Origin of the sequence: Pseudocitrobacter sp. 73 (assembly GCF_008369545.1) — a bacterium.
In the GTDB taxonomy this organism is placed as follows: Bacteria; Pseudomonadota; Gammaproteobacteria; order Enterobacterales; family Enterobacteriaceae; genus Pseudocitrobacter; species Pseudocitrobacter vendiensis.
On record NZ_VTZO01000011.1, the window covers coordinates 1 to 105,343 of the forward strand.

Below are 105,343 nucleotides of genomic sequence, written 5' to 3' on the forward strand. Positions count from 1 at the left end.
CCCTGAACTCCGGGCACACTGTAGGTTATGTCCGTTACCCAACGCTTATCCGGAGCATCCGGATTGAACTGTCGCTGGAGCCTGTTGGGCGATACGATACTGGCCTCGCCTTTGCGTGCTCGCGGGCTCCTGTACCCGACCTGAGCCTTTATCCCGGCACGATTCATCAGTCGCCAGACTCTGTTCACTCCGCACTGTTGCCCGCTATCCCGCAAGTCCAGATGGATCTTGCGATAACCATAAACGCAACCGGACTCCAGCCAGAACTGTTTGATCTGTCCCGCCAGTCTCAGATCTACCTGGTGGCGCTGAGAATACGGTTGCTTAAACCAGACGTAAAAGCCACTGGGATGAACATTCAGCACCCTGCAGAGCAGACGAACAGGCCAGCAACGGGAGTTGTCACGAATAAAGGCGTACCTCAGTCGGACAGCTTTGCGAAGTACGCCGCGGCTTTTTTTAATATGTCCCGTTCGTCAGTAACCCGTTTCAACTCCTTCTGGAGTCGGCGAATCTCAGCCTGAGCATCTGAATGTTCTTTATTAGTGGATGAATCCGGACCGTACTTCTTTATCCAGGCGTAAAGGCTGTGGGTGGTGATATCGAGACGTGTTGCAACGCTGGAAACAGAATGACCGCGATCAATAACCTGTTTGACTGCTTCAATTTTAAACTCTTCGGGATAACGTTTACCGCTCATGGGCACCTCTCTTTAAGCCATTTTAAATGACTCTGAGGTGTCTGTTAAACCCGTGGCGATTCATTGATTTCACGTGGTCAGTGCCACGTTTTGCTGTGGTGTGTCTTATTGCTTAAAATTTTTCGTATACGAAAAAATGAAGCCGAGAATTATAGTGGGCATTTACCCTCGACTGCCCCAGTTAGCCAAATCATCGACGATTGTGGAACTTGGGCTAAATCCCATATGGCGCACCCATCGGCGTTTACGGTATCATAAAATGCGCAACTGTGGTGATTATGCAAAGCGGATGGTCATGAAAATGCCTCACCAGCGGACACATGGCACAGCGTCTGCAATGACATAGACCAGAAGAATTTTGCAATAATGCGATGGTTCATCCCCTTACTTGCCTCTTACTGCAGAAAGGCTCCGGTTTTCCGAATTTGTTTAGAGTTCGGGGTCACCTGCAGTTGCTGCTATCCTGATTATGTTCCTTGAGGAGAGTCAGGTTGCACCCAATATTGCTCCTCACGTTCTTAGAGTGTTGCTCAAAAAGAGACCTTCCCTTCAATTTCTTTCAATCTATAACTGTGAGGATGTCGAAATAGCTTCATTTGATTGCCATTCGGATTCACCGCGAAGGCGAAAATCTCTAATAGCAGCCTCTATGACATCAACGTTCAAAGCTGGCGCATCAACAATCATTTTAAGGCCGATTCCGTAGGAATAGTCAGGTAAGTAACGGTACTCACTGAAAATTTGTATCGGAGTATAAAGCGCTATTTCTTGTTCACGCTTCGAAAGATACTCAGAAAAAGTTAATCCATTGAATATTGCATAGCGAGTAAGGTGCCCTGGACTATCACGTTGCATGGTATCTAGCCTAAATTCTTCTTCACGCTGATGTGTATTCAACAAACTATAGGCTTCTTCGAAAGCTAATGAACCAACTACATCATTAAAAGCCGTCTGCGCGGTAATGATTTCAGCATTCCATAATACGTCAGGCCGGAGACCTAAAAAATAAATGTCGCTCCAATTCCAGATATTATCTTCGCTGTTATCATATTGATTTATATCGCATTCATCGTAGAAAACACCACCATAGATATGACGAGTATTCCGGAGCCGATTTTTCAGTTGAATCACTTTTTGCCGACGTTTTCGACGCGAAAGAGAGAGAAAAGAACGATGCTTCCGTATACTTGGCATTGAGACCCCTTTACTTACAGAGTTATGCTTACCTGAAAAATGGCAGTCGATCAGGATAACGGAAAAAAGCATACTTTCAAGTGTTGGCTTAAAGTTTGTGCACAGATCACATCGTCTTTCGCCGCTGACTATTTTCTTGCGCTCCGCTATCAGATCCGATATCCGGATTTGATTTTTCCAACCCTGACCTGAAATCCTGCTCCATTCAGAAAAAGAGTTCCGGCATGGCCTACGCTGCCTGAACGGAGGTGGTACCGATGAAAAAATCACCCTTCTCTTCGTCATGCAACATATCCTTCGGTTGCTGTAGCAACTGTGATTATTTTGAAACGCTGGTATTGCGCTCTCTTAAAGTTAGCTGGACAAACGCTTCCCATCTATCTGGCTACAGATGGCGTACGTAGCGCAATGGATACTCTGAATAGAGCTGCTCGGCTAGGCGATCCCAACATAGCCAACTACAAGGGGCGTAGCGTTAAGATTCAAAATTTAGTAAACCATCATGCTTTCAGATTAGTAGCACTACTATATGTATCCGATGATCGTTATACCAATCAGACTAATTTGACCCGGAAAGACCGGGAAACAATCGCTTTAAAACAAAAAGATAAGCTGGATGATAAGGCCACTGATGATGAATATGCGCTGATTAACATAAGGAGGTTCCTCAAAATCGTGTCATTAATCCAGCGAGTCGAAAGTAGTACTGAAAAGATTCTGAGCTGTCTTTATCATTTGCGCTTCGCCTTGTCGTAATTGCCGAACAGATCTGCTTGCGAAATTACGTACGGTGAGCTCACCAAACAGAGTCTGGACTTGTATCAAGCCTGCTTTGGAAAGCGTCAGATAGCAACCTTCCCCCCATATATAATCATCATCAATATCAACTGGTCCGGCGTCTCGCCAATTCACTAATCTTGCTACGACTTTTGAATTCTGGTCGGTATAAATATTAGGCATCTCGCTGCATTCATGCCATCCCAGATGCATCTGGATATTAGGGCATAATGCAATGGCATATCCCGGCGAAGACATTGTCCCGATGGAACTGACTACACGTCTGACTATTGTCGGTGCGAGGTCTTCGTCGAGTGGGATCATTTGACCCAGCCAAACGACTGCGGGCAAACTTTGATACCATGCCATGAATTTGGCATCAGAAATATGAATTTGAGGTGCGCTAATTCGATAGACCTGGTATTCAGCTCGCCGGGTATCATGCATTTTGAATTGTGAAACCTCGGCTATTACGAATTCATCGGCACGATCTCTCCAGGGTTTTACATCCTCTTCAACCAAATTTGTCCACATTTCTTCAGCTTCACTCCACGGGGCATCCTTGACTTTCAGCGGTCGCCTAATGCCAGTTGGTCGGATTTGCATTTCAGGGCGAGGTGCTGGCGGAAGTGCTGCATCCAATTGTTCCAGTAGCGATGGTTTATCCCTTGGTGAGAGCAAGCCTGCCAAGCTCAGCTCTCCAGCGACATGACGAAGTGCCAGTATGCCAATGTAAGCATGGGGCTTAAGATAGGAGATTTGCATTGAGAGTGTGCGTAACTGAGATTCGGTCTTTTTTGTTGCTCCAGGGCCAAAGGCTGCCAGCCCTCCCCATTGCTGGATAAACGTTGCGGCACGCTGGCGTATGTTCATTTCCTCACAATCAGCCAGCTCTGCAAGTCTCCTTGCAACGGGACGAAGCATTTGCGTCCATCCTAAGTCGACTTCAATACGCATCGCCCCACTCACAGGATCTAACAGAGCATGTTCATGATCAGGGTCTCCGTCGAGTGCCAATCGATATGTCAACGGCAACGGATGAAAATCAATCGATATAGGTAGCTGCCAATATTGTGCTAGCAAGCACGCAGCTTCAGCAACAGCTATATCACGATGATTCGTAAGGCCAGAGACTAAATCACCAATTTCAGCTGCAAAGTGGTTCTGTTTTAGCAAAAGCAAAACTTGCAATGCCTGGAGTGGTTCATCAAGGGGGCCAGTCAGGAGTCGTGTGATAGTGTGCTCAAATACGATTTGCCCTCCTGTTGAATGTTCCGCCAGAATTAGTGCAGTTTTCTCTGCATGTTGTCGAGCTTCGGTGATAGGCAATCGTAATGAAAAATGGAGCAATTCCGCGAGTAACTCTTCGTCGGTTATATTTTCATTCTCAAATTCGAAAATTTCACCAATACGGTGTTCGCGAGTGAAAGACATCTGCTCTGCTAAGATAGACCAAACGGCGGGCCAGTCTGGCGACTCACAGATCACAGGAAGAATGTCGGCCATATCTGTTAGCAACGACATGGTGCTTTCTTTCCCCGCCACAATTGAACTGATGAAGTCTTCATATGCTTCATGATGAATTGCTGCGCCATCGAGTAGCTTACGCGCGCGGAAGAGACGGAATCGATTTCCTCCTAACCATTGGCTCCATGACATCTCCCGGTCACTACTGGTATCGTAATCATCAACTAATTTTCTGGCTAACGTAGTGTCCCCCGCATTAACTAGCCGCTCTGCAACCAAAAAACGACAACGTGCATCCGACTGCAGGCAATGCCAGCGCTCATACATTTTCACCACCTTGTCTAATGCGGCGGACTTTGCAAGCTCACAAAAACGATAAGGCGCATGATACTCAGGTTCTGAATCATTTGATTCAAATGCCTGTTGAAGTTCGTCAAGGGTTGAAGCCTCGTCGTACTTTTGTGGCGTGTAGGAGCGGCGGGCTTCGGGGGCCTCTGAAGTCCATCGAGTAATGGCATTATCAAGTTGGTTATCGGTATAACCGTGTCTCAATGCCGCCTTGCTCAGGCGATTTAATAGTGTGAGTCGCTCGTGAGCTCGACTATGAACCTGGATTGCCGGTAATAGAATTGATACCAGTTTGGCAATCGATGAAGGCCCCGCTGCATTTGCAGCAACGTCAATATAATTGCCTACATGTGTAGGGTCACGATAATAGGGTTCAATGTAGAATGGAAGGCATAGCCCGCACCAAATTGGTGTACAGAGAAACACCATTTCAGGACGGCGTTCTAGCATACCAATTACCAGTTCATTTACCTGATTTGGCCATGGAATCAGCCCCCAGTTGCTGAGTTTCTGTGCCACGGTATAACCACTGTGCGCATTCATACGCATTGCTTCATTGATTAACACTTCTGTCAAACGATATGCGGCAGATGCTCCCTCGGTTTCCTTCATACCATCAACCTGTCGTATCAACTGACCTATTCGTTGAGCACGGTGTTCTGGGTCTGCCGCATTGGCCAAAATCAATATGTCTTTCCAGACAGAGTATAAAGGGTCCTTACGCGCTGCCAGAGCGTAGCCTAAACAGTGGTCATGTATCGAAGCAAGTAAGTTTAGTGCCCGGTCAACATCACCAATTGCAGCAAAGCTGTTTGCCAGAACTGACAGGGTCTCGAGTTGTTCGCTAGGTGTATTTTCTACCAACTCGTTTACCATATGCTCAAGTCTGGCGGCCGCCCTTTCACGGTCACCGTCAGCCTGATACATTGCCAATGCTATTTCACGCCGGAGTAGTGTATTGCCTTTTAATATTAAAGCAGGCATTACATTATCAATTTCATTTAGTACTGAATTATATTCGACCTTACCACGCAGCGCAGAAATTTTAATTAATGTACAAATCAGTGGTGATGTAGCTGTCAATGCCAATTGAGCCTGATAGGTATCGTTTCCAGAATGGCTATTGAGTTGCATTACATATCTCATCACCATGCGACAGACCATTTGAATATTTCCAGAAGGAATGCATGATGCATTTATTATGGACAGCCCCAACAAGCGTCCCGTTTCTGAAGCATGTGTCTGCAGCGGTCGTAAGATAGCGTGTGTGGAGGTGACTACGTCGGGCAGGGATTTGCCGAGCAAAACGCAAAGTTGCGCATGTTCCATGGCTGCAAGAGTCAGTGCTTTTGTTGATTCTAATTCATTGTCTCCCATCGAAATTGCAGGTGCAAAAAGGTTTTCGAATAATATTGAAGCCAGATCGGTGCAACCCGAGGTGGCATAAAATAATGCAATCGATCTTCGCCCGCCATTAGAAACATCATTAAAATCAGACAATGCCATGGCAGTCTTAAATAATTCCAATGCTAAGATATTATTTCCTCTGTCTCTAGCAGTAAATCCAGCCTGAGTCATCAAAACCGGTATCTCTTGCTCATGAATGCCATACTGATTGCAGGTATCCTGAATATTAACGTCTGCTTGCCAGTTAACAATTGCCTCGACCACTGTCCACTTTAACTGTTCGCGAATAGAGGTAATATTTTCATCTGTTGATACACTTGTGGTGTGTTTTAACCCCTCAACGGTCAAATAGTCTATTGCCTGCTTAATTTGCTCAGAGTCGCGGAAGTGAAAAACTCGTTTTGCCCATTTTTTGAATTCTTGTAGATTATGCGAGTCCCCATAGTGCTCGAATCTGGGGGTATGCAAGTGAGACAATGGCTCAAGGTGCTCAAACAGTTCTTTCGCGCGGTCAAAATCACCCTGTTCCAAAAGCAGGTCAACAACTTCATAGCCCGCATTGGGAAAGTCCTGGACGAAAGAGATCGCCGCATCAATATCGCCAACTTTTAACATCGCGCGCGGAAGTTCATTAGCATACTCCAGTGCTTGAGTTCGTCTGGATATCTCTTCACGGCAAAGTAGCAACCGTGTGGCAATTACACCATCATACGTGGAACGTGCAGCAATCAGAGCCAAGTGGATGTCCGAATCAATCTCTGAACAGGAACGTCCATGTGCAAACTGGTGTCGAAAATATGCTGGCGTTGCGAGCACCAGAAGTTCATCACGCTCTCCTGACCGGGCGAGATAGCGCAGTGTTAGCCAGGACTGTAATGAATGCTCTGGTGCATGACGAGATAGTTCAGCTAATTCACGATAAATATGTTGTGAATAGGTTTCATCTATACTGCCCAGTGTTATCTTTGGTTTGGAGAGCACAAATAGACGGAAGCTGTTATGGAATACAGTCCACCCCTTTGAGGTTTCCTTGAGTAAATGCCGGACGGTCTTTAAGGTACGCTCTATCGCCTGAGCATCTACGATTGTTGCCAGCAATTTCAGCGGCATCGGAGCTTCGATACGGGCAATGAAACCCAGAACATGCATAACATCAGGGTCGTTTGCGATTTCTCTCCAGGCGGATGCGTAAACTGATTCAATATCGCCATTAAATTCCATCCCTCCGGCGAGGATGCATGATGTGTCCTGTTCATCTGCCGATAACAGTGCCTTAATGAGATAATTGGCCGCCAGCGGATGACCGCGGCTAAGTTCATAAAGTTTTACACGCGAAATGGTTGAATCAAGACCCAAAACGTCTGCCATCCTGGCGACCGCCACTCTCTCAAGTGGATGCATTGTTACGAGACGATCCGGATGCCCAGCCTGTTCCTGTACTGCGGGTTTGAGATGCCTGAGTTCCAGTCGCTGGGTACCAAGTATAAATGTCACGCCCAAAGGGATGGCTGCAGGCAGCGGCAATTCGCCTAACAGCGAATGGGCTGGTAGTTCTTCGCGGGGGATATGATCCAGCCCATCAACAATAATGATGGTTCTTACTGTATCACGTTGATAACGCTCGCCAGCTTGTTTGAGCAGTTCACCGAATTGTTCGCGCCTTTCAAATTGGCTGCTGTCTCGAAGGCGAAGCCCAGGCAGCCCGCTGCTGCGTAACTGGGCAGAAATGTCTTCGAAGAAATCATCAGCTTCCCCGCGTCCTACACCTTGCGCAGCTCCCGGTATGAAAGCCAGATAGCGCACGACCCGAGTGTTATATTCGGTAGCCAGGGTTGTCTGTAGCAAGGTCGATTTCCCCGAACCTGGAGGCCCAATCAATGCCACATAGCCCTGGATTGTGTTGCGTATCGTCTGGAGAAGTTGTAGTTCCGTATCGCGGTTGCGTTGGACGTGAGCACCGATGGGAAAGCGATGTACGTGGCGTGTTTTGGTCGGATCTTTCCACCCTAGTTCATTTAATAGTTCTTCACAGGACCATCGGTCCCTATCTCGTTTATCGGAGACCAACTGAGGTAATATTTTTGCTATATCAGACGCCAGTCTCGCTTGTTCTGCACTGAGTTTATGAAATTGTATAAAATCTGCTGCTGAGCCATGAATTATGCGCAACGCATGAAAAAATCTCTCGAAATCATCGCCACCTAGGCAAGAATGTTGAAACAATATTTCGACTAAACCGCCCCAGTTACTGTAGCGCCATTCCTCAAGCGTGCGTTTGGGAAAATGTTCAAACTCATCAAGGAAGGCAGCACTGTGAGCTGGAGCTTCCATTCCGGGGGCGTCGTTTACTGATGGATAGTCGTTGACAACTAAACGAATTTCTACGTGAGACGTTGGGTTAGCACTACAAAGATTTTGCCAGGCGCAAACTAATGGCTTAAGCAGACCATCAGCCCCTACTAAGAGTGTCTGTACTGTAAATGTACCTGGGAAACGGGACGTTTTGAACTGGTGCCCAACGATAAGGCCATTAAATCCAAGTACTAAATCATCAGCGATACCCGCACTGCGGTCCGCCACGCCTATCCACTCCAATTGCCCACGCTCTAATTCAGCATAAATGGCTGCACCGGCTCTTTCATATTGGCCCATATAGCCACGCATTGCCCGGCGCTCGCCCTCTGCTGGGGGCAAGGTTTTTGTTTTCTCAATCTTCATTGATGAATCGGGCTTTTCATTTAAAGTCATTCGCTATGCCGCCTAATGATCTCGATTTGCCAAACCAGACAAACAATTCTGGTGTACTTTTTTGCGCAGGTAATAGAGTGCACAGATTATCGTACATTGGCATATTCTATTCTTTACTATGCTTATAAAGGTCGAAGACCCACTGTAAGCATCCCTGCATATCGGTCCATTCACTTTTAGAGATCATCCGGCATACTGGTTTTGTTCTGATAGGAGATTGCCATGCGCAAAGCACGATTCACCGAACACCAGACCATCATTATTCTGAATTCCGTCGAAGCTCGACGCACCGTTAAGGATCTCTGTCGCGAAATTTCTTATGGAGAAACAAAAAATTTAAGATCTATACCAAGACTTTTGGATTGTAATAGCCATGAGTCTATAAGTTGATATGATTGCATTGATTCTTGTGATTTTTTCACTACTGAAGGATTAAATTGTGACTTAAAATGACTCAATGAAAATCCGTTACCAACAACGATCCATATTTCTTTTCTTACTAATGAACTGGCTCTTCGTTTGTTTATCTTTTCTAAGACATCATTTATGTCGTGATTAATATTGAAAGTTCCCTCAAACAATCTTATTCTACTGTCTAATTCTATATTATGCTTATTACCTCCTAATTTTGGCCAAGGATTTCTCAGCCTAGTTAAATTGGCAAATTGTAAATTTTTATCATTACTAATCAAGTAATGTATGTTTTTTATCGCTTGGCTACCGACTTCGCAAATCGAACCTGCTGAAGATTCAGGTTTTCCTGCGGCACCGCATTTTATGTGTACATAGATAAGTTTGTCTTTGGAAGAAAGAACAAAATCAGCTGGTTCTGTATCCATATCCGTACAAAGAATCAAATCAACATTAGGGATATATTGATAAAATGGTCCCAATTGAGATAGTTGCACAGATTTAGTTCTCAGGTTTGACAGTTGATCTATCAAATAAAATATCGATGAGGGGCTAAAACTAGTTCCGATCAATCCATCCTCATCTTTTTCTGATAATCCACCTGACAACAAATCTTGTAATTCTACAAATCTCGAGAAAAATTCATCTGCAACTCTTGCATTGTCTGTGGGGAGAGTAAATTTATAAAACAGACCATTTAAGTAAGTGATTCCATTGTCAAATATTAATTTCACGGTGTTATTGTTAAAAATATCACTTTCATTAACAACTTCATTATCAACCATAAAGGTTAGAGTTTGATTACGTGTTTTTAATTCACCTTTGTCAACATAAAAATCTAGTTCTCGAGGTAAGAATATCGCTGACCTTATGGCCCCCCCCATCTTTGATAGATTACTTCCATTGGTGTTTATAACAAGCGGAAGTAGTGTTTTGTCAAAAAAAGAAATGCCAAAATTATATTTTTTAAATAGATAGTTTGATGTTATTTTTTTGTGCTTGCCATTAAAATACACTTTCAACAAACCGTTATAGTTGCTTAGATCAATAATACAAGCAACTGGTTTTTCAGTAGGTATACCATCAACAGTTTGAGCAAACGAATTAAGAAATGAACTAGATACTTTGTTAGCGCCTTCTAAATTGGTTTTTACATCATTAACCCATTCACAAAACCTTTCAAAACTAAATTGTCTTTCTTTTTGATCACTAACACGGCCGGATCCTACGCCTAAATAATATGAGGACATAATCGAAAGATCATCATGAAGATTAGAACCTATTGTAGTTGATACTGCATAGCTTCCATTGGCTTGAGTTGAAGTCGTTGACTCTAACCTATCAGACACATAAAGAATACTTTCTGCTTGCTGTGAATTAATCTGTATAGCCCTTGTGCTAGCTTGCGTTGTTTTAGATTTTTCATTTAGCGAAATTAGCTTAAATAGCTTATCCGGGCCAACTGGTTGTCTGATACCTAATTCAATTCTTTTATTGTATTTTCTACCGCGACTATCATAAATCGCAACAATATCACCTACTTCACGTATAATTACAAACTCAAGTGATGGTTGAAAGAATAACGTATCCTTAAGAAATCTGGAACTGTCAAAACAAACTGATGTAATGATGCCAGAGTCACTATCAATTTTTGATAAAGACCCTTCTCTTGTAAATTCCCAATATATTTTATCTAAACAATCAATTAGATTAAAGCCCTTATCTTTGTAATAAAAACATACTGACGCGAGAGGTATTTTTAAGGATGTGGAAGGGTTGAATGTTTTGAAGTCAAATTTCTTTTTATATGTCGCGTCAAAATAACTAATTTCCGGAAATGCGTCTAAATACTTTTCAACTAAAGATGCTGTATTTAAAGTATTAATGAATTTCCTTAAAGATGTTTTATCCGTCAAGTAATTATCAAATTCTTGGTAGTTCTCCCATAAATCAACGTTGGTGCACTCATTGTAGTCTATAACCAGTGGGCTTTTGTCTTTGTACCACCTTACAACACGCCCCATTGTTTGTACTAATTCCTTACCACTCCGAACACTATAGGTTAATATTAGTAGTTTTGCATTCGGAAGATCGATACCTTCATCTAACATACGTTGATGAATTAGTATTTTATAAGGGCTTTCAGATAAATTGCTTGGTACATTATATAAATTCTCATCCAGTGGTGAAGTCTCAAATTGTCTATGAATCGCAAGCGTTTTAAATTCATCTTTAAAAAGATTATAATATTCGCATATGTTTTTAAAATTATCACACTTGACAATACACAATGTATCACTATTTTTGTTTAAGTAATCCCTTACTACACTGACTAAATCTTCCTTTTTTGCTTTTGCAAAAACAGGTGCTGATATTATGCCTTCTTCTATGGCATTTTTGTATGTATATATATATGAGTGATCTGTATCAATATCAAAACTAAATAAGTCGTTTCGGTATGGTGTGGCAGTCACTATTATTTTTTTTGCTTTAAACTTACGAATAATTCCTCCCCATTCTGGCGATGGTTCGGAATGACCTTCATCAATAATGATCAACTCAAATTCATCACAGATTTTATTGATCTCATCACTGTTGATTTTTAGCAATTTTTGGAAGGTAGTGCAAAATATCCCACTGTTACTTTCTTTATTGATGTCATTATGCACATCTTTAATTGTAAGTGATTTAGATTTACCAGAATCGGTTAGTTTAGTAAAAAAATCACCTCTAATCTGTTTATACAACTGATCACAAACAGCTCTTCGATATGTAACAATTAATATGTTTTTATATTTACTGAATTGACTTAGACAACATATAACACCACTTTTCCCTGCACCTGTCGGCAAGCTTATAAGACATGATCCAGATGAGCGCGATCTAAAATATTTTGCAGCTACACCAATACTTTCCACTTGACATGATCTGAGTTTTTCTTCTACTTCAGTAGGTGTACCATTGTACATTTAAATTCCTCTTAAAATGAAAAACTGCTGGATTAGAAACTTATATAATTGTGTTTATATAAGCACGGGCAAGGGGCCGACAAATTAATTTGTCAGTTAGCTGGCTACTACGGACTGAGCTTATCTCCCTTCTGGCAAAACCAGTCAGTCTTGATTAGTACGATGAAAACAGCCATACGACTCTTTGCTCTCTTCCTCCACATGAATTCCGGCTTCTGTTAAATTAAAAGCAAAAATTTATAGTGTCGTTAGGCATGAGATCTAAGGCTGCATACGATTTAAATTAGGTTTTAAAATTTACCGCGTTAGTGCAATATGTACTTTATTCATGCGCCCTAGAATCTACCAGCACCTCACTCACAAACTTTCTGTTTTAAATCTCCATGAGTGCATCACAGCAGTCATCGGTACGAACCGTTGATTCGCTGACATCTGTAATGACGTTCTGACAGTAAGGTATCATCAGCGTTATACGCATGAATCTCTACAAAATTCCTAGCTGATTTGCACATCCTTGTCAATAATTTAATTAAGAACGCTACCGCCCTCAGAGACATAAGCCTTGATAAAATCTATGCTATCGCAACCAATTTTTTATTCAATAGATCAATCAGATAACCATCTAATGCTATGATGTGTTCGTTGTGAAAATGTGATGTAAGATGGTTTTATGAACCGGAACTAACTGTCAGCTAATGCTAGATACATAGTTTTAGTTCATGAAGTGAATTACTCATGGAAACTTAGAATCTTTGAAAAAACAATACAGTAGCCACAAAATTATCCATGAACCTAGTTTTTACTCAACATAAGTTAAATGAAATCTGGCATCACAAATGTTCAGTTAGTAATTGGACGGTTAATCGGTTTTTTATGCCCTGCCTTGCCGTGCGCTACGTGAAACCTGAGAATCAACACGGGCAAGTCTTGCGTCAGATTTTACGTAGCGCGTCCAAAACTTACCTCAGACACTCCACATACTTTGTGGCTGAACGCTGGACTATCAATGCACCATCACCATACACATCTCTACCGCTAAACGCGCCGTGGATAATATCGAATTTAATATGCTGCAACCGCTGCGCAATGTCACTTACCGTCGCAGCAGATAGCGGCAACATGTTTGGGTAACTCCACATAAAGGATACAGAATCTCCACCTGGTGCAACCTGAATGATATCGCCAGACAGCAGCACACCCTTCCCTTTAGCATAATGAAGCACGGTTCCCCCGCTGAAATGTCCCCCCAGACGGATGAGTTGGATTTCTTCATCAAGTCTGTATGTGTCACCCTGCCAAAGTTGTATATGTGGGCTGTCTCTGACAATCCATTGCCGATCGTCAGCATGCAGATAAATTGGTGCGTCAAACGCCTCCGCCCAATCTTGCATCGTGCTGTAATAATGTGGGTGTGAAATCGCGACCGATTTGAGCCCACCCAGCGCTGAAATAAGTGTTCGGGTCGCATCATCAAGATTCGCAATGCAATCCCACAGAATATTGCCCGCTGGAGTCATTACCAGGAATGCTCGTTGGCCAATGGCAAATGCAGGTACGCTTTCCAGTGTCAACAATGTGGGCGAAAGCTGCTGCCATTGATTGCTATGGTTTGCGTGTAAGGTTTCCGGAGAAATCCATTCCTGACCAGAAACGGGAACAAATTGTCTTTCATCTTCACAAATTGTGCATCGTTCAGGGGGGCCACATTTAACTGAATAAGAGGTACCGCAGGCTTTGCAGAGAATGTTCACCATCATATTCCTTTGTTTTCCAGAAGTGATGCAGTAAATCTAATAGCAAAAACCGACCCTTGGGCCGGTTTCTGAAAATAAAATGATAATTACAGCGGTGATGTCGTCACGGCCACGTGGGTCTGACGGCGATAACCCACAGCCCCCATGGCGCCAGCAACTACGCCCATGACAATAAGCATAAAGAAGCTGTACCAACTGGCTTTGGCGGCGGCAGCTGCTGCTTTATCAGCCGCCTCGCGCGCTTTTTGCGCAGTCTCTTTTTTCAACTCCTCATATTTTTGACGAGCCGCCTGATAATTCTGCTCTGCCTGATTAACCATTTGCTCAGCCTCGGCATCACTTTTACCGGTTCGTGCAATGATTATATTTTTAAGTGCCTGACGATCTGCCGCTTCAAACGTTGCACTGTTTCTATCGGTAAGGCCCTTTATAAATTGAGTGATATCTCCGCCCTGATTCACCTGATTTTGTGCCATTTTCCCCTCATTACGTGCATTTTGCTCGAGGGCTTCAGGTTGCAATTCGGGTTTACCGGTCTGTCTTAATGTCAGCTCCAGTTGATTTTGAAAGTCATCGAGATTGATATTATTTTCATCCATTTTCTCTTTTGCTGTTTGCACAACTGACGGTGCGACAGATTTAATCCCGCTACCCACAGCCTGCATTCCTGATCCAACAATATTTAACGCACCGGTTGTCGCACTATTGGCTAACATCAGCAGAAACGTTGTACAGATAAGTGTGTTTACGCCAAAAACGAGTACACCATGCACTGCGCCGTGACGGTAAGCGAGCCAACCACCGATAAAACCGCCTACTGCAGCGGAAATTATCATGCTAATTCCCGTCCAGATAGCCGCGCCAGTCGCCAGCCCATTGAGTGGATTTTCCTCCTGGAGCGGATCAACCGTGGTTGCGCCAATCGCCGAACCCAGAATAATGAGAAGTAAATAGACAACAATGGAGATAACGACACCCGCGAAGACAGCGCTCCAAGATATTTTTTTAAAAGCAGAAGTGCTCACCGTCGGATAAAGAGTATCGTATTCTCTCTCTTCAATATGTTGATAATTAGCCATTTCAATCTCCACTATTGCGTTAATTCAGGTACATTCAGGTCATGACTTATAAAACCAACGATCAATTTAAGCGTAGCCTTGATTGAAATAATTGAATGCATAATTAATCTAATAGGAATTTTCAACCATGGAGACGGATTTTCGTATCTGAGATAAATTCAGCACTCCAAAATTCTGGGGGCCCAGAATGGAATCACTGATAAATCTGAATTAATGAAATTTGCAACGCAACTCTCTTACACAGACTATTATTTATATTCACTACATAAGGAGCCCGGTATGACTTCAGGAAATAACACAAAGCTACATTACCCTCGTCCACCATTTGTTGAACAACCTCAGCAAATGCCTGGGTTGGCCTCGGAAATGAAGCCATTACCGGATCATGGAGAAACCAGTTATATCGGTTCGGGTAAACTTGCCGGTAAAAAAGCGCTGATCACCGGCGGAGATTCAGGAATTGGTCGGGCAGTGGCTATTGCTTACGCCAGAGAAGGCGCCGATGTTGCCATTGGTTATTTACCTCAAGAAGAATCGGATGCTGCAGCTGTTATCGCCCTGATTCAGGCTGAGGGACGTAAGGCTGTCGCCATCCCAGGGGATATTCGCGTGGAGTCTTTTTGTGACACGCTGATTGAGCACGCAGTCAATGCCTTAGGTGGGTTGGATATTCTGGTGAATAATGCCGGCAGACAGCAATACTGCGATGCCATTGAGGATCTCACTACCGCTGATTTTGATGCCACGTTTAAAACCAACGTTTATGCCCCCTTCTGGATAACTCGCGCTGCTGTGCCCCATTTGGCAGAAGGTGCGGTGATTATTAATACCTCTTCCGTACAGGCTTTTAAACCCAGCGAAATTCTACTGGACTATGCACAGACTAAAGCCTGCAACGTAGCATTCACAAAATCATTAGCAAAACAACTCGGCCCCCGCGGGATCCGCGTCAATGCGGTAGCGCCTGGCCCTTATTGGACACCGTTGCAGTCCAGTGGCGGTCAGCCCCAGGAGAAGGTTCAGCACTTTGGTGAAGACACGCCATTAGGCAGACCCGGTCAGCCTGTTGAGATTGCGCCGTTATATGTTCTACTGGCATCCGACAGTTGTTCATATGCTTCCGGGCAGGTGTGGTGTTCTGATGGCGGAACAGGCGTAGCATAAAAAAAAGCCTCTGTGAAAACAGAGGCTTAATTTATTTCGCTAATATCAACGCGTTAAAAGCTTCTCAGCCGTCTCTTTCACGCTCGCCAGCAGAACTTTGACATCTTCCAGGCAAACGGTCGGGTTCAGCAGTGTCAGTTTCAGGCACGTCACACCGTCAGCTTCTGTGACACCGACGTTAGCCGCGCCGGATGCCAGCAGCACGTCACCGATACGCTGGTTGAGCAACGCAACAAACGCAGCATCTCCCGCTTCCGGGCGGAAACGGAACAACACGCTGGCCAGCTGTGGCTGCATAACCAGTTCCAGGTGCGGCTGTGCGGAAACAAATTCTGCGACCTGCTGCGCCAGAGTTACACCGTTATCAATGATTTCGGCATACTGCTTTTTACCCAGCGCTTCAAGGCCCATCCACAGTTTCAGCGCATCGAAACGACGGGTCGTTTGCAGAGATTTGGACACCAGGTTTGGCACGCCCTGCTCTTCATCAAAGTCAGAGTTCAGGTACGCTGCCTGGTAACGCATCAGTTCATAATGACGCGCATCTTTCAGTAAGAAAGCGCCACAGCTGATGGTCTGGAAGAACTGCTTATGGAAATCAAGCGTGACAGAGTCAGCGGATTCGAGGCCGTTCAGGTAGTGACGGTATTTCTCAGAGAGCAGCAGCGCCCCGCCCCACGCGGCATCCACGTGGACCCAGATATTCTCGGCCGCAGCCAGCTCCGTGATCTCGACCAGCGGATCGATAGCACCGGCGTCGGTGGTTCCCGCCGTAGCGACGATCGCCATCACCTGCTCGCCATTGGCCTTCGCCTGGGCCAGTTTGGCTTTCAGGTCGGCCATGTCCATGCGAGAATATACGTCGGTTTTCACCTGAGTCACTGAGCGATAACCCAGGCCCATCAGCGCCATATTCTTCTGCACAGAGAAGTGTGCGCTTTCAGAGCAGAACACTTTGATCTTACTGAGATCGCCGGTCAAACCATTCTGCTGAATGGAATGCCCCTGACGAGCAAAGAAAGCGTCGCGCGCCAGCATTAACCCCATCAGGTTGCTCTGGGTGCCACCGCTGGTAAAGACGCCTGCATCGCCAGCCGGATAACCTACCTGTTCGCGCAGCCATTCGATCAGCTTCATCTCAATGATGGTGGCTGACGGGCTTTGATCCCAGGAGTCCATGCTCTGGTTGGTGGCGTTGATCAGCACTTCTGCAGCCTGGCTGATGACCAGGCTCGGGCAGTGCAGATGCGCCACACACTGCGCGTGATGCACAGAAAGGCTATCCTTCAGGAAGTACTCAACAGCACGCGCAATAGTGGCCTGGTTACCCAGGCCCTCTGCGGTGAAGTTCAGATGAATACGCTCGCGCAGCTCGTCAACGGTTTTACCCTGATACATCTCAGGTTGTTTTAACCATTCAACGACCGCTTTGCTGCTTTGCTCGATGGCATCCTGGTAGGCGGCGATGCTTTGCGCCGAACCGGACAGAATCGGGTTATTATCTGACACGTTCATTAACTCCGATTAAACCGGCTTCACGCCAGCGCCCAGCAAGGCGTTTTCAAATTTATCGAGGAAAATTTCCAGCTCAGCATTGGTGATCAGCAGAGACGGCAGCAGACGAAGTACGCAACCGTTACGACCGCCACGCTCCAGAATCAGGCCAGACTCAAAGCATTTTTTCTGCAACAGCGCAGAGAGCTCGCCATCTGCCGGGTAGCAACCCATGTGATCTTTCGCTTCGTTCGGCTTCACAATTTCCAGACCGATCATCAGACCCAGACCGCGAACGTGGCCGATGACCGGGTAACGTTTTTGCAGCTCGGCCAGTTTGCCTTTCAGCCACTCGCCTTGAGCGGCGACTTTGTCAGCAATGTTGTCGTCTTTCAGGATTTTCAGCGTGGTCAGGCCCGTGGCCATTGCCAGCTGGTTACCACGGAAAGTGCCCGTATGGTGACCCGGTGCCCAGGCGTCGAACTGCTTCTTGATACCCAGAACAGCCAGCGGCAGACCGCCACCGACAGCTTTAGACATCACGATGATGTCTGGCTCAATACCCGCATGTTCGAAGGCAAATAGTTTACCGGTACGTGCAAAGCCCGCCTGTACTTCATCGATAATCAGCAGAATGCCGTGTTCCTGGGTAACTTTACGAATGCGTTGCAGCCACTCGACCGGAGCCGGGTTAACACCGCCCTCGCCCTGCACCGCTTCGAGGATCACCGCAGCCGGTTTACGCACGCCGCTTTCTACGTCGTTGATCAGGTTTTCGAAGTAGTACGTCAGCGCTTTAACACCCGCGTCGCCGCCAATACCCAGCGGGCAGCGGTACTGATGCGGATACGGCATAAACTGCACTTCCGGCATCATGTTGGATACGGCTTCTTTCGGTGACAGGTTACCGGTGACTGAAAGCGCGCCATGCGTCATCCCGTGGTAACCGCCAGAGAAGCTGATAATGCTGGAACGACCGGTCACTTTTTTCGCCAACTTAAGTGCAGCTTCTACGGCGTCAGCGCCGGAAGGGCCGGTAAATTGCAGGCAGTACTCTTTGCCCTGACCCGGCAATAAAGAGAGTAAATAAGATGAAAATTCATCTTTTAAAGGTGTGGTAAGGTCAAGCGTATGTAACGGTAAGCCGCTGCTGATGACACTTTGAATGCTTTGAAGCACGTCAGGATGATTATGACCCAGCGCCAGGGTGCCAGCGCCTGCCAGACAATCAAGATATTGATTATTTTCAACGTCGGTGATCCAAACGCCCTGCGCTTTGGCAATCGCCAGCGGCAGTTTACGTGGATAACTTCGAACGTTGGATTCAAACTCAGCTTGTCTTGCTAAAAAGGTATCATTGCTTTGTGGTAATGAATTAGCACTTAAAGTATCAATACGGACTTTATCCGTCATCATATCACTCCCACAACCTCGGGTATTAATAACGCCGGGTTGAATTAAGGTTAAAGGGACTGCCTGTAAAAAAACGCGGCTAATATAAGTGGTTTTAGCGTAGGACTCAATCATTTATTTTAGCGATGTTTTTATTAGGATTTTTCCCTTCTGAATCAGTATGTAACGTGGGGTTCTGCTGTTCGCATACTTTAAAAATCGTTACCATTTCAGGCAAAATGTAACTGATGAACAAAACACGCACAACGTCATGTAAACCATCACATTGTCATGGCTTTATGCTTTCTTTACACATTTTTACTATTAATAACGTTCAGGAATTGCTGATAAGGCATTCTTTTTAACTGGTTTATCGATAAATATAATAAAAACATCGATCCTAAAAGATAAATCACTTACTATGGCGCGCTTATTTGCACTACACGCTAATAAATGAACTAATGCGCATCACACCGGTAACGCGTAAGAGGCATACACGTTATCGACAACGGGATGTATATCCTGGGTTGTCACCAGAAATGTTCGCGGGCGGACATTTCGTAAGGCGAAGTCACTTCCCTTATGCCGAGAATGAAAATTTTCTAGCCATCTTTTATGGCGCCCTGATATGAGATTGTTATGACACGCATTTATCCACAATTCGTCGTTGCCAAATTTGGCGGTACCAGCGTTGCTGACTTTGACGCGATGAATCGCAGTGCCAGTATTGTTCTTGCAGATGAACAGGTACGCCTGGTCGTATTGTCTGCCTCCGCCGGTGTCACTAATCTGTTAGTCGAGCTTTCTGAAGGTCTGGAAAGCGGCGACCGTATGGATAAAATCGATACTCTTCGTACCATCCAGTACAACATTATTTCCCGCCTAAAACAGCCAACGGTTATCAGTAAAGAAATAGATCAACTGCTTGATAATATTGCTCGTCTTGCTGAAACCGCGCAGGCAACGCCATCGGCTGCATTAAGCGATGAATTGGTGAGCCACGGCGAACTGATGTCGAGCCTGCTGTTTGCTGAAGTGCTTCGCGAACGCGAGGCCCAGGCTGAATGGTTTGACGCGCGCAAAGTGATTCGCACCAACGACGTTTACGGTTGTGCGGAACCGGAACTTAGCCAGGTCGCCGAACAGGTGGAAATGCACCTGCGTCCGCGTATCGAACAGGCCATCGTGATCACTCAGGGCTTTATCGGTAGCGATCACGCCGGGCATACCACGACGCTGGGGCGCGGCGGCAGCGACTACACCGCATCCCTGCTGGGCGAAGCGCTACAGGCATCACGCGTCGATATCTGGACAGATGTTGCGGGTATCTACACCACTGACCCTCGCGTTGTGCAGCAAGCCCAGCGTATCGACCACATCTCGTTCGCTGAAGCCAGCGATATGGCCGCCTTTGGGGCGAAAGTGCTGCACCCGGCAACGCTGTTGCCCGCGATGCGCAAGAATATACCGGTATTTGTCGGTTGCAGTAAAAATACCGCTGCAGGCGGCACGTTGGTGCGTCGTGAAACCGAGAATCCGCCGCTTTATCGTGCGATTGCCGTTCGCCGTAAGCAAACCTTGTTAAGGCTGCACAGTCTTCACGCGCAGCCAGCCTATGCCTTTTTTGCTGAGATGTTCGCTATTCTGGCACAGCATCAGGTGGATATTGATCTGGTTACGACCTCGGAAAGCAGCATCGCGCTGGCACTCGATCCCACCTGCGCGACATCCGGGGAAGATCACACCTTGACCACGTCACTGCTGACGGCGCTCTCCTCCCACTGTCGGGTTGAGATTGAAACCGGGCTGGCGCTGGTGACGCTGATTGGTAATCAGCTTCATCAGGGGACAGGGGTGTGTCGTGATGCCTTCGCCGAACTGGACGAACATGCGGTACGCATGATTTGTCACGGCGCATCCAATAATAATCTCAGCTTCCTGTTGCCGGGCGACACTGCCGATAGCGCCGTCGTTGCATTACACCGCAGGCTGTTCGAGTAAGCGAAATCAGGGGCGTTTCGCGCCCCTTTTCATTTCATTGCTGCAGTGCCCGCTTTCTTGTACCCTTCCCGCTTCTTTGCGCACACTTTATCGGATATTCATGACCGCTCAACATTCGAAAGATCCTTTGCACGGCGTTACGCTGGAGATGCAAATTAATGCCCTGGTGGCTCGCTACGGTTGGGAAAAACTGGGCAAACTGGTAAACATTAACTGTTTTAAGAATGACCCTGGCGTGAAATCCAGCCTCAAGTTTTTACGCCGCACGCCGTGGGCGCGAGCGGAAGTTGAAGCGCTCTATCTTGATTCCCTTGAAGACGATGAACCTCAGGACGGCGGATTTAACCCGTGGTTGCAGGGGCGTGACGATAAGATCTGATTCCCTTCCCCTGCAAATCGTAAGAGAATATCGCCTCTCAAGGGACTAGTAGAAAACGGGCGTTTATGATCATCTCTTTGCGGGGCGTCTCCCCGGTCACTCAGGTTAAAAAACTAGGCACGCTGGTTGCCGCGGCATTACTTGTTGTCAGTTGTTCGTCTAAGCCACCGAGTTCACTTGTTACATCGCCAGGCAACACATCAAAGCCCGCCGGTAAAACGCAGCAGAGTAATGAACCGATGCGCGGTATCTGGCTGGCCACGGTCTCGCGGCTCGACTGGCCGCCAGTTAACTCAGTCAATATCAGCAGCCCCGCCATTCGCATCAATAAACAGAAAGAAGCGCTGACGGCAAAGCTCGATAACCTGAAACAACTCGGTATCAATACCGTATTTTTCCAGGTAAAACCCGATGGCACCGCCCTGTGGGATTCCAAAATTTTGCCGTGGTCCGATACCTTAACCGGCAAGATTGGCGAGAACCCCGGGTACGATCCATTGCAGTTTATGCTGGATGAAGCCCATAAGCGCGGCATGAAAGTACATGCCTGGTTTAACCCGTACCGGGTGACAACCAACACCAAACCATCAACGGTAGCTGAGCTGAATCGCACGCTCTCACAGCAGCCCGCCAGTATTTTTGTCCTGCATCGCGACTGGATCCGCACATCAAGCGATCGCTTCGTCCTTGACCCCGGAATCCCGGAAGCGCGCGACTGGATAACCAGTGTTGTGGCGGAAGTGGTGGCAAAATATCCGGTCGATGGCGTGCAGTTTGATGACTACTTCTATACCGAAACGCCCGGCTCAACGCTTAACGATAACCAGACCTGGCGGCAGTATGGCCAGCAATATGCGTCAAAAGCCGACTGGCGACGCCATAACACGCAACAGCTTATCGAGCAGGTTTCACGCACCATTAAGCAGCTGAAGCCCGACGTCGAGTTTGGCGTCAGCCCGGCAGGCGTCTGGCGTAACCGCTCGCACGATCCTTTAGGGTCAGATACGCGCGGTGCGGCCGCCTACGATGAGTCTTATGCCGATACTCGTCTTTGGGTGCAACAGGGCTTGCTGGACTACATTGCCCCGCAGCTCTACTGGCCATTTGCCCGCGATGCCGCGCGCTATGATGTGCTGGCGAAATGGTGGGCGGATGTGGTGAAACCGACCAAAACGCGGCTGTATATTGGCGTGGCGCTGTATAAAGTGGGCGAACCGTCGAAAAAAGAACCTGACTGGGCGGTGAATGGCGGTGTACCCGAGCTGAGTAAGCAGATCGATCTCAATGAATCAATCCCGGAAATCAACGGGACGATTCTGTTCCGCGAAGATAATCTCAATCAACCGCAAACCCGCCAGGCGGTGAATTATCTGAAAACCCGCTGGGGCCATTAATCCCGCCTTTTGTGCGCGACGCAAACCCGGCGTCGCGCACCTCATCTGCTATGCTTACCCTGACATTCTTTACTGGAGAACGGATATGGGACTGTTTAACTTCGTGAAAGAAGCAGGTGAAAAACTGTGGGACAAACTGACGGATTCGCATCAGGACCAGGGCGAAAAAGTTACCGAGCATTTAAAGAAACTCAATATTCCGGGTGCGGATAAAGTTCAGGTGACGGTCGTCGACGGGAAAGCCAGCGTCACCGGTGATGGGCTAACCCAGGAAGAGAAAGAGAAAATTCAGGTCGCCGTCGGTAACGTTGCCGGCGTCAGTGAAGTTGAGAATAACATCACCGCTGCCGATAGCGCGGATGAAGCCACCTACTACACCGTGAAGTCCGGCGATACGCTGAGCGCGATTTCCAAAAATGTGTACGGTAATGCCAATCTGTACAACAAAATCTTTGAAGCCAACCGCCCGATGCTTTCTCATCCGGATAAAATTTATCCCGGCCAGACTTTACGCATTCCTAAAGCCTGATAACAGCACGCTTGCTGGAAGTCATTCCGGTAAGCGTTCCCCCCTCGTTGTATTCACAGAAAAAATATCGTATAAAACCTCCTGTCCGAGGGGTGTCCAGTAATGGGCTGAGATGGCGCAAGCCGAACCCTTAGAACCTGATCTGGGTCATGCCAGCGAAGGGACGGGTTAGCCATCTATTTACACAGCCAATTCCTGTTCTTCCCTCATTGCGCCCGGATCTCCATTTATTGACTGGAGGTCCTATGTCTTTACCCCTGTTTGAAACCGGTCTTTATGGACGCCTTCGTATGCTGGCGGATCACCACTGGCACGATTACGTCGCGCACGAATTTGTCCAGCAGTTGGGTGATGGCACCCTGCCTGAACCTGCGTTCCGCCGATACCTCACCCAGGATTACCTGTTTTTAGTTCATTTCGCCCGCGCCTACGCACTGCTGGTGAGCAAACTGCAAAACCTACCGGAGATGCGCACGGCGACGACATCACTGAATGCCATTCTCAATGAACTGCCGCTACATATCAGCTACTGCCAGCAATGGGGATTAACGGAGTCCGACGTTACGCAGGTCGAAGAAGCCGCCGAAACGGTGAACTACACCCGTTACGTGCTGGATGTGGGGCATTCTGGCGATGTGCTTGATCTGCTCACCGCACTGATGCCGTGCGTGGCAGGCTATGCGGAAATAGGCCTGCGCCTGCTCAACGATCCGGCGACCGTCTTTGAGGGTAATCCTTACGCGCCGTGGATCCGGAACTATGGTGATGAGGACTATCTGGCAGGCGTACAAGCCTCTCTGACGCTATTTGAAAATCTGGCGGCCCAGCGCGGGGGAGAAAGCCGTATCGCTGAACTTTCATCTATCTTCACCACCGCCACCCGGCTGGAAAGCGCGTTCTGGCAAATGGGGTTGAACGCGAAATCATGAAGTCAGTGAATGAATCCCCCGCGATCAGGCTGACAGATCTTACGCTGCGTTATGGCAAAAAGACAATATTCGAGAACCTGAACGTGACTCTCCCGGCAGGGCATTTTGTCTCCTTGCTGGGTGGGTAAAACCAGCCTGCTGCGCATTGTCGCCGGGCTGGCCGCACCCACATCGGGTAGCGTGACGGATGAAAATGGTCGCCCGCTTGCAGGCCGAATCGCCTGGATGGGGCAACGCGATCTGCTCTATCCGTGGTTAACCATTGAAGAGAATGTTTGCCTGGGTGCACGTTTACGCGGAGAAAAAGCCGATCGCGAATGGGCGCAAGAGCTGCTTGAGCGTGTTGGGCTAAGCAGTTATGGCCACGCCCTTCCGCAGACGTTATCCGGCGGGATGCGCCAGCGCGCCGCCATCGCCCGAACTCTCTACGAACAGCAGCCTATTGTCCTGATGGATGAGCCATTTTCCGCGCTGGACGCGATTACCCGCGCCACGATTCAAGCGCTGGCGGCGGAACTGCTGGCTGACCGTACCGTGTTACTGATCACACACGACCCCGTAGAGGCCTGCCGCCTGAGTCATCACATTCTGGTTCTGGCGAAACATCCTGGCGGCATCGATGCCTCCCACGTAATGGCTGGCCTACCGCCACGCGAGCTTGACGATCCTCTGGTTATCCAGAGCCAACGTGAGCTTATGCAACAACTCATTCGGGGGGCACAATGATTTTCTTATCACGTATCTGGCGTGGGATGACGCTGTTTGCAGGCTTAGTGGGGTTATGGTGGCTGGCGACGCTCGGCTCTATCCCGTCATTCCTGCTGCCCTCACCCACGGCGGTCGTTCAGGCCCTGCACGACAATGGTCGTTACCTCGGCTGGCACACGTTGATCACCCTATCGGAAATCGCCAGTGGCCTGGTGATTGGTGTACTGCTTGGAGCGATTCTGGCGCTGTGCATGGTCTTTTCTCCCCGTCTTCAGCGCTGGGTAATGCCGGTGGTATTAACCAGCCAGGCGATCCCGGTCTTCGCCCTCGCTCCGCTACTGGTGCTGTGGTTTGGGTTTGGTATGAGCGCTAAGGTCACCATGGCGGTGTTGATTATCTTCTTCCCGGTCACCTCGGCGCTGTTTGACGGTTTGCGCCGGGTGAGTGGCGATTATCTCGACCTGGCCCGCACCATGGGAGCGTCACGCTGGGCGCTGCTTCGTCATGTGCAGTTAATGGCTGCCCTACCTGCCTTTGGTTCCGGCCTGCGCATGGCGGCAGCCGTTGCGCCCATCGGCGCCATCATTGGCGAATGGGTTGGTTCGGCGGAAGGTTTGGGTTACGTGATGCTCAACGCCAACGCGCGCATGCAGAGTGATATCTGTTTCGCCGCCCTTCTGATACTCGTTTTGATGACCATCTCGCTGTGGATGATCATCGATGCCCTGTTACATCGCCTGATTTATTGGGTTCCGGATAACCATTGAGAAAACTACGATGACAACAAAAATGCTAAAACCTGCTCTCTCTGCGCTGATTATTGCCAGCACCCTTTCGCCAAACGCCTGGGCACTGGAGAAAGTCACACTGGTACTGGACTGGTATATTAACCCGGACCACGCCCCCGTGATGGTGGCACAGCAAATCGGGGCATTTAAAGATGAAGGCCTCGACGTCACGATTATCCCGCCTTCCGATCCGGCGCTTCCTCCGCGCCTGGTGGCGGCAAAACAGGCGGATCTGGCGATCACCTATCAACCGCAGCTGCACTTCTTTGCCGACCAGGGCTTACCGCTAATGCGGGTGGGCACACTCATTAATACGCCGCTGAATACAGTGATTGCGCTGGATAAAAATATTAAATCACCTGCTGATTTAAAAGGGAAAAGCGTGGGCTATTCCGTCAGTGGCATCGAGCAGGCTACACTGGCTACCATGCTGAAACATAGCAATACGCCAGCGGATGCGGTGAAACTTATCAACGTTAACTTCCAGCTAACCAGTGCCCTGCTGACCGGAAAAGTGGACGCGGTGATTGGCGGCTATCGCAACATCGAAGCGCTGGAGATTCAACTTCAGGGGAAAGAACCAGTGGTGTTTAACGTCGAGGATTACGGCGTACCCGCCTACGATGAACTGATTCTGGTGGCGAATAAAGACGCGGCTGAAGAACCGAAGATTAAAAAATTCCTCGCAGCATTGAAAAAAGGCAGCAACTACCTGCATGCTCATCCACAGGAAAGCTGGAAAACGTTCGCCGGCCTGCATCCTGAGCTGAATACCGAACTGAATCAGCAGGCATGGATGAAAACGCTGCCGCTCTTTGCGCAAGATCCGGCAAAGCTGGATAAAGCCCGCTATGAGCATTACGAGCAGTTTTTATTTGATAACAAGCTCATCAAAAAAATAACCCCGGTGGAGCAATACGCCACCGGGGTTATGTGAGCCGTACATCAGATTGCTAACGAAGTGCGCTTTGTTATTGCCGGATGCGGCGTAACCGCCTTATCCGGCCTACAAAATAGCGCTAATTCAAAATAGCGCAGAATTCTTGTAGGCCGGATAAGCGCAGCGCATCAGGTAATTTTACAGCGCCATATCGTGCTGCGGAGACGCTTCCGGCTGCGGCTGTGCTGCCTTAGACGTGACATTGTCACTTTCTTCAGCATTCATTTGAATGACCGGAGGCTTAACCAGTTGCAGCGTCGCAGCGGTATCGTCCCATACCTGTTGCGTCAACGCGCTGTTACCGTTCAGTTCCTGGCCATAGCTTGGCACGATCGCGCGGATTTTGCTCTGCCATTGTTCCGAACTGAACTGTTCCGGGAACATTTTCTTGATCACGTTCAGGGTGATAGGTGCAGCGGTCGATGCGCCCGGAGACGCGCCCAGCAACGCAGAAATGGTACGCTGTTGGTCAACAACCACTTCCGTACCCAGCTTCAGTACGCCGCCTTTGTCTTCATCTTTCTTAATGATCTGCACGCGCTGCCCCGCCTGAATCAGTTTCCAGTCTTCTTTACGCGCCTGCGGATAGTACTCTTTCAGCGCGGCAAAACGGTCGTCATCGCTCAGCATAACCTGGCTAATCAGGTATTTGACGAGGTCAAAGTTATCCAGTCCCACGTGCGTCATCGGCATCACGTTGCTGGTTGTCGTAGTGCTCAGCAAATCGAAGAACGAGCCATTTTTAAGGAACTTGGTGGAGAACGTCGCAAACGGCCCAAACAGCACCACACGTTTACCGTCGATGAAACGCGCATCAATGTGCGGTACAGACATCGGCGGCGCGCCAACGGACGCCTGGCCATAGACCTTCTGCAAATGCGCTTTGGTGATAGCCGGGTTTTCCGTCATCAGGAAAGATCCGCCAACCGGGAACCCTGCATAATTATCAGCCTCAGGGATACCGGTTTTTTGCAGTAATTTCAGCGCCCCACCGCCTGCACCGATAAACACATATTTGGCGTCAATCGCGTGCTCTTTACCGTTATTCACATCTTTAATTGTCACGTGCCAGGAGTTATCGCCATTGCGTTTAAACTCCGTCACTTCAGACGAGGTTTGCAAAGAGAAATTCGGGCTTTTTTTCAGGCTGCCGATCAGCTGTCGGGTAATTTCACCGTAGTTCACATCGGTACCGGCGGGTGTCCAGGTCGCGGCCACTTTTTGCTGCGGATCGCGGCCTTGCATAACCAGCGGAGCCCATTGCTGAATTTGCTGGTGATCGGTGGAGAATTTCATCCCCTGGAACAACGTGGTTTTTTGCAGCGCATCATAGCGCTTTTGCAAATAATTAACGTTGGTGTCGCCCCAGACAAAACTCATATGCGGCGTGGAATTAATAAAGGAGTGCGGCTCACGTAAAATGCCACGTTTCACCTGCGCCGTCCAGAATTGACGCGAGATCATAAACTGCTCGTTAATATCCAGCGCTTTGCTGACATCAATCGAACCATCCGCACGTTCAGGCGTGTAGTTCAGCTCCATATTCGCGGAGTGACCCGTACCGGCGTTATTCCAGCCATTGGAAGATTCCAGGGCCACGCCGTCGAGTTTCTCGACCATGACCTGCTTCCAGTCTGGCTGCAACTCCTGGAGCCACGTGCCCAGAGAGGCACTCATAATACCGCCGCCAATCAGCAGAAAATCGGTTTTTTGTGAGGTTTCAGAATTAGCCCAGGTTGCCGAACTGACAAACAGCGCCACAGAGGTGAGTGAGATAATTGTCTTTTTAATTGCAGGCATAATAGTAATTTCACATAGCATTGATGAAACATGAATAAATATAGTAAAGCATTTTTACGTTATTTTAAAATATCTACAACATTTTTAGCACTATTATATAATTACAGGTTTATTTAGTTATGTAATTAAATAAATTGGCATTAATATTGGTTGGGTAATTTAGAGATGAGGACGTCGCGAGATTCCCTCGTTCCTGTCGAACGAGGGAGTGAACCAGGAGGCTTTACCAGGAGAAGTCCTGGACTAACGATAAGTCCCAGGCGGTGGCAAACAGTGAAATGAAGATGATCAGGTTCACTGCGGTTTCGATTCTTTTTTCCATTTTGATTCTCCTTATGCCGGTTATGACTATCTAACACGGAAAACCTTAATGATTTCTTAATGCTACGTGACCATCATAAGCCGAACGTAACAGGTTATGAATACGAGTATGCCAATAAAAAACGGCTGCGTCCCCCTATTTTACTTTTGCACACTATGTGAGCTGATAATGCTTATCCGCCGTCAGTTTTGCCGGGATCACGGTTTCATCGTTCATTTGCAGAAGCTCTATCTCAATCGCGTTGCAGATAGCGTCCAGCGGCAGATCGTTATCTTCCATACCAAACGGTTCTTCCAGCTCTTCCGCCAGCGTATCCAGCGCGATAAACGTATACGAGATCAACACCGACACAAACGGCGTCATATAGTGCAAATCGACAACCAGCGCGAACGGCAGCATGATGCAAAACAGATAAACGGTGCGGTGCAGAATCAGCGAATAGGCAAAAGGCACTGGCGTATTGGCGATACGCTCACATCCGGCCAGTACGCCCGACATATCATTAAGCCGGTTATTCAGGCTGTGAAACAGAATGTCCGACAGTTTACCTTCACGGCGACGAACGGCCAGCCACTCTCCCATCATGAGAAGAATACGGTTTGCAGGTGTTTGAACGGCCAGAACCTGTGCCAGCTGTTTGTCATCAAGATAGTTCGCTAGCACCGCTTCCGCTGGCTGGCGGCGTAATGACAAGCGCAGGCTGTGAACAAACGCGATTTGCAGCCGGGTAAAATCCGCAATATTGGGTTCGTCGTGAAGCGTATTTTTGACTTCCCGCAGCAAGGAGCGTGAAGCAATCATCAATTGCCCCCACAGCAACCGCGCTTCGACATAACGGGCGTAGCAGGCGTTATTTCTGAAGCCCAGGAAGATAGCAATGGCGACACCAAGAATACTGAATGGCGCGACAGTGAGCTTGATACCCAGCGAGGTGTACCACGGCAAAATCGCAATCACCACAATGGAGAGCAAGAAATTAAGTAGCAAGCGAGAGTAAATCTTGGGGAGCACCGAACCGTGCCAGACAAGAATGCGAGGCAGCCAGTGTTGATGAGGACGCGCGATCATAGAGTTATCGATTAAGTTAAAAACTTGTTTATTAAACGTGATTGCGATCACATATTCAAGCAGTTTGCTCGGCTGTCGCGTATAATCATTCTCCTTCCACTCCTGCTAAAAATGTTAATGCACGATGCTTCGGTATGGATTAAAGAAAGAGATATTATGTATGTTGTAACTAATTAGGGTACATAAAAAACCCGGCCATCGCCGGGTCTGGTTATCATGCCATTAGCACAAAGGCTGAACGGCTTTACGCATTCCCTGAAGCAGAATCGCGTCGAGATCCAGTGATACCTGCTCAACGAGACCGACAACCTGAGTCAGGTCTTGTTCCCAATGCTCACTCACAGAAAGTACGGCTTTGACCAGCTCACTGGTGCTGATCAACTGATCACGATGCTGCGCCCACAGGTGCTGATAACGTTCAATCCAGTGCGCATCATCCTGCACCGGATATGTTTCACCGTTACGCTCTGCGCGATAGAACGCAATCAGGGCCGCCAGGGCGAAAGTTAGACGTGCAGGCAGTTTGCCAGTCGCCTTCTGCCCTGCCAGCAGCTGCGGCAGAATACGGGTACGGAATTTTGTCATTCCGTTCAAAGCAATAGAAAGCAGCTGATGCTTGATATACGGGTTACGGAAACGCCCCGTTACCGCGCTGGCGAAAGACTCCAGCTCATCGCGCGGTAAATCGAGCACCGGGATAATCTCGTCATAAATCGCCTTCTCAACGAATGCGCAAATTTCCGCATCATTCATCGCCTCACCGACCGTATCGAGCCCGGCCTGGTAGGCAACCGGAACCAGCGCTGTGTGCGCCCCGTTCAGAATCGCAACTTTACGCTCTTTGTACGGTTTGATGTCGTCAACAATCAGAACGTTGAGCGACAATTTGTCGAGACGCAGTTCGCTGGCGAGCGATTTCGGGCCCTGAATGACGAACAGGTAGAAGTGCTCTGCGGTATCGAGGAAGCCGTCTTTGTAACCCAGTTCCGCTTCAATAGTCGCCGCTTCATCGCGTGGATAACCAGTAACAATACGGTCAACCAGGGTGGAACAGAAGGTGTTGGACTCATTCAGCCAGGTCACGAATTCCACCGGCAGCGCCCACTCCTGTGCGTAACGCAGCACCAGTTCATGCAGCGCGTCACCGTTATAGTCAATCAGTTCGCAAGGAATGATTACCCAGCCTTTATCCGCCGCGCCGTTAAAATGCGTGTAGCGCTCAAACAGCAGACGGGTCAGTTTAGCCGGATAGCTTACGGCTGGCGCATCATCAAATTTATCGCCTGCATGGTAGCTGATACCCGCTTCCGTGGTGTTCGAGAAGACAAAGCGCATGTCCGGGTTGTGTGCCAGTTTCAGGAAAGCGTCGTAATCAGCATAAGCGCTGATTTCACGGTTAACCGAACGAATCAGACGCGCATCACTTACGGCTTCGCCCTGCTCATTCAGGCCACGAATGATGGTCGTGTACAGGCCATCCTGCGTGCTGAGTGACGGCGGAAAATCGCTGGCGATCGGGCGAACAATCACCACACCGGCATTCAGATCGGTGTGTTCGTTCAGCAGGTCGATCTGCCAGTCAACGAATGCGCGCAGGAAGTTACCTTCGCCAAACTGAATGATACGTTCAGGGTACTGCGCACCGGGGAAGTCCTGGCGGTTCAGAGTCTTCACAATCGTTTCCTTTTTAATTAGTCATACAACCTGGTGGAATTGGTGTAATAACTTACCAGATTTTTAGACAATGAAACCCTGTTTTGATCAAAATGTGAGGACTAATTCATAATTCAGAGGAATTTATAGAACACACTGGTCGCGGTTAACTCCCCTGCAGGCATCAGTGCATAACGCGGGATTTCACCCACCTTTTGCCAGCCAGCACGCTGGTAGAACGTCTCCGCCCCGCTTCCCGAAGCGGTATCAAGTACGAGCACATTCTTGCCTGTATCACGCGCCACCGTTTCCAGATGCGCCATCAACTGACTTGCTATACCAAAACGTCGGACATCTTCATGGACCAGCAGCTTGGCAACATCCGCGCGATGCGGCTGGTTCTCGGGTTGATCGATAATAAGCTGGACGGTGCCGACAATCCGCTGCTGCGGATTAAGCGCCGCAAGTAAGATACGTTCATTCGCCGCCACGCTCGCAGCGGTACGTTGCCAGAATGCCCGCGCTTTATCCCGGCTAAAAGGCAGAATAAAGCTCACCGACGCGCCACCTTCTACGCAGTTAATCAGAATGTCAGTCAGGTCGTTGAGATGCAGCAGAATATCGTCACGCGATAGCGTACGTACGGTGAATGACGGGCTCATGAAACTCTCCAGAGTGAATTTCATGCCACTATCGCTGGCAGCGCGTGACGACACAAGAGTTGCCGTCATCGTGTTTACTTATGATTGCGGCTTATTCATTTGAATCACCAGCCAGTGGTGAATGACGCCGACGATATAGTGTTGTTGAGCGTCATCAAGTGGCGTGCCCGTCGGAATATTGTGCCATTTTTCCAGGCAGCCACGGCAGCAGGTCGCCGTGGCGTGCTGGGCGATAAAAACTGGATGCCCGCGCATTGGCGTTTGCTTGCCATCGTTTTTTGGCTGAGCCGGGGCAAGTCGGGATGCAACGAAATCTGCAGCATGACTGTCGATAACATCGGGGCCCTTGTCATAGCAATACTGCCGCTCCTTTACGCCGAGTTTAAAACGGCTGCGAAATGGTGAGCGCGCCAGACGTGTGAACAAATTATCGAGAGGAACCATTAGTACACTGAACGTCCAATCTTTTGCGTTAATCTTTCCAGAACCGCGACGCCCGCCAGTGAGTTACCGGCTTCGTCCAGTTCCGGGCTCCAGACAGCAATCGCCATCTCGTGCGGCACGATCGCCACCACACCGCCACCCACGCCGGATTTTGCCGGCAACCCAACGCGCCAGGCAAATTCACCGGCATTCTGATACATGCCGCTGGTCGCCATAAGGGCGTTAACCTGCCGCGCCTGCATCGGTGAAATAATCGGATGGTGAATATGCGGTGCCCGGCCCTGATTCGCCAGGAACAAAAATGCCCGCGCCAGTTCGTTGCAGCTCATTTTCAGCGCGCAGTAGTGAAAATAGTTTTGCAGCACCGTCGCCACATCATTATGGAAATTACCGAAGGATTTCATCAGCCAGGCGATCGCCGCGTTACGCGCAGAGTGCTCAAACTCAGAACGTGCCACTACCGTATCATAGGTAATATCCGCAACGCCGCACAGGGTGCGGATAATCTCCAGCATACGCATGCGCGGCGCGCTTAAACGCCCTTGCAACATATCGCACACAACCAGGGCACCCGCATTAATGAACGGATTACGCGGAATACCCTGCTCGATTTCCAGCTGTAACAGTGAGTTAAAGGGCTGACCGGAGGGATCTTTCCCGACGCGCTGCCAGATTTCGTCTTCCGAATAGTGGTTCATCGCCACCACCAGACTGAGCACTTTCGAGATGGACTGGATGGAAAAACGTTCGTCGGCATCACCCGCCGAGAAGTGCTGGCCATCCACCGTGCTGATGGCAATCGCCAGCTTGTTACCGCTCACCTGGGCCAGTGCCGGAATATAGTCCGCCACCTTACCTTGCCCAATCAGCGGCCTGACGTCGGCTAAAATCGACGCCAGCATGTCATTATCGATGACCGTAGTCACTTACTACTCCTTGCCCGCAGGCTATTTCCGGCCTGCAAGTATAACAGAGCATGATGGATGAAACATAAGAAAGCCCGCACGAAGCGGGCTGATGAAAAATTGGGTGCGTTGTGGATATGCCTGACACACAAAGCGTGGCGGGGATCGCTCCCCGCCGGTGCTCTTACGCGGACTCGCACGCCGTGAAAACAGCAACCTCCGTTTGGCCAGTTCGGATGTGGACCTCACAGAGATCTTTTCTCATGACCAGCACCGCCACATTGGCGGAAACACAGATGATGACCAGGGCCAGTAACATCCCTTTGTACTGTTTCATAGCGCTCTTTTCCTTGACCTTACGGTCTGTAAGAGGCACTCTACATGTGTCGAGCATATAGGGGGCCTCGGGTTGATTGAAAAATCACTCGGGGCTTTTCTCTATCTGCCATCCTGCAAATGCCTGAGACAGATAGCCTCAAGCACCCACACCCATCTTACGCCGCGCCTTCCCTGTTTACGCGTTGATCGATAATCCTTTGTCGAAATTATCGACGGTCTTTCCACACCGTTTGTACGTTGCAGAATTCATGCAAACCAAAATGCGACAGTTCTCGACCAAATCCGCTTTTCTTCACGCCGCCGAAAGCCACGCGCGCGTCACTGGCGCTGTAACCATTGATAAATACCCCGCCGCATTCAAGCTGTTCGGCAAAGCGTTGCGCCTGCGCGTCATCGGCAGTGAACACAGTCGCTGAAAGACCAAACTCACTGTCGTTTGCCAGTTCAAGAGCATGGTCGGCATCGCGCGCCACGGTAATTGCCGCGACCGGGCCGAACATCTCCTGACGAAATGCCGTCATGTCAGACGTGACATTCCCCAGTACAGTCGGCGCGTAGAAGTTACCGTTTCCGGCCATCTTTTCGCCGCCTAACAGCAGGGTCGCCCCTTCAGCAAGCGTAGCCTGCACCTGTTGATGTAGTTCATCACGCAGGTCAAAGCGCGCCATTGGGCCTAAATAGTTTTGCTCGTCCAGCGGATCGCCCATTTTCAGTTGCTCGGTTGCCGCGACAAACTGGCGCGTAAAGGCATCCGCGATCCCGGCTTCAACGATAAAGCGTTTCGCTGCAGCGCAAACTTGCCCGGTATTTTGATAACGCCCGATAACGGCCGCCTGCACCGCGATATCGAGATCCGCATCGTTCAGCACAATAAAGGGATCGGAACCGCCCAGTTCAAGCACGCATTTTTTCAGCGCAGCGCCGGCCTGAGCGCCAATCGCACGGCCTGCACGCACGCTTCCCGTTACTGTCACAGCGGCGATACGCACGTCGTTAATCGCCTGCGTCACGCCATCATTGGTGGCATTCACCCAGCCGAAAACGCCCGCAGGAAGATCCGCTTCGTTGAAGATCTTGCCGATCAGTTCCGCACTGCCCATAACGTTAGGCGCGTGTTTTAACAGATAGCTATTCCCGGCCAGCAGAATCGGCACCGCACCGCGCAACACCTGCCACAACGGGAAGTTCCACGGCATAATCGCCAGAATCGGCCCCATCGGACGATATTCAATAACGGCTTTGTTATCCTCCACCAGCGTGGATTCGGTATTCAGCATCGCCGGGCCATGCTCGGCGTACCAGTCGCAAAGGCTGGCTGATTTCGTAACTTCTCCACGGGCCTGAGCAATCGGTTTGCCCATTTCGCGAGACATCATTTGTGCCATCTCTTCGCCACGCTGACGCAGTACGCGGCTAACAGCACGTAACGCCTCTGCGCGCGCCGTGACGGATGTATTACGCCACTGTCGATAGCCAGCATCGGCAAGGGCGATAGATTCATCGACCTGTGCGGTTGTCGCCCACGGCAACGCCGACAGTATTTCGCCATTAGCCGGGTTGATGGAAATTGCGTGAGTTGCAGGTGAAGTCATTCTCTTCTCTCTTATCCGGTGATGTGATGCTGTCATTCTGGACGCTTGTTGTCTTTATGAAAACTGAATAATATTAAGCCAATCATTCACGAATTGAGAATACCATGGACCTGACGCAACTTGAGATGTTTAACGCCGTCGCGCAAACCGGCAGCATTACCCAGGCCGCACAGGTTGTGCACCGCGTGCCCTCGAATCTCACCACCCGTATTCGCCAACTGGAGGCGGATCTGGGCGTAGAACTGTTTATTCGCGAAAGCCAGCGCTTACGCCTTTCCCCCGCCGGACACAGTTTTTTGCGCTACAGCCAGCAGATCCTCGCGCTGGTCGATGAAGCCCGTATGGTGGTCGCCGGCGATGAACCGCAGGGTTTATTTTCCCTCGGCGCGCTGGAAAGCACCGCCGCCGTTCGCATTCCGGAAACGCTGGCTCGCTATAACCAGCGTTACCCAAAGATTCAGTTTGATCTGGCGACCGGCCCTTCCGGAACCATGATCGACGGCGTGTTAGAAGGCTCGTTGAGTGCGGCGTTTGTTGACGGCCCGTTGATGCATCCGGGCCTGGAAGGCATGCCGGTTTATCGGGAAGAGATGATGATCGTCGCGGCGAATGGGCACCCTAAAATTACCCGCGCCAGCGACGTCAACGGCACGAGCATTTACGCCTTTCGTGCCAACTGCTCTTATCGCCGCCATTTCGAGAGCTGGTTTCAGGCGGATCACGCAACGCCAGGTAGAATTCACGAAATGGAGTCCTATCACGGAATGCTGGCCTGCGTGATAGCCGGAGCGGGATTAGCGTTGATGCCGCGCAGTATGCTGGAAAGTATGCCCGGACATCACCAGGTCGAGGCTTGGCCGCTGGCAGAGAAATGGCGCTGGCTGACGACCTGGCTGGTCTGGCGACGTGGTGCGAAAAGCCGCCAGTTAGAGGCGTTTATTGAATTGCTGGATGAACCATCGGATGTTAATGACTAGCTACTGCCTCTTGTTGTAATAGTTGACAACATAAGATGTGTTGGTGATAATTACAACACGCAGGGAGGGCAACGGAATGACGGCAACTCTATTTAAAAAATTTACGCGCTATCTGGATGAAAATGAGTTTATTCAGATCCTTATATGGGAAGTCGACCCCAATGTTTCCGGGTCGACTCACTATTACAAGTACAGTATGGCTTATATTGTTTCAGGGATTTGTGTCATGCGTTATGACAACGAGAGAGGGAAAGGAGATCACAAACATATAGGTCAGCTGGAAATCTCAACCCATTTTGAAAGTATTGAGCAACTCTTTAACGATTTCCTGAAAGACGTTGAAATTATTCGCAATGAACGGAGGTGATATGCGTACCGTAACCATCAAGATCGAGAGCATGAACGACTTCTCGAAAGACGTTATGTCTGCTATGCACGCTGCCTCAAAAGGTGAACAAAATAGCAAAAGCGATGTGATTTCTTTTCCTTCCTGGGCCGTTATGCACAAAGTTCTGTCCCCCAACCGCATGACAATTTTACAAGCCATGGCCGGACGCCAGGAACTTACCATTCGTGAAATTGCTTCACTCGTCGGGCGAGATGTTAAGGGTGTGCACACGGATGTAACGGCATTATTGAACAGCGGATTATTAGTCCGCGGTGAAAGTGGTACCCAATTCCCCTATCAGGCCATTCATTTCGATTTTACGATCAATGCCGCGGCTTAGAAAAGATCCCCGGTTAGTCAGCAATGATTAACCGGGTTGGAAGTGCTTGCAGCGCGCTACGCGCCTGCTCATCAAGCTGATTATCCGTAATAATCTCCGTCAGTTCATCAAGATGCGCGATATTAAACAGTGACCATGCACCGTATTTAGAACTGTCGGCCAGCAAAATTTTGCGAGAAGCATGCGCGATAAGGTCTCGCTTTAGCGCTGCTTTCTCTTCTGTGGGTGCCGTAATTCCTTTCTCCAGGTCCCAGCCGTTACAGCTTAAAAATGCCACGTCCGGCCAGGTATTTTGCAGCAATTTTCGGCCATGTTCGCCAATGCAGGACTGACTGGAGTCATCGATACGCCCTCCAATAATGGTCACTTCAATCTGTTTGAATTCCGCCAGAAAGAGCGCGATATGCAGGTCGCTTGTGATCACGCGAAGCGGTAAATGGGTAATCTGCCGAGCCAGTTCAATCATTGTCGTACCGGCATCAAGGACGACAGAATCCCCCGCTTTAACCATCGACGCAGCAGCAGTGGCAATGGCGTGTTTTTCTGCCAGGCTGCGCTGCATTTTCTCATGAGTTGTGGGTTGGGCAGGAATAAACCGGTTCAGGGTCACACCGCCGTGGGTGCGGCTGATAACACCTTGCTCATCGAGTTTAATCAGGTCTCGACGAATCGTGGCCGGTGATGCATCCGTTACCCCCACCAGCTCATCAACGGTGACCAGATTGTGGCTCTTCAGGTAATCCATTATCTGCTCTAACCGGTTATATCCCTTCATTTTATTCCCGCGAAATCTGCATTGCTAACTGGATGGAGACAGCCATGCTCTCAGACTTGGCTTTTCCTGTCCAGGCAATATCAAACGCGGTGCCGTGGTCAGCGGAAGTTCGGATAAAGGGCAGCCCGGCGGTGATATTGACACCATCATAAAAACCCAGCAGTTTCAGCGGGATATGCCCTTGATCGTGGTACATAGCGACCACCATATCGTACAATCCGTCGTGGCACTGCATAAATACGGTATCCGGCGGACACGGGCCGGTAACATCGATACCTTCGGCCTTCATTGCTGCAATCGCGGGCGCGATAATCTCAATTTCCTCAGAGCCAAATAAACCGTGTTCCCCGGCGTGAGGATTCACACCTGCCACGGCAATACGCGGACGCTCAATGCCAACGCGTTTCAGGAAGTGGTTTGCAACGCGAATAACCGTCTTCACCCTTTCACCGTTCAGTGTATCCAGGAATCTACGCAGTGAGATATGGGTCGAAATATGGATAACCTTGAGTTTATCGGTATAGAGCACCATAGCGAACTCTTTGCTACCCGTCAGATGCGCCAGTAATTCCGTATGGCCCGGATAGTTGTGGCCACCAAGATGCAGAGCTTCTTTATTCAATGGCGCAGTCGCGATCGCTTTCACGTCCCCCGCTAACGCCAGCACCGTGGCACGCTTGATGCAGCGGTAGGCTAAATCCCCTGCAGCAGCCTGCACAACGCCAGGCATCAATGCGTCCGGGTTTTCCAGGGGCTCGTCAATCACGTTGATAACACCAGGCTTAAACGTTGCGTCACTGATTTTATCGATAACACGCAACGCTGCCTGCGGGGTAATATTCATAGCGAGTATACGCCGCAGCGTCTGAACGCACCCTACCACCACCACCGGCGCACCAGAAAGCCCGGCATCGGTCAGGGATTTAATAATGATCTCCGGGCCAATACCCGCCGGGTCGCCCATCGTTACCGCAATAATATTATTCACTCATTCTCTCCTCGATAAAATTCAGAACCTGACGCAATGTGGTCTCATCGCCAAATCCACCTGCTTTCGTCATCACCGGACGGGACCAGACGCCGCCCAGAAAGTGCCCGTATGGAACGCATTGCGCCACGTTTCTCGTAATACGAAACCCGCTCGCGCCTAACGCGCTGGCGGTTGCCATTGCAACATCTCCACCCGAGAGATAAAGCGCATCCGGCGTTGTGCGAAGCAGTACTTGCCGGGTGAGTTCGCCGAGACACTGGCAAATCTTTTCACCAAGCGCAGCACGATCCAGTTGCCAGCGCTGGCAAAGCGTGTCGATGTTGTGTCTCGCCACTGAATCGGCACAGGTGTGAACAAGGCAGTGTTCTCCCTGTCTTAACGCCTGCACAATGCGTGTTTCATAGCGATGAATATCCCCCGCCAGAATAGTGTCCACATCGACGTGAATGCGCGTGGTGCGGGGATGCGTGTTAAGTGTGGCGATCTGCCGTTGAGCGATTTCACTCATTGACCCCATAATGGCCAGCACGCGACGTGGCGGGGTGACAGACAAGCGCCGGGCAATGGCATCACAAATACCAGCGGAACCCACCAGCAATAGCGGTTGTTCGGCCTGCATCACTGCCTCAACAATATGATCCAGGTCGCTATCGGTCTGCGCATCCACCACGCCAATGCAGGGATGTTCGCGGGCAAAATGACCAAGGTCAGACACCGTGACAGGACAGCACGGTATAGCCGTCTGCATCTGAATAATGTCGGTCACACGATCATGCTTGACCGGCGTTTTCGGATCGCTGGCAAACTCAGTTTCTGTTAACAGAACGCCATTCACCCGACACTCTCCGCCAACGGTCGTACGCCCTGCCAATGGGTATGCCGGAGCGACAATTGCGCCTTTTACACCACAGGCATTCATCAACGCATCAATTTCAGCGCCGATATTGCCACGCAGCGTGGAGTCTATCTTCTTGATAATGAGCGGTGTTTTTTGCGCTAAGCGGATATTGCCCATCAGCGTGGTGATTTTTTTCGCTGCCTGTTCAGGATTCATCGCCCGACTGTCGCTATTAATCACCCATACGCTGGCATCACCGCGATAAGGCGTTTCAAAGGCCACATCGACCGTATGACCCGCCAGTGCCAGGCTCACCCCTGCATCGTTAGCCCCTGTGAAATCATCGGCCACAACGAGAATGCGCGGTTCACTGATTCCCTTTTCCATCATCACTCCGGGTTGTTTATGATGAGATTGATTATATTCAATCACATTTGATTAAATGTGAGCAAGCTAAAGTTATTAACTACCCGGATAAATTATAAAATTAGGCCATGGTACGTAGATGTCGGATTTCTGTTTGATTGAATTCAATCACAAAAGCGAGGTAATAAGTGGTAACCATCAATAGCACGATACTGAGCGGCGCAGGCGCAATCCCTTCACTGACGTCGCTCTTACCCGGCATCAGGAAACTGCTGCTGGTCACAGACCGGAATATTGCGCAGCTCGACGGCGTGCAGCAGATCCGCGTCTTACTGGAAAAGCACTGCCCGCAGGTTAGCGTTATCGATAATGTTCCTGCAGAGCCCACGCACCATGATGTTCGCCAGCAAATGGCCGGTCTCGGCAATATGTCTTTTGATGCGGTGGTTGGTATCGGTGGCGGCAGCGTGCTGGATGTGGCGAAACTGCTATCGGTGCTTTGTCATCCCAATTCACCAGAACTGGATGCGCTGCTTGCCGGTGAAAAACCCACGCAGCGGGTGCAATCATGGTTGATTCCTACAACCGCGGGAACCGGCTCGGAAGCGACACCTAACGCAATTCTGGCCATTACGGAGCAGAGCACCAAGGTGGGCATCATTTCCCCCGTACTGCTACCGGACTATGTCGCCCTTTTCCCGGAGCTGACCACCAGCATGCCTGCACATATCGCGGCATCCACGGGCATTGATGCACTTTGTCACTTACTGGAGTGTTTTACCGCCACCGTGGCAAATCCAATAAGCGATAACGCCGCCCTGACCGGGTTGAATAAGCTTTTCCGGCATATTCAATCCGCCGTGAACAATCCTCACGATCTGCGCGCCAAGCTCGAAATGCTGTGGGCGTCCTACTATGGCGGCGTTGCCATTACCCATGCAGGCACGCACCTGGTTCATGCGCTCTCCTATCCGTTAGGCGGGAAGTATCACCTGCCGCACGGCGTGGCAAATGCCATCTTGCTGGCACCGTGCATGGCAGTGGTGCGCCCCTGGGCGGTCGAGAAATTTGCCCGGGTCTGGGACTGCATTCCCGATGCGGATATCTCCCTGAGTGCGGAAGAGAAATCTCACGCTCTGGTGGCCTGGCTACAGGCATTAGTCAATCAACTCAAGCTGCCCAACAATCTCGCCGACCTTGGCGTTCCGCCCGAAGATATCGCATCTCTTAGCGAGGCGGCGCTGAACGTGAAGCGCCTGATGAACAATGCGCCGTGTCAACTTGATCAGCATGCCGTGCAGGCCATTTACCAAACGCTGTTTCCGCAACATCCAATTAAGGAGTAAATCATGCCGAAAACTATTGAAGGGGTATTAACCGCCATCGTTACGCCATTTACCACTACGGGCGACCTGAATCTCCCTGCGTTAAAAGTGCAGATTAATCGCCAGTTAGCAGCAGGTAATGCGATTTTTTGCGGTGGTACCAACGGCGAATTTTTTGTGCTGAACGAGCAGGAAAAGCGCTGTGTTACACAAACCTGCGTTGATGAAGTGGCTGGCCGTGCCCCCGTTGTGGCGCACATTGGTGAGATCTCGACGCGCGAAACGATTCGTTTAGGCCAGCAGATTGAAAAACTTGGCGTTGATGCGGTATCAGTTATTACCCCCTACTTCGTGCCACTGAAGCAAGAAGAACTGATTGCGCATTACACCGCGGTTGCCGACGCGCTGAGCATTCCGATGTTCCTCTATAACATCCCGGCCCGCACCGGCAATACGATTCAGCCGGAAACCGCGCGCGTTCTGGCATCACATCCCAATATCATTGGAATTAAAGACAGTGCCGGAAGCAATGAAAGCCTGAAGGGTTTTCTCGATGCGGTGCGCGACATTGACGGCTTTAATGTGCTCAACGGCCCGGATTCGCTGATCCATAAAGGGTTTGTCTCGGGTTGCACAGCCTGTATTTCCGGGCTCGCCAACGTCGCGCCTCAGGAAATTAATGCCATCTGGTCTCGCTTCCAGGCCGGAGATATTGAAGGATCTTATCAGGCACAGGAAAGTGTGACCGGCCTGCGTACCGATCTCTATAACGTGGCGTTTTCTCCGGCAGCGGTGAAAAAAGCATTGCAGCTAATGGGGCATGAGGTTGGTGATAGCCGCTATGCGGTTAATTTCACGCCGGAACAACTCAGCGAGATTAAACAAATTATTCGCAATTATAATATCAAATAAAATAATTATATTATCCAGCTCACCAACCTGTTGCCATAAAGATTAGATTAAAGAGACTAAAGGATTAACACATGCTCCTGTGGTTATTGCAGCCAGATATTTGGCTCACATTACTTACCCTCACCTTTCTGGAAATTATTCTCGGGGTGGATAATATTATTTTCCTTTCACTGGTGGTGGCAAAACTTCCATTATCGCAGCAAAACATGGCGCGTAAACTGGGGTTAAGCTGCGCAATGATCATGAGGATATTATTACTGATATCCATTGCGTGGCTTTCACATATTACCCAACCACTTTTTACCGTACTGGCACTAGAGATTTCGTTTCGCACGTTGATTCTTCTCGGCGGCGGAATGTTCCTGATTTATAAAGCGATACAGGAGATACGCGAAGAGCTGTCACCTGCTCCGGAAGACGCGCATGGTAGCGGGTCGCGGCAGCTGTCTCTCTGCGGCGCCATTGTGCAGATCATGCTGCTCGATATTGTGTTTAGCCTGGATTCAGTAATCACCGCCGTCGGTCTTTCTCAGCATATATTTATTATGATTACCGCTGTCATGATTGCCGTCGGCATCATGATGTTTGCGGCGAAACCCATCGGTGATTTCGTTAACGCCACGCCGTCAATAAAAATACTGGCGTTAACCTTTTTATTGTTTGTCGGCGTATTACTGATTGCCGACAGCCTCAACATTCACATTGCCAAAGAGTATCTCTACTTCGCGATATTTTTCTCATTAAGCGTAGAAACACTCAATATTTTCCGTGAAAGAAAAAATAAAAAAGTTCCGACATCGATCGAAACGCATTAATCGCACTCGCATTAATCAATCTATTACCGACTTTAAGATGGAGTCTAACTATGTCTGTAACCCTTATCCGTGACGGCGTCATCCGTCCATCCGAAAACGATTCGCAAGTGCTTACCGCCATGCTGCCCTCATGCTGCCCGCAAAACCACGCGGCAAATATTCTGCCATTGCCAGATGGCGCGTTAATGTGCGTCTGGTTTGGAGGGACGCAGGAAGGTATTGCCGATATTTCCGTCTGGGGATCGCGGCTGCCCGCTGGCGGAACACAGTGGAGCGATGCGGTCAAACTTTCCCATGATGATACGCGTTCAGAGCAGAACCCCGTTCTGTTTCTTGCGCCGGATAACGTGCTGTGGCTGCTGTGGACGGCACAAATCTCTGGAAATCAGGATACCGCCATCGTCCGCTATCGTCAGTCTCACGACCTCGGGCAAACCTGGGGCGAGATCGCCACTCTGCTCGACAAGCCCGGCACGTTTATTCGCCAGCCAGTCACGGTCCTTGATAATGGAAACTGGCTGCTGCCCGTCTTTTATTGCCGAACTCAACCCGGCGAAAAATGGGTCGGCAATGATGATATCAGCGCGGTAAAAATTTCCGCTGACGGCGGTCACTCCTGGCGCGATGTCGAGGTACCACAAAGCCTCGGCTGCGTTCATATGAATATTACGCCGCTGCATGACGGTACGCTGGTTGCGCTCTTCCGCAGCCGTTGGGCGGATAACATCTATATCAGCCATTCTGTAGACCATGGCGAGAGCTGGTCGGAGCCGAAAGCAACTGATCTGCCTAACAACAATTCGTCTATTCAGGTGACGACGCTTGCCAGTGGTGAACTCGCGCTGGTGTACAACGCAATGAGCGCGGCGGGCGCTGTAGAACGTCGCGCGTCGCTGTATGACGAAATCGACGACGGCGACAGCAGCCGCAAAGAGCCGACAATTACCGGGCGTTCCGCATTCTGGGGAGCCCCGCGCGCGCCTATGACAGTCGCGATTTCTGCCGATGGCGGGAAAAGCTGGCCGTGGCGGCGCAATCTCGATGAAGGCGACGGCTACTGCATGACCAATAATTCGCTGGAAAAGCTAAATCGCGAGTTCTCCTATCCCAGCATCAAGCAAAGCCCGGACGGTTCTCTGCATATCGCCTACACCTGGTGGCGACAGGCCATTAAGTACGTGCATATCTCCCCTGAGTGGATCAAGGGGCAGGCATCATGATTATTGGCAATCTCAATCATCTATCGCAGGCAGGGCTTCCCGCCGGGGTAAAAAAGATTCTGCTGCGCCCGGAATGTTCACTGTTGGAACTCTCCGCCAGGGAGGATGGTCGCTGGCAACCTGAAGGATGTCGATGGTTCTGTACGCTGGGCATTTCTGACATGCAGCCCGCCGATCTCCGGCATACGGAGTATCACCATCTGTGGGCCGATATTCAGGTGGTGATTACCGGGTGTGAGGGCATTAATGCGGGAACGCGGCCCGTAGCTCGCGAAAGCGATGAAGAACGTAAGCCTGATCTGTTTATCGCCTCTGCCCCTGAAAACAACGTCGCCATTACTCTACACGCCGGTGATTTCGCCGTCTTTATGCCTGAAGAACCTCATCAGGCACTGTGCGCGATTGGAACGACCACATCAGTACGCAAAGCGGTCTTTAAGGTGCCACGCGACATGCTGGAAGCCTAACAGGAGAGAAAAAATGACAATGGAAATGATGTTGGCGTTAGGGATACTGGTTCTGATGATCGTATTGATCATGTCAGACAAAATGCCTTTCGGCGCGCCCCCGCTGCTTGCGTGTTTATTACTGGTTGTCTCGGGTCTGTCTACCGTTCAACAAGCCTTTGCCGGATTCGTAAACCCCAGCGTGATTATGATTGCGGGATTTATGGTGGTGATGGCCGCCTTACAAAAAACCAGACTTATCAATAACGTTAAATCGGCCATGATAAGTCTGGTTAACAAAGGGAGTTATCGTAGCTATGCACTTCTGCTGATTATCGTCATGTTGGGGGCAAGCCTCGCGGGCACGGGGGCGACTGGCTATTACGTGCTGATCCTATCCCTGGTCTCGACCATTCCATATAGCAAAAAACTGCCAACATCAAAGTTGATGATGCCACTGGGTTTTGCCACTAACCATCCGCTCCTTCCGATTAACCTCGCACTTCTTTTTGGTGTAACTGCGACCGTTCTTGAAACAGCCGGTTTTCATCAGGAGATTTCGATGGGGCGCTTTGCATTGGTAAACCTGGTTATGTCGGCGGCCTTTCTTGCATGGAGTCTGCTTGCTTATCGCTTTCTTCCGGATCATCCGATTGCCGATGCCTCCGATGACGCCCTTGCCGCCCGCGAAGAAACGTTCAACGCGCTTCCCGCATGGAAAGAATATTGCACCATCGCCGCATTTGGTATCAGCGTTATCGGCATGATGCTGATGAATATGCTGGGAAACATTGCATTTGTTATACCAGGTCTTGCCGGCGCGTTCGTCCTGATGATTGACGTGTTGGATTTTAAAGAGGTACGCGATCATATGGGCGCTCCCGTCATTCTGATGATGGCTGGGGTAATTGGCGTGGCTGACGCACTGGCGGGCACCGGTTTTACGGCAATGGTAGGCGATGCCGTGGCAGGTGTGCTGGGTTCGGGCGTCTCACCGTTCGTCTTTATCGTCGCCTTTGCGTTGCTGACCAGTACCTGCGCCACATTCACCGGGTCGAATATGGGGTCAGTTTATATTTTTGCCCCTATCGCTATAGCCGCCTGCACCAGTCTTGGGCTCAACCCCACAGCTGCGGCCATCGCGGTTGTCATTTCCGGCTGGAACGGCGGCTATATGCCGATTGACGGAATGCCGGCCATGATACTCGGGATGGGGAAATACAAACTTCCGGAATTCTGGGTGTTCTCCGTACCCATGTATCTCATCCGCATTCTGGCGCTATGCGCAGGCGCTGTCTTTATCTTCCCAATGTAACCTCAGGCAAAAAAAGCGTTCCTTTCAAATAAAGGGACGCTTTCCCACCCATCAATACCCGATTCCCCTGCCATTCGCAGCGTACATCGCCGCCGCGTGCGGAAACCTGACGCGCCAGCATCCGCGTTTTGCCCAGTTTTTCGCCCCAGTAGGGAATGAGCATAGTATGCGATGAGCCGGTTACCGGATCTTCCCATACCGCTTCACCCGGCGAGAAGAATCGGCTGACAAAATCATACGCGCCGTCGCCACGTGCAGTAATCGCCACTTTGTGTTCTCCGGGGATCATGGCGCTAATATTGGGCGTCACCGCCTCAACCTGCTGACGACTCTCCAGTTCAATAACCCAGGCGCGGCCTTTACGTGCATTCAAATACTCCGTAATCCCCAGCGCGGCAAGCATCTCGGCAGGCGGTGTCGCGGGTTGCGTCTCGCCTACCGGAAAATCAAGCGTCAGCCATTCGCCATCGCGCGTGACCGTCTGTTGACCTGATGCGGTTTCAAAGCGGATTGTGCGTTCCGGGTAATGCAATTGCTGAAAAATAACGTGCGCCGTGGCAAGTGTCGCGTGCCCACATAGGTTGACTTCCTGACGTGTGGTAAACCAGCGCAGCTCAAAGCCGCTCGCCTGTTGAACCACAAATGCGGTTTCTGACTGATTGTGCTGCTGGGCCATTTTCAGCAATACCATATCGGGCAACCAGTTCTCCAGCACGCAGACCGCCGCGGCATTCCCCTCAAACGGACGCTCACTGAACGCATCCACCAGATAAATATCAATTTCCCGCATTCTGATCTCCTGTCGCTATTCAATCGTTAAAATGACACAAATCTGTGGGCTACGGCAGTCTGATGAAAAAAATCATGGGCAATACCATTGATTGAACAGATACAAAATGAGACCTACATCACAAAATGATTGTCATTTAACCTATAATGGCTTTAAGATCGTACGTCTCATCCTGACCAAACTACCCCAGAAAATTCTATGACAACGAACACAGTCTCGCGCCACATCGCATGGCTTCGGGTGGTGACGCTCGCCATCGCGGCCTTCATCTTTAATACCACCGAGTTTGTGCCGGTGGGCCTGCTTTCCGATATCGCCGACAGTTTTGGGATGACGACGGCGCAGGTCGGTATCATGCTGACTATCTATGCATGGGTAGTTGCGCTGATGTCACTGCCGTTTATGCTGCTGACCAGCCAGATGGAGCGCCGTAAGTTATTGATTGGCCTGTTTGTGCTGTTTATCGCCAGCCATATCCTCTCTTTCTTTGCCTGGAACTTTACCGTGCTGGTCGTCAGTCGTATCGGTATCGCGTTTGCTCACGCCGTGTTCTGGTCGATCACTGCGTCTCTTGCTATCCGGATGGCACCTGCCGGAAAACGGGCACAGGCGCTGAGTCTGATTGCCACCGGTACCGCACTGGCAATGGTTTTTGGCATTCCGATTGGCCGCATCGTGGGGCAATATTTTGGCTGGCGAACCACCTTCCTGGCCATTGGTTTGGGTGCGCTGCTGACCATGGTGGCGCTGATTAAACTGCTGCCCAAACTGCCGAGTGAGCATTCGGGTTCCCTGAAAAGCCTGCCTGTGCTGTTCCGTCGCCCTGCACTGGTCAGCATTTATCTGCTGACCGTGGTTGTGGTAACCGCCCATTACACCGCATACAGCTATATCGAACCCTTTGTCCAAAACGTTGCCGGGCTGAGCGGGAATTTCGCCACCATACTGCTGCTGATTCTTGGCGGCGCGGGCATCATCGGCAGTATTCTGTTCGGGAAACTGGGTAATTTGCACGCATCTGGACTCATCACCAGCGCGATCGGTCTGCTGTTGATTTGCCTGCTGCTACTATTGCCGGCGTCCCATCAGGCCAGCCACCTTGCGGTACTGAGCGTCTTCTGGGGTGTTGCGATTATGATTATCGGCCTGGGCATGCAGGTGAAAGTGCTGTCGCTGGCACCAGATGCAACCGACGTAGCGATGTCGCTGTTTTCCGGGATCTTTAATATTGGTATTGGTGCGGGCGCGCTGCTGGGAAGCCAGATAAGTAGCCACATCTCAATGGCCTCAATTGGTTATGTCGGGGCGGTTCCGGCGATTGCCGCATTGATCTGGTCGGTGATTATCTTCCGCCGCTGGCCCGCGGCGTCATTAGAAGAGCAGGCGCACCGCTCGTGATGTTAAGTGAGCCGGGCTGATATCCCCGGCTCCCTGTATTACGCGCCCGGCCAGGTGTTAATAATTTCCACCACGCCGTTAATAATAAACTGCACGCCCATACACACCAGCAAGAATCCCATCAGGCGCGAAATGGCTTCGATGCCACCTTTCCCTACCCAGCGCATAATCGCCCCGGAACTGCGCAGGCTGCCCCACAGAATAATCCCCACCAGCGCGAATATAATGGGCGGCGAGACAAGCACCACCCATTCAGGGAAACTCACGCCGTGTTTAATAGTAGACGCCGAGCTGATAATCATGGCGATGGTACCCGGCCCTGCTGTGCTCGGCATCGCCAGCGGCACAAACGCAATATTGGCGGTCGGCTCGTCTTCCAGCTCTTCTGATTTGCTGGACGCTTCCGGGGATTCGTGAGCTTTCTGCTGCGGGAAAAGCATGCGGAAGCCAATGAACGCGACGATCAATCCCCCGGCGATACGCAGGCCAGGTATTGAAATACCGAATGTATTCATCACCAGCTGACCGGCATAGTAAGCCACCATCATAATGGCGAAGACATAAATAGACGCCATCCGTGCCTGATGATTACGTTCTGCCGCGTTCATATTTCCCGCTAATCCGAGAAAAAGCGCTACGGTCGTGAGCGGATTTGCCAGCGGTAAAAGCACCACCAGACCAAGCCCGATAGCCTGAAAAAGTTCAATCATATGAGATACTAGCCTTCTCTGTTTTACGAATAAGTTCGCAGTCTACGCGATGCAGTATAGCGTTTTCGCAGCATCTCTTGCTATGTCACCCCGTTGTACAGAATTTCCTCTTAATGGTAGTTGGATAGTCTCTGTTCAGCGTTTTAGCAAATCGTGGCATCCCTCAATCCATTCAGTTGACTTATGATTGCGTGAGAAATAATATCCACCGCAACTAAAGTACTTGCCAGGGCAACCATTGTGAACATCACAAGCGACCTCTTCAATGAAATCATCCCGCTTGGGCATTTGATTCACATGGTTAATCAGAAAAAAGATCGCTTACTCAACGAGCATCTATCGCCTGAAGACATTACTTCCTCACAGTTCAGGGTCCTCTGCTCTATCCGCTGCAAAGGCAGCATTACACCGGTAGAGCTGAAGAAAATCCTTTCGGTCGATCTGGGCGCGCTTACCAGAATGCTTGACCGATTGCTTTGTCGGGGCTGGATTGCCCGTTTGCCGAATCCTCATGACAAACGCGGCGTACTTATCCAGTTAACGCCAGAAGGCGCTGAAATTTGTGAGAAATGTCATCAGCTTGTTGGGCAGGACCTGCACCAGGAATTAACAAAAAACTTAACGGCAAACGAAGTTGCAACGCTTGAGCTTCTGTTAAAAAAGATTTTGCCGTAAACAGAAAGAGGTAAGACGATGTCCAGACGCAACACTGACGCTATCACCATTCATAGCATTTTGGACTGGATCGAAGATAACCTTGAATCGCCCCTGTCGCTGGAAAAAGTGTCAGAGCGCTCGGGTTACTCCAAATGGCACCTGCAACGGATGTTTAAAAAGGAAACGGGACACTCTTTAGGTCAGTACATTCGCACCCGTAAATTGACCGAGATTGCCCAGAAGTTAAAAGAGAGCAATGAGCCGATTCTCTACCTGGCAGAACGCTACGGTTTTGAATCACAGCAGACGTTGACGCGAACCTTTAAAAACTATTTCGATGTGCCACCGCACAAGTATCGCGTTACCAATATGCACGGAGAGTCTCGTTATCTCTTCCCGCTTAATCACTGTAGTTATTAATCGCCTGTACAAGACGTATCGAGGAATACCATGAAACTGTTCGCCTCCGCTGCCCTCGCTATTATGGCGTTGGTTTCCAGCCAGAGTTACGCGGAGCAAACCCTGACACCTACGCAACACAACGCCCGAGACACCATGATTATGCCGTCGGCTAACCAACAGTCGCCGTTCGATTTTAATCATATGGATGCCGGTAGCGACAAATCAGACGAACTGGGCGTGCCGTACTACAACCAGCGTGGCCTCTGATTTGTGTCCGCCCCGCACACGCGGGGCGTTGCTTTATCCCCTCGCCGCCCGCATGCCGGGCAGACGCAATCCGAAGACATTAATAAACAAGCCCGCCATAATAAGCACCGCCCCCAAAAGCTGTAATGCCGATAAGGTTTCATCAAGCATTAACGCCGCGCTTGCCAGCCCCACGACCGGAACCAATAGCGATAACGGTGCCACACGCCAGGTTTCATAACGCCCGAGTAACGTACCCCAGATGCCATAGCCGATAATTGTCGCTACGAATGCCAGATAGACCAGCGACAAAATCGTGGTGAGATCGATAGCCAACAGACTTTGCGCCATCAGCGACGGGCCGTCAAAAATAAGTGAACTGAGCATAAACGGAATAATCGGGATCAGCGCACTCCACACCACCAGCGACATCACCGCCGGTCTTGATTCATGTTGCATGATACGTTTATTGAAGATATTGCCGCAGGCCCAGCTTAACGCCGCCGCCAGGGTGAGCATAAAACCTAACAAGCCGACATGCTGACCATTCAGGCTCCCCTCAATCAACACCAGTACGCCAAATACCGCCAGAGAAATCCCGGCCACCTGCTTGCCCTGCAAACGTTCGCCAAACACAAATGCACCGAGAATGATGGTAAAGAACGCCTGCGCCTGAAGCACCAGCGAAGCCAGCCCGGCAGGCATACCAAATTTGATCGCGCAAAACAGAAAGGCAAACTGACCAAAGCTTATCGTCAGGCCATAACCCAATAGCAGGTGAAGAGGAATTTTGGGCCTTGCGACAAAAAAGATCGCCGGAAACGCTACCAGTAAGAAGCGTAATCCTGCTAACAACAGTGGCGGCATATTGTGCAGGCCCACTTTGATCACCACAAAGTTGATGCCCCACGCCACCACCACCAGCAATGCCAGTAGCCCGTCTTTACGTGTCATACCCTGCCTCAATTATTTATTAAAATTATGTGAACAGATTCAACATAACTAAAAATAGCAAGATCGAACAGATCATTATTTTTGGCAGGGTAAAATGTTCAGACGAGCTCTGCGCTCGGGTATACAAGTGCGCGGTGGCATGATATTTCTGAAAAGGCACATCACAACGAAAACATAACAAATTGTCAGGCAGAACAATGAATCCAACTTTACGGCGCTCCACCGGTGCGCTGCTGGCGTCGTCGCTTTTGTTGACCATCGGGCGTGGCGCGACACTTCCTTTTATGACCATCTACCTCACACGCAAGTATGCAATGACGGTCGATACCATCGGCTATGCCATGACTATTGCGCTGACCATCGGCGTCATCTTTAGCCTTGGCTTTGGCATTCTCGCGGATAAGTTTGATAAGAAACGCTATATGCTGCTGGCGATCGTTGCGTTTATTGCCGGGTTTATTGCCATTCCACTGGTGAACAGCGTTACGCTGGTAGTGCTGTTCTTCGCGTTGATTAACTGCTCTTATTCGGTGTTCGCAACCGTTCTGAAAGCCTGGTTCTCCGATGCCCTGTCATCGACAGAAAAGGCGCGGATCTTCTCCCTCAACTACACCATACTCAATATCGGCTGGACTGTCGGGCCACCGCTCGGCACGTTGTTGGTGATGTACAGTATCAATTTGCCCTTCCTGCTGGCCGCCGTATGCGCAGCATTACCCCTGATACTGATTCAGCACTACGTACAACGACTCGTCGCCAGTGAGAGTGAACAAACGCCAGTGGCCTGGGATCCGTCGGTGTTACTGCGTGACAAAGCCTTGTTGTGGTTCACGCTCTCGGGTCTGCTCGCCTCCTTCGTGGGCGGGTCGTTTGCTTCGTGTCTTTCGCAATATGTGCTGGCCGTGGCAGACAGCACCTTCGCAGAGAAAGTGATCGCGGTGATCCTGCCGGTGAATGCCGCTATTGTTGTATCACTCCAGTATGCGGTGGGACGCCGACTCAGTGCCAGAAACCTGCGTCCACTCATGACGCTGGGCACCGTTTGCTTTGTGCTGGGGCTGGTCGGCTTTATGTATTCCGACAACAATTTGATTTACTGGGGACTTGCGGCGGCGGTGTTTACGATTGGCGAGGTTATCTATGCGCCCGGCGAATATATGTTGATTGATAACATCGCCCCGCCGGGCATGAAAGCCAGCTACTTCTCAGCGCAGGCGCTGGGCTGGATGGGTGCCGCGATAAACCCTATGCTCACAGGGCAAATTCTTACGCACATGCCAGCCGCGTCGCTGTTCCTGATTTTAATTGCCGCGATCGTCATCGCCTGGGCGTTAATACTCAAGGGGATGAAAGCCAGCGGCAGGCGTAAAGCACTCTTCGCACAATAAGCGTTATCCTCAGCGCGCATTTATCGCGTGCTGAGGCGTGTCGGAAAACGCATATCCTTCATCCTGCCAGCCGGTCATCCCACCTATCATCACTTTCACCGGACGCCCCAGTAACGCCAGCTTCAGCGCCGCTTGATCGGCGCCGTTGCAGTGTGGGCCTGCGCAATAGACCACAAATAACGTATCCTGTGGCCACTCTGCCATTCGCTCTGCCGTCATCTGACGATGAGGCAAATGATGCGCACCGGGAATATGCCGCGTGGCAAACATTTCCGGGCTGCCAACGGCATGCAGAAGCACAAAATCCACATCCCCATTACGCATGGCAGCGTGCACATCGGCACAATCTGTTTCCATACTTAAACGCTTGCGGAAATGACGTACCGCGTCTTCGGCTGAGGCCACGGCAAATTCACTCACATAACTCATAGTCACATCTCCTGGTCTGTGTTAACACTATGTTGTCACCGCTTCTGCGGGATCCACTATCGCGAGTATAACCATGGTATTACCCCTTAAGCCGCCCGCATCTCTGACAGAAAACGGCCAGAATATGACAATCTCTGATTCTCCCCAAGTGGTCGTACTGGCTTACGATGGGCTTTGTACGTTTGAATTCGGCGTGGCGGTCGAAATATTTGGCCTTCCGCGTCCGGAGATGGGCGACCGCTGGTATCGCTTTGCTGTCGCCGCCGTGGATGACGGAGAAATGCGCGCCCTCGGCGGCATTCGTCTTATAACGGATGGCGGTTTAGAACGCTTACAGGAGGCTGATACGATTGTGGTACCTGGCTGGCGTGGCGTGGAAACACCTGTGCCTGAAGAATTGTCTGAAGCATTGCGTCAGGCTCATGCCCGGGGTTGCCGAATTATGTCTATTTGTTCCGGCGTTTTTGTACTGGCGGCGGCTGGCCTGCTGGACGGTAAAAAGGCCACAACCCACTGGCGTTATACCGAGAGGCTCCAGCAGCGTTATCCCGCGATCGATGTGGTCGATGATGTACTTTATATGATGCAGGATAACGTCATGACATCAGCAGGCAGCGCAGCAGGGATTGATCTCTGTTTGCACGTGGTGCGCCTTGATTTTGGTCTCGATGCCGCAAATATCGTAGCGCGCCGTTTGGTCGTCCAGCCTCATCGTGATGGCGCACAAAAGCAGCAGGTTGAGCGACCTGTCGCGCGCGATCGCGAAAGCCTGCGGTTAGGCGCGCTGTTTGATTATCTGCACCAGAATATTGCTGAAAACCATACGGTGGCTTCACTGGCGCAGCGTATGGGGATGAGTGAACGTACGTTTTTACGCAGATTTCAGGAATCAACGGGAAAAACGCCGGCACGCTGGCTGTTAGACGAACGCCTTCGCCGTGCGCAGCATTATCTGGTAACGACGCGCATGAGTATGGAAAGTGTGGCTGAGCAAGCAGGATTTGTAAACGGTAAGACTTTGCGTCGCCATTTCCAGCGGCATCTGGCAAGCAGCCCACTCGCCTGGCGGAAAAAATTCACGGTTAACGGTGAATATGAGTCTTTCGGACAAAAAAAACCGCCAGATATCTGACGGTAAAATGCTTGCATGGATAGATCTGTGTTTTTGCTTATACAGTCATTCGTAGACATCCGTGGTCACGACGACTGTTGCTTAGATCATCCTAGCACTGGCTTCCTCAATGAAAGCTAAACGACAAATACGTCATTCAGCGTATTTGTTTTCCAGCCTTTTTTGCTTTTACAGCAGGCTGTGCGATCCGCCCACCCTCTGCCGGACCGTGATTCCTGTAAATTTTGATTTTCAGGCGTGTTTGACCAGGTGATGCCACGGCGAATTTTACGCATACTTTTTTTCATACTACCCTCCGGCAGACTGTCGAAATTTAATCCATTAACTCAACAAGTTACAAAACAATAGTAGCAGTCTGAATGGCGAGTTACTTCAATAAATGCGCTTATTTGTAAAGACGGTGTGAGGAAATGCACGAATGCTAAAGACATAGATATCAACATCAGACACCTACCGAATATGTCGGGTTGCCGTGAAATGCATCTTGCGTAAGATAATCCGCGTTATCTTCCTTCAGGATTGATGACGAGAATGCATAATTCATTGTCAGATTTAGCCCGCCCTCCCCTGTGCGGGCTTTTTTTTTCGTGTTTTCATCACATAAACAGACATCAAAAATAAAAAACATTTGATACCCGACCAGATAAATTATAATGCGGATGAATAACACTACAGGGAGGTTGTCGTGTTTGAAGCCCATTTAAATATTTTTATCAGAGCGGTATTTGTTGAAAACATGGCGCTCAATTTCTTTTTAGGGATGTGCACGTTTCTGGCGATTTCTAAAAAGATCGATATCGCCTTTCGTCTTGGCCTTACGGTTACCGCCCTGCTTACCGTGGCGACCCCCATTAATAATCTGATTTATACCCATCTGCTGAGAGAGAACGCGCTAATTGAAGGTGTGGATCTGAGTTTTCTCGATTTCATCACCTTTATTGGCGTACTTGCAGCACTGGTACAGATCCTGGAAATGGTGCTGGATCGTTTTCTGCCCGCCTTGCATCACACACTTGGGGCATTCCTGCCATTGTTGACCATACATTGTGCGATCTTTGGCGCGACCATTTTTATGGTTCAGCGCGAGTATACGTTTGGGGAATCCATCACTTACGGCGCCGGATGTGGCCTCGGCTGGATGCTGGCGCTGGTGGCTCTGGCGGGCATTCGCGAGAAGCTGAAATACGCCAATATGCCAAAAGGTCTGCGAGGGCTCGGCAGCGTGTTTATTACCGCCGGGCTGATGTCGCTTGGGTTTATGTCGTTTTCGGGGATATCGCTTTAGGCAAAACTGCCCCCTCACCCTAACCCTCTCCCCCAGGGAGAGGGGACCGATAGTGCCAATCCTCAGGGTAAGTGCGGTTTTCTCCCTCTCCCTTGGGGAGAGGGCCGGGGTGAGGGGTCATACTACTCACTCAACCCACGATTCCTCAGCATCGGCTCAATCAGCGGATCGTGCCCGCGCCAGTCGCGGTACAGCGCTTCTAAATCGCTACTATTCCCGCGAGACAATATCGCCTGACGGAAGCATTCACCGTTCTCGCGGCTTAAACCGCCCTGCTCTTCAAACCAAAGATAGCCGTCATCGGCCAGCATTTGTGTCCATAAATAGGCGTAATAGCCAGCGGCGTAGCCTCCGCCAAAGATATGGGCAAAATAGCTGCTACGGTAACGTGGTGGTACCGCAGCGAGATGCAGATTTTCTTGCTGTAAGGCCTGCGCTTCAAATTGCGCCACGTTCTGCGGTATAGACTGCGCTGTCACCGTATGCCAGTTCATATCCAGCAACGCCGCGCTGAGCAGTTCCGTCATGTCATAGCCTTTATTGAACTTCCCGGCACGGAACATGCTCTCGCGCAGGGCTTCCGGCATCGGCTCACCGGTTTGGTGATGGCGGGCATAGTGGGCAAACACCTCCGGATGACTGGCCCAGTGTTCGTTGATTTGCGACGGAAACTCGACAAAATCACGCGGCGTATTGGTGCCGGAAAGCGTGGCATAGCGCTGGCTGGCAAACAGACCGTGGAGCGCGTGACCGAATTCGTGGAACAGAGTAATAACGTCATCCCACGCGATCAACGCACTGTTGCCGGCGGCTGGTTTTGGGTAGTTACAAACGTTGTAAATCACCGGACGCGTATTGAGCAGCGTTGATTGCTGAACGAAGTTATCCATCCACGCACCGCCGCTTTTGCTGTCCCGGGCAAAGAAATCACCATAAAACAGGGCAATACCTTCGCCATCTTCGGCAAAAATCTCCCAAACGAGAACATCGGGATGATAAACCGGAATATCGAAGCGTTCGACAAAGCGAATACCAAACAGTTGGCTGGCCGCCCAGAAAACACCCTCAATCAGCACACGGTCAAGCGCAAAATAGGGTTTGATCTGCGCTTCATCAATGGTGTATTTCTCGCGACGAACCTGTTCAGCGTAATAGAGCCAGTCCCAGGCTTGCGCCGCAAACGGCGCCGGCTGAGAATCAATAACCTGCTGAATATCTGCCAGTTCTCGCTCAGCGCGCGCCCGGGCCGCAGGGGCGATTTCGCGCATAAAATGCAGCGCTGCGTCCGGTGTTTTTGCCATCTGATCGGCCATACTCCAGTTGGCGTAATCCTTGAAACCTAACAGGGCGGCCTGTTTCGCACGAATATCGACCAACTTCAACACCAGTTCGCGCGTGTCATTATCATCGCCCGTTTCCGTACGAGACCATGCGGCTTTAAACAACTTTTCGCGCGTTTGCCTGTCGTGCAAAGACGCCAGGAACGGTTGTTGGGTCGTATTCAACAGGGGAAGCAGCCAGCAGTTATGCAGCCCTCGCTCCTGTGCCGCGACCGATGCAGCAGCTAACTCTTCTGGGTTCAGGCCATCAAGCTGAATAGGTTCCTCGATGACAAGCCCACCCGCTTTTGTGGCCGCCAGCAGGCGCTGATGAAACTGGCTACTGAGCGTGGCGGACTGCGTATTCAGCGCTTTTAACTGCGCCTTTTCATCCGCGCCCAGCGTGGCGCCCGCCAGAATAAAGCGCTGATAGATGACCTCAACAAGACGGCGTGATTCCGCATCCAGAGATAATTCATCACGTGACTGCCAGACCGCATCTACGCGGCTGAACAGCGCATCATTAAGATAAATATCGTTTGAAAGTTCAGCCAGCTCTGCCGAAAATTGTTCGTCCAGACGCTGAATCTCATCGTTAGTATGTGCAGCAGCCATCGCAAAGAAAACACGGGTCACGCGGGTCAGCAATTCGCCGCTTTTCTCCAGCGCAATGAATGTATTCTCAAAGTTCGCCGGTTCCGGGTTTTGTGCGATGTGGCCAATCTCTTCGCGCTTGCGCTTCACACCTTCGTTAAACGCCGGGCGATAGTCGCTGTCACTGATCAAATTAAACGGGGGGGCCTGATACGGCAGCGTACTGGCGGCAAAGAATGGGTTGGTGGCCAACATGTTCGACTCCTTGAAATGACTTTCCCTTAGAGTAGGCAACCCCCGGAAAGACCGCAATCACTTCCCGCGATGGAAAGGAGCGTGCTATCGTAATAACACACAAAAAGCGTTGAGGAACAGAGAGATGATCATACTGGTTACCGGGGCAACGGCAGGTTTTGGTGAAAGCATTACACGTCGTTTTGTCGCCAATGGGCACAAAGTGATTGCCACAGGACGCCGCCAGGAGCGCCTGCAGGTGTTGAAAGAGGAACTCGGCGATAGCGTGCTGACAGTGCAACTGGACGTTCGCAACCGCGCCGCAATCGAAGAAGCGCTGAGCCAGTTGCCCGCTGAATGGCAGGCGATTGATATTCTGGTGAACAACGCCGGACTGGCGCTGGGTATTGAACCAGCGCATAAAGCCAGCGTAGAAGATGATGCGCCGCGCGATAAATGCGCCCATTTCCGTGAGATAAATGGCATCGCTACGGCGTTACACTATTTGCAAAAGAATTACAGTCCTGCTGCGTTATCCTTCCTCTGACTATCTACCGGAAAGTACCGATAAAGCGTCGATAACCCTACACCATAAATAATAGCCAGTTGTTGACGGGTGTGTCCCTTAACCAATAGTCGCCCAATTTGTTCTCGCTCATGTGCTTTTAATGCGTTGGGCCTTCCACCTATGCGTCCCTGTGCTCTGGCTGCTGCCAGTCCGGCCAGTGTCCGTTCGACAATTAGCTCGCGTTCCATTTCTGCTAGTGCCGACATCACATGGAAAAAGAAGCGTCCCATGGCAGTGCTGGTATCAATACTGTCTGTTAAAGAGCGGAAGTGGGCACCGCGTTCATGTAACTCTGATATCAGTGCGATCAGGTTCTTAACGCTGCGTCCTAACCTGTCCAGTTTCCACACTACCAGGGTGTCTCCGCTATTAATGCACTTTAAAGCACGAGTGAGACCTGGGCGGCTGGCAACTTTCCCACTCATTCGGTCTTCAAAAATGCGGTCACAGTTTGCACTCATGAGCGCATTACGTTGTAAATCGCTGTTTTGGTCGATTGTTGATACGCGGATATAACCGATGACGGCCATCATTTTTCCTCCTCTACATCATGGTGGGAGGATTTTTACAGATTTCGCTATGTGTAACTGCTTTTCCAAAAACCTTGGTTTGGGAGAGGCCGCAAGCGCCCCTTACATTAAGAGCAGGGGGCGCAATGCAAACGGTGTTTGGACCATCTGGTCTGATGGAGCGATAGAGGTCTACGGCATGAGTGGTGTACATGATGCAGGGAAAGCCACTGTAACCTATCCAATAGCCCTGCCCGCTATTTCGCGATATATCAGCTTTGCTGAGCGCATTTCATCTGACAGAACAGTAAACGCGGTTCACGTATCAATGATTATTGATAATGAAGTAACCGCTTCTGGATTTACCGCTCGCTGCCAGAATGTTGACGGCACGGCATCGTCACATTCATTTTCTTGGAGGGTAATATATGCGCCTGTTTAATCCAGAAACGATGACAGAAGTTATTCAGGGGTTTCATGATACAGCCGGGGCGATTGAATTACCGGACGATAACTGGTTTTTCACATCCACTGAAATTCCAGAGGGAAAAAAACTCGCCGTTAATAACAGCGGCGAGCCAATTTTAATTGATATTAGTCAGTTGGCGGAGTAGGCCAGTTGATATCTGGTGCGCTGGATATGTCCACAGCTTCCAGCGCATCGAGATAATCCAGCCACAGATTATATTGCTCCTTCTCCGTGTCCTTAAGTCGGCCCAGCGCGGCTTTGCCGGGCCACTGTTTGCTGTTCATGTAATCATTGGCCTGGTCAATTCGGGACTGCTTTTCTGCTTCAGCGGTAGCGGCATCGGCGACGTGCTGTGCTTCACTATCCGTTACCCACTTTTCCCCATCCCATTTATCATATTTTGTCCCCGGGGCAATTGTGGTAAACCCGTCCCGAATGTCCCCGATGTAATCAACCGTGCTGGTAGTACCGTCGTCTGTTGAATAAACGGTTTCACCACGATGATTGGGTTCATAAACCCATCCGCCATCGTTGAATACGGCTACCAGTCCCACCATCTCCTCTCCAGGGTCTGTATCGGTTGAGTTTCCAGGCATCGATAGGCCGACATAGATATATTCATCAGACCAGCCTATGTACTCCCCCGTCATAGAGTCATAATAAAAACAACGAATGTCCCCGGCTTCTGTAGCTAATCCATTTTCGTCAAATACTGGTTTCATTATTTAGCCCTTACCAGAAAGTTGAATGCGATATTTCGAGGACGGTTCTCTTTTGCAGTTGGCACAGTCCTGGAGGCATCAATAGCTATGACACGATCCTTCCATTTATCATCTACGGTGGGGTTTGAGGAAACCAAAGTTCTATCCACATATCGAGTGCCGGTGCTTTTGTTATATAAAACACCGCTTGATGTTGCCAATGAGCTTAATGTGAAATCCATTTCACCTAAAATGTTACGGATGGCATCACCCTGAGCACTTAATAGTGTTCGCCCACTATCTACTCCACGCCCATCATCCCAGATACGCAAAAATTCTCCGCGAGCTTCAGTAAGGGTTAATCCTGGAAATACCTGCGCAAGTTTAGGATAAGCCGACGCAGAGAACGTCGCACCGTTGAACTTCAAAAACACCATATCGGCCCATTCTGTCATGACAGTATTCGGCATTGCCGACGATGGCCAGAAGAACGGAATTCCGATAGCTGGAGCGCCTGCTCCTAAACGAAGGTTTTGAAGAAATGCGGCTTTGTCGGGAATGTCTGCGCCGTTCTGGTCTTTGGCCAGTTTCTCCGCCAGCTTGTTTAGCACGGTAGTCGCAAAATTCGGATCATTACCCAGGGCATCTGCCAGCTCTTTCAGCGTATCCAGCGTCTCAGGAGCCGTACCTGCAAGGGTTGCAATCGCTCTGGCAATAAACTCTGTCGTCGCCAGTTTTTTGCTGTTGTCATTAGCTGCAGGTGTAGGTGCTGTGGGGGTTCCGGTAAAAACAGGGCTGGCCTTCGGCGCGTACTGGGGATGTGGGTCAGCAGCGGCTATATGCGCAGCAAGGTCTGTTCCACCTTTTTCTACCTTTTGCTTAAGGTAGGTCGTGCGGCTGGCCAGCTGTTTAGCCTGGCGGTTAGAAATTCCGTCAGGCCCGCCCAGTACGGGGTCAGAGACCTCAATCTGATAGATGCCGTCTTCCCACTGTGGGGTTTCGGGTAGGTTTGCCATAATTAACTGCTCCCGTGGTTATAGCTGCCGTCATAGTTGACGGTGTTGTTGTAGCGAATAGCGACAGACTGATACTCCAGGCTTGCCAGATGGCAGCGGGCCGGAGCAAAAGCTGCGAGCGTTTGTCGTAACAGGGCAGCCTGATCGTTAGTGATAGGCTGTTGAAGAATGACGCGGTAAACAGCCCAGGCTTCAGCATCACCATGGATATAGTTGCCGTTATAGGTAGCTTTGCCGTCGTAGCTGACCTGGCCTGTGCCCTCAATCAGATCCACCTCGCCGAAACCGAAACGACGGATGATTTCCCTGATTGACCACGGCGTCCCTTTGTAGCGGTGCAGCTCGATGGCAGATTTGATAAGCGTGCGACGTACATCATCCGATTCCGCCAGTTCCCAGCCGTCGCCGAACAACGAGAACTGCTCGCCCAGCCATGGCAGCGCAGAGCTGTCGGCGATATCGACAAGGTAGAGCATCAGTACATTCAGGTTGATGCTGTCCAGCCTTGCGGCCAGCCTTCCAAGTGTTCTGAGGCTGATATCACCCTCAAGCGGTGGCGGAAGTTGTAGCGGATCAGCCATCGGATACCCCCGTCATGTTGAGAGCAATCGCCGTACAGTTTGCCCATTCGTTTTCTGCCACTACTTTCAGCGCCGGTGTCACCAGTTCGACCTGATACACCCCTGCAACGGACAGCACGCTGATAATCTGACTGGGGACAATATCTCGCCCTAACGTGGCGGCACGGGATGCCACCCAGTTCTGTATGGCACCGTTTGCACTGTCCTTTATCGAGTTGGCATCCTGGTCACGGTAGATCGTGATGTTGGCTTCAATGGCGTAATCCACCTGCACAGGCGTTTTAGCCCGCACGGTATCAGTGAGCGGTCTGACTTTCTCATCTGAGCAAAAACTCTCAACCAGCGTGAGAATACTGTCGTCAGGCAGGCCGGTGCTGAGCAGCGGGTACAGCTCTACGGTACCAGGAACCGGGGAAAGCACAGCGACGTCAACAATGTTGGGATGCGCCTGCATGGCATGAAAGCGGTATGCCATGCGGCTTCCGGCGTTGGTGAACGACTCCGGGGCCAGTTTGATGCGCTCGCGCAGCCTGTCGTTGTCTTCCTGTTCTGAACCACCCGTGCTGGCTGCAAGATTGGTTACCTGCAGGTCAATGTTATCAATCTCATCGAGCAGTTGGCTCACCTGTGCCGGTTGCCAGCCGTTGCCAGCGGCTCCCGGTTCGGTACAGGTGGCCGTGGCATTGACCAGCAGCAATCCGGCTTTCAGCACCACATCCGTATCGGTGGCAAAAATAATGCTGTCAGACGCGCTGACTCGGGTGCCTGCCGGAATCAGCACATCAGTATCAGGTTCCTCATCCACGGAGAACTGGAGCGGGATGGAAGCCGGCTGTGCGGAAAGGCGGTACACACCGACCAGTTCACCGAGGTAATCAATCATCGGCTCACGGGCAAAGGCGACCAGATTCTGTTTGGACGCTTCCTGCACTGCCACTCTGACCAGCATTTCCCGGTATGCCCACAGGTCAATCAACAGACGTTCAGCCTGAGCGGGGTACAGTGTTTTGCCTGTTTCGGCTTCGTACTGCGCAATCATTTCAGCCGTGATTTTATCGGCGTCACGTTCAATAAAATCGGGTTCTGTCAGCGCCATAGCAACTCCTGAGTCCGGGTCTGTCCGTCAGAGCCTTTCCAGCTCACCCGGAGCGTAAGATGTTCGCCGTCAACGGCGGGTTTAACCGACATAAGCTGGCAGCGGGTCTCCCAGCGGCGAATAGCATCGACAGATTCGCGTACCACATGCGGAATAGCCCGGCCTATGGGCCAGTCGATATAAAGATGCAGGTTACTGCCGAACTCCGGGCGATGCGGGTCGCTGCCGCGAGGAGTTCGCAGGATGATTTGAATGGCCTGCCAGATATCATCCAGCCCCCGGACGATTTCGCCAGGGGCCTGCAGAGCCGGTTGCCAGAATACGGAAGTTGTTTTCATGGGGGCAGTATTGCCCCTGTGCGGGAACGCCGATATTAAAGGCGTTTAAGAAGGTCAGTGAGAGTGATGATTGGAGTTCTGGCCGTCAGAGAGCATGCTGCCAGTTGAGTGGGCATTGCCGTTGATTTCAAGGTCGCCGTTCACCGTGGTGGTGTCAGCGGTCAAATCAATAGTTTTCCCCTTCAGGCTGATACCCACCGCAACCTCGATCACCACATGCTCGATACCGCCTTTAACCGTCAGCGTATGGGTCGCGCGGTTATAGCTGAACTCAGCACCATCCGCGTATTTCGTGCCCCGGACGTCTTTGTCGCTGAACGGTGGATTATCGACGTCTGAGTACACCGCGCCCAGTATGACACCATCCTCACCGTTGGCATCGAGCAACACCTCAACCTGCTCCCCCACGTCAGGGAGCCAGTAATCCTTGTTGTTCTGGGTATTGCGCTGCAGCACGTTAAGCCAGTTGGTGCGCATATTATCGCACTCAGGCAGACGAACGCGGGCCTGAACCTTGTCGGCATCAACGGCGCTGACCGTGCCGACCTGACGGGTGACAACAGACATTACTTATCTCCCTTTATTACCGTGGATGTGGTGCCATCGTATTTGTAGACGGTCAGTGTCTGGCTCTTGCCGGTCTTTTTACCTTTTTTCGACTTGCCCTGCGTGACTGGCCCTCGTGCCACTTCCAGTTCTGTGATGTAGCCGCTGTTACGGTCAAACGCATGGCGGGCAGTGGTTATCAGCCACGGCCCGGATAACTGACCAAAACCCACCAGTTCAATTTTGTTGCCTGCTGTCAGTTGAGGTGTCCCCATCAGCGTCAGGGAGCCGTTCTGCTGATATTCGTTATGCCTGGCCAGCGCCGAATCCGCTTTAATCCTGGCGCTGTCCGGGTCGCTGACGCGGCTGTTAACCTTCAGTGAATCAGCGCTGGTGACTTTTGCCAGTTTAACCTGTTTATCGCTTTCACTGGTGCCACCGGCAACCTCGTAGGCGATCAGCTTTTTATCGCTACTCTTCTGGTGTTTTACCTTCGCGGATTTGTAGACGCGGTTGATGGTGTCACGCAGGGAAAAACTGGCCACATCCTGTGGCTTCAACTGTTTTACCGGCTCCTGACCGCGCAGCGTGGCCAGATGAGAGAAAATCAGCTGGTCGCTGACCACTTTTACGGCATAACCATACTCGCTGGCCAGTCGATGCAGGAAGCCCACGTCCGTTTCAGCATACTGTGTAACGCGGTCAATTTTGATGGACTCAATACTGCCAACCAGCTTCAGCTGATGCTTTTTGGCAATCCGCCCGGCGATGGCCGCCAGCGTGGTGCTCTCGAAACCACGACTGGATTTTGTCCGCAGGGCGTTGTTGACCGACGTGGCCACGCCCCGGATAGCGACAACGGACGCGGGCGAACTCACCTCGATCTCGTCTATCGAGAACGTACCACAGGACAGCAGCTTCTCGCCCTGATAACCCATTTTCAGCGACAGCGTGTCACCCTTGCCCGGATACCACTTATCCAGCCAGCGGCCATCGGTGTCGTCCAGCTCCACCTCAATGGTATCGGACTCGCTTTTGATGTTATCGCTGTAGGTTACGCGGGTGACATAGGGGGCGATATCGGTGGTGATGTTCTTCTGCAGATACCACAGAGTGAATACCGGACTCAGAACATCGCTGACGCCGGTTAACGCTGATGCGGCCTGTGCAGTGCTGTTTATCTCAGCCATGGGGCAATATCCTCTTCTGTACTGGCTTCTTCAGCCTCGATAACCGGGATCAGCAACAACAACCCGGAGGGCAGCACCGGCGTAATGGCCACGTGCGGATTGGCGGCAATTATCCGGGGATAGCCCAGTGGGTCGCCGTAGTACTGCCATGCCAGAGAATCCCAGCGCTCTCCGTCACGGGTGACATGTTCAAGAAACATCACACACTCCTCGCCAGAATTTTAGCTGCCATGGTGCTTAACCCCGGCGACATCCGGGTGAACGTGGTGCTGGCGGAGTTGAGCTGCCCGGAAACAGCATCCAGCGCTGCCGCGATATTGCTGCCGTCCACGCCGCTCAGCGAAGACTGCGCCTGTTGGACATACGTGGCCGCATCACTGGTGGCTCTGGCCAGACTGATGGCATCAGGCATGGATTCAGAGAGTGCATTAAACGCCGGAACGCTCTGGCCTAACGCCCCGGATACGTTGCCCAGTCCGCTCATCAGCCCCGGTACTCGGGTCAGCGCGACGGCGGGGTTATCCTTCATTTTCTGCGCCACCCGAACGGCGCTGATGGTGGTCTGGAGAACAGACTGCGCCTGTTTGGCATAGTTGACGCCGTCGCGAACGTACTGCGCCACCCCAGAGGGCGAAGGAACGGCACCGGAGACCGCCCCGACGCCGGGTACCTGCGTGCGTATTGCAGGCGGCTGCAGCGGGTTCTTCGGGTCGCCGATGTACTCCCGGAGAGATGCGGTGGCATTGACTGCCAGCACGTTGCCTGTGCTGTCCGTCTGCTCGCTGGTCGCGGTCACGTCGGTAATAACGAACCAGCCGCGATAGTCACCGTTGCCGAAGACCAGCGCCAGTGCCTGATGGGCTTTCATAGCCGTTCGCAGACGCGCCAGCTCCACATCGGGTACACAATAATGCTGATGGAAGACCAGGCTTATCTGGATTTCGTCCAGCTTGTCGCCGACGAACTGCAGGCCGGGCTTGCCTTCGATTCGGGCATGTTCGGCATAATCGACCCCGAAAGTGGCCTCAAAGCCGTCCCAGTAGGTAATCAGTTCAAACTCAATATCACCCAGTACCGCAAACATTATTCGTACCCCCGACGTTGTTTCTGAGCCAGCAGACGCTCCAGCATTTTCTCCAGTTCATGCAGGCTCATATTCAGTGCGCCGGTCAGTCCTGCAGGCGCTGCGGTTTCTTTGCCATTGAGGAAAAACTGAGGATTAAAGCTGACCTGAATACCGCCAGACGTTCCGCCTCCGGCTGCAGCTGCGCTACGGCCTGAATATCCCGCAGCCATGATTTCCGGCGACGGGATGCGGGGAACGTCCGGGGTCATTTCGGTGGCAAGACGCTGACCCGCTAGTGCGGCCAGTGGTGTGGTACGCTGCAGGCCAATAGCGGCACCCTGCGCGATGTTGTCACCAAAGCCTATAAACACGCGGCTCGGCGAATGAATACCCAGCTTTTCCTTGAACCAGCCGCCAACACTGTCGCCCATATCGGTTACGGTGGTTTTGAGCGACTCCCATTTGTTTTTGATGCCGTTTATCAACCCGTCGATAAGATGGCCACCGAAGTCAGTGAACTTCGCGGGCAGATCAACGCCGAGATATTTCAGCGCAGCCGCAAAGGCTTTATAGAGCAGACCAACCGGCGACCAGTTAATCAGCAGCTTACCAATCCCCACGATACCGCCGTTAAACGCCTCTTTAATGTCAGCCCAGCGCTGTTTAAACCAGCCGCTGACAGCCCCCCAGTTGCGGTAGATAAGATAAGCCGCCGCCGCGACGGCGGTGATGGCAAGGCCGATGGGATTCATCAGCAACGCCCGACCAATCCAGAGAACGGCACGCCCGGCGAGCATAATGCCGCGAACCAGCCCACCTGACAGCACACCACCTAGTGTTCTGGCTCCTCTGGCGACGGCGCTGAAGCCGGTCACCAGCCAGCGAAGTTTGCCGCCTTCACCCAGCGCGAGCGTCAGGCGAAGCCAGTTGGCCCGCAGGAGCACGGCACTTTTCCAGACGTTAACAAAAGGGGATATAAGGAGATTCAGCCCCAGCTTGAGACCGATAGTGGCCATCTTGAAAGCGAGTAATGCTCCCACAACCTTTATGGTGCCGCTAACAAGTTGCGGATTTGCGGCTATCCATTTGCCGACACTGTCCATTAAAGGAATAAAAGTCTCACTGAGTTGAATTAGTGAAGGGCGCAAAGACTCCCCAATACTTATTGCTGTTTCGTTAAATGCAATCTTCGTTCTGCGCCAATGCCCTTCAAGAGTCGCATTCTGTTTTTCAGCGTCTGTATCTAGTGTGTTCTTCGCTGATGGACTATTCATTTCCTGCTTATTGGAAAGATACTTATCCCAGCCTTGCCGCATTGACAGCAGATGGTTGACGGTCTGAATATCAGTGAAGACTTCTGCCAGTCCGAAGGACTCCATCAGCTTCTGTTGACCTTCCTGGTCTCCCGAGTCCTTTGCCGCATTCCACTGTTGTACGAACGCTTTGCCTTTGTCGTCAATGAAGGCGTTGGCAATCATCAGCGAGGATTCATACTGCGAAAACCCTTGTGAAACTAAGTTCTGCATGGATTTCTGATAATTAATCCCGGCCTTGGCATATTTCTGAATGGTATCGTTTCGCCCCATCGCCGCCAGCCAGTTGGACATATTGGTAACGGCTTCTTCCGCAGAGCCGCTGCCTTTGCCGACCTCCAGGCTGGAAACGATCTGCATAATCGCTTCTTTGCCTGTAATTCCACGGGCAGCAAAAGCTTTGGCCATACCGGGCAGTGCCTTAGCCATGTCTTTCAGTTCAAACGAGCCGAGTTTTGCACCGGTAGCAGCCATACCAAATGCCTGCTCCAACTCTTTGGCATCGGTAATTTTGAGGGCGTCGCTGAAGGCATAGGTCATTTTGGCAAGGTCGGTCATATCGGCTTTAGTGGCCGTGGCCGCTTTACCCAGCATCCCTGTGAGCTGAGAAGCCTGATTAGGGGCCATACCATCAGCAACCAGCTGCCCTACACCCTGCAAAAGAGACTCCTGAGTCTGGTTGACTTTAGGAGCAATTTCACGAATTGCTTTGCCAATAGCCTGTTCTTGTTTTGCATCTAAATCGCCGGTGACGCTGATATCACGCAGTTGCGACTCGATTGACGCATATTGTTTGACAGAGGCCATGACCGGCGACCCTAGCGTTCGGGCGATGCCGTAAGTCTCTGCCCCCTGCCCATAGAGCGCCATACGGTTGGACTTCAGCGCATCACTGGTGGCCGAAACCGCTGACAGACGGCGCTGCTGGCGCTCGATTTGCTCCATTGTGCGACTTACCCGCAGCAGCTCACTGTTGAGGCGCTGCATCCGCGAAGAACCTAACTGGCCATAACGTTCAGTCGCACGGGTTAAGGCGTTCTGGCGCTCCTGCAGGCGTCGCGATGTATCGCCGAGGGAATCAAGGGCGCGTCGGGTGCCACTGACGGCTGAGCGGAAGCTGCTCCCGACAATGCCGCCAATAATGACGCCGACTGAAAATTCATTGGCCACGGTGGTTATCCTCTGAAAGCGGAAAAACGGAAGGAAAGCGTCTGAGAGGCATGCAGAACAGCCGCGTGTGGCGGCTGTTAAGTGATGAGGAGTTACTGATTGTCGCCGAACTCGCTTTTGATTTGCTCTTCAGCCTGCTCCAGCCACATCTCCAGATCGTCAGTATCGAGGGCATCAATCTCCCCCGGCTGAAATCTAAACCACCTCGCCAGCAGCCCCTGCGCCTGCATCAGCGTTTTCGTCGCTCTTGCCCAGCCCAGTGACTTGCTGAAATCGTTTCTGCAGCTCCATGTAATCGGCAAGATCCATGTTATCGAGGTCTTCGGGGAGAATACCGGTGCTACGGGCAATCAGCGGTTCGTCCCAGTCAGCCGGGTCTTTACTGATTTTGCGCACCTGCTTCAGGTCTTTGACCGTCAGGCGTTTCAGTTCAACCTGCTCAACTCTGGTGCCTGCTGCGGTGGTGAAGGGGTAAGACAGCTTAAAAGTATCGGATTGGGTCTGCGACATGATCGTGCTCCTGTGTAAGTTCAGAGCAGTATGTCTGGAGGTGGACGTGACGGATATTAAAGGGGATTAAGAAGAAAGGGGCCGAAGCCCCTGTGATGTCAGTGAGTGCGAAAGCCTTTGCAGTTACGCAGGAAGGCGATAAGAAGTGCCTTTCCTTCGGATTTTCCGATGCCGGTGAACCAGTGGTCAGGTGGCTCCCATGCCTCAATCAGGTCAGCCAGCTTCCGTGCTTTGGTGCGGGTGCAGTCAATCGGGTCATTGGTTTTCTGGGTATTAAAAAGGTTTTCCACCCCCGGAATATCAAGGATGGTAAACCACGTACCATTTCCCATGCCAATCGAACCACAGTTCCCGCCTTTATCTTCAATCTCGACGGTCACCGTCAGCCCCCGATATTGATGCGGTAGTCGGTCAACTGGTCAACGCCGCCGACGCGGAAGATGTTGGCCAGATAGTCCAGCTCCAGCAGCTCTTCACCATCCAGTACCTGCTTGATGTATGTGCAGGTGAAGCTACTGGAGAACTCAGCTTTCTCGTGCTGTTTGAACGTCCCCAGCGGGTTCTTCTTGAACATGATTGTCAGGAAGGTGACCAGCGGAATTTCGTCAATCAGCCCCTGCGAACTGTAACGCTGGACGCTGGAACGGCACTGCAGCGCCAGCGACTTATACGGATTCGCGGCAGACAGCATCGCGTCGCGGTAAAAGCTGTTCCACTTGATCTCCCCCTCCAGCTTGTCGAAGCCTGCCGGGAGTTCCACCTTGCCCACCATCCCAAGCGCCTTATGCTCCTGCATGGTCATGGAGACGTCAGGCAGTTTGACCTCCTCGGCCCGGCCCAGCAGGTTAGCGCCATCCAGGTAGATGTTGGCATTCGTGATGCGGTTGATCTCAATCTTTGCCATCAGCTATTCCCCTTCAGGGTTAACAGGTATTCCGAGGTGATCTCGGCCTCAAACGTCAGTCGCTCCAGCGGTGGTGGTGGCGTGTATTTGTAGCTCAGCAACAGGTGACCGGCGGCAAGCTCCGTCTCTTCGTTGCGGGCCGGATCAAACCAGCAGCTGAAGCCCAGCAGCGCACCGTCGCCAATCAGCTTGCGACCGTAGGCGTTGACTGACTCCGTCAGCGCATCAATCAGCGCCTTGGTAATCGGCATGTCGATGTACTGCTGGCTGAAGTAACGCATGGACTCGTTGATCACATCACCGGTACGGCGAACGTTCTCGAAGTTGCGCATATGGGTGACCGTTGGCCATGCCGCCATACGGTTGCCCCACAGACGCAGGCCGCTGCCGTAGCTGCTGAAGACCGTGGTGATGCCCTGTTCGTTGAGCAGGTTCACCTCGCTCTGCGGGTCGTCAATCATTGCCGACAGCTGGCGCTCCACGCCGGTGATACCCAGAATTTCCTGGTTGGAGGACGACCACCAGTAGCCCTTGTCCAGGTCGACTTTGGCACGCAGACCTGCAGCACGCTGGCTCAGCGGCTCCAGCCGTTCGCTGTTGGTGGCCGCGTCGTACACCTTGACGTGCGGGTAGCACAGACGGACGCGGTCGGAGCTGGTGTTGAAGTTAATGGTGCCTTCCGGGCCACGCCCCGCCAGAGCCTGAGCAAAAGTGGTACCAATCGGCGCGTCGATGTAGGTCACCGCGCCCAGCTTCTCAGCCATGGCGATAAGCTCAACCGAGACGCTGTTCTGGGTGCAGAATACCGGGGCAATCAGGATTTTGGCGAAGTAGCCAAACAGGTTGAAGCTGTCGTTAAGCAGCTTCATGCCGGTACGGTTGCCCGCCGCGTTAACGGCACCGATGATATCAGCCGGGGTGACTTTAGTTGGATCAGCATAGTTATAGCTGGCCTTCACCGTTGCATCTGCCGCGATGCTCTTACCGAGGTTGGTAATCACCCCGGTCTGTGCATCAAGCGAGTAGTCCTGACCTTCCACATAAGGCTGGCCATCGCTGTCCGGTTTCAGTACCAGCTGCGCGACCACCGGATTAGCCAGCTGTGCCTTGCCCGTCGCCTTGTCGAACGTTACGTCTTCATCGGCCACAGCGGTTTTATGCACAGACGGATCAAGCACGTTAATGACCAGAACGGTGCCTGCCCCATGGTCGTAGATCGCATCCAGCGCCTGCGGAATGGTAAAGCCGGTGAGCTGGCTGCCAAACGCCGCGGCATCTTTCTCAGACAGGCACTGCACCAGCGTATTGACGTCCCCCATGGGGGCAGTACCAATCAGGCCAATGACGGCAGACTTCACCGTTTTTACCGGGCGGGCACCGTTTTCCACCTCAATGGTTTCGACGCCATGCAGATAGTTAGCTGCCATGGGAGTCCTCCGTTTTCACATCGTTGTCGCCGCCGCTCCTGCGCTTTTGTGGCTGCACAGCCGGTGTGCTGGCGGGTTTAGTCTCTTCAGATACCGGCGTCAGATGCTTCAGCGCCACCAGTACCTTCACATAGTCATGCTCCTCCGGCAGGGAAACATTCTTCCCCGGCCAGAGCAGGATTTCGGTTCCGTCCGACAGCGTGACGCCGCTGGCCGGGCCGGAATAGCGGTATTCTTTCATCACTCGCTTTCCTCATAGTTCACTTCGGTTAACAACGGGCCGGACGGTAAATCGCTGTCTTCGATAAAGACGCTTTCGGTTGCGAAGTCGAGAGCGTACTGCCACAGCCCCTTGACCTCACCGATAAACACTTCACGGGTCAGCCAGATACGACGGCGGCAGTTCGGCGGGGTGTAGCCACCGAGGATGCGGCGGACTGCATCCAGAACGTCAATCGCACCTCTTTTACCGTTGAGCTGGCGGAAGACCACCGTGACGCAGAGCTGGATAGTCTGAGGCTGGATCACCGCACCAATATCATCGGGTTTGTCGAAGCGCGAACCGGCATAGCTCAGCAGCAACGCCCCGACAGGATGATTTAGACGGTATTCGGACGGCTTTTCCGGGAAGTACTCCACCTGCAACTGGGGCAGCTTCTCGCGCAACCGGGCCAGCACAGCATCGAGGACGGGCAAAACGTTCATCAGTATTTCTCCAGTAAGCCGTCGCGCCCGCCAAAGGTGGGCCGGCGTGCCCGCGCCCGTATTTCACCGGACTCAGGTACGTCTTTTTGAGTGGACTGCAGCCCCAGCGTCAGCTTCCCGTCGCGGATAGCCTCAAGCTGACGCCGGGCCTCTTTGTTGTCGTCTTTGACGGTGTCAGGCAGATCACCTTCAGGACGACGGACATACAGGCGGTAACGCACCAGCGTGATGGCAATATCCCGCAGAACGGTAGGCACTTCTGCCAGCGGCAGGGTATAGCGACCACGAAGGTGCGCATCAATCAACTCCCCGGCGTAGCGAATACAGCTGTCCACAACCGTCACATTCACCGTGGCAGGGGTGTCGAAATCCACGACCTCGTTAGTGAGCTGAATCAGCGTTGACTCAGGCACTTGTTCCTGTAAATCCGCCAGGGTGCAGTACATGTCACACCCCGCGCAGGATGCGGATAACATCACCTTCGGCCAGTGCTTCATCCAGCGCAATCCCGGCTGAAATACCTGCCGGGGTGTCGCCTGATGCTGCTGTCTGGGGAACGGCGCAGGCATTCGCATCCGACTGGACGTTCAGCCCCCTGGCAATCGCGGCACCGGCCTCGACGGCAACGATACCCAGTACGTTGACCGGCGTTAAATCACCGGCTGCGGCATCCACCTCCGCCACGCCGAGCGCTACGGCCCCGGCCTGACAGGGCGCGTTATCGGCACCGACAAAGCGCTGTTGTGTCAGCGCCGCACTGGCCGTCACGGTAGTGGTCAGAATGACCTGCTGAGTTGTACCCATGACCGTCTCCTTATTTCACGATGTTGGTGACGAGATACCCGGCATCGCCACCGACCACGGCGACTTTGTAGATATCGGTATAACGGCAGTACTTCACCTTGCCGCCGACGCCATCATATTTGTCCGCCACCGGCATCCCTTTACGGCGCAGGGTGTAACCGAATGACGGCTCATTTTCGTCGGCGCTGTCAGTGCCCGGCTGGGGTTTGCCGACGTAATGCAGCATCAGGTTGTCGCCCCAGATATCGGTCGGTTTTTTATCCTTGTCCTGTGCGTCTTTCATGGAGTTCATGGAGACCGGTTCGCCAATCACTACGTCTTCCAGCTGGAAAAGGTCTTTCAGAATTTCGATGGTGATACGCTTGCGCTCGTTAGCACCAATCGCGGCCTGAATCGCGGGGTGGAACTTCAGTAGCGACATGACGCTGGCCCCCATGGTCATCAGGTTCGGACGCAGACCGGTAGCGTTACGTACCGCTTCAATCCCGCCCTCGATGATGCCAATCGGATCACCCTGGCCACCTGCCCAGCGTTCAGCCGCAGCCAGCGCTTTGACGTTAGCTGCACGGTAGACGTTTTTGTCCTGGGCCAGACGGGCCGCATATAGCTCGCGCTTGAGGTTGACGCCGCTGGTCACACGGCGAATGGCTTTGGCCTCTTCGTTGAACATCGACTCGGCCTGCTCGCGATAGTCCACCGGCGCGGCCAGATCGTGTTCGTTGAGAACCAGGTCCAGCTTGCCGGTTTTCTCGCGTACCAGAACGTTGCTGTCAGCCCCTACGGCACGCTCGGTGTCGTACTCCACAAAGGCGGATTTACCGAAAGTCGGAACGGTCACACCTTCCTTATCGGTCTGGACAATGGGGAAGATGCGCTCGCCGATGAACGCGGCATTTTTATAACCGCGAGCGATGCTGGTCAGCACCGGGTCAACAACGCGCTTACCCTTTAAATAGTCAGACATGTTCTCTCCTTAATTACAGGCAGCGGGAGACAGCAGCGTCGTAGCTGATGCCCTCTTTTTTCGACAGTTCCAGCGCTTTCTGATGCAGCGCCAGACGTTCCGGGTCGGCTTCAGCGAACTCTGCTGACGTCGTGTTGATATCCGTGTTCACGCGGTCTTTGGTCGCGTGCTCACTGAAATTCAGTACCGGGGCAGTGCCATCCAGCAGCGTCTTAAACGCCGTGGCCAGCGGGGTGCGGGTATCGCCCTCGGCGAACTCGACAGGCTTATCACCACCGGCTACCGCATCAAGAATGGCAACAACAACCGGTTTTGCTGCCGGGGTCAGGCGACCCGCGCCGACCAGCTTCTCGGCAAAGGAGACGTTGTCCGCGTGCAGTTTTTCCTGCCTAGTCTTCGCTTCCTGTTCCGCCCGCTGGGTGGCTTCCGCTTTCAGACGCGTATTTTCCGCCTGAAGCGCTTTGATTTCTTCATCAGTCATGGTGCTGTTCTCTTGTTGAGGGTTGGGATTGTGTTCACTGAAGTCCGGTTCAGACTTCCCGGTGTCGCGGTAAGCCTCTTCGCGCAGGGAGTCAACCTGCCATGAAGGAAGCACCTTGTCGGTCTCGTCCAGCCCGAACTGGGCGATCAGAAAATCGCGCAGACGCCCCCATAAAGAGGCATTGGTGATATCACTCCAGTCGGCAAACTCCACGACGCCTTCTTCTTTCTCACCAAACGACACCTGCTTCAGCCCCTTAATGGAAGGTGGCTGCGCCCCCAGAAAGCCGACATGACGCAGGTAAAGCGTGCCGGGCTTCGGATTGTTCGGTGAGTCAGGGAGATAGAACGAGGCGGAGACCTTCTTGAAGCGTCCGTTGCCCACCAGTTCGGCAAACTGCGGGTCGAGCTGGTCAGGTTCAGCCAACAGGTCAGCGCCGTTAAGCGACAAGGATTTCACCCAGCCCCACGCCGGGTCTTCCGTTTTGGGGTGGCCAATAACGAGTGGTGCTTCATGGACGGACGGGTCATAGGCTTTCACGCAGGCGGCAAGATCGCTTTGCGTGAACGGCAGTTTCGCGCCGTGCATATCGGTATGAGTACCGGCTTTAAAAATGTGAATGGCTGGCATTTTGCTGTCCCGCGTTACGTTGTCGGGGACAGTCTGTGGAAAAAGCATCAGCAGCGCTTTTAATCTGCTTTAGAAAAAATCGGGGGTATCAGTACGGGGAATGTCACGCTGCAGGCGAATAGTGGTGCGAAGCGGGGGCTGTAAAGCCTTTATAAAGGTAATACAGCCCCTCAGCGGCTGGCAATGATAAATCACCCGCCTGTAGATACAAAACTCAGCGACGGGCCGCTGCTTCAAGATGGCGGACAATCGTATCGAGGATGGGGACAACCACATCAGGCTGCAGCTCTCCGTCACCCGTCATCGGCAGGAACGGACGGGCCGGAAGCTCAACAGATTCATTACGCCCCGTTTTACCCCCAAACTGGTGAACAGGCCCATAAACGACGTTAGTGCCGACCGCGGCCTGCCTGTCATCATGATCGGTTGATACTGACCCCATCAGACGCCCGGTCTTCTGCAGTGTTTGTCCGTCACGTTCGATTGCTGCCAGCGAAGGAGTCCATCCCGGACGGCCCTCATCAAGAAAGTTAAACTGCGTTTCCGCCAGCAGGGTTCCGGCGATTTTGCGCATCGCGGGTTCAAGGTCTGTCGCGGCCAGGTCCAGTGCACGGAGGCTCCGGCGCAGGGATTCATCGTTAATGGTGACATTGACCAGGTTATCGGAAGCCATCGTTATCCTCTCAGTTCCTGCTGTGCCAGCGGTTTAAGCGTGCCCTGATAGCGGGCCAGATCAGGACGGTATGCCGCCCCCGGTGCGTATGACCAGCCAACATCGGTAGCCACCTTCGTGGTGCCGGTATTGAACGTGGCGACGTTCTGCATCTCGCTCGTTTTCTCTGACACCAGCTTCAGCTCCCAGCCCATGGCTGCGCCAGAGCCGGACACCTTCAGTCCACGGGCACGCACATCCGCCGCGCTCAGGGCAATCACGCCACAACGGCAGCGCCAGCCGTTCGGCGGGTAGAACGCCTGCCAGAACGGGTCATCATAGCGCAGCACCAGACCATGCAGCGCCAGATGGCTCTTGCGGGTATGGCTGTCGTTGATGCCGGTATACATCCAGTACGGCCTGTCATCGACGTTCTCCATCTGTTCGGCCCAGCGACCGGCGCTGTAGAGCACGGACATATTGGTACGAAAGATGGTATCGAGCCTCCACGGGCTGCCCTGCTGGATGGTGACCGGCTCGCCCGTTACCGGGTCTGTGGTATCGCGTGGCCCCCACCATCCCTTGCGCTGCAGCTCCGGTTCCAGCTCCTGCCGGAACCAGCGGTCAGTTTTACCCTCATCCAGTGCCTGCTGCAGGGCGCTCCTGATATCTTCCAGGATATCAAGGCGGGTCACTTTGGCGACGGTAAAGGCGCGTGCATGGGCATCCTGCCACATCTCCTCCCAGTCCCACGTGAAGCTGTACCCTTTGGACTTCAGGTAACTGATAGCCCGTTTTGGGGGCAGCGTCATGCAGTACGCCAGTTCAGCCGTTGTCACGCTCATGCAGACGCCCCCAGACAGTTGCAACAAACATGATACGGGCCAGCCGTTCCTGCAGGTCATCCGCATTCATCTGCGGGTACAGTTCAGCCAGCGCCCCCAGCAGCTCAGACGGGTTAACGCCATCTTTCACCTGGTTAAAGAGCGGCTCCAGCACCGGCGCAAGTACGCCGTTTAAGGTGCCACCGTTCATCAGAATATCCAGCGAATCATCGAGGTCCTGCTGGGCCTGTATATCGGCATCAATCGCCTCGGCAAATGACAGCGGCAGCGCGTTCTTCTGGCGCTCTGACGGTGGTGTCTCGTCAATATCGCCGTCCTGCAGCTGGTACTCACGCTTGAAGTATTGCGGGGTGAAGACCAAACCGGCGCGGCTGAGTTTCTCGTCGCGGGTCGCCTGGGTATCATCGACCGTTCCCTGTTCCCACATCTTCCAGACGGGGCTGGCCACATCGCCAAAGTTCATCGATACCGCCATCCTGATGGCCTGATTCACCGCGCTTTCCACGATATCAGCGTCAGCGTCACGGATATCATCGGTGACCTCCAGTCCGGCCTGCGCGGAGGCGCGGTTACTGTTGGCCTCGGTGGTCTGGTTCTGCCCCAGCAGGGCGATGGAGATTTCACTGCGGGCAAGCGTTATCAGGTTCTGATAAATATCGCTGCTGTCGGCCTTGCCTGCGGCCTCCTTAATTTCAATGGAGGAATCGTCAGGGATAGCGGCCACCGCGTCTTCCACCATTGCCTCCATGGAATCCAGCAGCAGGTCAATCTCGCCCTGTGCCGTACCGCGCGGATGCTTGCCGATAACCCACGGTGAGCCGTATTTCTCAGCAAAGCGCACCCAGAACTTCATGCCGCCTTTTTTGAAGGTTACGGGCCAGAAGCACATCGACAGGTCAGGGAAGCCATACGGGTTATCGTAGGTCGCGTCCTGACGCGGTACCACGAACTTGTTCAGCGGTACCGGCTCGCCTTCCAGCCCGGCGTCCTTGGCGCGAAAGCGCAGCAGGTTGTCGTTGTCGTACTGGAACCATTCCGGCGGTTTACCCACGATATCAGCGATGGCCCAGGATTTAACAGAGCGTCCCCACATGACCTCACAGGGCTGATACCCGTAGAGAACGGCGTCGGTCATCTCGCCGATGATGCGGGACAAATCCAGATCGTCGAGCATATCCCTAATGAAGCTGAATACCCGCGCCGGGGCATGACCCCGCTCAAGACCGCGCTCCAGCGACTTGACCGCCGCCTTACGCCTGCGGATGCAGCCGCCGACCAGCGGGTCGGTACGCAGCTCGCGATAGATGCGGATATCCCGGCCCTGAGATTTCAGAATGGGGTCAGGGTTAGGCAGGTACATCCCCAGCCCGAAGAAGTCGATGGAGCGGCTGCGCGAGGCGATCTGCTCCGTCAGCGTTTTATTGGGTTCGGCAAATTTGACGAACTCACTGGGTGAAACCCAGAGTCCACGGGCCATCAGTAATCCTCCAGCATACGGGCCGCCTGACGGCGACGGCGTGAGCTTGCCTTCACCGGCCCTTTGTTAATTTCACGGCTGGCAAAGTACGCCAGCGCCAGCGCGATAGCTGAATCCCCGTGTCGTTTGCCATTATCCGTCTTCGCTTTTGAGCGCTGTTCCGGCACGCGGGGAACGCCGTTTACCACCTGAACGGCCCGCAGGTCATCCAGCGTGTCTTCATCCTTCGGCAAGTCCACCAGATTGCCGTCTTCCAGCGCAGCCTTGACCGGCGGCATATGCTCGCGATACCAGCCCTCGGTGGGCATGACCTGCTTAACCCGGCTGGAGCCATAGCGCTGCATGGCGTATTCGGCGAGGTAGGAGCCGTTACCACGGGCATCGAGCGCCGCACCCATCAGATTTGGCAGGCCGTCCATCAGGTACCAGGCGATTTGCTCCTGCTGTTTGAACGGCACGTTGCGCAGCTCCATCACAAACGGCACGCGGCGTACCAGGTTTTTCTCCTGCAGCAGGGGATAGTCCACCGACAGGTCACCGCTGCGGCCAAAGTCTCTCCCCAGGAAAGAACGTGCGTCAACCGGTAGTGCTTCCAGCAATGGTTTGAGGTGTTCGTCCAGCCAGTCCTGCGTCTCGCTCCAGCGGACGTCGTCGGGCTTCAGTTCGTAGCCCTCCGGGCAGGTCAGGCGCAGCACCGGCGTGCCAGCCGACATGCGTGACTCAATCAGTGCGCGGGACAGCCAGGCTCCGCCTCCGTTGGCCGGGACACAGTCAAGCTCCTCCGATGCACCGGCACCGTAGAATTTGTACACCGATGCCATCCACGCCTGCTCGGACGCTTCCGACCATTCTTTCCCGGTTCGCAGACAGACGCGGTGGAACAATCCCTCCGACACAGCCTCCTGGAAAGTAATACGATGTACGCTGCCCCCCTGACGCCCGGCCCGGATATCACCGATAAGCGTATTGAACGGGTTATCGTCACCGTCATGGGTGGAGATAACGCGCACCTTTCCACCCCAGATAAGCATCGCCAGCGCCGCCTTCAGCAGCTCGTCCAGTTGCTCATGGAACGCCGCTTCGTCGATAACAATGATGCCCTGACGGCCACGCAGGTTAGACGGACGACTGGAGAGCGCGACAACGCGGAAACCGGAGTCGGGAAACTTGATGGTGTAGGTCTTGATGTGCTTGTCGTCTTCGTCCTCTTCCCAGAAACCCTCTTCGATTTCACTGGCAGCATAGTTGAATGCCCGCGCCCACATCGCACAGGCCTGGATATATTCGACGGTCATGTCCTGGTTATAGGCGATATAATACACGTTCATCCCGCCTGCAGGCGCTGAAGAGGCCGCAGTCAGCACATCATCGGACGCTTCAGCCCAGGTGATACCGGTACGGCGGCTCTTCTCAATCACCTTGAGCGGCGACGTATCAGCCACCCAGCGCTGCTGGTAAGGCATCAGAACGGCGGGGATATCCAGCGCCGAGGTATCAGGCAAAACGGGAGCAAGCTGGCTCATGTGGCAATCCCCAGAATTTCGCGCTTCAGCGCCTGTACTGCATCGGTTGACAGTCCACCCTTACGGGCAATTTTCTCGGCGTTGCTGGCTGCCTGCTGCGTTCTGGCCCGGACTTCGGACTGGAACTTCTTGAGGTTGACGGACGCGCGGGACAGCGTGGCCACGTTCTTCGCCACCTTCGACAGCAGCGCCACGCGCTCTTTGGGGTCGACTTCGCCTTCTTCCGCTTCCTGCAGCTGGACGATGCTCTCGAACAGTTCGGTCTGAATCAGGGCGATCACCGCCTCCGAACGCGCATCCTGATCGTCAGCAGCTCCCTCGGTCAGCATGCGGGCCGCTTCGGTGGCCGCACGGATAGCGCCATAGCGGCGCTCAATCTTCTGGCCATAGCGATGGATAGCCGATTTGCTGATGACGTAACCCTGCTCACGCAGCAGGGACTCCAGCTCGTTATACCCGCTGAAGCCGGATTCAGTCAGCGCCCGCTCAAGCCAGCGACGCACATCTTCCGGCAGCTTTTCTATCGTGCTGCGTCTGGCCATTATTCACTCCAGTACTTTTCCGGGCGGGCGATGCCGGGGCCGCATTCCACGGTGTATTCCACCAGGTCGACGCCGAGGCGGGTCAGGTCGGCAAACCAGTCGCCGGAGGGTTTTTTCTCCAGATCTACCATCTTGCGGTCGGCCAGATAATCCAGCTCACGGCGCAGCTCCAGCGGCGTGGTGTCCGGGTAGATGGCGCGGGACACGTCCAGCAACAGCGTCTCGCTGGCGGTGTACGGGCGGGTTTTGTTCAGAGCAACCAGCAGGCTCCAGCGCAGGGATTCCCGGCGCACGCGGGCGATATCAACCATTGTTACCTCCTGTATGACGGTACTGCTGTACCACTTCCAGTTTGTTGTAGAGTGCGTCCAGCTTGGCCTCGATAACCGTCTGGCCACGGATGTAGTCCTCGCGGCGAACATAGTTCAGCGGCAAATCCGCCTTAAACCGCATAAATTCTTTCTCCAGCTCGCCCCAGTTGGAGGCGGACTGCTGCAGCGACTGCTCAAGTGAGGCGAACCGCGCAGCCTGGCGCTCCTCCGCTTTACTGAACAGCCACTTGGCCATACCACCGACAAAGCTCATGAAGGTGATGAGGAAGCCCACCACCGTCCAGAATTCAACCTGCAACGTCATTTCTGTAATCCTTCCCGTTCGTCCAGCAGCCCGTTTATCTGGCTGCGCCAGATGCGGCATTGCTTCGCGTTGTCGATGATGTTGGCGAGGACGTCACGCTGGGAGACGCCTGAGTCGCGTAGCCAGGCGTCAGCGGCTTCAGGTTGCCCGGACGCTGTGCCAGTGCCGGTGCCAGCGGCGGCAGTTGTGTCTGAATGGCCGCTGCCGACGGATGCGTTGTCATATCCGAGTGCGGCGTTGTACTGACGCACGAAACCGCGAGTAAACACGCACTCAATGGGATGGCTCTTGCCTTTTTCATCAATCCAGCGCTGTGTGACATCGTTAATTTTCCCCTGTAGTTGTTTGTTCTGGCTCTCAAGTTGGGCTATCTGCTCAAGGTAGCCAGCCTCGGCCTGTTGCCCGGTGGCAACCTGCGCCTGATAACGCTTTGCCCAGTCACGGAGAGCTGCGTTCTCAAGCGCCGTTTGTTCGGTTTTGTATGTATCAAACGCTGACTGCAGCCGACTGAGCGCTGCGTCACCGTCACGTTTTGCGTCTTCAGCGCCATCGTGATAGCCCCAGCGGTTCAGCCCGTAAAGAACAGCCACAAGAGCAAGCGCGAGCAGCATGCCGCGCCACGGTAGTCTTTTAACCAGGTTCCACACAGCTGCTGCCTCCCCATGTGAGATAGCGCGGTGCCAGTTCCCGCAGAATGCGCTGCGGGTAGTGGCGGTTCTCACGCCAGCTGGCGGCGCTGCGTCCGGCATTGACCGTGGCGACATGACCAAACCAGCGGGCGCTGTCCAGCCCTTTCTGCGATGCCAGCCGTTTGTCACGCTGCACCCAGCCCAGACCGCCGTTGTACCCCGACAGGGCCATGGCCATCCGCTCACAGTTGTTGGCGGCGCTTACTCGCTCCCATAGCCAGCGGTCATAGCTGACCAGCGCCCGGATAGCCCATGCAGGATTGAACGGCTCGCGGCTCTTAAGCCCCGGCATTAGCTGGCTTATCCAGTCGGCAGTGGCGGGCATAAACTGCGCCAGTCCCTGAGCACCAACCGGTGAGACCGCATCAGGTCGCCAGCCGCTTTCCTGATGCAGCTGCGCGGCAAAATCGGCCACCGGCGCAGACATCCCCCATTCAAGCCGGGCATTACGGATCACATCGTCGCGATACTGCAGCGCGGCCTGCGGTGGCTGGGCTGCGCGGGCCTGACTGAAGAAGCCGCCACACCACAGCAACCAGGCTACCGTTGCTGAACCAAAGAGCTGCCACCAGAAACTGTGCTTACCCGTGCGAGCTTGCCCGTGGCGGGCAAGCTCGATGCCAAGCCCCAGCAATACCAGCACGGCCCAGACAACCTGAGGCCAGTACATATAGAGGGTCATCGTTAAAGCCCCATCGCTACGGCCAGACAGACTGCGGCAACAATCAGCGCACGGCGGATCAACGCAGCGGAAAAGACCAGGTGAAGGCCAGTCTGGACGGGGAAGCGACCATCAGCCATCAGCCTGTCATCGTGCTTCAGGTACTGACCGGGGCGGGCTTTGGGGAAAAGCGAACGGTCAAGCCAGTAGCCCAGCACAGCCGCCAGCGTGATGAGCGACAGCTTGTAGACAACCACCGGCAGCTGCTGGGGCGAGACCAGGCCGATGGTGCCGAGCAACAGCACAGAGGTCAGCAGCCAGCCGCTGAGGCGGGGCTTTTTAACAGAGGGAATGAATTTTTTCAGGTTTTTCATGAGCGTCTCCTTGTGTAGTGGAGACAGCATCACAAATGGTCGGGGAAAGGGATTTTAAACAGCGTTAATAGTGAGGATGCGGACGAGAACCGCATGATGGCTTTGAAAGAACGACCAGCCTGGTGCGGTAACACCAGGCTGGTCATCAACCCACAGGTATGCACTGTGAGCCGACCAGGGTTCAGTCAGTCTCGCGAGACCAGACTAGCCTGCCATATTTTCATTGATTGCAAAAGGCTTACGGATAATGAAAGAACAATCTTTACCCATCGTCCCATGGATTGGTGGTAAACGTCGTCTGGCGAAGCATATTTTACCGTTGTTTCCGGCCCATACCTGCTATGTGGAGCCGTTCTGCGGGGCAGCTGCGCTCTATTTCCTAAAGACTCCCAGCAAGACCGAAGTCATTAACGATATCAACGGGGAACTGGTGAACCTCTATCGGGTGGTAAAACATCATCTGGAAGAGTTTGTCCGCCAGTTCAAGTGGGCACTGGTCAGCCGTCAGATATTCAAATGGCTGCAGGACACGCCGGAAGAGACGCTCACCGACATACAGCGGGCGGCCCGGTTCTACTACCTGCAGAAACAGGCTTTTGGCGGCAAGGTGGCCGATCACACGTTCGGAACCTCCACCACAAGTGCGCCGCGCTTTAACCTCCTGCGCATCGAAGAAGAACTGTCGATGGCACACCTGCGCCTGTCCAGAACGCTGATAGAGCATCTGGACTGGCACCAGTGCATAGAGCGTTATGATCGCCCCCACACGCTTTTCTACTGTGATCCACCGTACTGGGGAACGGAAGGCTATGGTGTAGATTTCCCTATAGGTAACTATGTCCACATGGCGGAGCTGGCGCGGAGCATCAAAGGTAAGATGATTATATCGGTGAACGATATCCCGGAAATGCGGCAGGCATTCAATGGCCTGAATATTCAAACCGTTGACATCAACTACAGCCTGGCGGGTAAGCCATCACCGCGCCAGGAACTTGTGATATGCAATTTCTGAAAGGAGAAACGCATGAGTTCAGCAATCAATAAGCCCAAAGCCTCATACTTAATGGGAATAACCTGCGATGAGTATGAAACTGCAGCAAAAATCTACACACTTAGCGTCAATGCCGACAATCTGGCAAAGGCAATAAGAGAGATGCAGGCCGCGCTTGAGCGGGTAGAGAAAACGCCGCGAATGCCCCCTGAAGATAAGCTGAAAGGAATACTCATTGGTCAGATAAAATTAACTATTTCCCCCAATCCCAATAGCCATGCGGGCTTGCTATCAGGCCCCTGTTGTTGATGGGCTGTGACACCGTCAATGCGTAAAAAATGATACTCAAGGGCGGATTTAAATCGCCCTTACTTCTATTAGAACTGCACGTGTTTTTAAGCACTTTCCTAAAAAAAGAAGTGAATCACTGCCCAGATAACTAAGGTGATGACGACCAAGCCAACCGCAAGCTCAAGCTTATCTTTAGATGTCATCTTGGCTACAGCAACAGAAGGGGAATCTGGCTCTTTAGTCGATGGATTTTCAGCTGAAGCATCCAAATTTTCAACATGCACCTTATCGGTTACAGGCAAATTATTTGCGTTATCGAAAGCGATTGACTGCAGCTTTAAAAAGGTTTTTGCATCCGTTTTAGCTAGAAGCTGCCTATTCCCCGTGAATGCCGCTTTAAATGTTATGGTCTTCTTTGTCTTATCTGCTGCGCCAAGCAAGCCTCCAATGACCAAACCCGCGCCACCAAATATTAGCCCACCAAGGATACCTGTGCCTGCGGCCTTACCTATGCGGCTTTCCACCTCACTGTCTGCAATTTCAATTGATAGCAGCTCTTCCTTCGGGTTCAGCACAATAGCATCAGGGAAGCCTTGTTTAGGTTTTTTACCGAAGACAATAGTGCCAAAGCCAAAACTTGCCCATCCCTTGGGAAAATTTCCTGCAATAACCTGAATACCCGCCATGTTGGTCTCCTTTTTCTTATACATCCAGCTTATTCTGCATTAAAGATTCAGAGCATATCATGATGCTGTTTTTGTTTTTTTGCTCACCTTTCCCTGTTCCGCCAACGCAAAGGCTGTACGCTCTAAAGCCTTTTTGTCTGAATCATTTAAGTGCTCATAGTTGTCCAACAACGCCGCCTGCCGAGTTGTTAAGGAAGGTCTCTCTACAATAGACCCTGGAGCACACTGACCAGTAAGTATGTAAGTAACATCTATGCCCGCTGCATCCAAAAGAGCCAATTTATCTAAGGGCGTATTGCCCTTTTCCATCCAGTTGTAAATCGTCGCACGAGATATGCCCGTTAACTTAGCAACAGTTTGAGGGCCGATGCGTTTTAATTCCTCAACTAGACGATCGTGAAGTTCTTCTAAAATAATGGACATATACCTTGCTCTGTCTAATTTTTTAGACAATAATCTAACACACATAGTACAAACATAGTTGTATCAACCAAGGAGACAACAATGACTGCAGACCAAGTCAAAACGCTCTTCCGCCAGCGGGGAATTACATTCACCCAGTGGGCAGAAGAAAACGGCTACAGCCGTTACGAGGTCTACCGCGTTCTCAACGGTCAGACCAAGGCTCGGTACGGTAAATCCCATGAAATCGCTGTGAAGCTTGGACTTAAATCAGCAGCCCAAGCCGCCTGATGATTTTTTGTCTGCGTAAAAGGTTATCACATATTGCAAAAAGGGGAATGTGACATGAGTAAGGCAAATGTATCCAGTTCTGGCTCCCGCATTCTGCGCGTTCTTAAAGCACTGCGCGGTCACGCTCTGAACGGGGTTTCTAACGGTGAACTGGCATCAGCTCTGGGAGAGTCTCCAGCCAACATCAACCGCGCCCTAAATACCCTGATTGAAGAAGGGCTGGCGCTCAAGCTTGAAAACGGGCGTTTTGCTCCTGGTGTACAGCTTTTGCAAATCGCCATGGCCCATAACAATGAAATGTCCCGCGCACAGGGGCGCATCGACGAACTTAACCAGCGTGTACTGGCTGGTAGCCGCTAAGGAGTAACAATGGCTCGCACAAAATCACAACATGCTGAACTTGCACCTGACGTGGAGCTAAATCCCGAACTGAAAGCGACTCAAAATCTGATGGCGACAGTAACCAGCCAACTCAGTGATGAACGTGATCTGCTGAATCAGCTTCTTGGTCAGGCACAGATGGCTGATGCATTTGAGCAATTTTCCCGAACAGTTCGGACTTCTAAACTGGCATTTGTTAAAGAAAACAAGCTATATCGCAATCTAAAGGGCAAGAAAACACCGAACGGTTCGGAGTTTTCGGGCACATGGGATGAGTTTTGTAATGTTCTCGGAATCTCCGTTGATAAAGCAGATTTAGATATTGCCAACCTTACCGCCTTCGGTGAAGAAGCCTTAGATTCCATGTCCCGCATGGGGATTGGTTATCGCGAACTGCGCCAGTTCCGCCGCCTGCCGGACGACCAGAAAAGCGCCCTCATTGAAGTAGCCAAAGAAGGCGACAAAACGGCCCTGCTGGAGCTGGCCGAGGAAATGATCGCCAAGCACACCAAAGAGAAAGAAGACCTCAAAACCGACCTCGAAATCAGCCGCCAGACGCTGGCCGAAAAGAAAGATGAGATCAACGTTCTCAAAGATCAGGCTGATGAACTCAAGGCGAAACTGACGCGTCGTGCAACTACAGAGACGCCTGATGAAGAAGGTCAGGCGCTTGAAACGGAAGCCACTGGCTTTAAAAGCGGCGTACTCAGCGCTCTTATCAACCTCAAATGCGGCTTTGAGGCACTGGCCGAACACGCAGAACGTACCGGCATCAGCCACACCCATATCATGGCAGGACTGCTTGATGATATCGAAGCCCGTGTAGTCGACATGCGTCAACAGTTTGACCTGCCTGACTTCCGCGAGATTGACAGCATGCCGGACTGGGTGAAAGAAGCACAGGAAGAGGATGAATAACATGGTCGCGTCACATCTGACACCACCAGTAAGAGAACGGGAACCGCAGGAAAGCCTTTACATGGATAGCCCGGAAGTTCTTGGACACGCGCTATGCACTCTTGTACCAGACATGATGGCGGGATTCTGCATCCTGACCAGTACTGGAGAAATCAGGATTTCAGCACCCGATGCGCATGCATTTGCCACCGCAATGGAAACGTTACTTCTGGAAAAAATTCACTATATCCAAAACGAACGCTGTCGCTGCTCTGCCAACAAACGGGCTGTTGAGATTGCGGAGAAACTTCACGAGAACAGTGAGAAATGGAAGCAATGGCAACAAAAAGCGAAGGCTGAATCATGAATCCAGCGCTGACGCAACGGCTTGTCAGCATAGCCGCCGCCGCTGACGCAGCCGGACACGGTGAAAAAGAGGCGGTATACCGGGCAGCGTGTGAAGAATTACAGATGTCACGCGCCACCCTGCTGAAAAAGCTTAAGGGGGTACGGATGAGCCGACCACGCAAACAGCGCTCAGATGCCGGTAAAACGACGCTGACCCACGATGAGATGCTGACCATCTCCGGGGCGTGGCTGGCGTCTCCCCGTCCCGGCAACGGTAAGAAAGGCTACAGTCTGGAGGATATTGTGGACGGATTACGCGATAACGGTCTGATTATTGCTGGCCGCACCGATACTGAGACCGGGGAGTTTTTCCCGCTCTCAATTGACGCTATCAGTCGCGCCCTCCGCCAGCATCGTATGCACCCCGACCAGTTACGGGCACCATCTCCTGCACTGGAGCTGGCCAGTCTGCATCCAAACCACGTCTGGCAACTGGATGCGTCCATCTGCGTGCTGTATTACCTCAAAAATCCGGCCAAAAGGGCAAAAGGGGACACCGGTCTGCGCGTCATGAGCGCGGCAGAGTTCAACAAAAACAAACCCCGCAACCTTGACCGTATCGTCAATGACCGGGTGTGGTCATTTGAAATCACCGACCACACTACGGGCTGGATTTACGTCGAGTACCGCTTCGGGGGAGAAAGTGCCGTCAACTTCCTGGAAGTGATGATTAACGCCATGCAGGAACGCGGCAGCGCCGACGTACTGCATGGGGTGCCGAAAATTCTGTTTACCGACCCCGGCTCTGCGCTGGTCTCGGCCTCGCTGCTCAATATGTGCCGGGCGATGGGCATCCGCACCATTCAGCATAAGGCTCACAACGCCCGCGCCACCGGTTCGGTGGAAAAGGCTCGTGACATTATCGAACGCAAGTTCGAGGGCGGCCTGCGCTTTCTCAGGGTGGATGATATTGATGAACTGAACCGGCTGGCGCGTCTCTGGCGTATGAAGTTTAACCGCACCGCAATCCACAGCCGCCACAGCATGTCGCGTACCGATGCCTGGCTGAGAATCACCGAAGAGCAACTGGTAAAAGCCCCGCCTCCCGAAATCTGCAGGGAACTGGCCATCTCTGCACCTGAAGAACGCACCGTTACCGGCAAGCTGCGCGTACCCTTCAGAGGCAAGGAATACGATGTGTCTGACGTTCCTGGTGTGTTCGTCGGTGACAAAGTACTGGTTGCACGCAATCCGTGGTCAGACGATGAAGCGCGGGTCGTTATCGTCAATGATGAAGGCTTTGAGACCTTCCACGTTATTCACGCGATACATAAAGATGAACTCTGGCAGTACAGCACCAGCGCACCGGTGATTGGTGAAGAATATCGACAGCTGCCGGAAACTGTTACCCAGACAAACCGCGATCAAGTGGAACAACATACCTACGGCACCGCCAGCCAGGAAGAAACCGAGGCGGCGAAGAAAGACAAAGCCCTGCCGTTCGGTGGTCGCTTCAACCCTTATCTGGACATTGAGCGCGATGACCACCCGGCCTACATGCCTAAACGCGGTCAGGCTTCAGATGTGCGCGGGCCGCGTATCGAGCAGCGTCCGCTGACCCATGTGGAGGCGGCGAAAGCCCTGCGCGAGAAGTTCAGCGCTAACGGCCATACCTGGACGCCGGAACATTACCGCCAGTTAGCGGCACAGTACCCTGATGGCGTACCGGAAACCGCGCTGGATGAGGTCATGGTCACCCTGACCACTCCGGCCCGCAACAGCGTTATCAGCATCGTTAACGGTAACTGAGGAGGAAGGCATGCTGGTACTGAAGCAACAACTGAAAGAGGCCCGCATCCCGCAGGCGGTGGTGGCAAGAGCCGTCGCCGTTTCCGAGGCCACACTGGCCCAGATTGTGAACCATAACGAGTGGCCCCGCACCAGTACGGAGGAGGTGCGCCAGCGTCTGGCGTTATATCTGGAAAGTCAGGGGATTGATACAGCGAAGAGTTTTGATGCTGCACAGGGCGCTGTCACGCCCCGTACAGCGGGTACTACCGATAAAACCAACCTCAGTGAGGAAGAGAACATGTTACTCAAAAAGCAGGTGTTATTTCCAGCAACTAAAAAAGCGTTTGGCCTTTTCCGTGACCCGTTCGCCGATGAAGCCATGCAGGGCGCGGACGATGTGTTCACCACGCCGGATATCCGCTACGTGCGTGAGGCGCTGTTCCAGACTGCCCGCCACGGTGGCTTTCTGGCGGTTATCGGCGAGTCCGGCGCGGGTAAATCCACGCTGCGCCGCGACCTGATTGAACGCGTTAACCGTGAGAACGCGCCGGTGATTGTCATAGAGCCATACATCATCGCCATGGAAGACAATGATGTGAAGGGCAAAACCCTCAAGGCGGCAGCTATCGCCGAAGCCATCATCAGCACCATAGCGCCACTGGAAAGCATCAAACGCAGCCAGGACGCCCGTTTCCGCCAGCTGCACCGCGTTCTGAAGGACAGCAGCCAGGCGGGTTTCAGCCATGTTCTGGTGATTGAGGAGGCCCACAGTCTGCCCATTCCGACACTGAAGCACCTTAAACGCTTCTTTGAACTGGAGTCCGGCTTCAAAAAGCTGCTGTCCATCGTGCTGATTGGCCAGCCTGAGCTGGCGGACAAACTGTCCGAACGCAACATGGAAGTCCGTGAGGTCGTCCAGCGCTGCGAGGTGGTTGAACTACTGCCGCTGGACAACAGCCTCGAAGAGTTTCTGACGTTCAAGCTGCAACGCGCCGGTAAGCAACTGGCCGACATCATGGACGCCAGCGCAGTGGAGGCCATCCGCGCCCGCCTGAGTAATCTGGGCAGTAACCGAAAAAGCATGGTCAGCCTGCTGTATCCGCTGGCCGTCAGTAACCTGGTGATAGCTGCCATGAATCTGGCTGCTGAAATCGGGGTTCCGCAGGTCAACGCCGACGTCGTCAAAGGGGTTTAATCATGAAATCCATCGCCGATATCAACCAGCAAATGAGCAAGGTGCAGTCCGCCATTATGGCGCTCAACGCCATGAACACCACCGTGCAGAGCGTCATGATTGCGGGCAGTAAGCCGGTTATCCGTATCGCCCGCAACGGGCACTGTGCCCGTCTGCTGGAGCAGGGCAAAGCGAGTTATACCCATGTTGGCCATGACGGCTCAGGGCGCTTTCGTCAGGGCGTCTTTGAGTTGCATGGCTGCCGTATTACCTGGTCAGAGTCATTACATTAACCATAAGGTGAACAGAGATGAGCGAAGTAAATAAAGAAGACTACATGAAAGACCGCAAGGGGCGTCTGGTGCCGGTTGACCAGGTGTCTGACTATGACCTTGCGATGGATTCTTTCGTTAAAGAACAGGTTGCCGCCGCGAAAGTTAAACGCGATGAACTCAGCGACTTCAAGCGTCGTGCCTTTGACGAGTGCTATGCCTGGCTTGACCTTGTGGCCGAGAAGTACGGCAGAACGCGTGGCGGTGCCAAAGGCAACGTGACCTTCAGCAGCTTCGACGGTGCTCAGCAGATCACCATCCGCGTGCAGGAAACCCTGACCTTCGGGCCAGAGCTGCAGATTGCCAAAGATCTGATAGACGAGTGCGTCACCGAGTGGTCGGAAGGCGCAAACGCCAACCTGCGGGCCATCATCAGCGATGCTTTCCAGGTGGACAAAGAGGGCCAGCTTAATACCGGACGTATTCTTTCCCTGCGCCGCGTCAAGATTCAGGACGAGCGCTGGAACCGGGCAATGGAAGCCATATCGGAATCACTGCAGGTGGCAATGTCCAAAACCTATATTAATTTCCGGGAGAAAGATAAACACGGGAAACTAATTAATATTCCGTTAGATATCGCTGCCATTTAATTTTAATTCAATTTCTTTTTTATTTCGGCGTCAGTGCCGTGGGCTTCTGCACGCCGAAAACAGCATTGAGGAATAAATCATGTCCATCAAATGTTCCAACTGTAAGAAAGGTATCACTACCATGAAGTTCAGCGACGACAGCGTCATTACCTCTGGCAAATACCATGTGCCAGCCGTCCTCATCACGCTGGTATGCCCTCACTGCAGCCAGCATTACTACACCGAAGTCCCGGCCATGGAGTTCATCCCCTGCGAGGCAACAAAATGAAAGACATGAATTTAGATAACCGTTCGGCGATCTACTATCTGGCGCTGAAAGCCTTTGGCCCTGAAGCACAGACACTGAAGCTGATAGAAGAAGCCGCCGAACTGGCCGCTGCTGCTGCCCGTAACATGAACGGACTGGGCAGTGAAGTTGACCTGGCTGGCGAACTGGCTGACGTTGAAATCATGATTGAACAGTTCCGCCTCAACGGGATGGGCCTGATGATTGACTTTCATAAGCAGAAAAAGCTGGAACGCCTTGCCGAACGACTGGGGGTGACTTATGCCGCAGAATGAAAAATTACCAGATGATCGCCTGGCCCATATCCATCAAAGCCTGAAACGCTGGGCCGATCATGACAATGCTTTAAATAGCTATATCAGCGGTCAAAAGATAGACCCAATATTTCATGATTGTGTGCTGGCACTGGCTGAACTACAGGAGCTTCGCAAGCCTAATCAACGTGAACAAGTTCGTCGTGAACATGCCGAGTGGTCAAATGCGACATTCGGCGATGTTGGCCCTATTGGCCCTTTGAAACACCTGTCGAAAGAAGCTCTGGAGGCATCAGCTGCCCCATCCGATCTGCTTGAGTGGGCTGATATGCAGTTTCTGTTGTGGGATGCTCAGCGCCGTATGGGTATTTCTGATGAGTCAATCACTAGGGCAATGGTTGAAAAACTGGCGATAAATAAGGCTCGCCAGTGGCCAGAGCCGAAAGATGGAGAGCCACGGCTGCACATAATAGAACCAGGTGCAGGTAAGGAGGATTAATTATGACTGATAAAGAAAAGATTCTGGAGAAATTAAAGAAACTCCTGGCACTGTCAAAATCTGATAATCCACATGAAGCATCACTGGCACTGCAGCGTGTTCAGAAACTGATGCAGACATACGGCATTACCCGTGACGATATTGCACTCAGTGATATAGACGAAAGCATCAGCAACTACTGGGCTGCAGGCAGCGTTAATCCACCACGTTACATGCTGGGTCTGCTGGGGATCATCCAGGCGGCCTTTGGGGTGGAATCTATTATTCATTCAGGTCATAAACCCAGCGTTGGCTTTTACGGTAATAAAGGCCGCGTTGAGCTGGCGTCTTATACCTGGGATGTTCTCGCCCGACAGCTTATTACGGCGCGAAAAAACTACATCGGGCAGCAGAATAAAAGAATCAAAAGCACGACAAAGACCAGCCGTGGCGACAAATTTGCCGAAGGTTGGGTACTGGCCGTGCGTAGTGAAGTGCAATTGTTTGCTATGACTCGTGAGGAACGGGAGCTGGCTCAACTCTGGCTCGAACAGAAATACCCGGATTCAGGCACAACTACGGGCCGTGAAGCTGGGAAATCACGTGACGCGGATTTGTCGCGCCATATCGGTTACAGAGAAGGGGAAAACGTTCGCCTGCATCAGCCTGTCAGCGGGCATGAGCAGCGGAAGCTGGGGAGTGGCTTATGATGGCTGAATATATTGTATGCGCCCTGTTCTGGTACTGCCTCGTGGGGTGGTGTAATGCTGAGCTGCACCGCCATTCAGGTTTTTGTTCACGATACAGCGGCGCTAAATACTGGATTAGCTGGGCGGTAATGCTCCTTTGCTGGCCTGTAGCCCTTCCTTTATATGTTGACTATGTCAGAGGAAAATCGAAAGGTGAGGTCGATGATGACTAAACAGCGCCTCATTCAACTTATTCATATTGCCCGCAGCGACCTCCAGATGGATGAGGATACTTACCGCCAGATGCTGCAGGGGCTGACCGGCAAAGCCTCAACCAAAGGGATGGATACCACACAGCTAAACTGCGTGCTGGAATCCATGAAAAAGAAAGGCTTTCGCGTTAAATCTGCCGGGAAATCCAGGTCCGGTTTACCGCTGGATAGCCATCCTCAGTCAAAGAAAATCCGTGCACTATGGCTTGAAATGGCTGCGGCAGGTGTCGTCCGTGACAGTTCAGAGCAGGCGCTGGCGCTATGGGTTAAACGGGAAACGGGCATCAGCGCGTTACGCTGGCTCAGCAATGAGCAGGCAAGTAGCGTTATTGAGAAACTGAAAAAGTGGCAGCGCAGGGCTGCGGGGGTGAAGCAATGAGCGACCTGAATCAGTTTCGTAGTAAAGGGCCGGAACTGTTGGTGGAACTGGCACAGCACACCTCTGAGTCCGTCCGCGAGATTATTGATATCGAACCCGCAGTTGCCGACCAGATTGGTCAGGCCGTCGCGAACCGTATGATGCAGGTCTGGGGCGGGCAAAACGTCTATTTCCCGATGGGCATGGTCTGGAAGGTCAGCCAGCGCGACCGTGAAATCTTCCTGGAGTTTGACGGGCGCAACCATCAAGAACTGGCCCGTAAATTTGGTGTTTCGCTACAGTGGGTTTACAGCGTGGTGAAGCGGGTCAGAAAAGAAGAACTGGATCGAATGCAGGGCAAACTGTTTGATGGTGAACCCGATGCCGATACGGGGAGAAAGGAGTAATATCTGCAATCAGACTGGTGCGAGTTCTGTTTTTTTCGGGCCGGTCTGATTTTCACATACTGTAAGGGTATTGCATATTCCATCCAGTCTCTTCCCATGTTGACCCAGTTCTTCCCATAATTATCTCACTTATTCCCTGTCATTTATCTCAAGTCTAATCAAGAAGACTGGGAAAACATGATCGACACCAACAACAAAGGCCTGGTGTACATGACCCGCGCCGTGCTGCCGGGAATGGTTGAGCGCAATCGCGGCCATATTATCAATATTGGTTCCACCGCCGGAAGCTGGCCCTATGCAGGCGGTAACGTCTATGGCGCAACCAAGGCGTTCGTGCGTCAGTTCAGCCTGAATTTACGTACCGATCTGCACGGCACTGCCGTTCGCGTAACCGATATCGAACCGGGTCTGGTCGGCGGTACCGAGTTTTCGAATGTGCGTTTCAAAGGTGACGATGCCAAAGCAGGTAAAACCTATGAAAACACTAATGCACTGACGCCGGAAGATGTGACCGAAGCGGTTTGGTGGGTGGCAACGCTGCCAAAACATGTCAACATCAACACCGTTGAAATGATGCCGGTTAGCCAGACTTACGCGGGCCTGAGCGTTCACCGTCAAAATTGATGTTTTTAGCCCTGCCCGACGCCCGTCGGGTATGGGCTCAGCAGCAAAAAAAGCGTAAAATAGAGGCCAAAATCAGCGAATAAGAATGAGTCAATGGCCGCCGAAACACAACTGAACCCGACACAACCCGTCAACCAGCAAATTTATCGCATTTTACGCCGCGATATCGTGCATTGCCTGATTCCCCCAGGAACGCCGCTTTCTGAAAAAGAGGTATCGATGCGCTTTGACGTTTCACGTCAGCCTGTTCGCGAAGCGTTTATTAAGCTGGCGGAAAATGGCCTGATTCAAATTCGCCCTCAGCGCGGTAGCTATGTGAATAAAATTTCACTGTCTCAGGTGCGTAACGGCTGTTTTGTACGTCAGGCGATTGAGTGTGCGGTGGCGCGTCGGGCGGCGACCATGATCACCGATAAACAGCTCTATCAGCTGGAACAAAATCTTCACCAACAGCGTATTGCCATCGACCGACTTCAGCATAATGATTTTTTCCAGCTTGATGATGAATTTCATCAGCTGTTATCACTGATTGCCGATTGTCAGTTGGCATGGGATACCATTGAGAATATTAAAGCGGCGATCGACCGCGTGCGTTATATGAGCCTCGACCATGTTTCCTCCCCGGATATGCTGCTGGCGCAGCACCACGATATATTTCATGCACTGGAAAAGCGCGATCCGGATTTAGTGGAAAAAGCGATGACGCAGCATTTGCAGGAGATTAGCGAATCCGTGCAGTTAATTCGGCAGGAAAAACTCGACTGGTTTAGCGAAGAGTAATAGAAAGCCTTCACGCTGAGGGTGAAGGCTTTCAGGTTGTTCAGGCCCCTCTGACGACCATGGTCGGTATCGCAGCGTGACGCAGAATCGACTCAGCATTGGAACCCAGCAAATGGGTTGTACCGCCAGGGTTGCGAGAGCCGATAACGATGGCATCGTAACCTTCCGTTTTGCTCATCGCGATAATCTCATCACGAATATTGCCAAACCGTACTTCGGTACGCAGTCGCGAAGCGGGAATATCCAGCATCTTCATCAGACGCTTCATTTTTATTTCCGACTCGTTCGACATAAACGCATTAAACTTTTTGATATCAGAGGCAAATCCGCGTAATAACGATCGACTGCTATTCGGCAGCACATTCACCAACGTGATCTCACCCTCTTCACCCGCTAACCAGGCCGCGTGGCGCAATGCGTTGTCACTCAAATCCATTTCAAATACATCTACAGGCATCAATATTTTCTTGTACATAGCCCGATCTCCTTATTCCAGAGGAACTTTAGTGCAGCAAGGTAACAATGCCATAATTAAACTAAACAAATCCATAATACTTCCATGGGTAAACCATCTCTTTTTGAAAAGGTTCGTCCGTTACTTCAGCTACTCTTAACTAACCTGTAGATATGTATAGGCCCGCTCTTTCCTTAAAAAAAACGTGTAATTGATCAAAAACAATTTAATTTTTTAGGTATAGGCGTATTTATAGAACCCGTCGTTGCCACATCCTGTTTTGTAACCGGCTTCGATATGAAATAGAGGAGAACACCATGATGACTTACGATCGTAACCGCAATGCAATTACTACTGGCAGCCGTGTAATGATTAATGGCACCGGGAAAACCGGCACTATCAAGGCGATTAAAGCAGACGGTATGACACCTGGCCAGGTGCGCCGTAGCAAAACAGTTGAGATTGATGGTTGTGATGGACAGTTCGAGCCGATTGAGCTTATTCGTCTCGGCATGCACTAATTAGTGGTGTTATTCGGGTGGTCTTGTTCTGAGGCCGCCCGAAAATGGGTTTCCTGCCTGCGTTAAATTCCCGATTGAAATTATGTGCCTGCATTTTGCCGGATGGCGCTGCGCTTATCCAGCCTACGAAGAAAGTGCCTATCCGTCGGCCCGGCAAGTAACGCGCCACCGGGCAAATTACCGCAACAGGTGTCGGCATTCCGCAAACCGCACAACACCAAAACGTAGGCCCGGTAAGCAACGCGCCACCGGGCAAATTAACGCATCAGGCGTTGGCAAATTCCGCAACCGTCGCCTTCGCACCTTTCGCCAGCAGTGACAGATACGCCTTCGTCACCTGCTCAACAAATTTCGCTTCATGCGGCAGTTCTTTACCGAAAATAGCCTCAATACCCAGCAGCGCTTTCACGCGGGCTTCGCCCTCTTCGCTTTGGGCAACGGTCGCCTGAATCACTGACAGCAGTGGATCGCACACTTCAATAGCCTCGCCCTGCTCGTCTACGCCGCCAACATAGCGCATCCAGCCGGCAACACCCAGCGCCAGCAGGTTAAAACTGCTGTTATGCACCAGGTGCCAGCGGACAGAATCCAGCATACGCTGTGGCAGCTTCTGGCTCCCGTCCATCGCGATTTGCCAGGTACGGTGACGCAACGCCGGGTTGGTATAACGCTCAATCAGCAGATCGGCATAGCGAGAGAGATCCACACCCTGAACTTTCAGCGTCGGTGCCTGCTCTTTCAGCATCAGGTCATGTGCCGCGCGGCGATAGTTCTCATCACCCATGCAGTCATTGATATGCTGATAGCCCGCCAGGTAACCCAGATACGCCAGGAAAGAGTGACTGCCGTTAAGCATGCGCAGTTTCATCTCTTCGAACGGAATAACGTCTGAGACCAGTTCCGCACCCGCTTTTTCCCACTCCGGGCGGCCCGCAACGAAGTTATCTTCAATCACCCACTGACGGAACGGTTCACAAGCCACGCCAGCCGGATCGCGCACGCCAGTCAGTTGTTCAATTTTATCCAGCGTATCAGCAGTAACTGCCGGAACGATACGGTCTACCATGGTAGACGGGAACGTCACGTTCTGTTCAATCCATGCCGCCAGGTCTGCATCCACCGCGCGGGCATAGGCGGTAACGACATTACGCATCACGTGGCCGTTTTCCGGCATGTTGTCGCAAGACATCACGCTAAATGCTGGCAGGCCCGCGGCTTTACGACGCGCCAGTGCTTCAACAATGACGCCCGGCGCAGATTTAGGCTGATGCGGGTTTTCGATATCTGCGGCGATAAATGGATGATCGAGCATCAGTTGCCCGGTCGCCGGAGAGTGGCAGTAACCTTTTTCGGTGATCGTCAGGGAAACAATCGCCACCTGGGGTTCACACATTTTCGCGAGTACGGTTTCCAGACCGTCGACCTGCGCGTGCAGGGCTTCTTTGACCACGCCAACTACGCGCGCAGTCCATGCGTCGGCAGACATCTCTGCCACGGTGTATAAATTGTCCTGGTTCTTCAGATCAGCAATCTGCTGCTCGCCGCCAATCAGGTTAACTTCGGTGTAACCCCAATCACTGCCGTGCTCCGTGGCAAGGATATCTGCATAGATAGCCTGATGGGCGCGGTGAAAAGCACCAAAGCCAAGATGGACAATGCGCGGCACGAGTTTGCTGCGATCAAAGATCGGGAGAGTTGCCTTAGCGGTTAATAGCTTATTTTGCATCTTTTTGACTCACTGTAGAGAACGTTGATTGCCATACTAGATTAACGAGTTCATTTGGCGTGTTTTTGATTTGAGTTAACTTATTGGCGATTGGTATGACATGATTTTTAAGTTGTGTGACAGGATTATGATTTTGAGAAAAGCACACCGCGTAAGCAGTGTGCTTTTCTTGTCAGATCATCTGCCCGGCTGCTCGCTGCTTCTCCGCCAGAGTGATATCCGCAGCATCATGCAGAATGCTTAAATCACGGTCGCGAACTTCTGGCATGAGTAGCGCAGAAATAAAGCCGATGAGCGAATAGCAAATAATCATAACCACAATCGGCATCCATGATCCTGTCATATTGCAGAAGATCCCCGCCAGAAGCGGACCGAACCCAACAGCAACCAGCCCCCCTAACTCTTTTGAAATCGCCATTCGTGTAAACCGGTTCTTCGAACCGAACATCTCTGCCATCGTGATGTTTTCAAGAGCAAATAATCCCAGCACGGCAAAATTATGAATAATGATAATGGAGGCCATAATCATACTCACGCTATAGCTTTTATCGACAATGATAGCCAGCATAGGATAAGCCAGTATCATCGCGGAGAAACTCAAGAGCATGTACGGGATCCGTCGACCATATTTGTCCGACAACCAGCCCAACAGTGGTATTGTCAAAAATCCCAGAACAGAACTTATCATCAGCGCATCGGTGGGAATGGCTTTATCAAATAACAGCGTTTGTACGAGATACCCTGCAAGGAAGGTCTGAATCAACCCTGAATTTCCCGCCTGACCAAAACGTAGTCCCGTCGCCAGCCAAAATGATTTACTGCGGAACATTGCCCCCACGGTATTCTCATCTGACACGGCTTTGGTAGGGGTGAGCTCTGCATCATTAACCTTTTCGAATACCGGGCTTTCTTTAAGGTTAAGTCTCAGCCAGATAGCAAAAATCATGACGACGACGCTTGCGAGGAACGGAATACGCCAGCCCCATGCCACCAGTTCTTCACGATCCAGGACAAAGAACATAAATGCCCAAATTGCCGTCGCGCTTAAGGTGCCACAGTTGGTCCCCATCGCCACCAGCGACGATATAATCCCGCGTTTTCCTTTAGGCGCATACTCGGCCAGCATCGTTCCTGCGCCAGAAATCTCCGCTCCCGCTCCCAGCCCCTGAATAATACGCAGCGTGACCAACAATACTGGTGCAAAAATACCAATTTGCGCATAAGTTGGCAGCACGCCAATCAGCGTCGTACAAATACCCATCATCGTGATAGTAATAAACAGGACTTTCTTTCTACCTACCCTGTCGCCCATTTTTCCAAAGATAAAAGCCCCTGCTATGCGTGCGATGTATCCTGCACCATAAGTGCCCATCGCCAGAATCAAGGCCATTGCTGCCGATTGTTCCGGGAAAAATATCTCGTGAAACACAAGTGCCGCACCCAATGAATAAAGCTGGAAATCCATAAACTCCAGGGCAGTACCAAGCCATCCGGACAGAGCAGCTCTTACGAGGTCAGAAGTTGTTCTTTCATGTTTTACTTGAGTCATAGCGTTCATCTCTAAACGTTAGGATGCGTACAACTTAATCGCATGTTAATTATTGTTATTAGTTGAAGGTTAATAACACCTTGCAGCACGATTTTTGATCTTTTTCGAATAACTCTATGGCCTCAATGACCTGGATGTAATTAAAGCGGTGAGTAATTAATTTGTCTGGGTCAATAAGTCCATTTTCCAGCCACTCCAGTACAACAGGAAATTTATTGGCATTAAGTCTTGAGGTATAAATAGAGATCTCTTTCCCGGTAATCCCCTGCTGAACAACGGTGGATGGCTCGCTCGAGAACCCCATGAGCACAATCCGTGCCGCGGGTGAAGCCAGCGTAATGGCCTCCTGTAAAATTGAAGGATGGCAGGCGGCATCAACGATCAGGGTCGGCTTGATTCCCTTCTCTTCAAGTAACGACGGCAATGACAGCGTACTGTTATTGATTACCCAGTCTGCACCATTCTTTTCAGCCATTGCTAATCGTTCATCAATTCGGTCAACCACAATGACTTGCTTGACCTGGTAAACATTTTTTAATGCCTGTAGCGTTGTCAGGCCCATCGGGCCAGCACCATAAATCAGTGCGATATCGTCTTTACGTGGTTCCACCTGGCCGGTGACATTCGCCGCAATTGTGAATGGCTCGACCATAACCGCATGATGATCGGCAATCGTCGGGGCAACAACCCAGGCATTCTTCGCCGGGACAACAGCATATTCACTGAATCCACCATCACGATGGACACCGAGAACAACCAGTGATGTACAGACATTAGGCTTGCCTACTGAGCAGGGATAACAGTGACCACAACTGATAACGGGATCGACGCATACACGTTGACCCTGTAATTTATCCGTAACCCCTTCACCTACCGCATCAATGATGCCAAAAAACTCATGACCAATGACGCGTGGGTATTTCGCGAAAGGATTATGCCCACGATAAATATGACTATCTGAGCCGCAAATACCTGCCAGACTGATTTTTACACGTACTTCTCCCACACCAGGTGCTGGTAATGGACGTTCTTCAATGACAAGCTCATTGGGTTGTTGAACAACAATACTTTTCATTTTTTATTCCTTCATTACCAGTTCCACAGAGTGCCATCTTCCAGACGCGCTACCGGCAAGTACGCCGGATCATACGGATATTTCGCCGCCAGCTTTTCATCAAACTCAATACCCAGCCCTGGCTTCTCGCCCGGATGCATATAGCCTTTATCGAAGGTCCAGTTATGCGGGAAGACTTCCAGCATTTGCTCGGAATAGCCCATATATTCCTGAACGCCAAAGTTTGGCACCCACAGGTCGAAATGCAGTGCCGCAGCCATGCATACCGGTGACAGATCGGATGGACCATGCGAGCCCGTACGTACCTGATAAAGTGAGGCGAAGTCAGCAATGCGGCGCATACCCGTAATCCCACCCGCGTGAGTGATAGTTGTGCGGATATAATCGATTAATTGCTCTTCAATAAGCTGTTTACAATCCCAGATGCTGTTGAAGACTTCACCGACTGCAATTGGCGTTACCGTATGCTGACGAATCAGGCGGAAACATTCCTGATTCTCTGCCGGAGTGGGATCTTCCATCCAGAACAGGCGGTAGTCTTCCACGCTTTTACCGAAGCGCGCCGCTTCAATCGGCGTCAGGCGATGATGCATGTCATGCAGCAAGTGTTCGTCAAAACCGAACTTGCTGCGAACGGCATCAAACAGTTTCGGCGTGAAGTCGAGGTACTTCTCTGTTGACCACAACTGCTCTTCCGGCCATTGCCCCTTGGTTGCCGGTTCGTAAGCCAGCCCTTTTCCTTTCGACATGCCGTAGGTCGTTTTCATGCCCGGCACGCCGCACTGTACGCGAATCGCTTTGAAACCCATCTCTTTGTGGCGGGCGTAATCTTCCAGCACGTCATCGATGGTGTGACCCGTGGTGTGGCAATAAACCATTACGCCTTCACGCGATGCGCCACCCAGCAACTGATAAAGCGGCATATTTGCAGCTTTTGCTTTGATATCCCACAACGCCATATCCACAGCGGAAATCGCCGACATCGTAACCGGACCACGACGCCAGTACGCGCCTTTATAGAAAAACTGCCAGATATCCTCGATGCGGTGCGCATCGCGGCCAATCAGCTGTGGACACAGGTGATCTTTCAGATAGGAGGCAACGGAAAGCTCGCGCCCGTTCAGCGTGGCATCGCCGTAGCCTACAAGGCCCTCAGACGTGGTGATTTTCAACGTGACAAAATTTCGTCCCGGGCAGGTAACAAAAACTTCAGCTCCTGTGATCTTCATCTTCAATCCTTACATCTCATCGGTTAATGGCGCCAAATTACACAACTGAGCTACTACCATACAAGTATAATGATCAAAAATGACTATCACGGTCACAAAAAAAGGTGCCTGGTACGGTTGGGATTGTTGGCTAAGTGCAGAACTACATGCCGGATGCGGCGTTACGCCTTATCCGGCCTACGGTAAAGGCTTACAAATCACCCCCGCCCCCATCCAGCCACAATAATCAGCATGCCGCAGAAGGCGACACCTGCCCCAACCCAGTCATAGGGCGAGAGCTTGACGCCATCCACAACCCTTAGCCAGATGAGCGCCGTCAGGATATATACGCCGCCATATGCAGCGTAAACCCGCCCGCTCGCCGCCGGATGCAGGGTCAACAGCCAGACAAACATCGCCAGCGACACTGCGGCAGGAATAAGCAATAATGGTGTGGCGCCACGTTTAAGCCATAACCAGGGAAGGTAGCAGCCAAGGATTTCACACAGTGCCGTCGCAAAGAAAAGTAAGGATGTTTTTAACATTTTTGTCGCAGCGTTAAGATTGGTTTAACGATGATACGGGATAATCCGCTGAAGGCGACCCTGTTTTTCCCGTGGGTATGCCGCTGAATCGAGTTGTAGTAAACTCTTAGCAGTTTTAGTTACGCCAAAGGAATCTGCAATGAATATGACATCTGGCAAACGCCTGTGCCTGACGGCGATGCTGGCACTGGGCGCGATTATGTATACAGCGTCGGCCTCTGCTAACACCAGCAAATTGATTATTGAATCGGGTGATAACGCCCAGACGCGTCAGGATGCCGCGATGGATAAAGAGCAGTGGAATGATACCCGTTCGCTGCGTAATAAGGTTAATACTCGCGTTGAGAAAGAGTGGGATAAAGAAGATGCCGCTTTCGATTCCCGCGATAAATGCCAGCAGAGCGCTAACGTGAATGCGTACTGGGAACCCAATACCCTGCGCTGCCTTGACCGCCGCACGGGTCGCGTCGTTAACCCCTAGTTGTTAACCTATAGTTGTTGGGCGCGTTTGCGCCCTTTTCCCCTTTTTATCCCATAGTCAGCCTGAAAGGATTTCACATGAGTGACGCCAGTAACGTCAGACTTCGTCCGCTCGAACGCGAAGACCTCCGCTTTGTCCACCAGCTCGATAATAACGCCAGCGTCATGCGTTACTGGTTTGAAGAGCCCTACGAAGCGTTTGTTGAACTCTCCGATCTCTATGACAAGCACATTCACGATCAAAGCGAACGTCGTTTTGTGGTGGAGTGCAACGGTGAGAAAGCGGGCCTGGTCGAATTAGTCGAAATTAACCACGTTCACCGCCGCGCGGAATTTCAGATTATTATTTCGCCGGAACACCAGGGTAAAGGGTTAGCCTCGAAAGCGGCAAAACTGGCGATGGACTACGGCTTTACGGTGCTGAATCTGTATAAGCTTTACCTGATTGTCGATAAAGAAAACGAAAAAGCGATTCATATCTATCGCAAACTCGGTTTTATGGTGGAGGGCGAGCTGATTCACGAATTCTTTATCAACGGCGAGTACCGAAATACCATCCGCATGTGTCTGTTCCAGCATCAATATATGGCGATGCACAAAACACCGTCGCCCGGATTACTGAAGCCGACGGCTCAGTAATAATCAATCACGTTTTTAATCGTATAGCGGAGCGTGACCGCCGGGTTCACGCTCATATCGACGACCTCGAGGTCGCAGCTAACCGGATTATCATGCCGGTCATAATCACAGCTCTGTTTAACGTTACCAACCGGCTGCTTGTTCAGCAGGCTGACGGAGGTGTAATCGAGCTTTTTACGCGGATCGTCTGATGGCGTAGATAATACCGCCAGCGTATTTCCCTTCGTGAGCGACGTTTTACCCAGCGGATATCCTTCACTGTCATACTGATAATTCACTTCACGTTCCTTGCTGAGTGATTTCACCACAAAGCCATCGTCGTTTGTTTCCCAGGCAACGCCCGCAGACGGTAATTCTGCCAGCTGACATTTTCCCTGCAACCGCACGCGTTTTTCCTGGGTCATGCCATCGACGTAATAATTGGCGTCCAGCACCAGCGTCGCCCCGGTGTTATTTTCCAGGTCATGAAACTCCAGCACGTCGAAGCAGCCCTCTTCGGACATCTGCCCGCTAACCCGCTTTGCCACCTCGCCCTTTTCATTCATTAGCGTCTGGCTAAAATCTTTAACCGGCCCGCGCAGCGGATCGAAATCAAACTCATTAGAAAAGCTCGCCATTTCTGGTGAAAATGCGGCTGGCGAGTCATTTTTATCGCAGGCTGCAAGTAGCGCTATAAATGAGGTCAGCAACAGAAGTCTCTTCACGCCAGGATCCTTTTTGGGGAATTTTCTCAATCATATTAGCAAATACAGTTATTTACACTAGCTTTGCTATACTTGATTTACATTTCAAAAAGGAGATTGCCATGAGATCTTCACGCTGGTTACTCGCGTTACTGTTGGCTGGAGCCGTTGCGCCCGCGCTGGCGGCGCCTGACTCATGTGAACGCGTCAGGAGTGATATTCAACAAAAAATCATCAACAACGGCGTTGCCGAAAGCGCATTTTCACTGGATATCGTGCCAAACGATCAGGCGGACCAGCCAGGCGCTCAGGTTGTCGGCCACTGCGCCAACGACACCTTTAAAATTATCTATACCCGCAGCGACAACGCCCCTTCCAGCGACGCACAATAAAATCGTAGCTGTCATCAAATATTATCCCTGGTTTGACCAGGGATAATTCTTTCCTACTCCTTAATATGTATGATCCGCTCACCATTAGCCGGTATTTAATTTCACTTTGAAATTAATTAAACAAAATAATAATGGAGTGAGCGATGTCAACAACGGAATCTCCCGCCGGGATAAGCCGACGGACGCTTATCAAATCCTCAGCCGCGGGCTCACTGGCCCTGGTCGCGGGGGGATTATCTCTTCCTTTTGCCTTACATCCTGCCGCCGCCGCAGTTTCATCCGCGAATCAGCCCGAAGACAAAGTCGTTTGGGGCGCCTGCTCCGTCAACTGCGGCAGCCGCTGCGCTTTACGTCTGCACGTGCGCGATGACGAAGTGTACTGGGTTGAAACGGATAACACCGGTGATGATGTGTATGGCGATCACCAGGTGCGCGCCTGCCTGCGTGGGCGCTCGATCCGACGGCGAATCAATCATCCGGACCGCCTTAATTACCCCATGAAGCGCGTAGGTAAACGCGGCGAAGGTAAATTTGAGCGCATCAGCTGGGATGAAGCGCTGGATACCATCACCAATAGCCTGAAAAAAGTGGTGCATGAATACGGTAACGAAGCGGTGTATATCAACTACACCTCCGGGATCGTCGGCGGCAATATTACCCGCTCCTCGCCCTACGCCTCGTTAGTTGCCCGCCTGATGAACTGCTATGGCGGTTTTCTCAGTCACTATGGCACCTACAGCACCGCTCAAATCGCGGCGGCGATGCCCTACACCTACGGGTCAAACGAAGGTAACAGCACCTCCGATATCGAAAACACTAAACTGGTGGTGATGTTTGGCAATAATCCGGCGGAAACGCGCATGAGCGGCGGCGGGATTACTTATTTTCTTGAACAAGCGCGTGAACGCTCAAATGCGCGCATGATCGTTATCGATCCTCGTTATACCGATACCGCTGCGGGCCGAGAAGATGAGTGGATCCCCATTCGCCCCGGTACCGATGCTGCGCTGGTGGCGGGAATTGCCTGGGTGTTGATTAACGAAAATCTGGTTGATCAGCCTTTCCTTGATAAATATTGCGTCGGCTACGATGAGAAAACGTTGCCGGAAGGTGCCCCCACCAACGGGCACTATAAGGCGTATATTCTCGGTCAGGGCGAAGACGGTATCGCCAAAACCCCGGCGTGGGCCTCGCATATTACCGGCATTCCCGCGGATCGCATTATTAAGCTCGCCCGTGAAATTGGCACGGCTAAACCTGCGTATATTTGCCAGGGCTGGGGGCCACAGCGTCAGGCTAACGGCGAACAAACGTCCCGCGCGATCGCGATGCTTCCCATTCTTACCGGTAATGTGGGCATCAACGGTGGTAACAGCGGCGCGCGAGAATCAACCTACACCATTACCATCGAACGTATGCCATTGCCGGAAAACCCGGTGAAAACGCAAATCTCCTGCTTTAGCTGGACGGATGCCATCGACCACGGCCCGGAAATGACCGCCCTGCGCGACGGTGTACGTGGCAAAGAAAAACTTGATGTGCCTATCAAGTTCATCTGGAACTTCAAGGACTTGAAGCGGTTACTCGTTAGAGTCACGAGAGACATTAGTAGGCCTGAGGTCCTGCATTGAGTCAAGACCTTGTGTCATTCTTTGTGCCAGACTTGTGTCATTAGACGAGATGTCTAGACGGCTGGTCAGGACCCCCGGTGGCCTCGGTCTGGACTTGAGGCTGGCTATGGGGGGAAGTCTGCTGGCTT

113 protein-coding genes, 6 pseudogenes and 1 riboswitch are annotated in these 105,343 nt (G+C 51.8%); of the genes and pseudogenes, 53 read left to right on the plus strand and 66 right to left on the minus strand.

Going from position 1 to position 105,343, the window contains the following annotated elements; genetic code table 11:
• Together F0Q32_RS13290 and F0Q32_RS13295 are read right to left on the minus strand one after the other, a co-directional pair.
• Nucleotides 1-700 (minus strand): annotated as a pseudogene (locus F0Q32_RS13290) (IS3 family transposase); the annotation flags it as partial.
• A gap of 564 nt (nt 701-1,264) precedes the next feature.
• Entirely contained in the window at nt 1,265-1,894 is a 630-nt protein-coding gene (locus F0Q32_RS13295) for a hypothetical protein (RefSeq protein WP_063430230.1), read from the minus strand.
• Nucleotides 1,895-2,188: 294 nt separating this feature from the next.
• Between F0Q32_RS13295 and F0Q32_RS26540 the strand changes: the two are divergent.
• Nucleotides 2,189-2,623: pseudogene (locus tag F0Q32_RS26540) on the plus strand (hypothetical protein); the annotation flags it as partial.
• On the opposite strand, the gene F0Q32_RS13305 reads toward F0Q32_RS26540, so the two are convergent.
• The 4 genes from F0Q32_RS13305 to F0Q32_RS13320 all read right to left on the minus strand — a co-directional run bounded on the left by F0Q32_RS13305 (nt 2,576) and on the right by F0Q32_RS13320 (nt 14,854).
• The gene (locus F0Q32_RS13305; RefSeq protein WP_149463459.1) at nt 2,576-8,641 is read right to left on the minus strand and encodes an ATP-binding protein; all 6,066 of its coding nucleotides are present in this window, start codon (nt 8,639-8,641) and stop codon (nt 2,576-2,578) included. The pseudogene F0Q32_RS26540 and the gene F0Q32_RS13305 overlap by 48 nt on opposite strands.
• Nucleotides 8,642-8,958: 317 nt before the next feature.
• Nucleotides 8,959-12,021, minus strand: coding sequence for a DEAD/DEAH box helicase (locus tag F0Q32_RS13310; protein WP_149463460.1), 3,063 nt, complete (start codon nt 12,019-12,021; stop codon nt 8,959-8,961).
• 959 nt (nt 12,022-12,980) lie between these two features.
• Nucleotides 12,981-13,772: an MBL fold metallo-hydrolase gene (locus tag F0Q32_RS13315; protein ID WP_188016864.1), complete on the minus strand. Its 792-nt coding sequence runs from the start codon at nt 13,770-13,772 to the stop codon at nt 12,981-12,983.
• A gap of 89 nt (nt 13,773-13,861) precedes the next feature.
• Nucleotides 13,862-14,854: a hypothetical protein gene (locus F0Q32_RS13320; protein WP_149463461.1), complete on the minus strand. Its 993-nt coding sequence runs from the start codon at nt 14,852-14,854 to the stop codon at nt 13,862-13,864.
• Nucleotides 14,855-15,133: 279 nt separating this feature from the next.
• Between F0Q32_RS13320 and F0Q32_RS13325 the strand changes: the two genes are divergently transcribed.
• On the plus strand, nt 15,134-16,018 hold the full coding sequence (locus tag F0Q32_RS13325) for an SDR family oxidoreductase (protein WP_149463462.1): 885 nt from the start codon (nt 15,134-15,136) through the stop codon (nt 16,016-16,018).
• 45 nt (nt 16,019-16,063) lie between these two features.
• Here the strand turns inward: F0Q32_RS13325 and F0Q32_RS13330 are convergent, their stop codons facing one another.
• On the minus strand, nt 16,064-17,527 hold the full coding sequence (locus tag F0Q32_RS13330; RefSeq protein ID WP_149463533.1) for an aspartate aminotransferase family protein: 1,464 nt from the start codon (nt 17,525-17,527) through the stop codon (nt 16,064-16,066).
• A 15-nt stretch (nt 17,528-17,542) separates the two neighbouring features.
• A complete protein-coding gene (locus F0Q32_RS13335; protein WP_041686241.1) occupies nt 17,543-18,928 on the minus strand; it encodes a diaminobutyrate--2-oxoglutarate transaminase in 1,386 nt (461 codons plus the stop codon).
• A gap of 615 nt (nt 18,929-19,543) precedes the next feature.
• Between F0Q32_RS13335 and lysC the strand changes: the two genes are divergently transcribed.
• The 8 genes and pseudogenes from lysC to F0Q32_RS13375 all read left to right on the plus strand — a co-directional run bounded on the left by lysC (nt 19,544) and on the right by F0Q32_RS13375 (nt 26,569).
• The gene (gene lysC, locus F0Q32_RS13340) at nt 19,544-20,905 is read left to right on the plus strand and encodes a lysine-sensitive aspartokinase 3 (RefSeq protein ID WP_149463463.1); all 1,362 of its coding nucleotides are present in this window, start codon (nt 19,544-19,546) and stop codon (nt 20,903-20,905) included.
• 100 nt (nt 20,906-21,005) lie between these two features.
• The gene (locus F0Q32_RS13345; RefSeq protein WP_149463464.1) at nt 21,006-21,284 is read left to right on the plus strand and encodes a VF530 family DNA-binding protein; all 279 of its coding nucleotides are present in this window, start codon (nt 21,006-21,008) and stop codon (nt 21,282-21,284) included.
• Between the two features lie 65 nt (nt 21,285-21,349).
• On the plus strand, nt 21,350-22,678 hold the full coding sequence (locus F0Q32_RS13350) for a glycoside hydrolase family 10 protein (protein WP_149463465.1): 1,329 nt from the start codon (nt 21,350-21,352) through the stop codon (nt 22,676-22,678).
• A gap of 85 nt (nt 22,679-22,763) precedes the next feature.
• Nucleotides 22,764-23,207 carry a peptidoglycan-binding protein LysM gene (gene lysM, locus F0Q32_RS13355; RefSeq protein WP_015964406.1) on the plus strand — a complete coding sequence of 148 codons (444 nt, stop codon included), beginning with the start codon at nt 22,764-22,766 and terminating at the stop codon, nt 23,205-23,207.
• Between the two features lie 78 nt (nt 23,208-23,285).
• Nucleotides 23,286-23,388: riboswitch (TPP riboswitch) on the plus strand.
• Between the two features lie 64 nt (nt 23,389-23,452).
• Nucleotides 23,453-24,136, plus strand: coding sequence for a thiaminase II (gene tenA, locus F0Q32_RS13360; RefSeq protein ID WP_149463466.1), 684 nt, complete (start codon nt 23,453-23,455; stop codon nt 24,134-24,136).
• Nucleotides 24,133-24,862: pseudogene (locus tag F0Q32_RS13365) on the plus strand (ABC transporter ATP-binding protein). Before tenA ends, F0Q32_RS13365 begins: the two are co-directional and overlap by 4 nt.
• Entirely contained in the window at nt 24,859-25,611 is a 753-nt protein-coding gene (locus F0Q32_RS13370) for an ABC transporter permease (protein WP_149463467.1), read from the plus strand. The pseudogene F0Q32_RS13365 and the gene F0Q32_RS13370 overlap by 4 nt, the downstream one beginning before the upstream one ends.
• A 22-nt stretch (nt 25,612-25,633) precedes the next feature.
• A complete protein-coding gene (locus F0Q32_RS13375) occupies nt 25,634-26,569 on the plus strand; it encodes an ABC transporter substrate-binding protein (RefSeq protein WP_149463534.1) in 936 nt (311 codons plus the stop codon).
• A 141-nt stretch (nt 26,570-26,710) separates the two neighbouring features.
• Here the strand turns inward: F0Q32_RS13375 and mqo are convergent, their stop codons facing one another.
• The 8 genes from mqo to sad all read right to left on the minus strand — a co-directional run bounded on the left by mqo (nt 26,711) and on the right by sad (nt 35,357).
• Nucleotides 26,711-28,372 (minus strand): malate dehydrogenase (quinone), encoded by a 1,662-nt coding sequence (gene mqo, locus F0Q32_RS13380; RefSeq protein ID WP_149463468.1) that lies wholly within the window; start codon nt 28,370-28,372, stop codon nt 26,711-26,713.
• A gap of 475 nt (nt 28,373-28,847) precedes the next feature.
• Entirely contained in the window at nt 28,848-29,762 is a 915-nt protein-coding gene (locus F0Q32_RS13390; protein WP_149463469.1) for a bestrophin family protein, read from the minus strand.
• Nucleotides 29,763-29,984: 222 nt separating this feature from the next.
• A complete protein-coding gene (locus F0Q32_RS13395) occupies nt 29,985-31,436 on the minus strand; it encodes a tagaturonate reductase (RefSeq protein ID WP_149463470.1) in 1,452 nt (483 codons plus the stop codon).
• Between the two features lie 113 nt (nt 31,437-31,549).
• Nucleotides 31,550-32,077 carry a GNAT family N-acetyltransferase gene (locus F0Q32_RS13400; RefSeq protein ID WP_149463471.1) on the minus strand — a complete coding sequence of 176 codons (528 nt, stop codon included), beginning with the start codon at nt 32,075-32,077 and terminating at the stop codon, nt 31,550-31,552.
• A gap of 78 nt (nt 32,078-32,155) precedes the next feature.
• Nucleotides 32,156-32,521 carry a DUF4186 domain-containing protein gene (locus F0Q32_RS13405; protein ID WP_149463472.1) on the minus strand — a complete coding sequence of 122 codons (366 nt, stop codon included), beginning with the start codon at nt 32,519-32,521 and terminating at the stop codon, nt 32,156-32,158.
• Complete coding sequence (gene glsB / locus F0Q32_RS13410; RefSeq protein ID WP_149463473.1) at nt 32,521-33,447, minus strand: glutaminase B; 927 nt, start codon at nt 33,445-33,447, stop codon at nt 32,521-32,523. The genes F0Q32_RS13405 and glsB overlap by 1 nt, the downstream gene beginning before the upstream one ends.
• 163 nt (nt 33,448-33,610) lie before the next feature.
• Complete coding sequence (locus tag F0Q32_RS13415) at nt 33,611-33,763, minus strand: Hok/Gef family protein (protein ID WP_223145802.1); 153 nt, start codon at nt 33,761-33,763, stop codon at nt 33,611-33,613.
• A 208-nt stretch (nt 33,764-33,971) separates the two neighbouring features.
• On the minus strand, nt 33,972-35,357 hold the full coding sequence (sad, locus tag F0Q32_RS13420) for a succinate-semialdehyde dehydrogenase (protein WP_149463475.1): 1,386 nt from the start codon (nt 35,355-35,357) through the stop codon (nt 33,972-33,974).
• A 104-nt stretch (nt 35,358-35,461) separates the two neighbouring features.
• On the opposite strand from sad, the gene F0Q32_RS13425 reads away from it, so the two are divergent.
• The 3 genes from F0Q32_RS13425 to F0Q32_RS13435 all read left to right on the plus strand — a co-directional run bounded on the left by F0Q32_RS13425 (nt 35,462) and on the right by F0Q32_RS13435 (nt 37,062).
• The gene (locus F0Q32_RS13425) at nt 35,462-36,334 is read left to right on the plus strand and encodes a LysR family transcriptional regulator (protein ID WP_149463476.1); all 873 of its coding nucleotides are present in this window, start codon (nt 35,462-35,464) and stop codon (nt 36,332-36,334) included.
• Between the two features lie 76 nt (nt 36,335-36,410).
• Nucleotides 36,411-36,701: a DUF6516 family protein gene (locus F0Q32_RS13430; RefSeq protein WP_149463477.1), complete on the plus strand. Its 291-nt coding sequence runs from the start codon at nt 36,411-36,413 to the stop codon at nt 36,699-36,701.
• 1 nt (nt 36,702) lies between these two features.
• Complete coding sequence (locus tag F0Q32_RS13435; RefSeq protein ID WP_149463478.1) at nt 36,703-37,062, plus strand: glycosyl transferase family 1; 360 nt, start codon at nt 36,703-36,705, stop codon at nt 37,060-37,062.
• Between the two features lie 13 nt (nt 37,063-37,075).
• On the opposite strand, the gene F0Q32_RS13440 is transcribed toward F0Q32_RS13435, so the two are convergent.
• Genes F0Q32_RS13440 through F0Q32_RS13450 form a run of 3 tightly spaced genes read right to left on the minus strand, consistent with a single transcriptional unit; the run spans nt 37,076 to nt 40,053 of the window.
• Nucleotides 37,076-37,837, minus strand: a complete 762-nt coding sequence (locus F0Q32_RS13440) for a DeoR/GlpR family DNA-binding transcription regulator (RefSeq protein ID WP_149463479.1) — start codon at nt 37,835-37,837, stop codon at nt 37,076-37,078.
• Between the two features lies 1 nt (nt 37,838).
• Nucleotides 37,839-38,825 (minus strand): D-threonate 4-phosphate dehydrogenase, encoded by a 987-nt coding sequence (locus F0Q32_RS13445; RefSeq protein WP_149463480.1) that lies wholly within the window; start codon nt 38,823-38,825, stop codon nt 37,839-37,841.
• On the minus strand, nt 38,818-40,053 hold the full coding sequence (locus F0Q32_RS13450; RefSeq protein WP_149463481.1) for a four-carbon acid sugar kinase family protein: 1,236 nt from the start codon (nt 40,051-40,053) through the stop codon (nt 38,818-38,820). The genes F0Q32_RS13445 and F0Q32_RS13450 overlap by 8 nt, the downstream gene beginning before the upstream one ends.
• Nucleotides 40,054-40,220: 167 nt before the next feature.
• Here F0Q32_RS13450 and F0Q32_RS13455 point away from each other — a divergent pair, with 167 nt between their 5' ends.
• The 6 genes from F0Q32_RS13455 (at nt 40,221) to F0Q32_RS13480 (ending at nt 46,065) form a co-directional block, all read left to right on the plus strand.
• Nucleotides 40,221-41,378, plus strand: coding sequence for an iron-containing alcohol dehydrogenase (locus F0Q32_RS13455; protein ID WP_149463482.1), 1,158 nt, complete (start codon nt 40,221-40,223; stop codon nt 41,376-41,378).
• 3 nt (nt 41,379-41,381) lie between these two features.
• Nucleotides 41,382-42,269, plus strand: a complete 888-nt coding sequence (locus F0Q32_RS13460) for a dihydrodipicolinate synthase family protein (RefSeq protein ID WP_149463483.1) — start codon at nt 41,382-41,384, stop codon at nt 42,267-42,269.
• Between the two features lie 71 nt (nt 42,270-42,340).
• The gene (locus F0Q32_RS13465; RefSeq protein ID WP_149463484.1) at nt 42,341-43,084 is read left to right on the plus strand and encodes a TerC family protein; all 744 of its coding nucleotides are present in this window, start codon (nt 42,341-42,343) and stop codon (nt 43,082-43,084) included.
• A gap of 50 nt (nt 43,085-43,134) precedes the next feature.
• Nucleotides 43,135-44,304: an exo-alpha-sialidase gene (locus F0Q32_RS13470; RefSeq protein WP_149463485.1), complete on the plus strand. Its 1,170-nt coding sequence runs from the start codon at nt 43,135-43,137 to the stop codon at nt 44,302-44,304.
• Entirely contained in the window at nt 44,301-44,771 is a 471-nt protein-coding gene (locus F0Q32_RS13475) for a YhcH/YjgK/YiaL family protein (RefSeq protein WP_149463486.1), read from the plus strand. Before F0Q32_RS13470 ends, F0Q32_RS13475 begins: the two co-directional genes overlap by 4 nt.
• A 13-nt stretch (nt 44,772-44,784) precedes the next feature.
• A complete protein-coding gene (locus F0Q32_RS13480) occupies nt 44,785-46,065 on the plus strand; it encodes an SLC13 family permease (RefSeq protein ID WP_149463487.1) in 1,281 nt (426 codons plus the stop codon).
• Here the strand turns inward: F0Q32_RS13480 and F0Q32_RS13485 are convergent.
• The gene (locus F0Q32_RS13485) at nt 46,049-46,855 is read right to left on the minus strand and encodes a PhzF family phenazine biosynthesis protein (RefSeq protein WP_149463488.1); all 807 of its coding nucleotides are present in this window, start codon (nt 46,853-46,855) and stop codon (nt 46,049-46,051) included. The two genes, F0Q32_RS13480 and F0Q32_RS13485, sit on opposite strands and share 17 nt — an antisense overlap.
• Before the next feature lie 198 nt (nt 46,856-47,053).
• Between F0Q32_RS13485 and F0Q32_RS13490 the strand changes: the two genes are divergently transcribed.
• Nucleotides 47,054-48,253 (plus strand): sugar transporter, encoded by a 1,200-nt coding sequence (locus F0Q32_RS13490; RefSeq protein ID WP_149463489.1) that lies wholly within the window; start codon nt 47,054-47,056, stop codon nt 48,251-48,253.
• Nucleotides 48,254-48,291: 38 nt separating this feature from the next.
• On the opposite strand, the gene F0Q32_RS13495 is transcribed toward F0Q32_RS13490, so the two are convergent.
• Nucleotides 48,292-48,963: a MarC family NAAT transporter gene (locus tag F0Q32_RS13495; RefSeq protein WP_149463490.1), complete on the minus strand. Its 672-nt coding sequence runs from the start codon at nt 48,961-48,963 to the stop codon at nt 48,292-48,294.
• A gap of 240 nt (nt 48,964-49,203) precedes the next feature.
• Between F0Q32_RS13495 and marR the strand changes: the two genes are divergently transcribed.
• Genes marR through marB form a run of 3 tightly spaced genes read left to right on the plus strand, consistent with a single transcriptional unit; the run spans nt 49,204 to nt 50,289 of the window.
• Nucleotides 49,204-49,638: a multiple antibiotic resistance transcriptional regulator MarR gene (gene marR, locus F0Q32_RS13500; protein ID WP_149463491.1), complete on the plus strand. Its 435-nt coding sequence runs from the start codon at nt 49,204-49,206 to the stop codon at nt 49,636-49,638.
• Nucleotides 49,639-49,656: 18 nt separating this feature from the next.
• A complete protein-coding gene (gene marA, locus F0Q32_RS13505; protein WP_015964435.1) occupies nt 49,657-50,040 on the plus strand; it encodes an MDR efflux pump AcrAB transcriptional activator MarA in 384 nt (127 codons plus the stop codon).
• Nucleotides 50,041-50,070: 30 nt separating this feature from the next.
• Nucleotides 50,071-50,289 carry a multiple antibiotic resistance protein MarB gene (gene marB, locus F0Q32_RS13510; RefSeq protein ID WP_149463492.1) on the plus strand — a complete coding sequence of 73 codons (219 nt, stop codon included), beginning with the start codon at nt 50,071-50,073 and terminating at the stop codon, nt 50,287-50,289.
• Nucleotides 50,290-50,322: 33 nt separating this feature from the next.
• Here the strand turns inward: marB and eamA are convergent, their stop codons facing one another.
• Nucleotides 50,323-51,222, minus strand: coding sequence for an O-acetylserine/cysteine exporter (gene eamA, locus F0Q32_RS13515; protein ID WP_149463493.1), 900 nt, complete (start codon nt 51,220-51,222; stop codon nt 50,323-50,325).
• A 197-nt stretch (nt 51,223-51,419) separates the two neighbouring features.
• Here eamA and ydeE point away from each other — a divergent pair, with 197 nt between their 5' ends.
• On the plus strand, nt 51,420-52,610 hold the full coding sequence (gene ydeE, locus F0Q32_RS13520) for an efflux MFS transporter YdeE (protein WP_149463494.1): 1,191 nt from the start codon (nt 51,420-51,422) through the stop codon (nt 52,608-52,610).
• A gap of 9 nt (nt 52,611-52,619) precedes the next feature.
• On the opposite strand, the gene F0Q32_RS13525 is transcribed toward ydeE, so the two are convergent.
• Nucleotides 52,620-53,039, minus strand: a complete 420-nt coding sequence (locus F0Q32_RS13525) for a rhodanese-like domain-containing protein (RefSeq protein WP_149463495.1) — start codon at nt 53,037-53,039, stop codon at nt 52,620-52,622.
• 103 nt (nt 53,040-53,142) lie between these two features.
• Between F0Q32_RS13525 and ftrA the strand changes: the two genes are divergently transcribed.
• A complete protein-coding gene (gene ftrA, locus F0Q32_RS13530) occupies nt 53,143-54,171 on the plus strand; it encodes a transcriptional regulator FtrA (RefSeq protein ID WP_188016865.1) in 1,029 nt (342 codons plus the stop codon).
• Between the two features lie 116 nt (nt 54,172-54,287).
• Here the strand turns inward: ftrA and F0Q32_RS26170 are convergent, their stop codons facing one another.
• A complete protein-coding gene (locus F0Q32_RS26170) occupies nt 54,288-54,458 on the minus strand; it encodes a hypothetical protein (RefSeq protein ID WP_188016862.1) in 171 nt (56 codons plus the stop codon).
• 398 nt (nt 54,459-54,856) lie between these two features.
• Between F0Q32_RS26170 and nqrE the strand changes: the two genes are divergently transcribed.
• Nucleotides 54,857-55,456 carry an NADH:ubiquinone reductase (Na(+)-transporting) subunit E gene (nqrE, locus tag F0Q32_RS13535; protein ID WP_149463497.1) on the plus strand — a complete coding sequence of 200 codons (600 nt, stop codon included), beginning with the start codon at nt 54,857-54,859 and terminating at the stop codon, nt 55,454-55,456.
• Nucleotides 55,457-55,578: 122 nt separating this feature from the next.
• Here the strand turns inward: nqrE and dcp are convergent, their stop codons facing one another.
• Entirely contained in the window at nt 55,579-57,624 is a 2,046-nt protein-coding gene (gene dcp, locus F0Q32_RS13540; RefSeq protein ID WP_149463498.1) for a peptidyl-dipeptidase Dcp, read from the minus strand.
• 124 nt (nt 57,625-57,748) lie between these two features.
• Here dcp and F0Q32_RS13545 point away from each other — a divergent pair.
• Nucleotides 57,749-58,042, plus strand: a pseudogene (locus F0Q32_RS13545) (SDR family NAD(P)-dependent oxidoreductase); the annotation flags it as partial.
• Between the two features lie 77 nt (nt 58,043-58,119).
• On the opposite strand, the gene F0Q32_RS13550 reads toward F0Q32_RS13545, so the two are convergent.
• Complete coding sequence (locus F0Q32_RS13550; protein ID WP_149463535.1) at nt 58,120-58,701, minus strand: recombinase family protein; 582 nt, start codon at nt 58,699-58,701, stop codon at nt 58,120-58,122.
• Here F0Q32_RS13550 and F0Q32_RS13555 point away from each other — a divergent pair.
• The gene (locus tag F0Q32_RS13555) at nt 58,691-59,122 is read left to right on the plus strand and encodes a hypothetical protein (RefSeq protein ID WP_255475319.1); all 432 of its coding nucleotides are present in this window, start codon (nt 58,691-58,693) and stop codon (nt 59,120-59,122) included. The genes F0Q32_RS13550 and F0Q32_RS13555 overlap by 11 nt on opposite strands.
• Complete coding sequence (locus F0Q32_RS13560) at nt 59,109-59,294, plus strand: hypothetical protein (RefSeq protein WP_149463499.1); 186 nt, start codon at nt 59,109-59,111, stop codon at nt 59,292-59,294. The genes F0Q32_RS13555 and F0Q32_RS13560 overlap by 14 nt, the downstream gene beginning before the upstream one ends.
• Here F0Q32_RS13560 and F0Q32_RS13565 read toward each other — a convergent pair.
• From F0Q32_RS13565 to F0Q32_RS13715, 31 genes are all read right to left on the minus strand, one after another.
• Nucleotides 59,275-59,871, minus strand: a complete 597-nt coding sequence (locus F0Q32_RS13565; RefSeq protein WP_149463500.1) for a tail fiber assembly protein — start codon at nt 59,869-59,871, stop codon at nt 59,275-59,277. The genes F0Q32_RS13560 and F0Q32_RS13565 overlap by 20 nt on opposite strands.
• Nucleotides 59,871-60,866 (minus strand): phage tail protein, encoded by a 996-nt coding sequence (locus F0Q32_RS13570; protein ID WP_149463501.1) that lies wholly within the window; start codon nt 60,864-60,866, stop codon nt 59,871-59,873. Before F0Q32_RS13570 ends, F0Q32_RS13565 begins: the two co-directional genes overlap by 1 nt.
• A gap of 2 nt (nt 60,867-60,868) precedes the next feature.
• A complete protein-coding gene (locus tag F0Q32_RS13575) occupies nt 60,869-61,447 on the minus strand; it encodes a phage tail protein I (protein ID WP_149463502.1) in 579 nt (192 codons plus the stop codon).
• Nucleotides 61,440-62,543: a baseplate J/gp47 family protein gene (locus F0Q32_RS13580; RefSeq protein ID WP_149463503.1), complete on the minus strand. Its 1,104-nt coding sequence runs from the start codon at nt 62,541-62,543 to the stop codon at nt 61,440-61,442. Before F0Q32_RS13580 ends, F0Q32_RS13575 begins: the two co-directional genes overlap by 8 nt.
• Nucleotides 62,534-62,881 carry a GPW/gp25 family protein gene (locus F0Q32_RS13585; RefSeq protein WP_149463504.1) on the minus strand — a complete coding sequence of 116 codons (348 nt, stop codon included), beginning with the start codon at nt 62,879-62,881 and terminating at the stop codon, nt 62,534-62,536. Before F0Q32_RS13585 ends, F0Q32_RS13580 begins: the two co-directional genes overlap by 10 nt.
• A gap of 54 nt (nt 62,882-62,935) precedes the next feature.
• Nucleotides 62,936-63,448, minus strand: a complete 513-nt coding sequence (locus F0Q32_RS13590) for a phage baseplate assembly protein V (protein WP_149463505.1) — start codon at nt 63,446-63,448, stop codon at nt 62,936-62,938.
• Nucleotides 63,448-64,617 carry a phage late control D family protein gene (locus F0Q32_RS13595; RefSeq protein WP_149463506.1) on the minus strand — a complete coding sequence of 390 codons (1,170 nt, stop codon included), beginning with the start codon at nt 64,615-64,617 and terminating at the stop codon, nt 63,448-63,450. The genes F0Q32_RS13590 and F0Q32_RS13595 overlap by 1 nt, the downstream gene beginning before the upstream one ends.
• Nucleotides 64,605-64,817: a tail protein X gene (locus F0Q32_RS13600; protein WP_021544461.1), complete on the minus strand. Its 213-nt coding sequence runs from the start codon at nt 64,815-64,817 to the stop codon at nt 64,605-64,607. Before F0Q32_RS13600 ends, F0Q32_RS13595 begins: the two co-directional genes overlap by 13 nt.
• Nucleotides 64,817-65,701 carry a phage tail protein gene (locus F0Q32_RS13605; protein WP_000458380.1) on the minus strand — a complete coding sequence of 295 codons (885 nt, stop codon included), beginning with the start codon at nt 65,699-65,701 and terminating at the stop codon, nt 64,817-64,819. The genes F0Q32_RS13600 and F0Q32_RS13605 overlap by 1 nt, the downstream gene beginning before the upstream one ends.
• The gene (locus tag F0Q32_RS13610; protein ID WP_149463507.1) at nt 65,701-68,166 is read right to left on the minus strand and encodes a phage tail tape measure protein; all 2,466 of its coding nucleotides are present in this window, start codon (nt 68,164-68,166) and stop codon (nt 65,701-65,703) included. Before F0Q32_RS13610 ends, F0Q32_RS13605 begins: the two co-directional genes overlap by 1 nt.
• A gap of 92 nt (nt 68,167-68,258) precedes the next feature.
• Nucleotides 68,259-68,396, minus strand: a complete 138-nt coding sequence (locus F0Q32_RS13615; RefSeq protein ID WP_001148841.1) for a GpE family phage tail protein — start codon at nt 68,394-68,396, stop codon at nt 68,259-68,261.
• Nucleotides 68,362-68,676 (minus strand): phage tail assembly protein, encoded by a 315-nt coding sequence (locus tag F0Q32_RS13620; protein WP_000084225.1) that lies wholly within the window; start codon nt 68,674-68,676, stop codon nt 68,362-68,364. The genes F0Q32_RS13615 and F0Q32_RS13620 overlap by 35 nt, the downstream gene beginning before the upstream one ends.
• Before the next feature lie 98 nt (nt 68,677-68,774).
• The gene (locus tag F0Q32_RS13625) at nt 68,775-69,056 is read right to left on the minus strand and encodes a hypothetical protein (protein ID WP_023304055.1); all 282 of its coding nucleotides are present in this window, start codon (nt 69,054-69,056) and stop codon (nt 68,775-68,777) included.
• Between the two features lie 2 nt (nt 69,057-69,058).
• Nucleotides 69,059-69,583: a phage major tail tube protein gene (locus F0Q32_RS13630; RefSeq protein ID WP_176321111.1), complete on the minus strand. Its 525-nt coding sequence runs from the start codon at nt 69,581-69,583 to the stop codon at nt 69,059-69,061.
• Nucleotides 69,580-71,007: a phage tail sheath subtilisin-like domain-containing protein gene (locus F0Q32_RS13635; protein WP_149463508.1), complete on the minus strand. Its 1,428-nt coding sequence runs from the start codon at nt 71,005-71,007 to the stop codon at nt 69,580-69,582. The genes F0Q32_RS13630 and F0Q32_RS13635 overlap by 4 nt, the downstream gene beginning before the upstream one ends.
• Nucleotides 70,997-71,248, minus strand: a complete 252-nt coding sequence (locus F0Q32_RS13640; protein ID WP_188016866.1) for a hypothetical protein — start codon at nt 71,246-71,248, stop codon at nt 70,997-70,999. Before F0Q32_RS13640 ends, F0Q32_RS13635 begins: the two co-directional genes overlap by 11 nt.
• Nucleotides 71,248-71,712, minus strand: a complete 465-nt coding sequence (locus tag F0Q32_RS13645; RefSeq protein WP_016191683.1) for a Gp37 family protein — start codon at nt 71,710-71,712, stop codon at nt 71,248-71,250. Before F0Q32_RS13645 ends, F0Q32_RS13640 begins: the two co-directional genes overlap by 1 nt.
• Nucleotides 71,712-72,158, minus strand: coding sequence for a gp436 family protein (locus tag F0Q32_RS13650; RefSeq protein ID WP_039271488.1), 447 nt, complete (start codon nt 72,156-72,158; stop codon nt 71,712-71,714). Before F0Q32_RS13650 ends, F0Q32_RS13645 begins: the two co-directional genes overlap by 1 nt.
• A 1-nt stretch (nt 72,159) precedes the next feature.
• On the minus strand, nt 72,160-72,516 hold the full coding sequence (locus F0Q32_RS13655) for a DUF2190 family protein (protein WP_023214049.1): 357 nt from the start codon (nt 72,514-72,516) through the stop codon (nt 72,160-72,162).
• A gap of 10 nt (nt 72,517-72,526) precedes the next feature.
• Nucleotides 72,527-73,480 carry a hypothetical protein gene (locus tag F0Q32_RS13660; RefSeq protein ID WP_087878339.1) on the minus strand — a complete coding sequence of 318 codons (954 nt, stop codon included), beginning with the start codon at nt 73,478-73,480 and terminating at the stop codon, nt 72,527-72,529.
• 13 nt (nt 73,481-73,493) lie between these two features.
• Nucleotides 73,494-74,591, minus strand: a complete 1,098-nt coding sequence (locus tag F0Q32_RS13665; RefSeq protein WP_149463510.1) for a peptidase — start codon at nt 74,589-74,591, stop codon at nt 73,494-73,496.
• Between the two features lie 214 nt (nt 74,592-74,805).
• On the minus strand, nt 74,806-75,264 hold the full coding sequence (locus F0Q32_RS13670; protein WP_149463511.1) for a phage virion morphogenesis protein: 459 nt from the start codon (nt 75,262-75,264) through the stop codon (nt 74,806-74,808).
• Nucleotides 75,265-75,266: 2 nt separating this feature from the next.
• A complete protein-coding gene (locus F0Q32_RS13675) occupies nt 75,267-76,088 on the minus strand; it encodes a phage minor head protein (RefSeq protein WP_149463512.1) in 822 nt (273 codons plus the stop codon).
• Nucleotides 76,069-77,565: a DUF935 domain-containing protein gene (locus tag F0Q32_RS13680; RefSeq protein WP_149463513.1), complete on the minus strand. Its 1,497-nt coding sequence runs from the start codon at nt 77,563-77,565 to the stop codon at nt 76,069-76,071. The genes F0Q32_RS13675 and F0Q32_RS13680 overlap by 20 nt, the downstream gene beginning before the upstream one ends.
• Entirely contained in the window at nt 77,565-79,088 is a 1,524-nt protein-coding gene (locus F0Q32_RS13685) for a hypothetical protein (protein ID WP_149463514.1), read from the minus strand. The genes F0Q32_RS13680 and F0Q32_RS13685 overlap by 1 nt, the downstream gene beginning before the upstream one ends.
• Nucleotides 79,085-79,630: a DUF3486 family protein gene (locus F0Q32_RS13690; RefSeq protein WP_149463515.1), complete on the minus strand. Its 546-nt coding sequence runs from the start codon at nt 79,628-79,630 to the stop codon at nt 79,085-79,087. Before F0Q32_RS13690 ends, F0Q32_RS13685 begins: the two co-directional genes overlap by 4 nt.
• A complete protein-coding gene (locus F0Q32_RS13695) occupies nt 79,630-79,941 on the minus strand; it encodes a hypothetical protein (RefSeq protein ID WP_006122433.1) in 312 nt (103 codons plus the stop codon). The genes F0Q32_RS13690 and F0Q32_RS13695 overlap by 1 nt, the downstream gene beginning before the upstream one ends.
• Nucleotides 79,934-80,266: a hypothetical protein gene (locus tag F0Q32_RS13700; protein WP_149463516.1), complete on the minus strand. Its 333-nt coding sequence runs from the start codon at nt 80,264-80,266 to the stop codon at nt 79,934-79,936. The genes F0Q32_RS13695 and F0Q32_RS13700 overlap by 8 nt, the downstream gene beginning before the upstream one ends.
• A complete protein-coding gene (locus F0Q32_RS13705; protein WP_149463517.1) occupies nt 80,263-80,913 on the minus strand; it encodes a hypothetical protein in 651 nt (216 codons plus the stop codon). Before F0Q32_RS13705 ends, F0Q32_RS13700 begins: the two co-directional genes overlap by 4 nt.
• Nucleotides 80,897-81,625 (minus strand): transglycosylase SLT domain-containing protein, encoded by a 729-nt coding sequence (locus F0Q32_RS13710; protein ID WP_045329752.1) that lies wholly within the window; start codon nt 81,623-81,625, stop codon nt 80,897-80,899. The genes F0Q32_RS13705 and F0Q32_RS13710 overlap by 17 nt, the downstream gene beginning before the upstream one ends.
• 14 nt (nt 81,626-81,639) lie before the next feature.
• Entirely contained in the window at nt 81,640-81,990 is a 351-nt protein-coding gene (locus F0Q32_RS13715) for a putative holin (protein WP_023304068.1), read from the minus strand.
• 247 nt (nt 81,991-82,237) lie between these two features.
• On the opposite strand from F0Q32_RS13715, the gene F0Q32_RS13720 reads away from it, so the two are divergent.
• Nucleotides 82,238-83,002 carry a DNA adenine methylase gene (locus F0Q32_RS13720; RefSeq protein WP_023304069.1) on the plus strand — a complete coding sequence of 255 codons (765 nt, stop codon included), beginning with the start codon at nt 82,238-82,240 and terminating at the stop codon, nt 83,000-83,002.
• 12 nt (nt 83,003-83,014) lie between these two features.
• The gene (locus F0Q32_RS13725) at nt 83,015-83,290 is read left to right on the plus strand and encodes a hypothetical protein (RefSeq protein WP_023304070.1); all 276 of its coding nucleotides are present in this window, start codon (nt 83,015-83,017) and stop codon (nt 83,288-83,290) included.
• Between the two features lie 98 nt (nt 83,291-83,388).
• Here F0Q32_RS13725 and F0Q32_RS13730 read toward each other — a convergent pair whose 3' ends face one another.
• Together F0Q32_RS13730 and F0Q32_RS13735 are read right to left on the minus strand one after the other, a co-directional pair.
• Nucleotides 83,389-83,958: a hypothetical protein gene (locus tag F0Q32_RS13730; RefSeq protein ID WP_023304071.1), complete on the minus strand. Its 570-nt coding sequence runs from the start codon at nt 83,956-83,958 to the stop codon at nt 83,389-83,391.
• 57 nt (nt 83,959-84,015) lie between these two features.
• Entirely contained in the window at nt 84,016-84,381 is a 366-nt protein-coding gene (locus F0Q32_RS13735; protein WP_050582480.1) for a helix-turn-helix domain-containing protein, read from the minus strand.
• Nucleotides 84,382-84,462: 81 nt separating this feature from the next.
• Here F0Q32_RS13735 and F0Q32_RS13740 point away from each other — a divergent pair, with 81 nt between their 5' ends.
• The 17 genes and pseudogenes from F0Q32_RS13740 (at nt 84,463) to F0Q32_RS13820 (ending at nt 94,312) form a co-directional block, all read left to right on the plus strand.
• A complete protein-coding gene (locus F0Q32_RS13740; RefSeq protein WP_023304072.1) occupies nt 84,463-84,651 on the plus strand; it encodes a DNA-binding protein in 189 nt (62 codons plus the stop codon).
• 54 nt (nt 84,652-84,705) lie between these two features.
• Complete coding sequence (locus tag F0Q32_RS13745; protein ID WP_023304073.1) at nt 84,706-85,011, plus strand: helix-turn-helix domain-containing protein; 306 nt, start codon at nt 84,706-84,708, stop codon at nt 85,009-85,011.
• A gap of 9 nt (nt 85,012-85,020) precedes the next feature.
• Entirely contained in the window at nt 85,021-85,950 is a 930-nt protein-coding gene (locus F0Q32_RS13750; protein ID WP_023304074.1) for a hypothetical protein, read from the plus strand.
• A complete protein-coding gene (locus F0Q32_RS13755; protein ID WP_023304075.1) occupies nt 85,943-86,296 on the plus strand; it encodes a hypothetical protein in 354 nt (117 codons plus the stop codon). Before F0Q32_RS13750 ends, F0Q32_RS13755 begins: the two co-directional genes overlap by 8 nt.
• Nucleotides 86,293-88,086 carry a DDE-type integrase/transposase/recombinase gene (locus tag F0Q32_RS13760; protein WP_023304076.1) on the plus strand — a complete coding sequence of 598 codons (1,794 nt, stop codon included), beginning with the start codon at nt 86,293-86,295 and terminating at the stop codon, nt 88,084-88,086. The genes F0Q32_RS13755 and F0Q32_RS13760 overlap by 4 nt, the downstream gene beginning before the upstream one ends.
• A 10-nt stretch (nt 88,087-88,096) precedes the next feature.
• Nucleotides 88,097-89,263 carry an ExeA family protein gene (locus F0Q32_RS13765; RefSeq protein ID WP_045329641.1) on the plus strand — a complete coding sequence of 389 codons (1,167 nt, stop codon included), beginning with the start codon at nt 88,097-88,099 and terminating at the stop codon, nt 89,261-89,263.
• Nucleotides 89,264-89,265: 2 nt separating this feature from the next.
• Complete coding sequence (locus F0Q32_RS13770; protein ID WP_023214064.1) at nt 89,266-89,535, plus strand: hypothetical protein; 270 nt, start codon at nt 89,266-89,268, stop codon at nt 89,533-89,535.
• 17 nt (nt 89,536-89,552) lie between these two features.
• Entirely contained in the window at nt 89,553-90,164 is a 612-nt protein-coding gene (locus F0Q32_RS13775; protein WP_006118595.1) for a DUF3164 family protein, read from the plus strand.
• Between the two features lie 79 nt (nt 90,165-90,243).
• Nucleotides 90,244-90,432: a hypothetical protein gene (locus F0Q32_RS13780; RefSeq protein WP_149463518.1), complete on the plus strand. Its 189-nt coding sequence runs from the start codon at nt 90,244-90,246 to the stop codon at nt 90,430-90,432.
• Nucleotides 90,429-90,725: a hypothetical protein gene (locus F0Q32_RS13785; RefSeq protein ID WP_045329646.1), complete on the plus strand. Its 297-nt coding sequence runs from the start codon at nt 90,429-90,431 to the stop codon at nt 90,723-90,725. Before F0Q32_RS13780 ends, F0Q32_RS13785 begins: the two co-directional genes overlap by 4 nt.
• Nucleotides 90,712-91,203, plus strand: a complete 492-nt coding sequence (locus F0Q32_RS13790) for a DUF550 domain-containing protein (protein WP_080337357.1) — start codon at nt 90,712-90,714, stop codon at nt 91,201-91,203. Before F0Q32_RS13785 ends, F0Q32_RS13790 begins: the two co-directional genes overlap by 14 nt.
• Nucleotides 91,204-91,205: 2 nt before the next feature.
• On the plus strand, nt 91,206-91,892 hold the full coding sequence (locus F0Q32_RS13795) for a DUF2786 domain-containing protein (RefSeq protein WP_045329648.1): 687 nt from the start codon (nt 91,206-91,208) through the stop codon (nt 91,890-91,892).
• Nucleotides 91,889-92,104, plus strand: a complete 216-nt coding sequence (locus F0Q32_RS26545) for a hypothetical protein (RefSeq protein ID WP_071890037.1) — start codon at nt 91,889-91,891, stop codon at nt 92,102-92,104. The genes F0Q32_RS13795 and F0Q32_RS26545 overlap by 4 nt, the downstream gene beginning before the upstream one ends.
• Nucleotides 92,094-92,522, plus strand: coding sequence for a gp16 family protein (locus F0Q32_RS13805; protein WP_188016863.1), 429 nt, complete (start codon nt 92,094-92,096; stop codon nt 92,520-92,522). Before F0Q32_RS26545 ends, F0Q32_RS13805 begins: the two co-directional genes overlap by 11 nt.
• Nucleotides 92,519-92,908 (plus strand): Mor transcription activator family protein, encoded by a 390-nt coding sequence (locus F0Q32_RS13810; RefSeq protein ID WP_149463519.1) that lies wholly within the window; start codon nt 92,519-92,521, stop codon nt 92,906-92,908. Before F0Q32_RS13805 ends, F0Q32_RS13810 begins: the two co-directional genes overlap by 4 nt.
• 150 nt (nt 92,909-93,058) lie before the next feature.
• A pseudogene (locus tag F0Q32_RS13815) lies at nt 93,059-93,532 on the plus strand (SDR family NAD(P)-dependent oxidoreductase); the annotation flags it as partial.
• Nucleotides 93,533-93,625: 93 nt separating this feature from the next.
• Nucleotides 93,626-94,312 carry a GntR family transcriptional regulator gene (locus F0Q32_RS13820; RefSeq protein WP_015964445.1) on the plus strand — a complete coding sequence of 229 codons (687 nt, stop codon included), beginning with the start codon at nt 93,626-93,628 and terminating at the stop codon, nt 94,310-94,312.
• A 40-nt stretch (nt 94,313-94,352) separates the two neighbouring features.
• Here the strand turns inward: F0Q32_RS13820 and F0Q32_RS13825 are convergent, their stop codons facing one another.
• Nucleotides 94,353-94,787: a universal stress protein gene (locus tag F0Q32_RS13825; RefSeq protein WP_149463520.1), complete on the minus strand. Its 435-nt coding sequence runs from the start codon at nt 94,785-94,787 to the stop codon at nt 94,353-94,355.
• Between the two features lie 296 nt (nt 94,788-95,083).
• On the opposite strand from F0Q32_RS13825, the gene ydfZ reads away from it, so the two are divergent.
• On the plus strand, nt 95,084-95,287 hold the full coding sequence (gene ydfZ, locus F0Q32_RS13830) for a putative selenium delivery protein YdfZ (protein WP_149463521.1): 204 nt from the start codon (nt 95,084-95,086) through the stop codon (nt 95,285-95,287).
• Between the two features lie 265 nt (nt 95,288-95,552).
• Here ydfZ and F0Q32_RS13835 read toward each other — a convergent pair whose 3' ends face one another.
• From F0Q32_RS13835 to F0Q32_RS13855, 5 genes are all read right to left on the minus strand, one after another.
• Nucleotides 95,553-97,013 (minus strand): mannitol dehydrogenase family protein, encoded by a 1,461-nt coding sequence (locus tag F0Q32_RS13835; RefSeq protein ID WP_149463522.1) that lies wholly within the window; start codon nt 97,011-97,013, stop codon nt 95,553-95,555.
• 172 nt (nt 97,014-97,185) lie between these two features.
• Nucleotides 97,186-98,562, minus strand: a complete 1,377-nt coding sequence (locus F0Q32_RS13840) for an MFS transporter (protein WP_149463523.1) — start codon at nt 98,560-98,562, stop codon at nt 97,186-97,188.
• Nucleotides 98,563-98,620: 58 nt separating this feature from the next.
• The gene (locus tag F0Q32_RS13845; protein WP_149463524.1) at nt 98,621-99,637 is read right to left on the minus strand and encodes a Zn-dependent oxidoreductase; all 1,017 of its coding nucleotides are present in this window, start codon (nt 99,635-99,637) and stop codon (nt 98,621-98,623) included.
• Between the two features lie 14 nt (nt 99,638-99,651).
• Nucleotides 99,652-100,866 carry a starvation-sensing protein RspA gene (rspA, locus tag F0Q32_RS13850; protein WP_149463525.1) on the minus strand — a complete coding sequence of 405 codons (1,215 nt, stop codon included), beginning with the start codon at nt 100,864-100,866 and terminating at the stop codon, nt 99,652-99,654.
• Nucleotides 100,867-101,063: 197 nt separating this feature from the next.
• The gene (locus F0Q32_RS13855) at nt 101,064-101,390 is read right to left on the minus strand and encodes a YnfA family protein (protein ID WP_149463526.1); all 327 of its coding nucleotides are present in this window, start codon (nt 101,388-101,390) and stop codon (nt 101,064-101,066) included.
• A gap of 139 nt (nt 101,391-101,529) precedes the next feature.
• Here F0Q32_RS13855 and F0Q32_RS13860 point away from each other — a divergent pair, with 139 nt between their 5' ends.
• Both F0Q32_RS13860 and speG read left to right on the plus strand, forming a co-directional pair.
• On the plus strand, nt 101,530-101,871 hold the full coding sequence (locus tag F0Q32_RS13860) for a DUF1283 family protein (RefSeq protein WP_149463527.1): 342 nt from the start codon (nt 101,530-101,532) through the stop codon (nt 101,869-101,871).
• 77 nt (nt 101,872-101,948) lie between these two features.
• The gene (speG, locus tag F0Q32_RS13865; protein WP_149463528.1) at nt 101,949-102,509 is read left to right on the plus strand and encodes a spermidine N1-acetyltransferase; all 561 of its coding nucleotides are present in this window, start codon (nt 101,949-101,951) and stop codon (nt 102,507-102,509) included.
• On the opposite strand, the gene F0Q32_RS13870 is transcribed toward speG, so the two are convergent.
• The gene (locus F0Q32_RS13870) at nt 102,503-103,213 is read right to left on the minus strand and encodes a YnfC family lipoprotein (protein WP_149463529.1); all 711 of its coding nucleotides are present in this window, start codon (nt 103,211-103,213) and stop codon (nt 102,503-102,505) included. The genes speG and F0Q32_RS13870 overlap by 7 nt on opposite strands.
• Nucleotides 103,214-103,314: 101 nt before the next feature.
• Between F0Q32_RS13870 and F0Q32_RS13875 the strand changes: the two genes are divergently transcribed.
• Together F0Q32_RS13875 and F0Q32_RS13880 are read left to right on the plus strand one after the other, a co-directional pair.
• Nucleotides 103,315-103,584, plus strand: coding sequence for a DUF1161 domain-containing protein (locus tag F0Q32_RS13875; RefSeq protein WP_149463530.1), 270 nt, complete (start codon nt 103,315-103,317; stop codon nt 103,582-103,584).
• A 143-nt stretch (nt 103,585-103,727) separates the two neighbouring features.
• Nucleotides 103,728-105,149 (plus strand): annotated as a pseudogene (locus tag F0Q32_RS13880) (molybdopterin-dependent oxidoreductase); the annotation flags it as partial.
• Nucleotides 105,150-105,343: the final 194 nt, after the last annotated feature.

What these genes read in the sequence shown, in the direction of transcription:
- F0Q32_RS13295 (WP_063430230.1), bottom strand. Translation starts at nt 1,894, where the DNA reads ATGCCAAGTATACGGAAGCATCGTTCTTTTCTCTCTCTTTCGCGTCGA.
- F0Q32_RS13305 (WP_149463459.1), bottom strand. Translation starts at nt 8,641, where the DNA reads ATGACTTTAAATGAAAAGCCCGATTCATCAATGAAGATTGAGAAAACA.
- F0Q32_RS13310 (WP_149463460.1), bottom strand. Translation starts at nt 12,021, where the DNA reads ATGTACAATGGTACACCTACTGAAGTAGAAGAAAAACTCAGATCATGT.
- F0Q32_RS13320 (WP_149463461.1), bottom strand. Translation starts at nt 14,854, where the DNA reads ATGGCTAATTATCAACATATTGAAGAGAGAGAATACGATACTCTTTAT.
- F0Q32_RS13325 (WP_149463462.1), top strand. Translation starts at nt 15,134, where the DNA reads ATGACTTCAGGAAATAACACAAAGCTACATTACCCTCGTCCACCATTT.
- F0Q32_RS13335 (WP_041686241.1), bottom strand. Translation starts at nt 18,928, where the DNA reads ATGATGACGGATAAAGTCCGTATTGATACTTTAAGTGCTAATTCATTA.
- lysC (WP_149463463.1), top strand. Translation starts at nt 19,544, where the DNA reads ATGACACGCATTTATCCACAATTCGTCGTTGCCAAATTTGGCGGTACC.
- F0Q32_RS13345 (WP_149463464.1), top strand. Translation starts at nt 21,006, where the DNA reads ATGACCGCTCAACATTCGAAAGATCCTTTGCACGGCGTTACGCTGGAG.
- F0Q32_RS13350 (WP_149463465.1), top strand. Translation starts at nt 21,350, where the DNA reads ATGATCATCTCTTTGCGGGGCGTCTCCCCGGTCACTCAGGTTAAAAAA.
- lysM (WP_015964406.1), top strand. Translation starts at nt 22,764, where the DNA reads ATGGGACTGTTTAACTTCGTGAAAGAAGCAGGTGAAAAACTGTGGGAC.
- tenA (WP_149463466.1), top strand. Translation starts at nt 23,453, where the DNA reads ATGTCTTTACCCCTGTTTGAAACCGGTCTTTATGGACGCCTTCGTATG.
- F0Q32_RS13370 (WP_149463467.1), top strand. Translation starts at nt 24,859, where the DNA reads ATGATTTTCTTATCACGTATCTGGCGTGGGATGACGCTGTTTGCAGGC.
- F0Q32_RS13375 (WP_149463534.1), top strand. Translation starts at nt 25,634, where the DNA reads ATGCTAAAACCTGCTCTCTCTGCGCTGATTATTGCCAGCACCCTTTCG.
- mqo (WP_149463468.1), bottom strand. Translation starts at nt 28,372, where the DNA reads ATGCCTGCAATTAAAAAGACAATTATCTCACTCACCTCTGTGGCGCTG.
- F0Q32_RS13390 (WP_149463469.1), bottom strand. Translation starts at nt 29,762, where the DNA reads ATGATCGCGCGTCCTCATCAACACTGGCTGCCTCGCATTCTTGTCTGG.
- F0Q32_RS13400 (WP_149463471.1), bottom strand. Translation starts at nt 32,077, where the DNA reads ATGAGCCCGTCATTCACCGTACGTACGCTATCGCGTGACGATATTCTG.
- F0Q32_RS13405 (WP_149463472.1), bottom strand. Translation starts at nt 32,521, where the DNA reads ATGGTTCCTCTCGATAATTTGTTCACACGTCTGGCGCGCTCACCATTT.
- F0Q32_RS13415 (WP_223145802.1), bottom strand. Translation starts at nt 33,763, where the DNA reads ATGAAACAGTACAAAGGGATGTTACTGGCCCTGGTCATCATCTGTGTT.
- sad (WP_149463475.1), bottom strand. Translation starts at nt 35,357, where the DNA reads ATGACTTCACCTGCAACTCACGCAATTTCCATCAACCCGGCTAATGGC.
- F0Q32_RS13425 (WP_149463476.1), top strand. Translation starts at nt 35,462, where the DNA reads ATGGACCTGACGCAACTTGAGATGTTTAACGCCGTCGCGCAAACCGGC.
- F0Q32_RS13430 (WP_149463477.1), top strand. Translation starts at nt 36,411, where the DNA reads ATGACGGCAACTCTATTTAAAAAATTTACGCGCTATCTGGATGAAAAT.
- F0Q32_RS13435 (WP_149463478.1), top strand. Translation starts at nt 36,703, where the DNA reads ATGCGTACCGTAACCATCAAGATCGAGAGCATGAACGACTTCTCGAAA.
- F0Q32_RS13440 (WP_149463479.1), bottom strand. Translation starts at nt 37,837, where the DNA reads ATGAAGGGATATAACCGGTTAGAGCAGATAATGGATTACCTGAAGAGC.
- F0Q32_RS13450 (WP_149463481.1), bottom strand. Translation starts at nt 40,053, where the DNA reads ATGGAAAAGGGAATCAGTGAACCGCGCATTCTCGTTGTGGCCGATGAT.
- F0Q32_RS13460 (WP_149463483.1), top strand. Translation starts at nt 41,382, where the DNA reads ATGCCGAAAACTATTGAAGGGGTATTAACCGCCATCGTTACGCCATTT.
- F0Q32_RS13465 (WP_149463484.1), top strand. Translation starts at nt 42,341, where the DNA reads ATGCTCCTGTGGTTATTGCAGCCAGATATTTGGCTCACATTACTTACC.
- F0Q32_RS13470 (WP_149463485.1), top strand. Translation starts at nt 43,135, where the DNA reads ATGTCTGTAACCCTTATCCGTGACGGCGTCATCCGTCCATCCGAAAAC.
- F0Q32_RS13475 (WP_149463486.1), top strand. Translation starts at nt 44,301, where the DNA reads ATGATTATTGGCAATCTCAATCATCTATCGCAGGCAGGGCTTCCCGCC.
- F0Q32_RS13480 (WP_149463487.1), top strand. Translation starts at nt 44,785, where the DNA reads ATGACAATGGAAATGATGTTGGCGTTAGGGATACTGGTTCTGATGATC.
- F0Q32_RS13485 (WP_149463488.1), bottom strand. Translation starts at nt 46,855, where the DNA reads ATGCGGGAAATTGATATTTATCTGGTGGATGCGTTCAGTGAGCGTCCG.
- F0Q32_RS13490 (WP_149463489.1), top strand. Translation starts at nt 47,054, where the DNA reads ATGACAACGAACACAGTCTCGCGCCACATCGCATGGCTTCGGGTGGTG.
- F0Q32_RS13495 (WP_149463490.1), bottom strand. Translation starts at nt 48,963, where the DNA reads ATGATTGAACTTTTTCAGGCTATCGGGCTTGGTCTGGTGGTGCTTTTA.
- marA (WP_015964435.1), top strand. Translation starts at nt 49,657, where the DNA reads ATGTCCAGACGCAACACTGACGCTATCACCATTCATAGCATTTTGGAC.
- marB (WP_149463492.1), top strand. Translation starts at nt 50,071, where the DNA reads ATGAAACTGTTCGCCTCCGCTGCCCTCGCTATTATGGCGTTGGTTTCC.
- eamA (WP_149463493.1), bottom strand. Translation starts at nt 51,222, where the DNA reads ATGACACGTAAAGACGGGCTACTGGCATTGCTGGTGGTGGTGGCGTGG.
- ydeE (WP_149463494.1), top strand. Translation starts at nt 51,420, where the DNA reads ATGAATCCAACTTTACGGCGCTCCACCGGTGCGCTGCTGGCGTCGTCG.
- F0Q32_RS13525 (WP_149463495.1), bottom strand. Translation starts at nt 53,039, where the DNA reads ATGAGTTATGTGAGTGAATTTGCCGTGGCCTCAGCCGAAGACGCGGTA.
- F0Q32_RS26170 (WP_188016862.1), bottom strand. Translation starts at nt 54,458, where the DNA reads ATGAAAAAAAGTATGCGTAAAATTCGCCGTGGCATCACCTGGTCAAAC.
- dcp (WP_149463498.1), bottom strand. Translation starts at nt 57,624, where the DNA reads ATGTTGGCCACCAACCCATTCTTTGCCGCCAGTACGCTGCCGTATCAG.
- F0Q32_RS13555 (WP_255475319.1), top strand. Translation starts at nt 58,691, where the DNA reads ATGACGGCCATCATTTTTCCTCCTCTACATCATGGTGGGAGGATTTTT.
- F0Q32_RS13550 (WP_149463535.1), bottom strand. Translation starts at nt 58,701, where the DNA reads ATGGCCGTCATCGGTTATATCCGCGTATCAACAATCGACCAAAACAGC.
- F0Q32_RS13560 (WP_149463499.1), top strand. Translation starts at nt 59,109, where the DNA reads ATGCGCCTGTTTAATCCAGAAACGATGACAGAAGTTATTCAGGGGTTT.
- F0Q32_RS13565 (WP_149463500.1), bottom strand. Translation starts at nt 59,871, where the DNA reads ATGAAACCAGTATTTGACGAAAATGGATTAGCTACAGAAGCCGGGGAC.
- F0Q32_RS13570 (WP_149463501.1), bottom strand. Translation starts at nt 60,866, where the DNA reads ATGGCAAACCTACCCGAAACCCCACAGTGGGAAGACGGCATCTATCAG.
- F0Q32_RS13575 (WP_149463502.1), bottom strand. Translation starts at nt 61,447, where the DNA reads ATGGCTGATCCGCTACAACTTCCGCCACCGCTTGAGGGTGATATCAGC.
- F0Q32_RS13580 (WP_149463503.1), bottom strand. Translation starts at nt 62,543, where the DNA reads ATGGCGCTGACAGAACCCGATTTTATTGAACGTGACGCCGATAAAATC.
- F0Q32_RS13585 (WP_149463504.1), bottom strand. Translation starts at nt 62,881, where the DNA reads ATGAAAACAACTTCCGTATTCTGGCAACCGGCTCTGCAGGCCCCTGGC.
- F0Q32_RS13590 (WP_149463505.1), bottom strand. Translation starts at nt 63,448, where the DNA reads ATGTCTGTTGTCACCCGTCAGGTCGGCACGGTCAGCGCCGTTGATGCC.
- F0Q32_RS13595 (WP_149463506.1), bottom strand. Translation starts at nt 64,617, where the DNA reads ATGGCTGAGATAAACAGCACTGCACAGGCCGCATCAGCGTTAACCGGC.
- F0Q32_RS13600 (WP_021544461.1), bottom strand. Translation starts at nt 64,817, where the DNA reads ATGTTTCTTGAACATGTCACCCGTGACGGAGAGCGCTGGGATTCTCTG.
- F0Q32_RS13605 (WP_000458380.1), bottom strand. Translation starts at nt 65,701, where the DNA reads ATGTTTGCGGTACTGGGTGATATTGAGTTTGAACTGATTACCTACTGG.
- F0Q32_RS13615 (WP_001148841.1), bottom strand. Translation starts at nt 68,396, where the DNA reads ATGCAGGCGCAGGGGCTGCTGGCGAGGTGGTTTAGATTTCAGCCGGGG.
- F0Q32_RS13620 (WP_000084225.1), bottom strand. Translation starts at nt 68,676, where the DNA reads ATGTCGCAGACCCAATCCGATACTTTTAAGCTGTCTTACCCCTTCACC.
- F0Q32_RS13635 (WP_149463508.1), bottom strand. Translation starts at nt 71,007, where the DNA reads ATGGCAGCTAACTATCTGCATGGCGTCGAAACCATTGAGGTGGAAAAC.
- F0Q32_RS13640 (WP_188016866.1), bottom strand. Translation starts at nt 71,248, where the DNA reads ATGAAAGAATACCGCTATTCCGGCCCGGCCAGCGGCGTCACGCTGTCG.
- F0Q32_RS13645 (WP_016191683.1), bottom strand. Translation starts at nt 71,712, where the DNA reads ATGAACGTTTTGCCCGTCCTCGATGCTGTGCTGGCCCGGTTGCGCGAG.
- F0Q32_RS13650 (WP_039271488.1), bottom strand. Translation starts at nt 72,158, where the DNA reads ATGTACTGCACCCTGGCGGATTTACAGGAACAAGTGCCTGAGTCAACG.
- F0Q32_RS13655 (WP_023214049.1), bottom strand. Translation starts at nt 72,516, where the DNA reads ATGGGTACAACTCAGCAGGTCATTCTGACCACTACCGTGACGGCCAGT.
- F0Q32_RS13660 (WP_087878339.1), bottom strand. Translation starts at nt 73,480, where the DNA reads ATGTCTGACTATTTAAAGGGTAAGCGCGTTGTTGACCCGGTGCTGACC.
- F0Q32_RS13665 (WP_149463510.1), bottom strand. Translation starts at nt 74,591, where the DNA reads ATGCCAGCCATTCACATTTTTAAAGCCGGTACTCATACCGATATGCAC.
- F0Q32_RS13670 (WP_149463511.1), bottom strand. Translation starts at nt 75,264, where the DNA reads ATGGCTTCCGATAACCTGGTCAATGTCACCATTAACGATGAATCCCTG.
- F0Q32_RS13675 (WP_149463512.1), bottom strand. Translation starts at nt 76,088, where the DNA reads ATGAGCGTGACAACGGCTGAACTGGCGTACTGCATGACGCTGCCCCCA.
- F0Q32_RS13680 (WP_149463513.1), bottom strand. Translation starts at nt 77,565, where the DNA reads ATGGCCCGTGGACTCTGGGTTTCACCCAGTGAGTTCGTCAAATTTGCC.
- F0Q32_RS13685 (WP_149463514.1), bottom strand. Translation starts at nt 79,088, where the DNA reads ATGAGCCAGCTTGCTCCCGTTTTGCCTGATACCTCGGCGCTGGATATC.
- F0Q32_RS13690 (WP_149463515.1), bottom strand. Translation starts at nt 79,630, where the DNA reads ATGGCCAGACGCAGCACGATAGAAAAGCTGCCGGAAGATGTGCGTCGC.
- F0Q32_RS13695 (WP_006122433.1), bottom strand. Translation starts at nt 79,941, where the DNA reads ATGGTTGATATCGCCCGCGTGCGCCGGGAATCCCTGCGCTGGAGCCTG.
- F0Q32_RS13700 (WP_149463516.1), bottom strand. Translation starts at nt 80,266, where the DNA reads ATGACGTTGCAGGTTGAATTCTGGACGGTGGTGGGCTTCCTCATCACC.
- F0Q32_RS13710 (WP_045329752.1), bottom strand. Translation starts at nt 81,625, where the DNA reads ATGTACTGGCCTCAGGTTGTCTGGGCCGTGCTGGTATTGCTGGGGCTT.
- F0Q32_RS13715 (WP_023304068.1), bottom strand. Translation starts at nt 81,990, where the DNA reads ATGAAAAACCTGAAAAAATTCATTCCCTCTGTTAAAAAGCCCCGCCTC.
- F0Q32_RS13720 (WP_023304069.1), top strand. Translation starts at nt 82,238, where the DNA reads ATGAAAGAACAATCTTTACCCATCGTCCCATGGATTGGTGGTAAACGT.
- F0Q32_RS13725 (WP_023304070.1), top strand. Translation starts at nt 83,015, where the DNA reads ATGAGTTCAGCAATCAATAAGCCCAAAGCCTCATACTTAATGGGAATA.
- F0Q32_RS13730 (WP_023304071.1), bottom strand. Translation starts at nt 83,958, where the DNA reads ATGGCGGGTATTCAGGTTATTGCAGGAAATTTTCCCAAGGGATGGGCA.
- F0Q32_RS13735 (WP_050582480.1), bottom strand. Translation starts at nt 84,381, where the DNA reads ATGTCCATTATTTTAGAAGAACTTCACGATCGTCTAGTTGAGGAATTA.
- F0Q32_RS13740 (WP_023304072.1), top strand. Translation starts at nt 84,463, where the DNA reads ATGACTGCAGACCAAGTCAAAACGCTCTTCCGCCAGCGGGGAATTACA.
- F0Q32_RS13745 (WP_023304073.1), top strand. Translation starts at nt 84,706, where the DNA reads ATGAGTAAGGCAAATGTATCCAGTTCTGGCTCCCGCATTCTGCGCGTT.
- F0Q32_RS13750 (WP_023304074.1), top strand. Translation starts at nt 85,021, where the DNA reads ATGGCTCGCACAAAATCACAACATGCTGAACTTGCACCTGACGTGGAG.
- F0Q32_RS13755 (WP_023304075.1), top strand. Translation starts at nt 85,943, where the DNA reads ATGAATAACATGGTCGCGTCACATCTGACACCACCAGTAAGAGAACGG.
- F0Q32_RS13760 (WP_023304076.1), top strand. Translation starts at nt 86,293, where the DNA reads ATGAATCCAGCGCTGACGCAACGGCTTGTCAGCATAGCCGCCGCCGCT.
- F0Q32_RS13765 (WP_045329641.1), top strand. Translation starts at nt 88,097, where the DNA reads ATGCTGGTACTGAAGCAACAACTGAAAGAGGCCCGCATCCCGCAGGCG.
- F0Q32_RS13770 (WP_023214064.1), top strand. Translation starts at nt 89,266, where the DNA reads ATGAAATCCATCGCCGATATCAACCAGCAAATGAGCAAGGTGCAGTCC.
- F0Q32_RS13775 (WP_006118595.1), top strand. Translation starts at nt 89,553, where the DNA reads ATGAGCGAAGTAAATAAAGAAGACTACATGAAAGACCGCAAGGGGCGT.
- F0Q32_RS13780 (WP_149463518.1), top strand. Translation starts at nt 90,244, where the DNA reads ATGTCCATCAAATGTTCCAACTGTAAGAAAGGTATCACTACCATGAAG.
- F0Q32_RS13785 (WP_045329646.1), top strand. Translation starts at nt 90,429, where the DNA reads ATGAAAGACATGAATTTAGATAACCGTTCGGCGATCTACTATCTGGCG.
- F0Q32_RS13790 (WP_080337357.1), top strand. Translation starts at nt 90,712, where the DNA reads ATGCCGCAGAATGAAAAATTACCAGATGATCGCCTGGCCCATATCCAT.
- F0Q32_RS13795 (WP_045329648.1), top strand. Translation starts at nt 91,206, where the DNA reads ATGACTGATAAAGAAAAGATTCTGGAGAAATTAAAGAAACTCCTGGCA.
- F0Q32_RS26545 (WP_071890037.1), top strand. Translation starts at nt 91,889, where the DNA reads ATGATGGCTGAATATATTGTATGCGCCCTGTTCTGGTACTGCCTCGTG.
- F0Q32_RS13805 (WP_188016863.1), top strand. Translation starts at nt 92,094, where the DNA reads ATGATGACTAAACAGCGCCTCATTCAACTTATTCATATTGCCCGCAGC.
- F0Q32_RS13810 (WP_149463519.1), top strand. Translation starts at nt 92,519, where the DNA reads ATGAGCGACCTGAATCAGTTTCGTAGTAAAGGGCCGGAACTGTTGGTG.
- F0Q32_RS13820 (WP_015964445.1), top strand. Translation starts at nt 93,626, where the DNA reads ATGGCCGCCGAAACACAACTGAACCCGACACAACCCGTCAACCAGCAA.
- F0Q32_RS13825 (WP_149463520.1), bottom strand. Translation starts at nt 94,787, where the DNA reads ATGTACAAGAAAATATTGATGCCTGTAGATGTATTTGAAATGGATTTG.
- ydfZ (WP_149463521.1), top strand. Translation starts at nt 95,084, where the DNA reads ATGATGACTTACGATCGTAACCGCAATGCAATTACTACTGGCAGCCGT.
- F0Q32_RS13835 (WP_149463522.1), bottom strand. Translation starts at nt 97,013, where the DNA reads ATGCAAAATAAGCTATTAACCGCTAAGGCAACTCTCCCGATCTTTGAT.
- F0Q32_RS13840 (WP_149463523.1), bottom strand. Translation starts at nt 98,562, where the DNA reads ATGACTCAAGTAAAACATGAAAGAACAACTTCTGACCTCGTAAGAGCT.
- F0Q32_RS13845 (WP_149463524.1), bottom strand. Translation starts at nt 99,637, where the DNA reads ATGAAAAGTATTGTTGTTCAACAACCCAATGAGCTTGTCATTGAAGAA.
- rspA (WP_149463525.1), bottom strand. Translation starts at nt 100,866, where the DNA reads ATGAAGATCACAGGAGCTGAAGTTTTTGTTACCTGCCCGGGACGAAAT.
- F0Q32_RS13855 (WP_149463526.1), bottom strand. Translation starts at nt 101,390, where the DNA reads ATGTTAAAAACATCCTTACTTTTCTTTGCGACGGCACTGTGTGAAATC.
- F0Q32_RS13860 (WP_149463527.1), top strand. Translation starts at nt 101,530, where the DNA reads ATGAATATGACATCTGGCAAACGCCTGTGCCTGACGGCGATGCTGGCA.
- speG (WP_149463528.1), top strand. Translation starts at nt 101,949, where the DNA reads ATGAGTGACGCCAGTAACGTCAGACTTCGTCCGCTCGAACGCGAAGAC.
- F0Q32_RS13875 (WP_149463530.1), top strand. Translation starts at nt 103,315, where the DNA reads ATGAGATCTTCACGCTGGTTACTCGCGTTACTGTTGGCTGGAGCCGTT.